This is a genomic window from Thermopolyspora sp. NPDC052614, from assembly GCF_040678635.1.
Classification (GTDB): domain Bacteria; phylum Actinomycetota; class Actinomycetes; order Streptosporangiales; family Streptosporangiaceae; genus Thermopolyspora.
Window position 1 is genome coordinate 1 of record NZ_JBFATZ010000026.1, and the last position, 102739, is coordinate 102739.

108 protein-coding genes and 1 pseudogene are annotated in these 102739 nt (G+C 70.4%); 36 read left to right on the forward strand and 73 right to left on the reverse strand.

Features of this window, described 5'->3' with window-relative positions:
- The 3 genes and pseudogenes from AB0K60_RS33905 to AB0K60_RS33915 form a co-directional block, all read left to right on the forward strand.
- Nucleotides 1–353 (forward strand): annotated as a pseudogene (locus AB0K60_RS33905) (hypothetical protein); the annotation flags it as partial.
- 180 nt (nucleotides 354–533) lie between these two features.
- Nucleotides 534–797: a hypothetical protein gene (locus tag AB0K60_RS33910; protein ID WP_364064657.1), complete on the forward strand. Its 264-nt coding sequence runs from the start codon at nucleotides 534–536 to the stop codon at nucleotides 795–797.
- A gap of 583 nt (nucleotides 798–1380) precedes the next feature.
- The gene (locus tag AB0K60_RS33915; RefSeq protein WP_364064660.1) at nucleotides 1381–2526 is read left to right on the forward strand and encodes a methyltransferase domain-containing protein; all 1146 of its coding nucleotides are present in this window, start codon (nucleotides 1381–1383) and stop codon (nucleotides 2524–2526) included.
- 182 nt (nucleotides 2527–2708) lie between these two features.
- Here AB0K60_RS33915 and AB0K60_RS33920 read toward each other — a convergent pair whose 3' ends face one another.
- Nucleotides 2709–3860 (reverse strand): transposase, encoded by a 1152-nt coding sequence (locus AB0K60_RS33920; RefSeq protein WP_364064663.1) that lies wholly within the window; start codon nucleotides 3858–3860, stop codon nucleotides 2709–2711.
- A 37-nt stretch (nucleotides 3861–3897) separates the two neighbouring features.
- Between AB0K60_RS33920 and AB0K60_RS33925 the strand changes: the two genes are divergently transcribed.
- Nucleotides 3898–4047 carry an Arc family DNA-binding protein gene (locus AB0K60_RS33925; RefSeq protein WP_364064666.1) on the forward strand — a complete coding sequence of 50 codons (150 nt, stop codon included), beginning with the start codon at nucleotides 3898–3900 and terminating at the stop codon, nucleotides 4045–4047.
- Between the two features lie 342 nt (nucleotides 4048–4389).
- On the opposite strand, the gene AB0K60_RS33930 is transcribed toward AB0K60_RS33925, so the two are convergent.
- The 3 genes from AB0K60_RS33930 to AB0K60_RS33940 are packed head-to-tail and all read right to left on the reverse strand — an operon-like array spanning nucleotide 4390 to nucleotide 7115.
- Nucleotides 4390–5334, reverse strand: a complete 945-nt coding sequence (locus AB0K60_RS33930; RefSeq protein ID WP_364064669.1) for an SIS domain-containing protein — start codon at nucleotides 5332–5334, stop codon at nucleotides 4390–4392.
- Nucleotides 5335–5372: 38 nt separating this feature from the next.
- Entirely contained in the window at nucleotides 5373–6476 is a 1104-nt protein-coding gene (locus AB0K60_RS33935) for a hypothetical protein (RefSeq protein WP_364064672.1), read from the reverse strand.
- Nucleotides 6477–7115, reverse strand: coding sequence for a TetR/AcrR family transcriptional regulator (locus tag AB0K60_RS33940; RefSeq protein WP_364064675.1), 639 nt, complete (start codon nucleotides 7113–7115; stop codon nucleotides 6477–6479).
- Between the two features lie 142 nt (nucleotides 7116–7257).
- Here AB0K60_RS33940 and AB0K60_RS33945 point away from each other — a divergent pair, with 142 nt between their 5' ends.
- Both AB0K60_RS33945 and AB0K60_RS33950 read left to right on the forward strand, forming a co-directional pair.
- On the forward strand, nucleotides 7258–8631 hold the full coding sequence (locus tag AB0K60_RS33945; protein WP_364064678.1) for an FAD-dependent oxidoreductase: 1374 nt from the start codon (nucleotides 7258–7260) through the stop codon (nucleotides 8629–8631).
- A 336-nt stretch (nucleotides 8632–8967) separates the two neighbouring features.
- Nucleotides 8968–10365 carry an aminobutyraldehyde dehydrogenase gene (locus tag AB0K60_RS33950; RefSeq protein WP_364064681.1) on the forward strand — a complete coding sequence of 466 codons (1398 nt, stop codon included), beginning with the start codon at nucleotides 8968–8970 and terminating at the stop codon, nucleotides 10363–10365.
- 132 nt (nucleotides 10366–10497) lie between these two features.
- Here AB0K60_RS33950 and AB0K60_RS33955 read toward each other — a convergent pair whose 3' ends face one another.
- Nucleotides 10498–11247: an IclR family transcriptional regulator gene (locus AB0K60_RS33955; protein WP_364064684.1), complete on the reverse strand. Its 750-nt coding sequence runs from the start codon at nucleotides 11245–11247 to the stop codon at nucleotides 10498–10500.
- Nucleotides 11248–11338: 91 nt separating this feature from the next.
- Here AB0K60_RS33955 and AB0K60_RS33960 point away from each other — a divergent pair, with 91 nt between their 5' ends.
- The 3 genes from AB0K60_RS33960 to AB0K60_RS33970 are packed head-to-tail and all read left to right on the forward strand — an operon-like array spanning nucleotide 11339 to nucleotide 14683.
- A complete protein-coding gene (locus AB0K60_RS33960; protein ID WP_364064687.1) occupies nucleotides 11339–12784 on the forward strand; it encodes a carotenoid oxygenase family protein in 1446 nt (481 codons plus the stop codon).
- A 10-nt stretch (nucleotides 12785–12794) separates the two neighbouring features.
- On the forward strand, nucleotides 12795–13502 hold the full coding sequence (locus tag AB0K60_RS33965; protein WP_364064690.1) for a nuclear transport factor 2 family protein: 708 nt from the start codon (nucleotides 12795–12797) through the stop codon (nucleotides 13500–13502).
- Nucleotides 13502–14683 carry an amidohydrolase family protein gene (locus AB0K60_RS33970; protein WP_364064693.1) on the forward strand — a complete coding sequence of 394 codons (1182 nt, stop codon included), beginning with the start codon at nucleotides 13502–13504 and terminating at the stop codon, nucleotides 14681–14683. Before AB0K60_RS33965 ends, AB0K60_RS33970 begins: the two co-directional genes overlap by 1 nt.
- Before the next feature lie 15 nt (nucleotides 14684–14698).
- Here AB0K60_RS33970 and AB0K60_RS33975 read toward each other — a convergent pair whose 3' ends face one another.
- Nucleotides 14699–15619, reverse strand: a complete 921-nt coding sequence (locus AB0K60_RS33975; RefSeq protein ID WP_364064696.1) for an NADP-dependent oxidoreductase — start codon at nucleotides 15617–15619, stop codon at nucleotides 14699–14701.
- 149 nt (nucleotides 15620–15768) lie between these two features.
- On the opposite strand from AB0K60_RS33975, the gene AB0K60_RS33980 reads away from it, so the two are divergent.
- From AB0K60_RS33980 to AB0K60_RS34000, 5 genes are all read left to right on the forward strand, one after another.
- Nucleotides 15769–16617: a helix-turn-helix transcriptional regulator gene (locus AB0K60_RS33980; protein ID WP_364064699.1), complete on the forward strand. Its 849-nt coding sequence runs from the start codon at nucleotides 15769–15771 to the stop codon at nucleotides 16615–16617.
- Nucleotides 16618–16779: 162 nt separating this feature from the next.
- Nucleotides 16780–17586, forward strand: a complete 807-nt coding sequence (locus AB0K60_RS33985) for an SRPBCC family protein (RefSeq protein ID WP_364064701.1) — start codon at nucleotides 16780–16782, stop codon at nucleotides 17584–17586.
- A 92-nt stretch (nucleotides 17587–17678) separates the two neighbouring features.
- Complete coding sequence (locus AB0K60_RS33990; RefSeq protein WP_364064704.1) at nucleotides 17679–20501, forward strand: CDP-glycerol glycerophosphotransferase family protein; 2823 nt, start codon at nucleotides 17679–17681, stop codon at nucleotides 20499–20501.
- A 5-nt stretch (nucleotides 20502–20506) separates the two neighbouring features.
- The gene (locus AB0K60_RS33995) at nucleotides 20507–21562 is read left to right on the forward strand and encodes a glycosyltransferase (protein WP_364064707.1); all 1056 of its coding nucleotides are present in this window, start codon (nucleotides 20507–20509) and stop codon (nucleotides 21560–21562) included.
- A gap of 431 nt (nucleotides 21563–21993) precedes the next feature.
- On the forward strand, nucleotides 21994–23325 hold the full coding sequence (locus tag AB0K60_RS34000) for a serine protease (protein ID WP_364064710.1): 1332 nt from the start codon (nucleotides 21994–21996) through the stop codon (nucleotides 23323–23325).
- Nucleotides 23326–23332: 7 nt separating this feature from the next.
- Here AB0K60_RS34000 and AB0K60_RS34005 read toward each other — a convergent pair whose 3' ends face one another.
- From AB0K60_RS34005 to AB0K60_RS34015, 3 genes are read right to left on the reverse strand one after another with little or no spacing between them, the layout of a single operon-like run.
- The gene (locus tag AB0K60_RS34005) at nucleotides 23333–24343 is read right to left on the reverse strand and encodes a sulfotransferase (protein ID WP_364064713.1); all 1011 of its coding nucleotides are present in this window, start codon (nucleotides 24341–24343) and stop codon (nucleotides 23333–23335) included.
- A gap of 4 nt (nucleotides 24344–24347) precedes the next feature.
- The gene (locus AB0K60_RS34010; protein ID WP_364064716.1) at nucleotides 24348–25385 is read right to left on the reverse strand and encodes a sulfotransferase; all 1038 of its coding nucleotides are present in this window, start codon (nucleotides 25383–25385) and stop codon (nucleotides 24348–24350) included.
- Nucleotides 25378–26442 carry a CDP-alcohol phosphatidyltransferase family protein gene (locus AB0K60_RS34015; RefSeq protein ID WP_364064719.1) on the reverse strand — a complete coding sequence of 355 codons (1065 nt, stop codon included), beginning with the start codon at nucleotides 26440–26442 and terminating at the stop codon, nucleotides 25378–25380. The genes AB0K60_RS34010 and AB0K60_RS34015 overlap by 8 nt, the downstream gene beginning before the upstream one ends.
- A gap of 177 nt (nucleotides 26443–26619) precedes the next feature.
- On the opposite strand from AB0K60_RS34015, the gene AB0K60_RS34020 reads away from it, so the two are divergent.
- The 3 genes from AB0K60_RS34020 to AB0K60_RS34030 are packed head-to-tail and all read left to right on the forward strand — an operon-like array spanning nucleotide 26620 to nucleotide 29785.
- A complete protein-coding gene (locus tag AB0K60_RS34020) occupies nucleotides 26620–28224 on the forward strand; it encodes a stealth family protein (protein WP_364064722.1) in 1605 nt (534 codons plus the stop codon).
- A gap of 50 nt (nucleotides 28225–28274) precedes the next feature.
- Nucleotides 28275–29018 carry a polysaccharide deacetylase family protein gene (locus AB0K60_RS34025; protein ID WP_364064725.1) on the forward strand — a complete coding sequence of 248 codons (744 nt, stop codon included), beginning with the start codon at nucleotides 28275–28277 and terminating at the stop codon, nucleotides 29016–29018.
- Between the two features lie 2 nt (nucleotides 29019–29020).
- Nucleotides 29021–29785 (forward strand): polysaccharide deacetylase family protein, encoded by a 765-nt coding sequence (locus AB0K60_RS34030; RefSeq protein WP_364064728.1) that lies wholly within the window; start codon nucleotides 29021–29023, stop codon nucleotides 29783–29785.
- On the opposite strand, the gene AB0K60_RS34035 is transcribed toward AB0K60_RS34030, so the two are convergent.
- Together AB0K60_RS34035 and guaA are read right to left on the reverse strand one after the other, a co-directional pair.
- Complete coding sequence (locus AB0K60_RS34035) at nucleotides 29713–30936, reverse strand: acyltransferase (protein ID WP_364064731.1); 1224 nt, start codon at nucleotides 30934–30936, stop codon at nucleotides 29713–29715. The genes AB0K60_RS34030 and AB0K60_RS34035 overlap by 73 nt on opposite strands.
- Nucleotides 30937–31006: 70 nt before the next feature.
- Nucleotides 31007–32578 (reverse strand): glutamine-hydrolyzing GMP synthase, encoded by a 1572-nt coding sequence (gene guaA / locus AB0K60_RS34040; RefSeq protein ID WP_364064734.1) that lies wholly within the window; start codon nucleotides 32576–32578, stop codon nucleotides 31007–31009.
- Nucleotides 32579–32755: 177 nt separating this feature from the next.
- Here guaA and AB0K60_RS34045 point away from each other — a divergent pair, with 177 nt between their 5' ends.
- The gene (locus AB0K60_RS34045; RefSeq protein WP_364064737.1) at nucleotides 32756–34990 is read left to right on the forward strand and encodes a WD40 repeat domain-containing serine/threonine protein kinase; all 2235 of its coding nucleotides are present in this window, start codon (nucleotides 32756–32758) and stop codon (nucleotides 34988–34990) included.
- A gap of 10 nt (nucleotides 34991–35000) precedes the next feature.
- On the opposite strand, the gene glpD is transcribed toward AB0K60_RS34045, so the two are convergent.
- Nucleotides 35001–36734, reverse strand: coding sequence for a glycerol-3-phosphate dehydrogenase (gene glpD / locus AB0K60_RS34050; RefSeq protein WP_364064740.1), 1734 nt, complete (start codon nucleotides 36732–36734; stop codon nucleotides 35001–35003).
- 206 nt (nucleotides 36735–36940) lie between these two features.
- Between glpD and nagA the strand changes: the two genes are divergently transcribed.
- Nucleotides 36941–38077 (forward strand): N-acetylglucosamine-6-phosphate deacetylase, encoded by a 1137-nt coding sequence (nagA, locus tag AB0K60_RS34055; RefSeq protein WP_364064743.1) that lies wholly within the window; start codon nucleotides 36941–36943, stop codon nucleotides 38075–38077.
- 21 nt (nucleotides 38078–38098) lie between these two features.
- On the opposite strand, the gene AB0K60_RS34060 is transcribed toward nagA, so the two are convergent.
- The gene (locus AB0K60_RS34060; RefSeq protein WP_364064746.1) at nucleotides 38099–39220 is read right to left on the reverse strand and encodes a GuaB3 family IMP dehydrogenase-related protein; all 1122 of its coding nucleotides are present in this window, start codon (nucleotides 39218–39220) and stop codon (nucleotides 38099–38101) included.
- Between the two features lie 72 nt (nucleotides 39221–39292).
- Nucleotides 39293–40774, reverse strand: coding sequence for an IMP dehydrogenase (gene guaB, locus AB0K60_RS34065; RefSeq protein WP_364064749.1), 1482 nt, complete (start codon nucleotides 40772–40774; stop codon nucleotides 39293–39295).
- A 1043-nt stretch (nucleotides 40775–41817) separates the two neighbouring features.
- Here guaB and AB0K60_RS34070 point away from each other — a divergent pair.
- Nucleotides 41818–42444 (forward strand): sigma-70 family RNA polymerase sigma factor, encoded by a 627-nt coding sequence (locus AB0K60_RS34070; protein ID WP_364064922.1) that lies wholly within the window; start codon nucleotides 41818–41820, stop codon nucleotides 42442–42444.
- Nucleotides 42441–42686, forward strand: a complete 246-nt coding sequence (locus tag AB0K60_RS34075) for a hypothetical protein (protein ID WP_364064752.1) — start codon at nucleotides 42441–42443, stop codon at nucleotides 42684–42686. The genes AB0K60_RS34070 and AB0K60_RS34075 overlap by 4 nt, the downstream gene beginning before the upstream one ends.
- Here the strand turns inward: AB0K60_RS34075 and AB0K60_RS34080 are convergent.
- On the reverse strand, nucleotides 42647–43024 hold the full coding sequence (locus tag AB0K60_RS34080) for a DUF5319 domain-containing protein (RefSeq protein WP_364064754.1): 378 nt from the start codon (nucleotides 43022–43024) through the stop codon (nucleotides 42647–42649). The two genes, AB0K60_RS34075 and AB0K60_RS34080, sit on opposite strands and share 40 nt — an antisense overlap.
- Nucleotides 43025–43212: 188 nt before the next feature.
- Between AB0K60_RS34080 and AB0K60_RS34085 the strand changes: the two genes are divergently transcribed.
- Entirely contained in the window at nucleotides 43213–43413 is a 201-nt protein-coding gene (locus AB0K60_RS34085; protein ID WP_364064757.1) for a hypothetical protein, read from the forward strand.
- 120 nt (nucleotides 43414–43533) lie between these two features.
- On the opposite strand, the gene AB0K60_RS34090 is transcribed toward AB0K60_RS34085, so the two are convergent.
- The 3 genes from AB0K60_RS34090 to groES all read right to left on the reverse strand — a co-directional run bounded on the left by AB0K60_RS34090 (nucleotide 43534) and on the right by groES (nucleotide 47063).
- Nucleotides 43534–44571: a helix-turn-helix domain-containing protein gene (locus AB0K60_RS34090; protein WP_364064760.1), complete on the reverse strand. Its 1038-nt coding sequence runs from the start codon at nucleotides 44569–44571 to the stop codon at nucleotides 43534–43536.
- A gap of 436 nt (nucleotides 44572–45007) precedes the next feature.
- Entirely contained in the window at nucleotides 45008–46633 is a 1626-nt protein-coding gene (groL, locus tag AB0K60_RS34095) for a chaperonin GroEL (protein WP_364064763.1), read from the reverse strand.
- A 115-nt stretch (nucleotides 46634–46748) separates the two neighbouring features.
- Nucleotides 46749–47063, reverse strand: coding sequence for a co-chaperone GroES (gene groES, locus AB0K60_RS34100; RefSeq protein WP_219545199.1), 315 nt, complete (start codon nucleotides 47061–47063; stop codon nucleotides 46749–46751).
- Nucleotides 47064–47545: 482 nt separating this feature from the next.
- Here groES and AB0K60_RS34105 point away from each other — a divergent pair, with 482 nt between their 5' ends.
- The 6 genes from AB0K60_RS34105 to AB0K60_RS34130 all read left to right on the forward strand — a co-directional run bounded on the left by AB0K60_RS34105 (nucleotide 47546) and on the right by AB0K60_RS34130 (nucleotide 52309).
- Entirely contained in the window at nucleotides 47546–47788 is a 243-nt protein-coding gene (locus tag AB0K60_RS34105; protein WP_364064766.1) for a hypothetical protein, read from the forward strand.
- Between the two features lie 393 nt (nucleotides 47789–48181).
- Nucleotides 48182–48427: a hypothetical protein gene (locus tag AB0K60_RS34110; protein ID WP_364064769.1), complete on the forward strand. Its 246-nt coding sequence runs from the start codon at nucleotides 48182–48184 to the stop codon at nucleotides 48425–48427.
- Nucleotides 48428–48846: 419 nt separating this feature from the next.
- Nucleotides 48847–49056, forward strand: a complete 210-nt coding sequence (locus tag AB0K60_RS34115) for a hypothetical protein (RefSeq protein WP_364064771.1) — start codon at nucleotides 48847–48849, stop codon at nucleotides 49054–49056.
- 298 nt (nucleotides 49057–49354) lie between these two features.
- A complete protein-coding gene (locus tag AB0K60_RS34120; RefSeq protein ID WP_364064773.1) occupies nucleotides 49355–49606 on the forward strand; it encodes a hypothetical protein in 252 nt (83 codons plus the stop codon).
- A gap of 165 nt (nucleotides 49607–49771) precedes the next feature.
- Entirely contained in the window at nucleotides 49772–50986 is a 1215-nt protein-coding gene (locus tag AB0K60_RS34125) for a class I SAM-dependent methyltransferase (RefSeq protein WP_364064775.1), read from the forward strand.
- Between the two features lie 90 nt (nucleotides 50987–51076).
- Nucleotides 51077–52309, forward strand: a complete 1233-nt coding sequence (locus tag AB0K60_RS34130) for a hypothetical protein (RefSeq protein WP_364064777.1) — start codon at nucleotides 51077–51079, stop codon at nucleotides 52307–52309.
- Nucleotides 52310–52327: 18 nt separating this feature from the next.
- On the opposite strand, the gene tsaD is transcribed toward AB0K60_RS34130, so the two are convergent.
- The 11 genes from tsaD to AB0K60_RS34185 all read right to left on the reverse strand — a co-directional run bounded on the left by tsaD (nucleotide 52328) and on the right by AB0K60_RS34185 (nucleotide 62150).
- Nucleotides 52328–53359 carry a tRNA (adenosine(37)-N6)-threonylcarbamoyltransferase complex transferase subunit TsaD gene (tsaD, locus tag AB0K60_RS34135; protein ID WP_364064779.1) on the reverse strand — a complete coding sequence of 344 codons (1032 nt, stop codon included), beginning with the start codon at nucleotides 53357–53359 and terminating at the stop codon, nucleotides 52328–52330.
- 71 nt (nucleotides 53360–53430) lie between these two features.
- The gene (gene rimI, locus AB0K60_RS34140) at nucleotides 53431–53859 is read right to left on the reverse strand and encodes a ribosomal protein S18-alanine N-acetyltransferase (protein WP_364064926.1); all 429 of its coding nucleotides are present in this window, start codon (nucleotides 53857–53859) and stop codon (nucleotides 53431–53433) included.
- 35 nt (nucleotides 53860–53894) lie between these two features.
- Complete coding sequence (gene tsaB, locus AB0K60_RS34145; protein ID WP_364064781.1) at nucleotides 53895–54542, reverse strand: tRNA (adenosine(37)-N6)-threonylcarbamoyltransferase complex dimerization subunit type 1 TsaB; 648 nt, start codon at nucleotides 54540–54542, stop codon at nucleotides 53895–53897.
- A 195-nt stretch (nucleotides 54543–54737) separates the two neighbouring features.
- Entirely contained in the window at nucleotides 54738–55295 is a 558-nt protein-coding gene (locus tag AB0K60_RS34150) for a class F sortase (RefSeq protein WP_364064783.1), read from the reverse strand.
- Nucleotides 55292–55930, reverse strand: a complete 639-nt coding sequence (locus AB0K60_RS34155) for a hypothetical protein (RefSeq protein WP_364064786.1) — start codon at nucleotides 55928–55930, stop codon at nucleotides 55292–55294. The genes AB0K60_RS34150 and AB0K60_RS34155 overlap by 4 nt, the downstream gene beginning before the upstream one ends.
- Nucleotides 55931–56067: 137 nt before the next feature.
- Entirely contained in the window at nucleotides 56068–56484 is a 417-nt protein-coding gene (gene tsaE / locus AB0K60_RS34160) for a tRNA (adenosine(37)-N6)-threonylcarbamoyltransferase complex ATPase subunit type 1 TsaE (protein WP_364064929.1), read from the reverse strand.
- A 23-nt stretch (nucleotides 56485–56507) separates the two neighbouring features.
- Nucleotides 56508–57560: an alpha/beta hydrolase gene (locus AB0K60_RS34165; protein ID WP_364064788.1), complete on the reverse strand. Its 1053-nt coding sequence runs from the start codon at nucleotides 57558–57560 to the stop codon at nucleotides 56508–56510.
- A 9-nt stretch (nucleotides 57561–57569) separates the two neighbouring features.
- A complete protein-coding gene (gene alr / locus AB0K60_RS34170; protein ID WP_364064791.1) occupies nucleotides 57570–58709 on the reverse strand; it encodes an alanine racemase in 1140 nt (379 codons plus the stop codon).
- Nucleotides 58706–60211, reverse strand: a complete 1506-nt coding sequence (locus tag AB0K60_RS34175; protein ID WP_364064793.1) for an NAD(P)H-hydrate dehydratase — start codon at nucleotides 60209–60211, stop codon at nucleotides 58706–58708. Before AB0K60_RS34175 ends, alr begins: the two co-directional genes overlap by 4 nt.
- Nucleotides 60212–60221: 10 nt before the next feature.
- Nucleotides 60222–60584: a holo-ACP synthase gene (locus AB0K60_RS34180; RefSeq protein WP_364064795.1), complete on the reverse strand. Its 363-nt coding sequence runs from the start codon at nucleotides 60582–60584 to the stop codon at nucleotides 60222–60224.
- Between the two features lie 141 nt (nucleotides 60585–60725).
- On the reverse strand, nucleotides 60726–62150 hold the full coding sequence (locus AB0K60_RS34185; RefSeq protein WP_364064798.1) for an alkaline phosphatase PhoX: 1425 nt from the start codon (nucleotides 62148–62150) through the stop codon (nucleotides 60726–60728).
- 120 nt (nucleotides 62151–62270) lie between these two features.
- Between AB0K60_RS34185 and coaA the strand changes: the two genes are divergently transcribed.
- The 5 genes from coaA (at nucleotide 62271) to AB0K60_RS34210 (ending at nucleotide 66799) form a co-directional block, all read left to right on the forward strand.
- Nucleotides 62271–63209: a type I pantothenate kinase gene (gene coaA / locus AB0K60_RS34190; RefSeq protein WP_364064800.1), complete on the forward strand. Its 939-nt coding sequence runs from the start codon at nucleotides 62271–62273 to the stop codon at nucleotides 63207–63209.
- 86 nt (nucleotides 63210–63295) lie between these two features.
- Nucleotides 63296–64207 (forward strand): ABC transporter ATP-binding protein, encoded by a 912-nt coding sequence (locus tag AB0K60_RS34195; RefSeq protein WP_364064803.1) that lies wholly within the window; start codon nucleotides 63296–63298, stop codon nucleotides 64205–64207.
- Nucleotides 64204–65079: an ABC transporter permease gene (locus tag AB0K60_RS34200; protein WP_364064805.1), complete on the forward strand. Its 876-nt coding sequence runs from the start codon at nucleotides 64204–64206 to the stop codon at nucleotides 65077–65079. Before AB0K60_RS34195 ends, AB0K60_RS34200 begins: the two co-directional genes overlap by 4 nt.
- A gap of 35 nt (nucleotides 65080–65114) precedes the next feature.
- The gene (locus tag AB0K60_RS34205) at nucleotides 65115–66083 is read left to right on the forward strand and encodes an ABC transporter ATP-binding protein (RefSeq protein ID WP_364064807.1); all 969 of its coding nucleotides are present in this window, start codon (nucleotides 65115–65117) and stop codon (nucleotides 66081–66083) included.
- Nucleotides 66083–66799: an ABC transporter permease subunit gene (locus tag AB0K60_RS34210; protein WP_364064810.1), complete on the forward strand. Its 717-nt coding sequence runs from the start codon at nucleotides 66083–66085 to the stop codon at nucleotides 66797–66799. The genes AB0K60_RS34205 and AB0K60_RS34210 overlap by 1 nt, the downstream gene beginning before the upstream one ends.
- 25 nt (nucleotides 66800–66824) lie before the next feature.
- Here the strand turns inward: AB0K60_RS34210 and AB0K60_RS34215 are convergent, their stop codons facing one another.
- The 5 genes from AB0K60_RS34215 to rplM form a co-directional block, all read right to left on the reverse strand.
- Nucleotides 66825–67472, reverse strand: coding sequence for an SRPBCC family protein (locus AB0K60_RS34215; RefSeq protein ID WP_364064812.1), 648 nt, complete (start codon nucleotides 67470–67472; stop codon nucleotides 66825–66827).
- Nucleotides 67469–67867 carry a metalloregulator ArsR/SmtB family transcription factor gene (locus AB0K60_RS34220; RefSeq protein ID WP_364064814.1) on the reverse strand — a complete coding sequence of 133 codons (399 nt, stop codon included), beginning with the start codon at nucleotides 67865–67867 and terminating at the stop codon, nucleotides 67469–67471. Before AB0K60_RS34220 ends, AB0K60_RS34215 begins: the two co-directional genes overlap by 4 nt.
- Nucleotides 67868–67978: 111 nt before the next feature.
- A complete protein-coding gene (gene glmM / locus AB0K60_RS34225) occupies nucleotides 67979–69340 on the reverse strand; it encodes a phosphoglucosamine mutase (protein WP_364064817.1) in 1362 nt (453 codons plus the stop codon).
- Nucleotides 69337–69861: a 30S ribosomal protein S9 gene (rpsI, locus tag AB0K60_RS34230; RefSeq protein WP_364064819.1), complete on the reverse strand. Its 525-nt coding sequence runs from the start codon at nucleotides 69859–69861 to the stop codon at nucleotides 69337–69339. The genes glmM and rpsI overlap by 4 nt, the downstream gene beginning before the upstream one ends.
- A 21-nt stretch (nucleotides 69862–69882) precedes the next feature.
- Nucleotides 69883–70326 carry a 50S ribosomal protein L13 gene (rplM, locus tag AB0K60_RS34235; RefSeq protein ID WP_364064821.1) on the reverse strand — a complete coding sequence of 148 codons (444 nt, stop codon included), beginning with the start codon at nucleotides 70324–70326 and terminating at the stop codon, nucleotides 69883–69885.
- A 372-nt stretch (nucleotides 70327–70698) separates the two neighbouring features.
- Between rplM and AB0K60_RS34240 the strand changes: the two genes are divergently transcribed.
- The 3 genes from AB0K60_RS34240 to AB0K60_RS34250 all read left to right on the forward strand — a co-directional run bounded on the left by AB0K60_RS34240 (nucleotide 70699) and on the right by AB0K60_RS34250 (nucleotide 74599).
- Nucleotides 70699–71493, forward strand: a complete 795-nt coding sequence (locus AB0K60_RS34240) for a CAP domain-containing protein (RefSeq protein ID WP_364064824.1) — start codon at nucleotides 70699–70701, stop codon at nucleotides 71491–71493.
- A 36-nt stretch (nucleotides 71494–71529) separates the two neighbouring features.
- On the forward strand, nucleotides 71530–72528 hold the full coding sequence (locus tag AB0K60_RS34245) for a hypothetical protein (protein WP_364064826.1): 999 nt from the start codon (nucleotides 71530–71532) through the stop codon (nucleotides 72526–72528).
- A 136-nt stretch (nucleotides 72529–72664) separates the two neighbouring features.
- The gene (locus AB0K60_RS34250) at nucleotides 72665–74599 is read left to right on the forward strand and encodes a hypothetical protein (protein ID WP_364064829.1); all 1935 of its coding nucleotides are present in this window, start codon (nucleotides 72665–72667) and stop codon (nucleotides 74597–74599) included.
- A 3-nt stretch (nucleotides 74600–74602) separates the two neighbouring features.
- On the opposite strand, the gene truA is transcribed toward AB0K60_RS34250, so the two are convergent.
- The 39 genes from truA to AB0K60_RS34445 all read right to left on the reverse strand — a co-directional run bounded on the left by truA (nucleotide 74603) and on the right by AB0K60_RS34445 (nucleotide 102596).
- Entirely contained in the window at nucleotides 74603–75556 is a 954-nt protein-coding gene (gene truA / locus AB0K60_RS34255; protein WP_364064831.1) for a tRNA pseudouridine(38-40) synthase TruA, read from the reverse strand.
- 175 nt (nucleotides 75557–75731) lie between these two features.
- Complete coding sequence (gene rplQ, locus AB0K60_RS34260; protein ID WP_364064833.1) at nucleotides 75732–76304, reverse strand: 50S ribosomal protein L17; 573 nt, start codon at nucleotides 76302–76304, stop codon at nucleotides 75732–75734.
- Between the two features lie 118 nt (nucleotides 76305–76422).
- Nucleotides 76423–77439 (reverse strand): DNA-directed RNA polymerase subunit alpha, encoded by a 1017-nt coding sequence (locus AB0K60_RS34265; RefSeq protein ID WP_364064836.1) that lies wholly within the window; start codon nucleotides 77437–77439, stop codon nucleotides 76423–76425.
- A gap of 107 nt (nucleotides 77440–77546) precedes the next feature.
- On the reverse strand, nucleotides 77547–78173 hold the full coding sequence (gene rpsD, locus AB0K60_RS34270; protein ID WP_364064838.1) for a 30S ribosomal protein S4: 627 nt from the start codon (nucleotides 78171–78173) through the stop codon (nucleotides 77547–77549).
- Nucleotides 78174–78190: 17 nt separating this feature from the next.
- On the reverse strand, nucleotides 78191–78595 hold the full coding sequence (gene rpsK / locus AB0K60_RS34275; protein ID WP_185056251.1) for a 30S ribosomal protein S11: 405 nt from the start codon (nucleotides 78593–78595) through the stop codon (nucleotides 78191–78193).
- A gap of 40 nt (nucleotides 78596–78635) precedes the next feature.
- Nucleotides 78636–79016 (reverse strand): 30S ribosomal protein S13, encoded by a 381-nt coding sequence (gene rpsM / locus AB0K60_RS34280; RefSeq protein ID WP_364064842.1) that lies wholly within the window; start codon nucleotides 79014–79016, stop codon nucleotides 78636–78638.
- A gap of 220 nt (nucleotides 79017–79236) precedes the next feature.
- Complete coding sequence (rpmJ, locus tag AB0K60_RS34285) at nucleotides 79237–79350, reverse strand: 50S ribosomal protein L36 (RefSeq protein ID WP_003956441.1); 114 nt, start codon at nucleotides 79348–79350, stop codon at nucleotides 79237–79239.
- A 17-nt stretch (nucleotides 79351–79367) separates the two neighbouring features.
- A complete protein-coding gene (gene infA / locus AB0K60_RS34290) occupies nucleotides 79368–79589 on the reverse strand; it encodes a translation initiation factor IF-1 (RefSeq protein ID WP_093171747.1) in 222 nt (73 codons plus the stop codon).
- A 320-nt stretch (nucleotides 79590–79909) separates the two neighbouring features.
- Nucleotides 79910–80356 (reverse strand): hypothetical protein, encoded by a 447-nt coding sequence (locus AB0K60_RS34295; protein ID WP_364064845.1) that lies wholly within the window; start codon nucleotides 80354–80356, stop codon nucleotides 79910–79912.
- A 173-nt stretch (nucleotides 80357–80529) separates the two neighbouring features.
- Nucleotides 80530–80955, reverse strand: a complete 426-nt coding sequence (locus AB0K60_RS34300) for a DUF1707 domain-containing protein (protein WP_364064847.1) — start codon at nucleotides 80953–80955, stop codon at nucleotides 80530–80532.
- On the reverse strand, nucleotides 80927–81814 hold the full coding sequence (map, locus tag AB0K60_RS34305; protein ID WP_364064850.1) for a type I methionyl aminopeptidase: 888 nt from the start codon (nucleotides 81812–81814) through the stop codon (nucleotides 80927–80929). Before map ends, AB0K60_RS34300 begins: the two co-directional genes overlap by 29 nt.
- Before the next feature lie 91 nt (nucleotides 81815–81905).
- Nucleotides 81906–82559, reverse strand: a complete 654-nt coding sequence (locus AB0K60_RS34310) for an adenylate kinase (protein ID WP_364064852.1) — start codon at nucleotides 82557–82559, stop codon at nucleotides 81906–81908.
- Nucleotides 82559–83881 (reverse strand): preprotein translocase subunit SecY, encoded by a 1323-nt coding sequence (secY, locus tag AB0K60_RS34315; protein WP_364064854.1) that lies wholly within the window; start codon nucleotides 83879–83881, stop codon nucleotides 82559–82561. Before secY ends, AB0K60_RS34310 begins: the two co-directional genes overlap by 1 nt.
- 188 nt (nucleotides 83882–84069) lie before the next feature.
- A complete protein-coding gene (gene rplO / locus AB0K60_RS34320; protein ID WP_364064857.1) occupies nucleotides 84070–84525 on the reverse strand; it encodes a 50S ribosomal protein L15 in 456 nt (151 codons plus the stop codon).
- Nucleotides 84526–84527: 2 nt separating this feature from the next.
- Nucleotides 84528–84710, reverse strand: a complete 183-nt coding sequence (gene rpmD, locus AB0K60_RS34325; protein WP_364064859.1) for a 50S ribosomal protein L30 — start codon at nucleotides 84708–84710, stop codon at nucleotides 84528–84530.
- A gap of 1 nt (nucleotide 84711) precedes the next feature.
- Nucleotides 84712–85344, reverse strand: a complete 633-nt coding sequence (rpsE, locus tag AB0K60_RS34330) for a 30S ribosomal protein S5 (protein WP_364064861.1) — start codon at nucleotides 85342–85344, stop codon at nucleotides 84712–84714.
- Between the two features lie 41 nt (nucleotides 85345–85385).
- On the reverse strand, nucleotides 85386–85766 hold the full coding sequence (gene rplR, locus AB0K60_RS34335; protein WP_364064864.1) for a 50S ribosomal protein L18: 381 nt from the start codon (nucleotides 85764–85766) through the stop codon (nucleotides 85386–85388).
- 2 nt (nucleotides 85767–85768) lie between these two features.
- Entirely contained in the window at nucleotides 85769–86311 is a 543-nt protein-coding gene (gene rplF, locus AB0K60_RS34340; RefSeq protein WP_364064867.1) for a 50S ribosomal protein L6, read from the reverse strand.
- Nucleotides 86312–86330: 19 nt separating this feature from the next.
- A complete protein-coding gene (gene rpsH, locus AB0K60_RS34345; protein WP_364064869.1) occupies nucleotides 86331–86729 on the reverse strand; it encodes a 30S ribosomal protein S8 in 399 nt (132 codons plus the stop codon).
- A 91-nt stretch (nucleotides 86730–86820) separates the two neighbouring features.
- The gene (locus tag AB0K60_RS34350) at nucleotides 86821–87006 is read right to left on the reverse strand and encodes a type Z 30S ribosomal protein S14 (RefSeq protein WP_184978978.1); all 186 of its coding nucleotides are present in this window, start codon (nucleotides 87004–87006) and stop codon (nucleotides 86821–86823) included.
- A gap of 16 nt (nucleotides 87007–87022) precedes the next feature.
- Nucleotides 87023–87598 (reverse strand): 50S ribosomal protein L5, encoded by a 576-nt coding sequence (rplE, locus tag AB0K60_RS34355; protein WP_364064872.1) that lies wholly within the window; start codon nucleotides 87596–87598, stop codon nucleotides 87023–87025.
- On the reverse strand, nucleotides 87598–87903 hold the full coding sequence (gene rplX / locus AB0K60_RS34360) for a 50S ribosomal protein L24 (RefSeq protein WP_364064932.1): 306 nt from the start codon (nucleotides 87901–87903) through the stop codon (nucleotides 87598–87600). The genes rplE and rplX overlap by 1 nt, the downstream gene beginning before the upstream one ends.
- Before the next feature lie 11 nt (nucleotides 87904–87914).
- Complete coding sequence (gene rplN / locus AB0K60_RS34365; RefSeq protein WP_364064875.1) at nucleotides 87915–88283, reverse strand: 50S ribosomal protein L14; 369 nt, start codon at nucleotides 88281–88283, stop codon at nucleotides 87915–87917.
- A 104-nt stretch (nucleotides 88284–88387) separates the two neighbouring features.
- Entirely contained in the window at nucleotides 88388–88678 is a 291-nt protein-coding gene (gene rpsQ / locus AB0K60_RS34370) for a 30S ribosomal protein S17 (RefSeq protein ID WP_364064878.1), read from the reverse strand.
- Nucleotides 88675–88908 carry a 50S ribosomal protein L29 gene (rpmC, locus tag AB0K60_RS34375; protein ID WP_364064881.1) on the reverse strand — a complete coding sequence of 78 codons (234 nt, stop codon included), beginning with the start codon at nucleotides 88906–88908 and terminating at the stop codon, nucleotides 88675–88677. The genes rpsQ and rpmC overlap by 4 nt, the downstream gene beginning before the upstream one ends.
- On the reverse strand, nucleotides 88908–89327 hold the full coding sequence (gene rplP, locus AB0K60_RS34380; protein ID WP_364064884.1) for a 50S ribosomal protein L16: 420 nt from the start codon (nucleotides 89325–89327) through the stop codon (nucleotides 88908–88910). The genes rpmC and rplP overlap by 1 nt, the downstream gene beginning before the upstream one ends.
- Before the next feature lies 1 nt (nucleotide 89328).
- Nucleotides 89329–90162: a 30S ribosomal protein S3 gene (rpsC, locus tag AB0K60_RS34385; RefSeq protein ID WP_364064887.1), complete on the reverse strand. Its 834-nt coding sequence runs from the start codon at nucleotides 90160–90162 to the stop codon at nucleotides 89329–89331.
- Complete coding sequence (gene rplV, locus AB0K60_RS34390) at nucleotides 90162–90539, reverse strand: 50S ribosomal protein L22 (protein ID WP_364064890.1); 378 nt, start codon at nucleotides 90537–90539, stop codon at nucleotides 90162–90164. Before rplV ends, rpsC begins: the two co-directional genes overlap by 1 nt.
- Before the next feature lie 23 nt (nucleotides 90540–90562).
- On the reverse strand, nucleotides 90563–90841 hold the full coding sequence (rpsS, locus tag AB0K60_RS34395; RefSeq protein ID WP_364064893.1) for a 30S ribosomal protein S19: 279 nt from the start codon (nucleotides 90839–90841) through the stop codon (nucleotides 90563–90565).
- Nucleotides 90842–90852: 11 nt separating this feature from the next.
- Entirely contained in the window at nucleotides 90853–91689 is an 837-nt protein-coding gene (rplB, locus tag AB0K60_RS34400) for a 50S ribosomal protein L2 (RefSeq protein ID WP_364064895.1), read from the reverse strand.
- Nucleotides 91690–91837: 148 nt separating this feature from the next.
- On the reverse strand, nucleotides 91838–92140 hold the full coding sequence (gene rplW, locus AB0K60_RS34405) for a 50S ribosomal protein L23 (protein ID WP_364064898.1): 303 nt from the start codon (nucleotides 92138–92140) through the stop codon (nucleotides 91838–91840).
- The gene (gene rplD, locus AB0K60_RS34410) at nucleotides 92140–92790 is read right to left on the reverse strand and encodes a 50S ribosomal protein L4 (protein ID WP_364064901.1); all 651 of its coding nucleotides are present in this window, start codon (nucleotides 92788–92790) and stop codon (nucleotides 92140–92142) included. The genes rplW and rplD overlap by 1 nt, the downstream gene beginning before the upstream one ends.
- Entirely contained in the window at nucleotides 92787–93443 is a 657-nt protein-coding gene (gene rplC, locus AB0K60_RS34415) for a 50S ribosomal protein L3 (protein WP_364064904.1), read from the reverse strand. The genes rplD and rplC overlap by 4 nt, the downstream gene beginning before the upstream one ends.
- A 14-nt stretch (nucleotides 93444–93457) precedes the next feature.
- Nucleotides 93458–93766, reverse strand: a complete 309-nt coding sequence (gene rpsJ / locus AB0K60_RS34420; protein WP_012887830.1) for a 30S ribosomal protein S10 — start codon at nucleotides 93764–93766, stop codon at nucleotides 93458–93460.
- Between the two features lie 128 nt (nucleotides 93767–93894).
- Nucleotides 93895–95088 carry an elongation factor Tu gene (tuf, locus tag AB0K60_RS34425; protein ID WP_364064907.1) on the reverse strand — a complete coding sequence of 398 codons (1194 nt, stop codon included), beginning with the start codon at nucleotides 95086–95088 and terminating at the stop codon, nucleotides 93895–93897.
- A 57-nt stretch (nucleotides 95089–95145) separates the two neighbouring features.
- Nucleotides 95146–97245: an elongation factor G gene (gene fusA, locus AB0K60_RS34430; RefSeq protein ID WP_364064910.1), complete on the reverse strand. Its 2100-nt coding sequence runs from the start codon at nucleotides 97243–97245 to the stop codon at nucleotides 95146–95148.
- A gap of 66 nt (nucleotides 97246–97311) precedes the next feature.
- A complete protein-coding gene (gene rpsG / locus AB0K60_RS34435; RefSeq protein ID WP_364064913.1) occupies nucleotides 97312–97782 on the reverse strand; it encodes a 30S ribosomal protein S7 in 471 nt (156 codons plus the stop codon).
- Nucleotide 97783: 1 nt separating this feature from the next.
- Nucleotides 97784–98158 carry a 30S ribosomal protein S12 gene (rpsL, locus tag AB0K60_RS34440; protein ID WP_364064916.1) on the reverse strand — a complete coding sequence of 125 codons (375 nt, stop codon included), beginning with the start codon at nucleotides 98156–98158 and terminating at the stop codon, nucleotides 97784–97786.
- 562 nt (nucleotides 98159–98720) lie between these two features.
- A complete protein-coding gene (locus AB0K60_RS34445) occupies nucleotides 98721–102596 on the reverse strand; it encodes a DNA-directed RNA polymerase subunit beta' (RefSeq protein ID WP_364064919.1) in 3876 nt (1291 codons plus the stop codon).
- Nucleotides 102597–102739 lie beyond the last annotated feature (143 nt).

The following is a 102739-nucleotide window of genomic DNA, read 5'->3' on the forward strand; positions in this document are numbered from 1 at the left end:
ATTACACTATCGACATGGCCCCGCCGCCGACCCGCCAGCTTCTGGAGGAAACCGTGACCACCTACGTCACCGAGAACAGCCCCTGGGCACAAAACCTCTACCGCAAAGGCCAAGCCGAAGCAGAGGCGAGAGGAGAGGCGAAAGGCCACGCAAAGGGACAAGCCGAAGGAGTGGCGTCCTCCGTGCTCTCCGTCCTCCGCCTGCGCGGCATCGAGGTTCCCCCCGACCGGCACCGGCAGATCAGCACCTGCACCGACCTCACCCTCCTGGGCCTGTGGCTGCAACGCGCCCTCGACGCCGGCCACATCGACGACCTCTTCGACGACACTCCAGGACCGCCGCCCCAGCCCTAGCGAACGCCGACACGCCCCAAGACCGCCCAGCCCAGCCTCCGACTTCGACGGGTGCACCGCCCCGCCATGCTCGGGACCCGCAGGCGATCGCGGCGGCCGACCATACCTGCCTCGAACGCCGCGCTCCGTGATGAAAAAAGTCCTCGCGCGCCGCGGACCCGTCGACTTCTGGAAAAGACCGTGACCACCTACATCACCGAGAACAGCCCCTGGGCACAAAACCTCTACCGCAAAGGCCAAGCCGAGGCACGAGCCGAAGGAGTGGCGTCCTCCGTGCTCTCCGTCCTCCGCCTGCGCGGCATCGAGGTTCCCCCCGACCGGCACCGGCAGATCAGCACCTGCACGGACCTCACCCTCCTGGGCCTGTGGCTGCAACGCGCCCTTGACGCCGCACACATCGACGACCTCTTCGACGACACCCCCAAACCCCAGCCCCAGCCCTAGCAAGTTGCGAGTCGTCGTGCGGGCGTTGGCGGGTCGTGTGTTATTCGGGGCGGAAGGATAGGTTTCGTTCCGCGAGTGCGTCGCGGAGGATGCGTACGGCCTTCGGTCCCATGCCGTGCAGCTTGAGCAGCTCGGACTCGGTAGTCTCGGTGAGCTGCTCCAGACGGGTGTAGCCTGCGCCGATCAAGGCTCTCGTCGCCGGGGCACTTACTTTGGGTAGGTTCGTCTCGCCGGGTTCCGTTTGCACAGATCAACGGTAGCCGAGTGGTCGCTGCCCACGGTGTCGGTGTCCGGGGTGGAGTAGCGCTTTCCCTGGAGATCGACTGCGGTCATCACTTCTCATCACATTCCGTGATTGCGTGAACACGAATTCCGCTACTCTCGAAGGTGCTGTGTCGCCATGACAGGAGACCGGCACCAGCATTTAGGAGAAGGGGTACCCAACGGTGGGAAAGCATGAGGACCCGGACAGAAATCCTTCGGACAAGCCGGTGGAGAAGCCGAAGCAGACGCCGGCCAGTGCGAACGGGAGCAGGCCCAAGGACCCCGGCAAGCACGGTGGCAAGGGGAGTAAGGACGGCAAGTGAGAATCGGTGAGCGTATTTCCGCTCTCACCGAGCTGTTGACGGAGCTCGATGACAGGTGGCGTGGCGCGCTGGTGGCGGTGCCGCGCCACTTGTTCATTCCGGAGAGGGCCTGGGTCCACCTGGAAGACGGGGCGGGGTATCCGATCGACCGAGCGGTGGATGAGGAGAAGTGGCTGGACGCCGTCTACTCCAACGAGGTGGCGATCATTACGCAGTTGGACGACGGCAGGGCGGACATCACGACGGGAAAGGGCGAGTACACCTCGTCGTGTTCCTCGCCGGATGCGGTGATCTGGAGTCTGGATCTGCTTGACCCGTACCAGGGTGACGTGGTTTTGGAGATCGGTACGGGTACGGGGTGGACCGCTGGACTGCTGGCTCACGTGCTGGGGGACGAGAACGTGACCAGTGTGGAGATCGATCGGGACGTGTCCGCGTCGGCCGCGGAGAATCTGCGGAGTGCCGGTCATGCGCCGTCGTTGGTCGTGGGCGACGGGGCCGAGGGGTGGCCGGAAGGTGCGCCTTACGATCGTGTGCATGTGACGGCCGGAGTCACGAGCGTTCCTTATGCGTGGGTGGAGCAGACGCGGCCCGGCGGCGTGATAGTGATGCCCTGGATGCCACGGTGGGAGGGCGGTCACCTGACCTGCCTGGTGGTCACCGGTGATGGTACGGCGGTGGGCAGGTTTCACGGCGGGGTTCGTTATATGCCGCTGCGGTCTCAGCGGGTTGTCCATCCGAGCCTGAGCGGATCACACCGGGAATCGACGACCTTGCTGGACCCGCGCCGGGTGGTGCGGTCCTCGGTGGGAGCCGACATCGCCATCGCCGGGATGCTGCCGGATGTCTACGGCTCCTATGCCGACGATGAGGACGGCGGCGGGTTCCGGCTGTGGCTGTGGTCGGAGGACTCTGACGCGCAGGCCCGCTACACACCCGGCTACGAGCGGGTCACGGTGTTCCAGCGGGGGCCACGGAATCTCTGGGATGAGCTGGAGGCCGCGTATCTGCGCTGGGTGTCGCTGGGCATGCCGGATCGTGAGCGGTTCGGGCTGATGGTGACGCCGGAGGGGCAGTACGTGTGGCTGGATCATCCGGATAATCCGGTCACGCTTGGCCGTACAGGGTTGGCAGGTCGATGAGGTGGATGTCGGGTGACGCGTCGGCCGCGGCGCGGGCCTTGTCGTTGAAGCCGGTGCCGCTGAAGCAGGCCAGGGTGTGGGTGGTGTCTTGACGCGCTCCCCGGCCTGAAGGCCGGGGATTCAGCCTGTGCCGCGTGTGCGGCACTTCTGTGGCTTCCTGTTTCACCGGGTCCCGCCCTCCGCTAGGCGGCGGGTCTTACGGTCCCTCCGCAGGCGTTTAACCTGTCCGCCCGTCCGGCGGCCAGGATGTTCTTGGCGGCGTTGACGTCCCGGTCGTGGACCGCCCCGCACGGGCAGGCCCATGACCGGACGTTCAGCGGCATGGACTCGGCGACCGCCCCGCACGCCGAGCACAGCTTCGAACTGGGGAACCAGCGGTCGATCCTCACCAGGGTCCGGCCGTACCGGGCGGCCTTGTAGGCCAGCATGTTCACGAACGCCGACCATCCGGCGTCGTGCACGGACTTGGCCAGTTTCGTGCGGGCCAGGCCCTTCACCGCCAGGTCCTCCACCATCACCGCTTGGTTCTCGCGGATGATCGCGGTGGAGAGCTTGTGCGCGAAGTCCCGGCGCGCGTCGGCCACCCTCACGTGAGCGCGGGCGACCTTGACGGTGGCCTTCTTCCTGTTCGCAGACCCCTTCGCCTTGCGGGACAGGGCCTGCTGCGCCTTGCGCAACCGCCGTTCGGCGCGGCGCAGAAACCGGGGGTTGCCGATCTTCCGGCCGTCCGACAGCACCGCGAAATGCCTCAGCCCCAGGTCGATCCCGACCTCGGCGGCCGTCCGCGGCAGCGACTCGGCGGCGACCTCGACCACGAACGAGGCGAAGTACCGACCGGCCGCGTCCTTGACCACCGTCACGCTCGACGGCTCGGACGGCAGGCGGCGGGACCACTTCACCGTAACGTCGCCGATCTTCGGCAGGCGCAGCCTCCCGCCCGCCGTGACCGCGAAGCGGGCGTTGCGGGTGAAGCGAATCGCCTGCCGGTTGTCCTTGCGAGACCGGAACCGGGGCGGGGCGATGCCCGGGCCCTTGCGCTTGCCGGACAGGGAGGCGAAGAAGTTGCGGTAGGCGGTGTTCAGGTCGGCCAGTGCCTGCTGGAGCACCACCGCGCAGACCTCGCCCAGCCAGGCCCGCTCCGGGGCCTTCTTCGCCTCGGTGATGACCCGCCTGGACAGCTCGCCATCGGAGATGTACGGCAGCCCTTGCTCGTAGGCGTCCTGCCGGGCGCGCAGCCCGTCGTTGTACACCGTCCGCGCGCACCCGAACGCCTTGGCCAGCGCGCGACGCTGACCAGGGGTCGGGTAGAGGCGGAAGTTGTACCTGAGCTGCACGGTTCGATCTTACCCGGTGTGACACTACGATGGTGTCATGATTCGGATTACGCTCCGGCTCCCCGATGACGTCCACACCCGGGTGGCCGCCCGCGCCGAGACCGAACGAAGATCCCTGAACTCTCAGATCGTGCACCTGCTTGAGATCGCGCTCGCCGCCGACGAGGCGCACGACGAATCGCCTTGATGGCGATTCGTCTTTCCCTGCCCCGCTACGCGGGAGAGTCCGCTTCACCCCCGGCCTGAAGGCCGGAGCACTGCGGACGACTCAGGTAGCGGCCCGTCTGGGCGATCAGGTCGCGGAGGTGGCGGAGGCGGTCGATGTGGGGATGCCCATGGTGTCGTCCACTTGGCCTCGCCGATGGCCAGCAGGGGTGGCTTCGAGTTTTCGGCGATGCCGATGACGGCGATGACCACGGCGTCAATCAACAACCCCAAGGCCCGCATCGGCCACGAAATCGACCGGTCGCCCCACGGATATAGAAGTGCAGTTACATTAACTGTACTTCTACAAGCATCCCCCGGCTGGTCAGCTCTTCCAGAGTTCGGCGGCGATCAGTTCGGCCACCAGGGTTTCGGTCAGCAGGGCGACGTCGGGGTCGTCGTCGTGCCGGTAGCGGATGGCGGCCGCCTGGCCCTGGGCCTCGCCGCCGACCGCGAGGACCGTGGAGGCGCGGGCGCGGATCCACTCCATCGCCTGTTCGTCGTGGCGGGAGCCGGTGTAGAGGATGGCGCGGTAGTCGCGGGTCTTGGTGAGGTAGACGTCCACGTGGGCCCAGTCGCCGGTTTCGCAGGCGTCAGCTTGGCGGCGCGGTCCCTCGCGGAACATCAGGGCCGACTGCTCTGCTGAGGAGAGGCGCTCGGCGGGGGCGATCGTGTAGACGCCGTCGGGGCCGTCGAGGAGTGCGACCGCCTCGGGCAGCCACTCGTCGCGGCGGTCGAGCAGGTCGGCGGTGGCCTCGGCGGCACGGCGTACGAGGTCGGCGACCTGGCGGTGGCCGCCGGGGAGGAGGGTGAGCAGGAGGGCCAGGGTGTGCTGGAAGGTGCGGCAGGCGACGCCGCCGCGTTCCTCGCCCGCCAGCATGGGGACGACGAGGTCGGTCGTCTGGGTGATGGGTGAGTCGGGCGTGTTGGTGAGGGCCACCGTGAAGGAGCGGCCGGTGTGACGGGCGAGGGCGTCGAGGGTCTCGCGGCTGCCGCCGGTGGCCGAGATGGCGATGGCGACGGTGCTGGGGCCGGGCGGGGTGCCGAGGGTGGCGGAGGCGTACTCGGCCGTCGCGTCGGTTCCGGCAGCGCGCAGGCGTTGCGCGGCCACGCCTGCGGCGTAGCGGGAGCTGCCCATGCCGAGGAAGATGATCCGGTCGAAACGGTTGGGTAGGCCCGCGAACGGGGCGGTCCGGTCGAGGGCTTCGGCCAGCGCCTTCAGGGCCTCGGGCTTGGCTTCGAGGTCCTTGCGGTACAGCTCGGGGTCCACGTTTCTCCTTGCGGTCAATCGTTTGAGAACCAGGAACGTCAGAACGAGGAACGTGAGAACCAGGAACGCAGCACGCCCATGGGCGCGTATCGCCAGCGGGGAAGGTGGCGGGCCGCGTAGATAAGCTCGCGGCATTCCTGCTCGATTTCGAACGGCCGCAGCAGCGTCGCGTCCAGCAGTTCGGGGTGGCCCGCCTCGGTCAGGGCGGCCAGGTAGGCGTCTCGCAGCTCGTCGCGTGACCTGGCGGCCCAGGCCGCGGTCGCCGCGGGGTCGGCGCCTCTGCGGCGGACGGCAACCTGGCCCGCGTGGTCGACGCTCGTGCCGAGCTGGGCCAGGTCGCGCGCCGCCGGCTGGAACGCCTCGCCGTCCGTCACCGTCGGGTTGCCGTCGAAGTCGACGATCGCGTAGCCGTGCCGCCAGCGCAGGATCTGGCCGACGTGCAGGTCGCCGTGGATGCGGATGAGCGGGGTGGGGGCCGCGTGGGTGAGCGGGGCGAGTTCGCGGCGCAGGTCCGCGGCGTGGGCCGCCAGCCAGGCGCCGTCCTCGCCGTCCGTCAGCGTCAGGGCGTCGCGCAGTGCCTGTTCGGCGCGCGCCGGCCACGCTCCCGCGCCGGGGGGCGACAGCCGTACCGGGTGGGGGAACGTGTCGGACGGCGTGGCCATCGTCAGGTGCAGTTCGGCTGCGAGGCGGCCGATCTCGGCCGCGAAGCCGGTGCGGCCGGCCTCGGCCTCGTCCACGCACCACTCCCAGCCGTCCCGGGCGTCGGGCAGGTAGGCGGTCACCAGCGCGACCAGCGCGTCCTCCCAGAAAACGCACGCGTACGGCGTGGCCGTGCGGGCGAACCCGGCCAGGTGAGCGAGCAGGCCGGGGGCGGGGTTCGGCCCGCGGACCGGCCGGGGGAACCACTTGACCACCACGGTCTCACCCACGATCACCGAGCGGTGGGTCTGGTCCACCGTGATCGGCCGTTCGCCCCCCGGTACGGCGGGCAGCGGCGCGAGCGCCCGCACGGAGAAGGGCGGCGGCGGGGCCTCGCCGGCGGCCAGCGCCCGGACGACGGACGAGGTGACGCCCTCCCCCACTTCAAGGGCGAGCGTCCCGTCGGGGCGACGCGTGACGTGGGGCCAGCCCGAGGCTTCCACTCAGGCTCCTGAATCCGCGTTCAAATCGAGCGGGTGGCCGGTGGCCAGGCGGGCGTATTCGAGGATGAGCTCGACCGCCTTCTCCGGGTCGATCGAATGGTGGCGGGCGATGATGCGGTAGCCGTACGCGTCCTCAAGGGCGACCAGGTTGCGGGCGATGACCTCCGAATCCTGCGCGAGCGTGAAGACGCCGTGCGCCGCGCCCGTCTCCAGGATCGTCTGGTACATCGACACCTGCCGGTCGAACAGCGTGGTCAGCAGCGTGGCGTACACGCTGTTGCGCCCGGCCGCGCCGCCGAGCTCGCACAGCAGCCGTACGCCGGCGTCGTCGGAGCCCTCGGGCAGCCCGGAGCGGATCGTGATGATCAGCTTGCGCACCGGATCGGCGACCCCGCTGATCTTCTTGACCCGCTGCTCGTAGAAGCGCTCCATGCCGGCCTGGTGCGCCTCGATCAGCAGATCGCGCACGTTCGGGTAGTGGTACAGCACCGCGCCGGAGGTGAGGCCCGCCGCCTCGGCGATCTGGTTGAGGTGCACGCCCTCCGACCCGTGCCGGATCATCGCGCGGCGGGCCGCGTCGATGAGGTCGCGCCGCCGGTCCGCCTTGCTCTTGCGCTCCGCCATTACACCTCGCTTCATCTGCCGCGCCACCATACTCCCCCAGCGCTTGACGGGTTGACCAGCCTATATTTGAATCTCGCTTCAACAAGCGATCGGAGGATCCCCAGATGCCCAGGACACCCACGGCCGCGTCGCCGACGACCCGCTCGGAGGCCGCGAAGTGATCGGGGACGCCGCCCCCCGGGTCTTCTGGACCGACCGGCCCGGAGCGCCCGGCCCCTGGGAGCCGCTGCGCGGCCACACCACCGCCGACCTGCTGATCGTCGGCGGCGGTCTCACCGGCCTGTGGGCCGCGGTGCTGGCCAAGCAGGAGAATCCCGCCTGCGACGTCGTCCTCGTCGAGCAGCGGTCGATCGCGTACGGCGCGAGCGGCCGCAACGGCGGGTTCATCTCCGACTCGCTCACCCACGGGCTCGCGCACGGGGCATGGCTGTGGCCGGGCGAGATCGAGACGCTGCTCGCGCTCGGGCGGGCCAACCTCGCGGCGATCGCCGCGTTCGTCGCGGAACACGGCATCGACGCCGACCTGCGACTGGTCGGCAAGACCACGGTGGCGGTCGCGCCGTACCAGGTGGAGGAGCTGCGGCAGGCCGAGAAGCTGCACCGCGCGCACGGCGAGGACGCGGTGTTCCTGGACCGCGACGAGATGTGCGCCGACGTCGACTCGCCGACCTACCTCGGCGGGCTGCGCCTGCGCGGCACCGGCGGCCTCGTCGACCCGGCCGCGCTCACCTGGGGGCTGGCCAGGGTCGCCGAACGGCTCGGCGTACGCATTCATGAGGGGACCGAGGTGACCGGGCTGGCCAGGGCGTGGGCGGGCGTCGAGGTGCGGACCCGGAGCCGGGGCGTGGTGAACGCCGGGCAGGTGTTGCTGGCGACCAACGCGTTTCCTCCGGCGTTGCGCAGGTTGCGGGCCTTCGTGCTGCCGGTCTGGGACTACGTGCTCGTCACCGAGCCGCTCTCCCCCGCCCAGTGGGAGTCGATCGGCTGGCGGGAGCGGCAGGGGCTGACCGACGCGGGCAACCGGTTCCACTACTACCGGCCCACCGCCGACGGACGCATTCTGTGGGGCGGGTACGACGCCGTCTACAACTTCGGCGGCGGGGGCAGCGAGCAGCGCGAGGCCACGCATCGGCGGCTCGCGCGGCATTTCTTCGAGACGTTTCCGCAGCTCCACGGCGTGCGGTTCACCCACCGGTGGGGCGGCATGATCGACTCGACCAGCCGGTTCACCCCGTTCTTCGGTACGGCGATGGGCGGCCGGGTGGCCTACGCGCTCGGATACACCGGCCTCGGCGTGGGGGCGTCCCGGTTCGGCGCTCTGGTCGGCCTCGACCTGCTGGCGCGGCGCCCGACCGAGCGGACCCGGCTCGGAATGGTCCGCCGGCATCCGGTGCCGTTCCCGCCGGAGCCGCTGCGCTGGCCGGTGGTCGAACTCACCCGGCAGGCGCTGGCCCGCGCGGACGAGAACGAGGGACGGCGGGGGCCCTGGCTGCGGTTGCTCGACCGCTTCGGCGTCGGCTTCGACAGCTAGCACGTCCCGGCCACGGAAACCCGCCGACTGCCGCTGTTGGGGATGCCCACGAACGTCCCTTGGGTCGGGCGCCGTCCAAGTGGCGCCGGTCAGCGCCGTACACCAACGCGCCGTCGCGGCGCCCACAAGGACGAAACCGGCGAGGCACTCCGGACAACAGCAAGTCGCGAACTCCAGAGGACGAGACCGGCGAGGCACTCCGGACAACAGCAAATCGCGAACTCCAAAGGACGAAACCCGCAAGGCACTCCGGACAACACCAGATCTCGAAGTCCAAAGGACGAGACTGGCGAGGCACTGCGGACAACACCAAATCGCGAACTCCAGGGAGAACCCATGACGACTTTGATTAATCCGGCGGACGGGCATGTTCTCGACGAGGTGCCCGAGACGTCCCCGGACGGCGTGGCGGCGGCCGTGCGGGCGGCCCGGGAGGCGTTCGAGCAGTGGCGTGAGGCGACGCCCGCGGAGCGTGCCCGGGTGCTGCTGCGGCTGGCCGACCTGGTCGAGCGGGACGCCGACGAGCTCACCCGGCTGGAGGTCGAGGAGACCGGCAAACCCGCTCCCGTGTTCCGGGACGGCGAGCTGCCGTTCGCCATCGACAACCTGCGCTTCTTCGCCGGGGCGGCCAGGTCGCTGGAGGGGACCGGCGCGGGCGTGCTCAGCGCCGGGTACACCTCGGTGCTGATCAGGCGGCCGGTCGGGGTCGTCGGCGCGATCGCGCCGTGGAACTTCCCGTTCATCATGGCCGTGTGGAAGATCGGGCCGGCGATCGCGGCAGGCAACGCCGTCGTCATCAAGCCCGCGCCCGCCACGCCGCGCACGACGCTGCGCCTGGCCGAGCTGTTCGCCGAGGCGGGCGCGCCGGAGGGGCTGCTGCGGGTGGTGACCGGCGGGGCGGAGACGGGACAGGCGCTGGTCACCGACCCGGGCGTGGACATGGTCAGCGTCACCGGCTCGACGCAGACCGGCCGCGCCGTCATGCGGGGCGCGGTCGACGGGCTCAAGCGGGTCCATCTCGAACTGGGCGGCAAGGCCCCGGCGCTGGTGTTCGCCGACGCGTCGCTGGAGGACATGGCGGCGGGCGTGGTGCTGGGGGCCACGTACAACACCGGCCAGGACTGCACCGCCGCCACCCGCGTCTACATCGAGCGGTCCCGGTACGCCGAGGCGGTGGAGGCGCTGCGCGAGGCCCTCACCCGCGTACGGCCGGGCGACCCCTGGGGCGAGAACACCGACATCGGACCGCTGATCTCGCAGGCTCACCGGGACCGGGTTCACGGGTTCGTGACGCGGGCGTCGGGGCGGGTCGTGTGCGGCGGCGCGCCGATCGACGGGCCGGGGTTCTACTACGCGCCGACGCTCATCGCGGACGCCGACCAGTCAAGCGAGATCGTCCAGGGCGAGATCTTCGGGCCGGTGCTCGTGGCCCTGCCCTTCGACGACGAGGACGAGGCGGTACGGCTCGCCAACGACACGCCGTACGGACTGGCCTCGTCGGTCTGGTCGCAGGACGTGGCGCGGGCGCTGCGCGTGTCCCACCGCCTCGACGTGGGCGTGACCTGGGTCAACGACCACCTGCCGATCGCGTCGGAGGCACCGCACGGCGGCGTCAAGGGCAGCGGATTCGGCAAGGACATGAGCCAGGAGGCGGTGCGGGAGTACTCGGTCACCCGGCACCTCATGATCAAGCATGCCGCCCCGGAGCCCCGCGACTCCTTCCGCCCGGCCTGACGCGGGTCAGGCCGTCGCAGGGCCGGCCGACGCCGCTGCTGGACCGGCTCGGCCCGCACGACGCCGAAACACTCAAAACCAAGACGCTCAACGCCCTCGTCGATCGCCTCCTGCCCGGCGAAGAAGGCGGCGTCATCCGCCCCCGCGCAGGCGGGACTGCGCGCGGGCGGCGGTCCGCAGGAGCGGGCCGGTAAACCGCTCGATCTCGGCCCGGGTGCCGAGCCGGGCACGAGGCATCACCACCGTGATCGCCGCGACCGGATCGCCGCTGGCCAGGACCAGGGGGGCGGCGACGGCGCTGATCAGCGGGTCGGCGTCGCCGATCGCGTAGGCCCAGCCGCGGTGGCGGATCAGTCGGAGTTCGCGTTCGAAGTCCGGCCAGGGGCGCCGCGTGCCGTCGGGGGCGGGGGGCAGTTCGCGGCCGGGGAAGCGGCGCAGCAGGTGGTCGCGGGGTTCGGCGGCGAGCATCGCCTTGCCTCCGGCGACCAGGTGGGCGGGGAAGACCCGGCCGAGGCGGGGGCCGATGGCGCGCGGCGGGGTGCCGGTGAGGCTCTGCACCGTGCGGGCGTTGCGGCCTTCGAGGATCATGACGCCGACGGTTTCGCCGGTCTCCTCGTGCAGGTCGTGCAGGACGGCGTCGACGGCGTCGCGGAGCCGTACCGGGCGGGAGGCGAGCAGGGCGATCTCGTTCAGGGCGGGACCGGCGACGTACGGCCCGCCTCGGGCGTCCTGCCGCACGAAGCCGCTGTTGCGGCAGTTGGCCAGGACTCGGTGGGCCGTGGACGGGGCGACGTCCAGCGCCAGCGCCAGCTCGGTCACGCTGATCGAGCCGCGCTCCGCCACCAGGAGAACCGTGCGCAGAGCGTACTCCGCCGAGTTCATACGGCCAGCTTTTTCCACATAGCCGAAAAGACCCAGGGCTTTCTTGTCAGACGGGAGTGTGACGTCTATCACTCCGTTGCAGGGAGGTGTGATGGTCAGATTTCCGCCGCCGAGAGATCCCTTCGACGCGCCGATGCGGGTCGAGGCGGACATTCGCGGAGTGCAGGTGACGCAGGGCGAGGTGCCGGAGCATCTCGACGGGACCTTCTACCGGTGCGTGGCCGATCGCCAGTGGCCCTCGTACGTGGAGAACGACCTGGAGCTGTTCAACGGCGACGGCATGATCATCTCGTTCCGGTTCCGGAAGGGGCGGGTCGATTTCAAGAGCCGGTACGTGCGCACGCCGCGGTTCGTCGCCGAGCAGGAGGCGGGCCGGGCGCTGTTCGGCGCCTACCGGAACCCGTTCGACGACGATCCGTCGGTCGCGGGGCTGAGCCGGGGGCTCGGGAACACCAACGTGTTCTTCCACGGCGGCAGGCTGTACGCGACCAAGGAGGACTCGCCGCCGATCCTGCTCGACCCGGACACGCTGGAGGCGATCGGCGAGTACGACTTCGAGGGGTCGCTCACCTCGCGCACGGCGACCGCGCACCCCAAGTTCGACCCGGTCACCGGGGAGATGGTGTTCTTCGGGTACGAGGCCAAGGGGCCGGGAACGCCGGACATCGCCTACTACGAGGCGGACGCCTCCGGGCGGCTCATCCACGAGACGTGGATCGAGGCGCCGTACACCAGCATGGTGCACGACTGGGCGGTGACTCAGAACTTCGTCGTCTTCCCCATCATTCCGCTGCGCAGCGACATCGAGTGGGTGAAGAAGGGCGAGCCGTACTTCCAGTGGGATCCGGACGAGGACGTCTACCTCGGCGTGCTGCCGCGCAAGGGCTCGGCGAAGGATCTGCGCTGGTACAAGGGGAGCAACCGGTTCGCCAGCCACATCATGGGGGCGTACGACGACGGCCGGTACATCCACATCGACACGCCGGTGGGGGCGACCAACTACTTCCCCTGGTTCCCCGACCTGACCGGCGCGCCGTACGACCCGGTGCGGTCGAAGGGCTACCTGTCGCGGTGGACGATCGACACCCTGGGCGAGGGCCGCGGGTTCACCGAGACCCGGCTGAGCGGGCTGCCCGGCGAGTTCCCCCGGATGGACGACCGGCAGGAGACGCTGCCGTACTCGTGGGGCTTGATGCTGCTCACCGACGTCCCCGGCCGCACCGCGCCCGGCGGCGGCTTCCGCTGGCTCAGCGGCATCGACCTGGAGACCGGCCGGCAGCAGATCTACTACCCGGGCGACCACCGCACCCTCGGCGAGGGGATCTTCGTCCCCGCGGCCCCGGACGCGCCGCCCGGGGTCGGCTATGTCCTCGTCGTCGTCGCCCGTCGCGCCGAGATGCGCAGCGACCTGGTCATCCTCGATTCGCGCCACCTGGACGGGGAGCCGGTCTGCACGCTTTCCCTGCCGATGCGCGTCCGCATGGGCGTGCACGGCAACTGGGTCTCCGCCGCCGAACTCGCCACCCGCACCGCCTGAGGAGGCCGTCGTGAGCGATGAGGATCTGAAGGCCGTCGTCGCGGACCTCGCGCACCGCGTCGCCGTACTCGAAGCCCAGCAGGCGATCCGGCGACTTCAGCACATGTACGGGTACTACCTGGACAAATGCCACTATCGCGAGGTGACCGAGCTGTTCAGCGACGAGGGCGAGGTGTACTTCTGCGGCGGCCTGTACAAGGGACGCGCCGGGGTCGAGCGGCTGTACATCGGCCGGTTCGGGCAGCGGTTCGTCCGGGGGCACAACGGGCCGATGATCGGGTTCCTGCTCGACCACCCGCAACTGCAGGACGTGGTGACCGTTTCGCCTGATCTGCGCACGGCGCGGGCGAGGTTCCGCAGCGTCATGCAGGCCGGGCTGCACAAGTCCGTCCACGACACCTTCCCCGGCAAGGTCTCCTACGAGCAGTGGTGGGAGGGCGGAATCTACGAGAACCGGTACGTCAACGAGGACGGCGTCTGGAAGTTCCAGCGGCTGGAGTACCGGCCGGTGTGGCACGGCGAGTACGGCCAGGGCTGGGCGCGCACCGACCCGATGACCGCGGTCATCGCGACCGAGACGTATCCGGCCGATCCCGTCGGTCCGGACGAGATCGTCGGCGACTTCCAGCTCTTCCCGGTCACCGACACGATCCCGTTCCACTACCCGCATCCGGTCACGGGCGCGGAGTGGGACCCGGCGGACGGAAAGGCGATCTGATGGCGACTCCCCTCACCACCGGCGGCGGCGTCGGCTACCTGCGCATCGCCACCGAGGAGGCGTACGCGCCGCCCGAGATGCTCGCGCTGTACGGCGATCTGCTCGACGGACCCGACGTGGACCCGGGGTTCGAGAGCCTGGTCGGTTTCTACCTGCGCAGCGACGCCGAGCGCCCCGCGTCGGTACGGCGCAAGCTCGCCGACCTGGGCGAGGAACGGCTGGCGGACATGGACGCGGCCGGCGTCGACCACGCGGTGCTGTCGCTCACCGCCCCGGGCACGCAGGTGTTCGACCCGGCGCGGGCGCGGGACGTCGCGGCCCTCGCCAACGAGCGCATCGCCGAGGCGTGCCGGGCACACCCGAGCCGCTTCTCGGGCCTGGCGGCGGTCGGTTTCGAGGACGCCCCGTCGGCGGTGGCCGAGCTGGAGCGCGGCGTGAAGGAACTGGGGCTCAAGGGGCTGATCTGCAACTCCCACATCAAGGGCCACTATCTGGACGAGGAGCGCTTCTATCCGATTCTGGAGGCGGCCGAGGCGCTGGACGTGCCGATCTACCTGCATCCGCAGACGCCGCCACGCGACATGATCCGGCCCATGCTCGAATGCGGACTCGACGGAGCGATCTTCGGGTTCGGCGTCGAGACGGGCATGCACCTGCTGCGCATGATCGTGAAGGGCGTGTTCGATCGGTTCCCCGCGTTGCGGGTGGTCGTGGGTCATCTCGGGGAGGCGCTGCCGTACTGGCTGTATCGGCTGGACTACATGCACGCCGCGCAGGTCCGCGCGGCCCGGTACGCGACGTTGCGCCCGCTTGAGCTGACCGTGAGCGAGTACTTCCGGCGCAACATCTGGATCACCACCAGCGGCATGGCCTGGGCCCCCGCGATCATGTTCTGCCGCGAGGTGGTCGGGGCCGACCGGGTCATGTACGCGATGGACTACCCCTACCAGTACGTCCCGGACGAGGTGCGAGCGCAGGACGCGCTGCCGATGAGCCCGCCCGAGCTGCGCCGCTTCTACGAGACGAACGCGATCGAGGTGTTCCGCCTCGACCTGCCCGGCGAGCATGGCGTCCCCCCAACGGGCGAACGGTTCCCGGACCGAGCGGGGGTCGGTCACGTCGCACGGCACGGCGAGGGTCCTGCCGCCCCGGACCCCCGCGACTCCTTCCGCCCGGCCTGACGCGGCCGGGACCGGTCAGGGCACCAGGACGATCTTGCCTCGGGTGTGCCGGCGGGCGAGCTCCCGGTACGCCTCGCGGACCTCCGCGAGCGGGTAGACGCGGGCGATCGGAACCTCAAGCGCGCCCTTGGCGATCAAATCGGCGAGTTCGGCGAGGACCTCGGCGGTCGCGGCGTCCCCGTTCCCCTTGGCCTTGACGCCGTGTTTCGCGACCGCGGCCCAGTCGATGATCGTGTTGATGCGGTCGGGCCGGACGCCGAGTTCGATCGCGAGGTCGACGTAGCCGGAGCCGAAGGTGTCGATGAAGGCGTCGATCCTGCCGCCGGACGCCTCGCGGACGCGGTCGGCGACGCCCTCGCCGTACGCGACGGGGATCACGCCGCGGTCGGCCAGCCAGGCGTGGTTGGGCTCGCTCGCCAGGCCGATCACCGTGGCCCCCGCGTGCCTGGCCAGCTGCACGGTGATCGCGCCGACGCCGCCCGCCGCGCCGGAGACGACGAGGGTGTCGCCGGTCCCCGCCGCGACGGCCCGGAGCGACGCGTACGCGGTCGTGCCCGCGACGAACAGCGCGCCGGCGGCCTCCCACGGCACCTCGGCCGGCTTGGGGGTCAGCTCGCCGACCTCGGCGACGACGTACTCGGCGTGGCTGGCGCGGTTGTTGGTGAAGCCGATCACCTCGTCCCCGGCGGCGAACCGGCCGGCGCCCTCGCCGACCTCCTCGATCACGCCGGCGAAGTCGCTGCCCTGGCCCGACGGGAACGTGGCCGGGTAGCGGTCGTGGAAGACGCCCTCGCGGATGCCCGCCTCGCCGGGGTTGATGCCCGCGGCCTTCACCCGGACGAGCACCTGGCCCGGTCCGGGGACGGGCCGCTCGACCTCGGCAACCCGCAACACGTCGACTCCGCCGTACTCGTCGAATCTCACGGCCTTCGGCATGGCCCGCTTCTCCTTCGTCTCGTTTCGGAAACCCGGTCTGCCGGGCACCGATCACGTTTCCACGGGCGGACGCGGACATGCAGTGGCCTGGTTTCCCTAGGATCGGGAATCCGTGGCTACGGACATCCCCGCATGCCACTATTCCGGGTATGGAAATGGACCGCCGTGAGCTGGCCGATTTCCTCCGTCGGTCCCGGGAACGGCTCAGCCCGTCGGACGTGGGGCTGAAGACCGGGCGGCGACGCCGTACCCCCGGGCTGCGCAGGGAGGAGGTCTCCCAGCTCGCCGACATGTCGGCCGACTACTACATGCGGCTGGAGCAGGCGCGCAGCCCGCAGCCCTCGGTCCAGATCCTCGCCTCGCTCGCCCGCGCCCTGCGGTTCACCGAGGACGAACGCGACCACCTCTACCTGCTCGCCGGCCACCACCCGCCGACGGGACGGCTCGCCGGACAGCACGTACGGCCCGGCCTGCTGTACCTGCTCGACCGGCTTGAGGAGACCCCGGCCCAGATCCTCAGCGACCTCGGCGACCTGCTGGCGCACAACCGTATGGCGGAGGCGCTTTTCGGCTGCGTCTGCACGGTCGAGGAGCCGGACCGCAACATCCTGGTGCTCTGGTTCACCAACCCGGCGGTCCGCGCGGCCTACCCGCCGGAGGAGCGTGATCATCTCAGCCGGGTGCACGTGGCGGACCTGCGCGCGGCCGTCACCCGCCGGGGCAACGATCCGGCGGCCACCGCGCTCGTCAGGCGGCTGCACGCCGCCAGCGCCGAGTTCAGCGCGCTCTGGGAACTGCACGAGGTCGCCGTACGCCGCAAGAGCCGCATGCGGGTCATCCACCCGCGCCTCGGGCCGATCATGTTCGACTTGGAGATCCTGCTCACTCCATCCGAGGACCAGCGCTTGGCGATCTACACTCCGTCGCCGGGTGGCGGCGGCGTCGATCGGCTGGAGCTTCTGCGCGTCCTCGGGCCGGACCACTCCCACCACACGTGAGGCTGTGACCTGGGACGACCCTGGGACGATCCTGGGACGACCTGGGACGTCGGGTGCGAGGGGCAAGACTTCCACCGTTGGGGAGGCAAGTGGCGGCGTCCGGGTAGAGGGTCATAGGGTCGGCAGGCAGGGGAGACTCGATCGGCAGAACAGGAGTCTTTTATGGCGATGCGGTTTGAGCACGAGTTCACGGTGCCGGTGCCGGTCGAGCAGGCGTGGCCGGTGCTGTTGGACGTCGAGCGGGTGGCGCCCTGTTTGCCCGGGGCGGCCGTGGACAGCGTCGAGGGGACCGACTTCACCGGGCGGATGAAGGTGAAGGTCGGGCCGATCACCGTGACGTACAACGGGAAGGCGAGCTTCGAGGACATCGACAAGGACGCTCACTCGGTCACGATGAAGGCGGCCGGGCGGGAGTCCCGGGGGTCGGGGACGGCCAACGCCACCGTGCACGCGCGGCTGCTGGACGAGGGCGGGCACACCAAGGTGAAGGTGGAGACCTCGTTCAACGTGACCGGGCGGCCGGCGCAGTTCGGGCGGGGGGTCATGGCCGAGGTCGGGGGCAAGCTGATCGACCGGTTCGCCGAGAACCTCGCCGAGCTGCTGCGGGGGGAGACCGCGCCCGCCGAGGCCGCGGCCCCCGAAGCCGTGCCCGCTGAGACCGCGCCTGCCGAAGCCGCGACCGCTGAGACCGCGACCGCCGGAGCCGCCGGTACGGCCCAGCAGGGTGAAGCGGCCGCCGCGCCCGCGGCCGAGGCGAAGACGAGCGAGCAGCGGCATCTGGCGGCGGTGCCGTCGGAGCGCGAGCGGCCCGGCGCGGCCACGCGTGCCTCGCGTACCGCCGAGGAGGAGGCGCTCGACCTGCTGGAGGTCGCGGGCGCGCCCGTGCTGAAGCGGGTGCTTCCGGCGCTGGGCGTGCTCGCCGCGATCGGCCTGGTGATCTGGCTGATTCGGAGGCTCGCCGCCAAGTGACCCGGACGCTGTGTCCGCAAAGGTCTGGATATCTGCGGGTCAGAAGTGCCGGATAACGGACAAACCGCCTGACCGTTGGGCATCAAGCGGGCGTGGAGAACAGCGCCGTCAGGTCGGGTGACAAGTCCATAGGGTCCGCTCGCTACGGGAGTCGCCCGCCTGATGGCGTTCTCGCGGCCGTTCCGGTCGCGCCGGTCCGGGAGCGCGCGGAGTCGCGTCTCCCCCGGATCGAGCCCCTCGTCAGCGTCATCGTCATCTCGTACAACGACGCGAAGCGGCTGGCCCGCGCCGTGACATCGGTGCTCGGCCAGTCGCTTCGCGCGCTCGAAGTGATCGTCGTGGATGACGCGAGCACCGACGGCACCGCCCGCGTCGTCGAGGAGATCGACGATCCGCGCGTCCGGTACGTCCGCCGGACGGTCAACAGCGGGGGCTGCGGGGCGCCGCGCAACGACGGCCTCGCCCAGGTGGCCGCGCCGTACGTGATGTTCCTCGACAGCGACGACGAGCTGCCCCGGCACGCCTGCAAGAGCATGCTCACCGAGATCGAGCGCACCGGCGCGGACTTCGTGACCGGGCAGGTCGGCCGCCTGTTCGAGGAGAGCGGGCGGACGCGGCGCTACTACCCCGGGCTGTACCGGCGACGGGTGCTGGGCGGCATCCGCGAGGACCCGGAGATGTTCCTCGACTGCTTCTCCACCAACAAGCTGTACCGGACCGCGTTCCTGCGCCGCGCGGGGCTGTGGTTCCGGGAGGATCTGCACTACGAGGACCACCTGTGGTCGGCGCGGCTGTTCTGCGCCGCCCGGCGGATCGCCGTGGTGCCGTGGGTCGTCTACCTGTGGCGCCGCACCGCCGAGGACGGGACGTACCGGCGGTCGATCTCGCGGAGCCTGCACGAGCTCGGCAACGTCGCCGACCGGGTGCGCGCGGCCGTGCTGTGCGACCGGCACCTGGAGTCGGCGGGCTTCGACGATCTGGTCGCGGCGCGGCAGCGCCGGTTTCTGCGGCAGGACCTGCGCGTCTACCTGAACGAGGCGGTCCCGGCGGCGACGCTGGAGTGGGTCGAGCGCTTTCGCGGGATCGTCGCGCCGTATCTCGCCGGGATCCGGCCCGAGGCGTACGACGGGATCGACCCGATCATCCGGGTGTGCTGCCACCTCATCGGCGACGGCACGGCGCAGGACCTGCGGGTGGCGGCGCGGTCGCTGACCGGGCCGCGCGCCGCGCCGCGCCGGGCCGTGCGCGTGGACGGGCGCACCTACTGGGGGCCGGTGCCCGCGCCGGGGCTCGACATCACCGCGTGCCACATGGCGGAGCTGCCGTTCTCGGCGTCGCGGCTGCGGCACGAGGTCGAGCGGCTCTCGGCGGACGGCGGCAGGCTCGCGCTCACCGTGCGCACCTACGATCCGTTCGGGGTGCTGGACGGGATCGAGGCGGTGGCCCATTTAAGCGTGCGCGGGCTGCGCAAGCGGCTGTCGCCGCGGCGGCAGGCGGACGGCTCGTACCTGTCCACGGCCGAATTCGACATAACGGACGTGCCGCTCCCCCGCTTCGGCTTCACCGGGCACTGCGACCCGGCGATCGTCGTCACCCGCGTCGACGACGGGCGCCGCACCCGTGACGTGCTGCTCGTCCCGCCGGGCACCGGAACGATCGAGCTGCGGATCCCGGGCCACGAGGTGACGGTGCGGCCCGAGGGCGGGGCGGCCACGCTGCGCGTGGAGTGGCGGTGCCGCAGCGTGCGGCGGCACCTGCCCCGGCTGCGGCGGCGGCTCGCGCGGCGGCTGGGGTCGGGCACGGTGAAGGTGGCCGCGTACCGGGCGCTGATCCATCTGCTGCCCCGCCGCCGTGACCTGGTGTTGTTCGAGGCCGACGCCGGCAAGGGCTACACCGGCAACCCCCGGTATCTGCATGAGGAGATCCTGCGGCGCGGGCTGCCGCTGCGCGCCGTGTGGTCCACGTCGAAGGGGCGGCGCGGCTTCCCGGCGGATGTCGCGCTGGTACGCCGGTGGAGCTGGCGGTACGTGTGGACGCTGGCCCGCGCGGCGTACTGGGTGGACAGCCACAACCTGCCGCTGTCCTTCCCCAAGCCGCGCGGCACCCGCTACCTGCAGACCTGGCACGGGCAGGGCATCAAGTCGATCGGCTTCGACGCCCCGGACCTGCGCGGCGACTTCGACGTGCCGCGCCGCCGCTGGCGGGCCGCGGTCGCGCGCTGGGACGCGCTGGTGGCGCCGAGCGCGGAGTTCGAGCGGCTGTTCGTGCCGTCGAACGGCTACACCGGGCCGGTGCTGCGGTACGGCTCGCCGCGCTGTGACGTGCTGGTGCGCGGCGACGCCGAGACGGCCCGCCGGGTGCGGGCCGAGCTGGAGATCTCGGAGGGGCGGCGGGTGCTGCTGTACGCGCCGACGTACCGGGACCACGCCAAGGGCACGTCGGTGCGGGCCGATCTGCGGACGCTGGCCGACGCCCTCGCCGACGAGTGGGTGCTGATCCTGCGCACCCATCCGACGGAGAAGTGCGTCGTGCCGCAGGACGTGCGGTATTTCGTCCGCCCGGCCGGGACGTATCCCGAAATAAACGATTTGATGCTCGCCTCGGACGCGTTGCTGACGGACTACTCGTCGGTGATGTGCGACTACGCGGTGACCGGCAAGCCGATGCTGTTCCTGATCGACGACTGGGAGGAGTACCGGCGGACCGGGCGGGGCGTCTACCACGACCTGCCCGCGATCGCCCCCGGCCCGTGCGCGCGCACCACCGAGGAGGTCGTCGAGGCCCTGCGCGACCTCGACTGGCTCGCCGAGGCGTACGCGGACCGGTACGCGGCCTTCCGCCGCATGTGGTGCGCCGACGAGAACGGCGACGCCGCCGCCCGAATCGTGGACGCGTTCTTCGGCCAGGGGCGGTGAGGTCCGTGGCGGGGCACGGCGTCGTTTTCGTCAGCATGGACGCGGACACGCTCGGCGGCGTTCAGCGGGTCACCCACACGCTCGCGCAGGGGCTGGCCCGGCGCGGTCACGAGGTCTGCGTCGTCGGCGTCAACCGGGCCGAGGGGCCGGTCCACTGGGTGGCGGAGCCGGGGTATCGGCGGCTCGTGCTGCAGCGGCGCCTCGGCCGTCCCTCGCGCGGACGGCTGGCCCGGCTGCTGGGCTCGCTGCGCTCCGGGATCGTGATCATGACGTCGCCGGGGGCGGTGGCGTGGGCGCGGGAGGTGGTTCCGCCGCATCTGTTCGGCGTCGGCCAGTACCACGGGTCGTACGAGCACGCCCGGTCCACCTGGCACCTGCGCTCGATCCGCCGCCACTACCCGGCGCTCGACCAGTCGGTCTTCCTCAGCCCGGACGACGCCTGGCGCTTCGCCGAGGACTGCCTGCTCCCGCACGCCGTCGATCTGCCCAACCCGCTGCCGGGCTGGCCCGGCGCGACGTCCGCCTGCACCGCGCCGCGCGTGCTCGGCGTCGGCCGGCTGACCGGGGTCAAGCGCTTCGACCGCCTGATCTCCGCCTTCGCCGCCGCGTGCGGGGCCGTGCCGGAGCGGTGGGAGCTCCACCTGGTCGGCGACGGCGAGGACGAGGACCGGCTGCGCGCGCACGCGGCGGCCGGAGGGGTCGCCGACCGGGTCGTCTTCCGCGGGCGGGTGCCCGCAGGGGAGATGACCGAGGTGTACCTCGGCGGGTCCGTGCTCGCCCTCACCAGCGACCACGAGGGGCTGCCGCTCGCCGCGGCCGAGGCGGCCTCCTGCGGCGTGCCGACCGTGGCCTTCGACGTCTCCGGCGGCGTGCGCGCCCTCGCCGGCCGCCTGGTGCCGCCCGGCGACGTCGCCGCCTTCGCCGCCGAGCTCACCCGCCTCATGACCGACCCGGCGGAGCGCCGCCGCCTCGGCACGCAGGCGCGCGCCAAGGTCGCCGCGTACCGGCTGGACCGCGTCCTCGACCGCTGGGAGGGGCTGTTCGCCCACCTTCGCCGCTAGCCCGGGGGCGGGCGGCTCGGCGAGGAGCCCGGCCGGCCGCTCGCGGTGCGCGGCGACGTCGGCGAGCTTGACGCGGCCCCGGCAAGCAGCACGTTGGCGTACTGCGTACCGGTCGTCGCCGAGCAGCGCCTCGGCGAGCTCGTTGATCATCACCCGCTCGGCGGGCTCCGCCGCGAGCCCCCGCTTCCGCTTGCGCCGCGGCTCGGTCGCGCGCTCCTGGTTCGTGCACGCCGGGCCGCCGGGCCGCCGTGAGGTGGACCGTTCCCTCTTTAGTCCCTCCTTCAGCCCCTCCTTCAGCGGATAGCGATCCGCGAGCATCGTCCGCGCTCCTTCGCGAAAGCACCGATCCAAAAGTCTGGCAAGTCAGGTGCAAGCAGTGCTTCAGCGCATCGACACAGACTTTTGGAGTAAATAGCGCAAGGAGGACAACGATGCGCAGGAACGCGCGCCGGGCCCTGGCGACGATGGGCGTCGTCCTGACCGGTCTCACCATCTCCCAGGCGGTACCGGACGCCGCCATGGCCCAGCCCGCGTACCGGCCCAAGCCCGCCGGGGTGGCGACGGGCACCTGGATCGCGGCCCGCAGCGATCCGGCCGTCCAGCTCATCGGCACCGAGGTGTCGAGCCGGGCCGTCATCCCCGCGGCCAAGGGGACCAAGGCCCTGGAGAGGCTGTTCGCCACGGCGACGCGGCACGCCAAGGCCGGGCGCATCCCGGCCGACAACCAGAGCATCTACAAGTGGGTGTTACGCACCGCCGCCGGCGACGTCGACCGCTACCTCGTCCCCGCGGGCGCACGGCGCTTCCCGGTGAGCTTCCCCACCTACTGCACCGGCTGGTGGATCACGCCCGACGGCTACATGGTGACCGCCGCGCACTGCTTCGACCCGCGCCTGCTGCGGAAGAACATCGCCGACACGGCCGTCACGACCGCCACCGACCGCGACGTCAAGGGCTTCCTGCGCGACACCATGAAGGTCGCCCAGCCCGACGACGAACTCGTCCGCCTGGCCACGAACCTGTACACCCGGTTCAACGCCAAGCACGCGCGGGTCCTCGCCATCAAGCGCGCGCCCCGGGTCGTCTGGCCGCTGCCCGGCGGCGGCATGACCAGGTCCGCGGGCGTCTCCCGCCCGATGCGGATCGTCGACGAGGGCCGCAGCTACCCCGGCGCCGACTTCGCCCTGCTCAAGCTGAACGGCGTGCGCAACCTGCCCACGGTGCCGCTCGGCGCCGACGGCGACGTGCGCGTCGGCGACACGCTCTACATCAACGGCTTCCCGGGGCTGGTCACGCTGCGCACGGACGTCTTCGACACCAAGTCGCGGCTGTTCCCCGCGCTCACCGAGGGCGCCTACAACGCCAACCGGACCACCGTGCTCGGCGTGCCGTACATCCAGGCGCAGGCGCCCTCGTACCAGGGCAACTCCGGCGGCCCGGTGTTCAGCCGGGACGGCAAGGTCATCGGCTCCCTCATCGCCGGGTCGATCGACGCGCGGACCGGCGAGAGCGCCGAGAACCACAGCTTCATCCTGCCGGTCGCCGTGATCAACAAGCGGCTCGCCAAGATCGGGGTCACCCCGGTCACGTCCGCGACCAGCCTGTACTACAACTCCGCGCTCAACGACTTCTTCGCGAACCGGTACCGGGCGGCGCTGCCGAAGTTCCTCAAGGCGCGCGAGCTCTACCCCCGCCACCCGTACGTGGGCGACTACATCGCCCAGACGCGCAAGGCCATCGCCGCGGGCAAGGACCGGACCTGACCGATGATCAGACGGGCTGGCAGCGGGCGAGCTGGGCCGTGGTGAGCATCGCCGCCACCGGGCCGGGCTCGCGCAGCCGGCTCACGCGGTCGCGGGCCTGGCGCTTCCAGCGCGCCACCCTGCGCCGGGACGCCGTCGCGCGGTAGGCCGCCAGGTGCTCGCGCGCCGCCCGGGGCGCGCCGCTCAGCTCGTAGCCGAACGCGGCGAGCCGGTCGCCGAGCACGGTCTCGCACAGCGCGATCTCCCAGGGCTCCAGCCGGTCCGCCCAGCTGCCCACCCGCGCGCGCGTGACCTCCCGGTGGGTGTTGCTGTGCCACACCTTGTGCTCGGGGACCGCGATGCTCGCCACCTGGCGCGGGTCGCGCATCGCCGGGTCGTAGTCCTCGCCGAGGAACGTGCACAACGCGCGCAGCACGCTCTCGGGGTCGGCGGTCAGGTCCTCGTAGCGCAGCTCGAAGTAGGCGTCCGGCGGCAGCTCGGCCGCGTGCCTGCGGCCGTGGTCGATGGCCTCGGCCCAGTTCGACACCGCCGAGTACACGTCGCCGGTGTACCAGGGCATCTCCTTCAGCGACGCCACGCAGTCCCGCCCGTCCCGGATCAGGTGCACGAACTGCGCGTCGGGGAACATCCGCCGGATCGTGCCGACGTGCTGGAAGTAGCTCGGCCGCTTGTCCCCCCAGCGCGGCTTGGCGAACCGCTGGGCGTACGACGCGAACGCGGTGCCGAGCACCGAGCCGAGGCTGCCGGGCGCGCGGACCGCCTCCTCGACGAACTCCCGCGCGTCCAGCCCGAGCTCGCGGAACTTGGTGCCCTTCCCGGTCGCGATCCACTCGGCGAGCGCCCGCCGGTTCGACGGCACCCGCATGTCGCCGTGCACTCTGCGGTGGAAGTAGGCGGAGATCAGGAACCGGGTCTCCGGCGGAACCGCGATGCGTGGGTGCGAGTGCAGCATCAACTGCAGCAGCGTCGTCCCCGAACGCGGGCACCCGATGACGAAGATCGGCCTGTCCGACTGCATGAGATCATTTCCCCCGTATGAGTTCTGGGGCGCGTTGCCCCGTCGTCAGAAGCGCCGCGACCGGGCCCGGCTCGCGCAGCCGGACCAGCAGGTCGCGGAGGGCGTCGTAGCGCAGCCTGCGGCGTGCCGCGACCGCCGCCTTCCGGTATTCGCGGCGCAGCGCGCGGGTCGGCCGCGGCGCGCCGCTCGGCTCGTAGCCGTGGTCGGCCATGCGCCTGCCGAGCATCGCCTCGCACAGCCCGGCCTCCCACGGCTCCAGCCGGGAGACCCAGCTCCCGGCCCGCCCGCGCAGCACCTCCCGGCGCACGTTGCGGTGCCAGTGCTTGTGGGCGGGCACCACGTCGGCCACCTGGCTCGGCTCCAGCATCGCCTCGTCGAAACGCTCCCCCAGGAACGCGCACAGCCGTTCCAGCGTCGCCCGCGGTTCGGCGATGAGGTCCTCGTAGCGCAGCTCGATGTACGCGTCCGGGCGCAGCCGCCGCGCCGCCCGGCGGCCGAGGTCGATCGCCTCCGCCCAGCGGTGCACCGCCTCCGGGACGCCGCCGTTGAACCACGGCATCTCCTTCAGCGACGCCACGCAGTCGCGCGGATCCCGGATCAGGTGGATGAACTGGGCGTCCGGGAAGACCCGCGTGATCACGTCGATGTGCCGGATGTACGGCGGGCGCTTGTCCCCCCAGCGCGGCTTGCCGTGCCGCTCGGCGTACATCTGGTAGATGGTGCCGATCACCGAGCCGAGGGTGCCCGGCCCGGCCACCACCCGCTCCACGAACGCCTCGGTGTCGAGCCCGAGGTCGCCGAACTGCCGGCGCGGCCGGGTGGCGATCCACTCGGCGAGCTGCCGGCGGTTCGACGGCACCGTCAGGTCGCCGAACTTGCGGCGGCGGTTGTAGGCGTGCACGAGGATACGCGTCTCCGGCGGGATCGCGATGCGCGGGTGGGCGTGCAGCATCAGCTGCAGCAGGGTGGTGCCCGAACGCGGGCAGCCGACGATGAAGACGGGCCGGTCGAGCGGCTCGCGTTGCTCAGGCTGCTCAGGCAAGGACGCCCTCCTTGGGGTCCGGTACGACGGTCAGGTGAGGGGCCGGATGGGGAGACGTCCGCCGGGCGTTTCGCGGCTGGGGCAGGGCGGCGATCACCTCTGACCCCGCCTCCCCGGCGATCAGATGGGTCGGGTACGGCGCGGCCGCCACGCGGGCGATCTCCCGCGTCGCCAGCCAGATGCGGTAGACGAGACCGGCCTCGAACAGCACCAGCAGCAGGCTCCCCGAGACCGCCACCGGCAGCAGCGCCGCCGGGCCGATCAGCGGCGCGATCACGAACACCGCCGCGTGGTACTCGATGCCGCTCATCACGTGGGTGCGCACCCGGCGCCGGGCCAGCGCGCGGCGGAACCGGTCGAACCACGGGAACCGCGCCCGGAACCGCGCGTGCAGGTCGATGAGCGGACGCCCGTCGGGCACGACGGCCCCGACCGGGCCGCGCCCGCCCTCCCCGTCGCCGGGCACCGGGCCGCCCGACAGCAGGTCGCGCACGCCCGTCTGCGGGCTGCGGCTCAGGATGTCCTCGACGAACACGCACTCGGCCGACCAGCGCCGCGACGCCGCCTGTCTGGCCTGCTCGCGGGTGGCCTCGCGTACCCGCTTGAGCTGCGGGCCGTTGATGTAGCGGAACAGGTCGAGCAGCACCACAGCGCCGCCCATCAGCGGGTACGCCGGGTCCCCGGTCACCGCGTACTGCCCGCAGGCCAGGCCGGCCGCGCAGCAGGCCACCCGCAGGCGGTCGCCGACGTAGTCCAGCCACAGGCCGAACGGCGTGCCGGTCCCCTTCAGCCGGGCGAGCTTGCCGTCCACGCAGTCCACCACGAAGCTCAGGTAGAACAGCGCCGCCCCCGCGGCGAGCTCCCGCACGGCGAAGCAGGCCGCCGAGGCGAGGCCGAGGAGGATCGACAGCCGCGTCACCCCGTTGGGCGTGACCGCGGTGCGGTTGGCGATGAGCAGGGTCAGCCGGCACGCGAGCGGGTCCACCAGGAACACCGTCCACCAGGAATCCCGCGGTTTGCGAACCGCCTTGACTTCGTCGATCGTGAAGGCCGCCATGGGGGTAAGGATGGTTGCTTCTCGTGGTCATGCCTCGACCTTCGGCGGTTGCCGGGGGATCTCGTTGCGATGTCTTGACCGACGCCTGACATGAAGATCCGTTTTTTCCCCAAGCCTGCGGCCGGAGGCGGTCGCGGTGAGCTACATTCCTGTCACTCACTGTTTGGGGGGAGACACATGCGCAAAGCCGCGCGTCTGGCGCGCAGGATCCGTCGTCGCGGGGCCGGGCGGGCCCGGAGGCTGCTCACCGGTCTGCGGGCCCGGAGGCTGCCCGAGGGCCGGATCCCGGTCAGGACCGCGCAGGGCACCCGGGTGGCGCGGGTGCGGGCGGACGCCGGGCCGCTTCAGGCGATGCGGGAGAACCTCGACCTGGTCTGCGCGGCGCTGTCCGGCGCGGGCGTGCCGTACTTCTGCGTGCGCCGGCTCGCCGGGAGCCCGCCGGCCGTGGGGGTGCCCGCCGTGCATCGGCAGCGGGCGCTCGCGGCGCTGGCGGACACCGGGGAGCCGCTGGTCGTCGGCGTCGACGCGGAGGGGCCCTTCCGGCCGCTGCGGCGCAAGACGCTGCCGTCCCTGCTCACCGTGCCCGCCGTGCGGGTCGCCGGTTACTTCGCCAGCCCGTCGCGTACGCTCGTGCTCGGGCCGGAGTACGGCTGCGACCTGGAGTTCTGGCCCAGCGAGGGCGAGACGCTCGTGGCGCCGCGGCCGAACGCGGCCGTGCACGCGGTGCCGATCGAGGACGAGCCGGTCGAGGCCGGGGAGGAGCTGTTCAACCCCCTGGTCTCGGCGTCGCGGCGGCGCGAGACGCGGTATCGCACCCGGCGGGAGTTCGCGGTCAGGCTCGTCGACGACATCGAGTTCCCGATCGACGCGGTCTACACGTGGGTGGACGGCGGCGACCCGATGTGGCGGGCCCGGCGGGACGCGGCGCTCGCCGAGGCCGGCGGGCTCAACGAGTGGGCGGCCGGGGAGGCCCGGTACACCAGCCGGGACGAGCTGCGGTACTCGCTGCGGTCGCTGAACGCGTGCGCGCCGTGGATCCGGCATGTGTGGATCGTCACCGACGGGCAGCGGCCGGACTGGCTCGACATCGACCACCCCGACGTCACCGTCGTGGACCACAAGGACATCTTCGCCGACCCGTCGGTGCTGCCGGTGTTCAACTCGCACGCGATCGAGACCCAGCTGCACCACATCGAGGGGCTCAGCGAGCACTTCCTCTACCTCAACGACGACTTCTTCCTCGGCCGGCCGCTGCCGCCGAGCACGTTCTTCGAGGCGAACGGCATCACCCGGTTCTTCCCGTCGGCGGTGCACGTGCCGTTCGGCGCGCCGGAGCGCGAGGAGTCGCCGGTGCACGCGGCCGGGATGAACAACCGGCGGCTGCTCGACGGGCTCACCGGGCGGGTGCTGACGCACAAGATGCGGCACGTGCCGTACGCGTTGCGGCGGGGCCTGCTGGCGGAGCTGGAGGAGCGGTTCGCGGCCGAGTTCGCGCGGACGGCGAGCCACCGGTTCCGCGACTGCCGCGACATCTCGGTGGTGTCCTCGCTCGCGCACTACTACGGGTATCTGACCGGGCGGGCCGTACGGGGGACGATCGGCTACACCTACGTGGACATCGCGCTCGACCGCACCCGCCGCAAGCTGCGCAAAATGCTCGCGCTGCGGCACCACGACACGTTCTGCCTCAACGACACCGCGACCACCACGCCGGAGCAGGACCGGCTGCTGCGCAACTTCCTTGAGGCGTACTTCCCGACGCCGAGCCCCTATGAGAGGTAGGGTGTTGTGCCCTAAGTGACCCGAGTTACCCGTTTGAGGAGTATCGAGCCATGCGACTGCCGATCAGGGTCGCGACGTGTGCCGCGCTGATCGCCGCCGTCTGCGCGCCAACCCCCGCGTGGAGTAGTGCTCCCGCGAAGACGGTCGACTGCGCGAAGGTCAAGTGCATCGCGCTGACCTTCGACGACGGCCCCGGACAGAAAGCCGGCAAGCTGCTCGACGCGCTGAAGAAATACAAGGTCAAGGCGACGTTCTTCCTTGAGGGGCAGTACGTCAAGGCCCGCCCGGAGCTGGCCAAGCGCATCGCGAAGGAGGGGCACGAGCTCGGCAACCACAGCTACACCCACCCCGACTTCACCAAGATGGACGAGTCCGCGATCGAGTCGGAGATCACCCGGACGCAGGAGCTCGTGCACAAGCTGACCGGCAAGTACCCGACCACGCTGCGGCCGCCGTACGGGCTCGCCAACGAGCGGGTGCAGGCCGTCGCCACCGAGCTGGGCCTGCCGATCGTGCTGTGGAACACCGGGTCGCAGGACTGGGCCACCCGCGACGAGAAGGCGATCTACAAAGAGGTGCTGAAGGGGGCGCGGCGTGACTCGGTCGTGCTCATGCACGACTGGGTGACGCAGACCGTCGACGTCATGCCCGCCCTGCTCAAGGCGCTGAAGGAGCGGGGCTTCCACGTGGTGCCCGTCTCGGCGCTGCTGCGCGGCAAGAAACTGGCGCCGGGCGAGGTCTGGCCCAAGGACGCCACGCACGCCGTCGAGACCTCGCCGCTGGTCGACGGGTGACGATGTCGAAGCGTTCCCTCGCCGCCCGCGTTCTCGCCGCGCTGGCCGTGCTCGCCCCGGCGGCGCTCGTCCCCGCGGTGCTCGCCCCCGCGGCGCTCGTCCCCGCGGTGCTCGCCCCCGCCTCGGCCGCCGCCTCGGCCGACACCGCGCGGGTGAACTGCGCGAAGGTCAAGTGCATCGCGCTGACCTTCGACGACGGTCCCGCGCCCGTCACCACCGCACGGCTGCTCGACACGCTGCGCGAGCACCGGGTCAAGGCCACGTTCTTCCTGGTGGGCGAGCGTGTCGCGGAGCATCCCGCGATCGTGCGCCGGATGGCGAGGGAAGGCCACGAGATCGGCAACCACACCTACCGGCACCAGTCGCTGCCCGCGTTGCCGGACTTCGACGTGGTCGAGGAGCTGAGCCGTACGCAGGAGGCCATCCGCGGCGTGACGGGCAGGCGGCCCACCTTGATGCGGCCGCCGTACGGGCACACCGACGCGCGGGTGAGCGCCGTCAACGCCGAGCTCGGGCTGGCGCAGATCCTGTGGACCGGCACCACGCTCGACTGGTCGCTGCGTGACGTCGACGCCATCGGCGACAAGGTGCTCGCGCTCGCCAAGCCGAACGGCGTCATCCTCATGCACGACGTGGTGCCGCACACGGTCAAGGCGATGCCCCGCATCCTGCGCGAGCTGCGCAAGCGGGGCTATCACCTGGTGACGGTCTCGACGCTGGCGGGCACCGGGCGCCTCACCCCCGGCTCGACCTTCCCGCCGCGCTGAGCCGGGAGCCGGTTCAGCCTGCGTCCCAGGCGCTGCATGGGCAGCTCGACGAACCCGTAGGTGAGCCGGCTCACCGCGAGCACCACCGCCAGGTACCCGGCCGCCAGCGCGAGTTGGGCGGCCGGGGGCAGCGCGCGGACGTCGCCGACGATCGCCACCAGCCAGCGCAGCATCGGGTGGTGCAGCAGGTAGAGCGAGTAGCTGATCAGGCCGAGCCAGACCAGCGGGCGCGGCACCCGCCGCCGCCGCAGCGCCATCGCGCCCGCGAACGTCGCGGCGGCCAGCGCGATCGTGGGCAGCCACACGTCCGGCCGCACCCACCACCAGCCCGCCTGCGGCGCCCACACCGGGGCCACGGCCACCAGCGCCGCCACCGCCGCCACCGGCCACAGCGGGCCCGCGCCCCGCTCCCAGCGGTAAATCGCCGTCCCGGCGAACATCACCGCGAGGATCGCCGCGCCGAGCCAGACCACCCGGCTGCCGAGCAGCAGCGTCAGGGCCATCAGGCCGAGCGCGTACGCGGCGGGCGCCCGCCACCGGCCGGTGAGCAGGCAGGTCAGGCCGGCGGCGAAGACGACGGCGGAGATCACCGCGACCGGCGCGCCGGACAGCAGCGGCGCGGTCACCACCAGCCCGGTGCCCACCGCCACCAGGCCGAACGCCACCGCGACCGGGCCGCTGCGCCGGTGCAGCCCGGCGGTGAACAGGGCCGTGACCAGCAGATAGAACACCATCTCGTACGACAGCGTCCATATCGTGTCCACGACGCCGGCGCCGTTGACGACGTCCACCAGCATCGTCAGGTGGGAGGCGACGGAGCCGACGTCGCGCGCCACCTCGGCGCGTATCGGCACCCAGATCGCCGCCACGAGCACGACGGCGACCACCAGCAGATAGAGCGGGTAGAGGCGGAACACGCGGCTCACCCAGAACGTGCGCACGTCCCCCCGCTGCTCCAGCGAGGCCGGGATGATGTAGCCGCTGACCAGGAAGAACACCAGCACGCCGTACATGCCCGGGTTGAACCAGGTCGGCCGCAGGGACGGCACCAGCCAGGGCAGCGCGTGCTCGGCCACCACGGCCGTCGCCCCGACGCCGCGCAAGGCGTCCAGCCAGGCCAATCGAGTGGGGGTGCTGGGAGACTCAGGCACTTGCCCTAACTTACCGCCACCAGGCCCACCAAACTGGACTACCGGCCGAATAGGGGTGCCAGGGAGCCAATCATTCCCACTCGATGGTGCCCGGCGGCTTGCTGGTCACGTCGAGCACGACCCGGTTGATCTCGCGGACCTCGTTGGTGATGCGGGTGGAGATGCGCGAGAGCACCTCGTACGGCACCCGCGCCCAGTCGGCCGTCATCGCGTCCTCGCTGGTCACCGGCCGCAGCACCACCGGATGGCCGTAGGTGCGCTCGTCGCCCTGCACGCCCACCGAGCGTACGTCGGCGAGCAGCACCACCGGGCACTGCCAGATGTCCCGGTCGAGGCCCGCGCGGGACAGCTCCTCGCGGGCGATCGCGTCGGCCTCGCGCAGGATGTCCAGCCGCTCCCGGGTGACCTCGCCGATGATCCGGATGCCGAGGCCGGGGCCGGGGAACGGCTGCCGCCACACCATCGCCGCCGGCAGGCCCAGCTCCTCGCCTGCCCGGCGCACCTCGTCCTTGAACAGCGTGCGCAGCGGCTCGACCAGGGTGAACTCCAGGTCCTCGGGCAGCCCGCCGACGTTGTGGTGCGACTTGATGTTCGCGGTGCCGGTGCCGCCGCCGGACTCGACCACGTCCGGGTACAGGGTGCCCTGCACGAGGAAGTCGACCGGGGCGTCGGCGGCGGCGATGATCGCGCGCTGCTCGTCCTCAAAGACGCGGATGAACTCGCGGCCGATGATCTTGCGCTTGGTCTCGGGGTCGGTGACGCCGGACAGGGCCTTGAGGAACCGGTCGGCGGCCTCCACGACGCGCAGCTTCACCCCGGTCGCCGCCACGAAGTCCCGCTCGACCTGCTCGGCCTCGCCCTTGCGCAGCAGCCCGTGGTCCACGAACACGCAGGTCAGCCGGTCGCCGATGGCCCGCTGCACGATCGCGGCGGCGACCGCCGAGTCCACGCCGCCCGACAGCGCGCAGATCGCCCGGCCCTCGGGGCCGATCCGCTCGCGCACCGCCTCGACCGCGTCCTCGACGATGTTGAGCATGGTCCAGTTGGGGCGGCAGCCGGCCGCGTCGAGGAAGTGCTTGAGCACCGCCTGGCCGTGCTCGGTGTGCAGCACCTCGGGGTGGAACTGCACGCCGTACAGGCCGCGCTCGGGGTCCTCCATCGCGGCCACCGGCGTCGCCTCGGTGGAGGCGGTCACGGCGAACCCCTCGGGGGCGGTACGGACGCTGTCGCCGTGGGACATCCACACCGACTGGGCGGCGGGCAGCCCGGCGAAGATGACGCCCTCGCGGGCGACCGTCAGCGGGGTGCGGCCGTACTCGGCGATCCCGGTCCTGGCCACCTCTCCGCCGAGGGCCTGGGCCATCGCCTGGAAGCCGTAGCAGATGCCGAACGTGGGCACCCCGGCCTGGAACAGCCCGTCGGGCACGGCGGGCGCGCCCTCGGCGTACACCGACGACGGGCCGCCGGAGAGGATGATCGCCTTCGGTTTACGGGCGAGCATCTCCGACACCGGCATCGTCGAGGGGACGATCTCGGAGTAGACGTGGCACTCGCGCACGCGGCGCGCGATGAGCTGCGCGTACTGCGCTCCGAAATCGACCACCAAGACCGTGTCGAAGTCAGACACCGGGAGGCCCTCCATGCGTACGGGATAGGGCTCACAGTTTACGGGCACCCGTTTCGTGCCCTGGGCAGGGCCGGGCGGCGGAACGGTCAAGGAGAACATTCCGGTAACGAAACGGCACTTCGCGCCAGGGTAAGACATTGCTCTTCGGTGACAAGTGGCCCACGACGCGCGGCAGACGCGAGAATCGCAGGTATGCCAGATACTTCGCCGCTGAGGCCGGGGGACCCCGGGCGCCTGGGCTCCTACGATCTTCGCGGACGTCTGGGCGAAGGCGGACAGGGCGTCGTCTATCTGGGCGAGAACTCGTCCGGGGAGAAATTCGCGATCAAGTGGCTGCGGTCCGATCTCGCCGGGGATCCGGTCTCGCGGGAGCGCTTCCTGCGCGAGGTCGCCTCGGCGCAGCGCGTCGCCGCGTTCTGCACCGCCCAGATCGTCGAAACGGGACTTCAGCACGACCGGCCGTACATCGTCAGCGAGTACATCTCCGGGCCGTCGTTGCAGAACCTGGTCATCCAGTCCGGTCCGCGCAGCGGGCCGAGCCTGCACCGGCTCGCCGTCGGCACCGCGACCGCGCTCACCGCGATCCACCAGGCCGGCATCGTGCACCGCGACTTCAAGCCCGCCAACGTGCTGATGGGGCCCGACGGGCCGCGCGTCATCGACTTCGGCATCGCCAGGGCGCTCGACACCGCCGTCACGCTCAGCTCGCGGCCGGTGGGGACGCCGTCGTACATGGCCCCCGAGCAGCTCACCGGGCACAGCGTGGGGCCGCCTGCCGACCTGTTCTCCTGGGCCAGCACGATCGTGTACGCGGCCACCGGCGACGCGCCGTTCGGCAGCGACACGCTTCCCGCGGTGATCAACCGGATCCTGAACGCCACGCCGAGCCTCGACGGCCTGCACGGCACGCTGCGCGACATCGTCGCGGCCTGCCTGGACAAGGATCCGTCGCGTCGTCCCACCGCCGAGCAGGTGCTGCTGCGGCTGCTGCAGCACTCGTCGGCGGCGGGGCCGGCCATTCTGCACGAGGCCGCCGCGGCGGCGGCCACGCCGCACGGGGAGCCGGCCGCGGCCTCCGATCCCGCCGTGTCTTCCGGGCCTTCTGGGCCTCCCGGGCCTTCCGGGCAGCGGCTTCCTCCCACGACGCCGGAGCCGCCGCCGTGGGCGACGCCCGCCCCGGCGGGCGCGGGAGGCTATCCGCCGCCGCCCGCGCACGGTCACCCGGGGCCGCAGGGCTATCAGGGTTACCCGGGCTACCCGGGCAACCAGGGCAACCAGGGCAATTCACGACCACCCGGGCCTCACACTCCGTATCACCTCTCTGGGCCGCCCACCGTCGAATCGCCGCGCCGCTCGTCCGGGCGCAAGTTCGCGATCGCGGGCGCGGCGGCGGGCGTGGCGGTCGCCCTCACCATGGTCGGCATCGCCGTGGCGCTGAACGGGCGAGGCGGCGGCGAGATCGTGGCCGGGACCTCGCCCACGCCCGCGAGCACGCCCACGCCCACGCCCACCCCCGCCGTGCCCACGGCGGGCGTCACCGAGACCAAGCTGCCGGACGTGCAGGCCACCGCGTACGAGCATCCGGGGGACGCGATCTCGCTCGCCTACTTCGACATCGAGCGCGAGAAGGACCAGTGGGTCAACTATCCGCGCACGTCGCGCACCGGGTCGTTCACGCGTTCGGAGAAGTACTGGACGATCTCGGTCTCCCCGGACCGCACCCTTGAGGCGGGGCGCACCAAGAAGTACACCTCGCGCGGCTATCACGCGATCGACATCATCGACCGGCGCAGCGGCGAGCTGCGCTCGGTCGACCTGGTCAAGTCGCCGCTGACGTACGACTCGGCCGAGTGGAGCAAGGACAGCAAGCGGCTGCTGCTGACGATGAAGGACCCCAAGAAGGCCGACTGGACCACGATCGGGTTCATCGTCGTGGACGTCGTCGCGGGCAAGGCCAACACGACGACGATCCTCGACGGCTCCATCAAGGACGGCCGGTTCTACTGGACGGCCGACGAGAACGAGGTGGTCACCTCCTTCACCGACGGCAAGGCGTACGGCCTGCGGTTCTACGACCTCGACGGCAAGAAGACACGGGAGATCACCGGGATCGGCGCGCCGTACAACACCTCGACCGGGCTGTTCTCGCCGTCCGGCAAGTCGTTCGTGACCCGATGCCCCACCGGCGAGAGCGGCGACTGCGTCTGGGACACCGCGACCGGGAACCGGACGACCTCGATCTCCTCCTCGTGCACGAAGATCCTGGGCTGGTACGACGAGGAGCACCTGTACTGCTGGGCGGCGTCCGCCGACGGCGGCAACCAGGTCAACGTCATCGACCTGCGGGGCACCGCGCTGCGGGTGCTGCTGAAGACCAGCGCCAAGGACGACATCGGCCCGTACTACGTGCGCGAGAACGCCGGCTGACCCGCGCGCCTCAGCGCACCGGGCGCTTGTCCGGCGGCGGCACCGGAACGATCTCCGGCGCGCCCAGGCGGATCGCGTCGGCCTCCTGGTCGGTGTCCTGCTCCTGGGAGGACCGCTCGGCCTCCACGCGCTTGGTGTAGTACTCCACCTCGCGCTTGACCTGGTCGAAGTCCCAGCCGAGCGGCCCGGCGAGGAGCTCGGCGGCCTCCTGCGCCACGCCCACGCCCCGGTGGAAGGTCTCGATGGAGATCCGGGTACGGCGGGTCAGCACGTCGTTGAGGTGCCGAGCGCCCTCGTGCGTGGCCGCGTACACGACCTCCGCGCGCAGGTAGTCGTCGGCGCCCGCCAGCGGACGGGCGAGCGAGCGGTCCTCGGCGACGAGCGTGAGCACCTCGTCGATCATCGTGCCGTACCGATGCAGCAGGTGCTCGATGCGGGCGACGTGCAGGCCGGAGCGCTCGGCGAGGTGGTAACGGGAGTTCCACAGCGCCGGGTAGCCGTCGGCGCCCGCCAGCGGGATCCGGTCGGTGCACGACGGCGGGACCCGCTGATCGAGACCGTGCGCCACGGCGTCCACCGCGTCCCTGGCCATGATCCGGTACGTGGTGTACTTGCCGCCCGCCACCATCACCAGGCCGGGCACCGGGTGGGTCACCACGTGCTCGCGCGACAGCTTGGAGGTCTCCTCGGACTCGCCGGCGAGCAGCGGGCGCAGGCCGGCGTACACGCCCTCGACGTCGTCGCGGGTGAGCGGCACCGCCAGCACGGCGTTGACGTGGTCGAGCACGTAGTCGATGTCGGAGCGGGAGGCGGCCGGGTGGCTGCGGTCCAGGTCCCAGCGCGTGTCGGTGGTGCCGATGATCCAGTGCCGACCCCAGGGGATGACGAACAGCACCGACTTCTCGGTGCGCAGGATGATCCCGGTCGAGGAGTGGATGCGGTCGCGGGGCACCACCAGGTGGATGCCCTTGGACGCGCGCACGTGGATCTGGCCGCGCCCGCCGACCAGGCCCTGGATCTCGTCGGTCCACACGCCGGTGGCGTTCACCACCTGGCGGGCCCGCACGTCGGCCTCGCGGCCGGTCTCCAGGTCGCGCACCCGCACGCCGGTGACCCGCTCGCCCTCGCGCAGGAAGCCGACCATCTGGGTACGCGAGGCCACGTGCGCGCCGTACGCGGCGGCGGTGCGCAGCAGGGTCACCACGTAGCGGGCGTCGTCGACCTGGGCGTCCCAGTACAGCACCGCCCCGGTGAGCGCGGAGCGCTTCAGGGCCGGGGCCAGGCGCAGGGCGCGGCCGCGGGACAGGTGGCGGTGGCCCGGCACGCCCCGGGTGCTGCCCGGGGTGAAGCCGAGCGAGTCGTACAGGACCAGGCCCGAGCCCACGTAGGCGCGCTCCCACACGTGGTGGGTGAGCGGGAACAGGAACGGCACCGGCCGCACCAGGTGCGGCGCGATGCGCTGGAGCAGCAGCGAGCGCTCCTGCAGCGCCTCGCGCACCAGGTCGAAGTTGTACTGCTCCAGGTAGCGCAGGCCGCCGTGGATCAGCTTGGACGAGCGTGAGGAGGTGCCCGACGCGAAGTCGCGCGCCTCGATCAGGCCGACGGTGAGGCCCCGGGTCACCGCGTCGAGCGCGACGCCCGCGCCGACCACGCCGCCGCCGACCACGACCACGTCGAGTTCCTCGGCCTCCATCCGCGCCAGCGCCGCCGCGCGCTCGGCCGGACCGAGGCTGGCTGTGCCCATGCGCACCGTCATCGCGCCCCCCTGCAATTCGGATTCCGGCCGCTCGGGCCGCCTCGCACCTGCCGGTCGTCGTCTCCCCGTGGAGCCTTCCGGGCCGACACCCTCACCCATTCTGTCTAGGCTTGACCGTACTGTCGTTTTACCCGCTGACCGGCGGCGAATCCCCCTGCCCCCGCCCGGGGCGCGGGTCTGTGATGCTTGATCCCATGGGGATCACACTCACGAACACCCGCCTCGTGCTCGCGGACGAGGTACGGGAGGGCTGGCTGACGATCGAGGACCGCCTCGTCACCCACGTGGGGCGTGGCGCCGCGCCGGGCGACGGCGTCGATCTGGGCGGACGGTACGTGCTGCCGGGTTTCGTGGACCTGCACCATCACGGCGGCGACGGCGGGTCCTACCCGGCGGCCGACGCCGAGCAGGCGGCGCGGGCGGCGCGGTTCCACCTCGGTCACGGCACCACCACCGGCGTGGCCAGCCTGGTCACGGCCGGGCCGGACGATCTGGCGCGGGCCGTGGGAGTGCTCGCCGACCTGTGCGACGACGGCGTCTTCGCCGGCATCCACCTGGAGGGGCCGTACATCTCCGCCGCCCGGTGCGGCGCGCACGACCCGGCGCTGCTGCGGGACCCGGACCCGGCCGAGCTGTCGGCCCTGATCAAGGCCGGGCGCGGGCACGTGCGGATGCTGACGATCGCCCCCGAGCTGCCCGGGGCGCTCGACGTCATCCGGCTGGCGGCGCGGCAGGGGGTGATCGCCGCCCTCGGGCACAGCGACGCGAGCTACGAGCGGACGCTGGACGGAATCGAGGCGGGCGGGAGCGTGGCCACCCACCTGTTCAACGCGATGCCGCCGCTGCACCACCGGCGGCCCGGGCCGATCGCGGCCCTGCTGGAGGACGACCGGGTCACCGTCGAGTTGATCAACGACGGGGTGCACGTGCATCCGGCGGTGCTCAGGCTCGCGCACGCGACCGCCGGGCCCGACCGGGTCGCCCTGGTCACCGACGCGATGGCCGCCGCCGGGCTCGGGGACGGTTCCTACCGGCTCGGGCCGATGGCCGTCGAGGTGTCCGGCGGCGTGGCCCGCCTCGCCGAGGGCGGCGCCATCGCCGGGAGCACGCTCACCATGGACGTCGCCTTCCGCCGCGCCGTACGCGAGGTCGGCCTCACCCTGCCCGAGGCCGCCCGCGCCGCCGCGCTGACCCCCGCCCAGGTGCTCGGCGTCGACGACCGGGTCGGCTCGATCGCCGCCGGCAAGGACGCCGACCTGCTCGTGCTCTCCGACGACCTGGCGGTCGACGCGGTCATGAAGGGCGGGACCTGGGTGGTTCCGCCCTTCTAGCCCTTCTCAGGGTCTGCCTCGTCAGGAGCCCGTGTGGGGGGCGACGACGACCTCGACGCGCTGGAACTCCTTCAGGTCGGAGTAGCCGGCGGTGGCCATGGTGCGCTTGAGCGCGCCCATGAGGTTCATCGAGCCGTCGGCGAGCGTCGAGGGGCCGTGCAGGATCTGCGCGAGGGTGCCGATCGTGCCGACCTCCACGCGGGCGCCGCGGGGCAGGTCGGCGTGGTGCGCCTCCGAGCCCCAGTGGTAGCCCTTGCCGGGGGCCTCGACGGCGCGGGCCAGCGGGGAGCCGACCATGACCGCGTCGCTGCCGCAGGCGATCGCCTTGGCGATGTCGCCGGACAAGCGCATGCCGCCGTCGGCGATCACGTGCACGTACCGGCCGCCCGACTCGTCGAGGTAGTCGCGGCGCGCCGCGGCCACGTCGGCGATCGCCGTGGCCATCGGGACCGCGACGCCGAGCACGGTGCGGGTGGTGTGGCCCGAGCCGCCGCCGAAGCCGACCAGCACGCCGGCCGCGCCGGTGCGCATCAGGTGCAGCGCCGCGGTGTAGGTCGCGCAGCCGCCGACGATGACCGGCACGTCGAGCTCGTAGATGAACTGCTTGAGGTTGAGCGGCTCGGCCCGGCCGGAGACGTGCTCGGCCGAGACCGTGGTGCCGCGGATGACGAAGATGTCGACCCCGGCATCGATCACCGCCTTGTGGTGCTGGACGGTGCGCTGCGGCGACAGCCGGGCCGCGGTGGTGACGCCCGCCGCCCGGATCTCCTCGATGCGGCGGCCGATCAGCTCGTCGCTGATCGGGGCGTTGTAGATCTCCTGCAGCCGCTTGGTCGCCGCCTCCTGGCTGAGCGTGGTGACCTCTTCAAGCAGCGGCGTGGGGTCCTCGTACCGGGTCCACAGCCCTTCGAGGTCGAGGACGGCGAGCCCGCCCAGCCTGCCGATCTCGATCGCCGTGGGGGGCGAGACCACGCTGTCCATCGGGCTGACCACGACGGGCAGGTCGAACCGGTAGGCGTCGATCTGCCAGCTGATCGACACCTCCTCGGGGTCGCGGGTACGCCGGGACGGCACGATGCCGATCTCCCCCAGCGCGTACGCCCGCCGCCCGCTCTTGCCGCGCCCGATCTCCACCTGGCTCATCGCTTTCGTTCTCCGATCACATCCAACACGCCTCCCACCACGCCTCACATCACCATGCCGCCGACGACACCGTCAGCGGCCGTGGTAGTTGGGGGCCTCGACCGTCATCTGGATGTCGTGGGGGTGGCTCTCCTTCAGGCCGGCGGCCGTGATCGGCATGAGCTGACCGCGGGTGCGCAGGTCCTCGATCGTGCGCGAGCCGGTGTACCACATCGCCTGGCGCAGCCCGCCGACGAGCTGGTGCGCCACGGCGGCGACGGGGCCGCGGTAGGGCACCTGGCCCTCGATGCCCTCGGGGATCAGCTTGTCCTCGGTGGCGATGTCGTTTTGGGAGTAGCGGTCCTTGCTGTAGGAGTTGCCGCCGCGCTCGCGGTTGCGCATCGCGCCGAGCGAGCCCATGCCCCGGTAGGACTTGAACTGCTTGCCGTTGATGAAGATCAGCTCGCCGGGCGACTCCTCGCAGCCGGCGAGCAGGCTGCCGAGCATCACCGTGTCGGCGCCGGCCGCGATCGCCTTGGCGATGTCGCCGGAGTACTGCAGGCCGCCGTCGCCGATCACCGGCACGTTCGCCGGGCCGCAGGCGAGAGAGGCCTCGTGGATCGCGGTCACCTGGGGGGCGCCCACGCCGGCCACCACGCGGGTGGTGCAGATGGAGCCGGGGCCGACGCCGACCTTGACCGCGTCGACGCCCGCGTCCATCAGTGCCTGGGCCCCGGCGCGGGTGGCCACGTTGCCGCCGATCACCTCGACGGCGGAGTTGGCCTTGACCTTGGCGACCATGTCGCACAGGCCGCGGGAGTGGCCGTGCGCCACGTCCACGACGATCACATCGACGCCCGCCTCGATGAGCGCCTTGCAGCGCTCGTCGGCGTCGCCCGCCACGCCGACCGCGGCCCCGACGACCAGGCGGCCGTCGGCGTCCTTGGTGGACAGCGGGTACTGCTCGCTCTTGGTGAAGTCCTTGACGGTGATCAGGCCGCGCAGCCGTCCGCCGTCGTCGACCAGCGGCAGCTTCTCCACCTTGTTGGCGCGCAGCAGGCGGAAGGCCTCCTCGCGCGAGACGCCGACCGGGGCCGTCACCAGCGGCATCGTGGTCATCACCTCGCGGACCGGGCGGCTGTGGTCGGTCTCGAAGCGCATGTCCCGGTTGGTGACGATGCCGACGAGCACGCCGGTCGCGTCGATCACCGGAACCCCGGAGATGCGGTACTTGGCGCACAGGGCCTCAACGTCAGCGAGGGTGTCGTCGGGGAAACAGGTGACCGGGTTGGTCACCATGCCCGCCTCGGACCGCTTGACGAGATCGACCTGCTGGGCCTGCTCCTCGACCGAGAGGTTGCGGTGCAGGATGCCGATGCCGCCCTGCCGGGCCATCGCGACCGCCATCCTGGCCTCGGTGACCGTGTCCATGGCCGCGGAGACGAGCGGGATGCGCAGGGTGATGCCGCGCGACAGCCGGGTGGTGGTGTCGGCCTCGCCCGGCTGCAGATCGGAATAGGCCGGGACGAGCAGCACGTCGTCGAACGTGAGCCCCGGCTCGGTGAACCTGGCCATCCGCAACCCCCTAGTGCCGTGATCGGGCCGCCGCGCCCCTCGGCTCAGTTTATCGGCCCGTCACCGAGCGCCTCACCGGCGCGCGGACGGGCGTCCGCCGGGCCGCCGCGTCCATGAGCAGGACCGAAATATCGCCGAAACATGCGGCATGCCCGCGTCGGGTGGCGGCGTGCCGCGCCGAGGGCGGCGGCGGGGCCGGGGCGCGCGGCCGGACCGGGGCGTGCGTGGGGACGGGCGGGGGGCGCGGGGGATCCGGCAATTCACGCTTCGGCCATTGGCTTGCGGTGCCGTCCGCGAGCGATCGGGAAAGCAATGCCCCCGGGGCCGAATATGTGGCGCCAAACAACTTTCACGCGGGATGCTGGGATTTATCCGGAAAACCCTTGCCCGACCGCGGGCGACGCCCGTTGATACCGGTTGATACCCGTTGACCGCAATTGGCTGCGGGAAGGAAAGGCCGCCCGGCCGCGAAGAGCATGGCGTGTCCGCCGTATGGCCGTCTTGACTCGGCCGCCGATTCCCTACCCGGCGGCCATGAAAGACGCGTGCGCCGGACGGTCGCCTCTCGTCGCCGAGCGGCACGACGGCCCGCCGGACGCGCATCGGATTTTCCGTCACGAAGCGCTATATGTCTATCACAGTACGCGAGTTCGTCAAGTCGGGGCGGGGTGGCTCGTGGGCGCCCTCGACATCCATGAACATCCATAAGAGCACGACAAGCCCTGCGGGGCCGCACTCCACCCGCCCGGTCTCGCCGTGCTCGCGCGTACGCCCCCAGCGGCGCACCGGAGCCGCGGGACCCTCGCGCGTGGCGCTCATTCGCCGCCCGATTTCGCGCAATTGCGCGGCGAACCAAACAAAGCGGCAATGCGGTGTGAAGGACGGATCGACGGTACGTGATCAATGGGATATACGACTATAAGGGCCGGGCATGAAATGTTCACCAGTATCGTGTTCAGTCGATTACCTTCCGCAATCGACGCATCAATGTGACCAATCCGTAGCCGTCCGATATGACGACATCCACGATCGTGGCAGGCATCATGCCTAACGTGACCGAGGGATGCGTCGCCGACGCCGTAACAGGGGTGAGGCTTGCGACGAGATCGGATGAGTCCGACCTCAGGGAACTGACAAGCCTTGCCGTACAGGGGGATCGCACAGCGATCGAATCGTTGCTCGGGCAGCTTCGCCCGATGGTCGTGCGCTACTGCAGGGCACGCTTGGGGAGGGTTTCCGGTCACTACCACATCGCGGACGACGTGGCGCAGGAGGTCTGCATCGCCGTCCTGTCCGCGTTGCCGCGTTACCGTGACATCGGCCGTCCCTTCGCGTCGTTCGTGTTCGGCATCGCGTCGCACAAGGTCGCCGACGCGTTGCGCAGCTCCGTGCGCTCGGCCGTGCCCACACAGGACCTTCCCGACGGGCCCGACGAGGGGCCCGGACCGGAGGAGACCGTCGTGCGCCACACCGAGGCCGCGCAGGCGCGCGAGCTCCTCTCCCGGCTTCCCGACACCCAACGCGAACTGCTCATTCTGCGGGTGGTGTCGGGGCTGTCGGCCGAGGAGACCGGTAATGTGTTGGGTATGTCAGCAGGCGCGGTACGGGTCGCGCAGCATCGGGCACTGGCCCGGTTGCGGGAGTTGGCCGACCTTGAGTCGATTGCGTGACCATGAGCAGGGATCCGCTGTTCGGCAGGGCCTACGGGGCCCGACGTGACCCGCACGGGCCGAAGCCGGAGGACGCCGAGGTGCTCAGGACCGACAGGCTCCTGAGCATGCTCGCCCGCCGGGAGCACGGCCCGTGGGGCGCGGGCGCCAGGACCGGCGACGCGGCCATCCGGCTGCTCACCGCCCTGGTCAACGACGTCGATCAGCGGCTTTCCTCGGTGTCGATCACGCCGTCGACGTAGCCGCGGGCGTAATCCCAGCTCACATAGTCCGCCGGATCGGGCTGAAAGGCCGGCTCGTGAACCTGTGGCCGGCCTTCTTGGATCATCTGCCGCAAATTGCCGCGCAGCAGATCCCAGTCGAAGTAGTGCTGCTCTCCGCACTCCGGGCACTCCAGCACCAAACCGAGGACCCCTTGCGGCTCCAGCAGGGAACGGAAGACCTCCACGTCGGCGAGGTCGCTGAGGGCCTCCTGCCGTTCCGAGCTGCTCAGCGGATCGGCGTTCTCGGCTTCGCCGAGCGCGGCGGCGGGATCGTTCGGGTCATCCGCGAACGGATCGCGGGGGACGTCTTCCAGCACGGATCCCACCCTATGACGCATGCACCGGGTCTCGTCGAGTGCTATCGCCGACCGCATTGATCGATGAAGTTGGACATGGAGGCGGCGAATGCCATACTAATTCGCGCACGCACGGTAATTATCCGGTCGCGGATTGTTGCCGATGCCGCTTCCGTATCGGGGCTTTTCAGCTTTTCAGGGGGAAACAGATGCTCCGCCGTCTTCTCATCGCCTCGGCCTGTGCCGGGGCCGTATTCCTGACTCCGGTCGCCGTCCAGGCCGACTCGCCCGAGCCGACCGACTCGCATTGGCTCGTCGATCTGACGGGCCCCGACTCGGATGAATCGGACGATCGGCCGAGCGACCCGATCAGCAGGCTCCTCGGAAGGCTGCTCGGCAGCTTCGGCTAGGGCGGGATGCGGCGGAGCGGCCGGCCCGCGCGGCCGCTCCCGGCTCACGTGGGGCGCTCACCCGGGCGCTCAACCCGGGGCACTCAACCCGGGCTCACATGGGGCACTCACATGGGGCGCTCACATGGGCCGATGGCTCCCGCCGCAGACGCTCAGCCACCCCCGGCGCGTCGCCTCGACTCCCGCGTGGAAGCGCGAGCGGGCGCCCAGCTCGGCCATCGCCTCGGCGAACCTGCTGCGGACGGTCCGCACGCAGACGCCGAGGTGCCGGGCGATCATCTCATCCGACATCCCCTGGGCCGCCAGCCGCAGGACCCGGACCACCCCGTCCTTGCGTTCGGGCCGCGACAGCGGCACGGCCCTCGCCCACAGCTCCTCGAACAACGCCCGCAGCACGGACACCATCAGCGGGGAGCGCACCAGGCAGAAGTGGTACGCGCTGTCGGGCAGGTTGCCTCCCCACTGCACGGGCAGCCACGCCGCGTCGTCGCCGATCGCCACATACCAGCTCGGCAGCCGGTCGAGGGTCCGGATCCGGGCCCGCGCGTCGGTGAGCCGGGTGAGCAGGTCGTGCGCGCCCGGCAGGGTCACCGTGCAGACCGGCAGGATCACCCGGGAGGAGATCACCCCCTCGCGCTGGGCGCGCACCCACTCGTCGGCGTACTTGTGCGCCAGGTCGTGCACGGTCCGGTGGTCGGGGATCACCGAGATCAGATCCGCGGGCGGCCGCGCCATCGCGACCTCGGACATGGTGGCGCGCAGCGCGTCCGCGCCGCTGATCAGATCGACCGCGAGCCGTGCGCCGTGGTAGTCCTGCCCGGCGTCGTGGTGCCGGGCCAGCATGCGCACCGAGGCCAGCAGCTCGTCGATCCGGCGGCTCTCCGCGGCGATCCGGTCCAGGCGGGGGGCGATCAGGCGGCCGAGCGCGGCGGCCGGATGGCGGGCGAGGTAGCGACCGTTGCAGTCCTCGACGATGCCGAGCCGTACCAGGGTCCGCAGGTCCGGCTCGACGCGGCCCTCGGGCCGGTCCACCGCCTCGGCCACCTCGGCCGCGCACGCCAGGCGCAGGCGCAGCAACGCGATGTAGACGGCGGCCTGGGACGCGGTCAGGCCGAGAGGCTGCAGCAGGTCCTCGATCATTTGGGTCTGGGGGCGCATGACCGACTCCAAGTGTCACAGAGAGTGTCGTGAGAGTAACTCGACTTCTCCCTCTTGTCCGCCGGTCCCCGCCTTTGTGAGCGATCGGATACAGGTTGCTGCATCTGCACCTTCTCACCTTGCGGGCAAAGCATCGACACGTGGAGCATTACGGTACGTGGCGACGAATGCACGCTCGGCGGTCATTCGAGCGCGGAGGGGGTCTTATGGCCGCCGGACCGCGGCCTTGTCGTCACCACAGGGGGATCGGACGCGTCCGTCGTCCGGTCCCCCACGTTCGTGAAAACACGTCCGTGAACATGTCTGTGCAACACGCCTGCGAAGGCACGCCTGCGAAACACGTCTGTCAAAAGACACACGGCTCGCACCCCATCCAGGGGCGCGAGCCGTGTGCGATAAGGCGCTCTGGTCGTGCGCTCGCTCAGCGGGCGCTCGCTCAGTGGCCGTGACCGTGGCCGTGGCCGTGGCCGCCCGCGGCGGCCGGAGCCTCCTCCTCGGGCTTGTCCACCACGAGGGCCTCGGTTGTCAGCAGCATGCCGGCGATGGAGGCGGCGTTCTGCACGGCGGAGCGGGTGACCTTGACCGGGTCGATCACGCCGTCGGCGATCAGGTCGCCGTACTCGCCGGTGGCGGCGTTGTAGCCGTGGTTGGCGGGCAGCTCGGCGATCTTGCTGGTCACCACGTAGCCCTCGCGGCCGGCGTTCTCGGCGATCCACCGGGCGGGCTCGACCAGCGAGCGGCGCACGATCGACACGCCGGTCGCCTCGTCGCCGGTGAGGCCCAGGTCGTCCAGGTCGCTGCTGACGTGGACGAGCGCGGAGCCGCCGCCGGAGACGATGCCCTCCTCGATCGCGGCGCGGGTGGCCGAGATCGCGTCCTCCAGGCGGTGCTTCTTCTCCTTGAGCTCCACCTCGGTGGCCGCGCCGACGCGCAGCACGCACACGCCGCCGGACAGCTTGGCGAGGCGCTCCTGCAGCTTCTCGCGGTCCCAGTCGGAGTCGGTCTGCTCGATCGCCAGCTTGATCTCGCGGATCCGGTCCTCGATCGCGGCCAGGTCGCCGGCGCCGTCGACGATCGTCGTGTTGTCCTTGGTGATGACGACGCGGCGGGCGGTGCCGAGCACCTCAAGGCCCACGGACTCCAGCTTGAGGCCGATCTCCTCGCTGACCACCTGGCCGCCGGTGAGGATCGCCATGTCCTGCAGCATCGCCTTGCGGCGGTCGCCGAAACCGGGCGCCTTGACGGCGACCGAGGTGAACGTGCCGCGGATCTTGTTGGTCACCAGGACGGCCAGGGCCTCCCCCTCGACGTCCTCGGCGATGACCAGCAGCGGCTTCTTGGTCGCGGCGACCTTCTCCAGCAGCGGCAGGAAGTCGGCGATCGAGGAGATCTTGGCCTGGTGCAGCAGGACGTAGGCGTCCTCGAGCACGGCCTCCATGCGCTCCTGGTCGGTGACCATGTAGTGCGACAGGTAGCCCTTGTCGAACTGCATGCCCTCGGTGAACTCCAGCTCCATGCCCATGGAGTTGGACTCCTCGACGGTGATGACACCGTCCTTGCCCACCTTGTCGAACGCCTCGGCGATCAGGCCGCCGATGTTCGCGTCCTGGGCGGAGATCGTCGCGACGTTCGCGATCTCCTTCTTGTCCTCGACGTGGCGGGCGGAGTTGAGCAGGCGCTCGCTGACCGCCTGGGCGGCGGCGTCGATGCCACGCTTGAGCGACAGCGGCGACGCGCCGGCGGCGACGTTGCGCAGGCCCTCGCGGACCATCGCCTGGGCGAGCACGGTCGCGGTGGTCGTGCCGTCACCGGCGATGTCGTTGGTCTTGGTCGCCACTTCCTTGGCGAGCTGGGCGCCGAGGTTCTCGTACGGGGTCTCCAGCTCGATCTCGCGGGCGATGGTGACACCGTCGTTGGTGATGGTCGGGGCACCGAACTTCTTGTCGATGACCACGTTGCGGCCACGCGGGCCGAGGGTCACCTTCACGGCGTCCGCGAGGGCGTTCACGCCACGCTCGAGCGCGCGGCGTGCGTCCTCTTCGAACTCCAGGATCTTCGGCATTAAGCACTCCTATTCGTTGCGACGCTCCACGTCGCGTTCGAGCGGCTTGAGCGCATCAGAGCCCCGGGCGTTGGCCCGGGGCTCGACACGTCATCGCGATATGGCTCGGCGAGCTTTACTTCTCGATGATGGCGAGCACGTCGCGGGCGGAGAGCACGAGGTACTCCTCGCCGCCGTACTTCACCTCGGTGCCGCCGTACTTGCTGTACAGGACGATGTCGCCCTCGGAGACGTCGAGCGGGATGCGCTTTTCGCCATCCTCGTCCCAGTTGCCCGGGCCCACCGCGAGCACCTTGCCCTCCTGGGGCTTCTCCTTGGCCGTGTCAGGGATGACCAGCCCGGAGGCGGTCGTCTGCTCGGCCTCGAGCGGCTGGACCACGATGCGGTCCCCGAGCGGCTTAACCGGAACCTTGGTGGCGGTCGTCACGATCGGACCTCCCCTTCAGATTGCGTCGTTGAGCTGAAGAGGCGACCAGCCGGCCTGCCGTCGCGGGTGTCAGACCTGCCTCGTCGCTTGGTTGGCACTCTCACGTCGAGAGTGCCAACACGAAACAGTATGCAAGCGGCTCAGCACAGTCAACACGAACCCGCCACGCAGGTCAGGAAGCATGATCAGCTTTGCTCGGGCCGAGCTCCGCACGGCGGGGACGGGGCCGGAGGCGGGCGCGAGCGGTCCTCACCGAGTCCCGCTGGAGTCTTTGTCCTCGACGGGGGTTCGCCAGACGGATATCGCGTACAACGCGAAAAACGTCATCCCAAAAGTCCATTTTTGCGGCATTCATCCACTTGTGCATGCTTAGCATTTCTTTACAGCCATTCGCTTGCCATTCGAGCGAAGTGCGATGTCTACTGATACCGCTCAGACTTCATGAAGGAATGGGCCACAGCAATCAGAACACTCAGGGGAAAGAAATGCTCAAGAAGTTCCTCGCCGTAGGCGCTGTCGCCGGTATCGCGGGCTTCGGTCTCGCCACCCCCGCCCAGGCGGGCCCGTGGCCGCCCTCGCACATTAACACCTCGTCGCAGAACGACAATGTTCTCGTCTGTGGCAACTCGGTCATCGGCGACATCACCCTCGGCCTCATCACCCTCGGTCCTCTGACCAACGGGGGCAACGACGCCACGGACTGCAGCTTCAAGGCCGTTCAGAACTAGTAACCGGCACCAGTAAAAGGCACTGGTAGCCGACCTAGTGGCCGACGCCGTCCGGCGGTCCCGCCGGCGGTCGTCCTCACGCACACGTCTCGGGCAAAGAATCGGGCTCGTGCCGGGAAAGCTTCGACCGCACACCCGGGCCGGCGGACGCGCGAATCCCGGATGATTCGCGAAAGGCCGGAAGGAATGGTGGGCGCTCTTCCGAAGCGGGGGCGCCCACTTTTCATGCCCGATGGGCGACATTCCGTCCATACCATTCGGAAGCGGTTTGGTCTTTTTTTACGATGTCGCACCGGGCCGTCTGCTTGCTATCTGGTTCGCACCTGGATTAACTGATTCCCGCTCGGCCATCAAGTGGTTCGAGCCGAAATCTCAATCGATCGGGAGATTGACATGCTGAAGAAGCTCGTACTCGGAGGCGTTGCGCTCACGGCCCTCACTGGAGGTCTCGCCACCCCGGCCATGGCGAACCCCTGGGACGGTCGCACCGTCAACGTGTCAGAGCAGAACGGCAATGTGACCGTCTGCGGCAACAAGGCCATCGGCGACATCACGGTCGCCATCCTCAACCTCAACCCGGTGACCACGGCCGACCGCGAGCCGGTGGACTGTGGCATCCAGGTCCTGCAGCGTCACTGATCCGGCGCCCCTTCCCCGGCCCGCAGGTCGGACGGGAGTCACGGGGACGACCGGGTCCGCGCGCCGGCGAGGGCGCCAGGACCGAGGTCGCGAGGGACATCGGCGTCAGAGAGCTGTGTCGCCGGACAGTGAGGGATGAATGACCTCTTCGCGGGGGTTCTGCCTGAATTCATAGACCGGTGCACCGGAGCGGCATCGCGGCGAGACCGCGGTGCCGCTCTTTCGCGTTCGGGACCGACGAAACGCCCGAGCGGCACAAATGGGCGGAGATGCCAGAACATTCTTTTCGCTGACGCTTTCTTTACGCCGCGGTACGCATAATCCGCTTGCCATCCGCCGCCGCACTGGATTCACTTGCCTTCGGTTCGAGCCGGGAACGGTTCGCATCGGAATCGAAACTCGATCTCAAGGAGACCGACATGCTCAAGAAGCTTGTGCTGGGCACCGCCGCCCTGGCCGCTTTCTCGACCGTGGGCGTCACGGGCACGGCCATGGCCGGCGCCGACCACACGGCCATCTGCGGCAACCAGGCGATCGGCGACATCCTCGTTCCCATCATCCCGCTCACCCCGGTGACCAGCGCGGACCGGGAGCCGGTGAACTGCGGCGTCCAGGTGCACAACGGCTAGTACGGGAATAATCATCCCGATCCGTCTATCGGATTGCGCCCGATGAGACCGCTTATTCCGTAGACGACCCCTGGGCCGGCAGGCCGAGACGTACCGAAAAAGAACGAACACCGCGCCGAGGCACGGTGTTCGTTCTTTTTCGACCGGACTTTGATCGGACAACGCATTGCGGTTTCTTTGGTAAAGCGCGATGCGTGTCGCTTGATATCGCCCGCACAGGGCGGTCTACTAACTCACGGCCCGGCAACCGCAGGTGTTCCGGGCCGAAATTCCGACCGACATCGATGAGGAGACCTCCGTGCTCAAGAAGATCGTTCTCGGCGGGGCGGCCGCGGCCGCGTTCGCCGGTCTCGGTTTCGTCCCTCCGGCGCACGCCGACAAGCACCCGGTGCACAGAAAAGGCATCAACATCGCGCAGCAGTCCGGAAACGTGGTCGTCTGCGGCAACCGCGGCATCGACGAGGTCCTCGTCCTCGTCGCCCCGCTCACCCCGGTCACGCCCGTCAACCGTGACCGTGTGGACTGCGGCGTCCGCAAGGTCCAGTACTGAAGACCCGGGTAGCGAAAACCTGGGTAGCAAAGACCCGGGTGGCGAAAACCCGGTACTGAACGACACCTCGGAGGGTGGGCATCCTGGCAGAGGCCACGGTGTCCACCCTTCTCGCCGTCCGGCGGCGCCAGGGCCGCCGTGGCTCACCTCGCCTATAGTGCGGGGGTGGATCTCGACGCCTTCCTGACGCTCCTCACGCCCCGCGGGCAGCAGGCCCTGGCCGAGGCCGAGGCGCTCCTCGCCGAGGGCGGCGACGAGGTCCGGGCCGCCACGACGATGCGCAGGAGCCACGACACCGCGACCACCTCGGCGGCGCTGACCCAGGCCGCCCTGCGGCGGCGGGCGTCCCGCAAGTTCGGCGCCGACGCCGGGCGGATGTACTTCACGGCGGAGGGGCTGGAGCAGGCGACCCGGGCGGAGGTCGCCGACCACAGGGCGCGGCGGGTCGCCGCGCTCGGACAGGGCGGCGGCGTGGCCGACGTGTGCTGCGGGATCGGCGGCGACCTGATCGCCTTCGCCCGGCACGGATGCGCGGTGGACGCGGTCGATCTCGACCCGCTGACGGCGGCCGTCGCCCGGGCGAACGCCGAGGCGCTCGGCCTGACGGGGGTCCGGGTCCGCCGGGCGGACGCCGCCGACGTCGATCCCGCCGCGTACGGGGTCGTGTTCGCCGATCCGGCGCGGCGTCGGCGGTCGGGGTCGCGGATCTTCGACCCGCTGGCGTACTCGCCGCCGTGGCCCGCCGTGCTTGAGCTCACCGGGTCGGCGGCGGCGGCCTGTGTGAAGGCGGCTCCCGGGCTGCCGTACGAGTTCGTCCCGGACGGCGCCGAGGTGGAATGGGTGTCCTTCGGCGGCGAGGTCAAGGAGGCCGTGCTCTGGCTGGGCGGCTTCCTCCCCGGACACGGCCCGCAACTCACCCGCCGGGCCACGCTGCTGCCGTACGGCGAGACGCTCACCGGGGTCGGCGCCCCGCGGCGGGCGGAGACCGGGCCCATCGCGAGGTACCTCTACGAGCCCGACGGCGCCGCCATCCGGGCGGGCCTGGTGGCGGAGGTGGCCGATCTCGTCGGCGGCCGGCTCCTCGACCCGAACATCGCCTACGTGACCGGCGACGACGCGGTCGATACCCCCTGGGCGTCCGGCTACGAGATCTCCGAGGTGCTGCCCTTCTCCGGCAAGCGGCTGCGCGCGGCGCTGCGCGAGCGCCACGTCGGCGAGCTGACCATCAAGAAGCGCGGCTCGGCGGTGGACGTCGAGCGGCTGCGCAAGGACCTGCGCCTCTCGGGAGACCGATCCGCCGTCGTCGTGCTCACCCGAATCGTCGATAAGCCATATGCCATGATCTGCGCGCCTATGCGTAACCCGGCCGTCCACGGCTAGTCACGATCTTTCAAAGTCCGACGCGCGCCGCCGTGTCGCCCAGTACTACTGGTCAGCGCGCGTGCCGGCGTCGATCGAAGGAGCCCACCCGTGGACCATGCCAACCACACCCTGCTGCAGGCGGGGAGCCAGACCGCCATCAGCGACCGCATGCGCGAGCTGCTCGCCCGCGCGGCTCAGGACCATGTGTACGAGCAGCGTACCCAGGGCGCCGTGCTCGACGAGATCCGGCAGCGGCTCGAAGGCATGGAATGGCTGCTCCGCGAGGTCAGGGAACGCGAACTCGGCGGGCTCAGCGGCACGCTGGAGACGGTCAGCGGACGGTTGGAGCACCTCGCGGGCAAGCCGCCCGCGTGGGCCGAGGGACTCGCCCGGCACGTGGACGTGGTCCGCGAGCAGGTGGACACCGTCAAGCTGCACATCGACGGCGTCCGGGGCGGCGTGGACGGCCTGCGCGGCGGCATCGACGGCCTGCACGCGGTCCTCGACAGCACCCGGGGCATCGCCGCCCAGATGACCGAGTTCACCGGGCGGCTGGCGCAGCTGCAGGCGAGCATGGAGGCCGCGGCCGGGCGGTTCTCGCGGCTGGACAAGGCGGTCGCGGAGCTCACCCTGCGCGGCGAGCGCCTGGAGGGCGGGGTGCTCGACCTCTCCGAGAGCCTCACCGCCGCCGTCGAGCAGTCCGCCGGGCGCGTCGATGAGGTCTACAGCCGGGTCGAGAGCCTGGAGGCCCACCTGGACGACCGGTTCGGCAGCCTCGACCGGCGGCTCGACACGCTGGACGGCCGCGTCGAGAGCACCGACGAGTGCCTGGGGGACATCGACGCGCGGCTCGCCGGGCTCGACGGCCGCCTCGCCGCCGTCGACGCGCGCGTCGGCTGCCAGGACGACCGCTTCACCGCGCTCGAGGAACGCATGCTGGCGATCGAGAGCCGCATGCTGGGCGTGGACAACCGGCTCGCCGTCGCCGACACCCGCTCCGAACAGGTCAACGAGCGCCTCGACCTCATCGACGACCACGTCGAGGCGGTCAACCAGCGCATCGGGCAGCTTCCCGCCACCCTCGACCTCGGCGAGCTGCGCACCCTGCTCCTGCAGGCCGTCACCGACCTGCGGGCCGGCCAGGCCGAGCGGTTCGACGCCGTGGAGAAACGGCTCGCCGGCACGGCCGCGCACCTGGTCCCCCTCCTGGAGGCCGTCAACGCGCGCCCCGACCGGGAGGAGTTCACCGCCGCCGTCACCCGCCGGCTGGGCGCGCTTGAGGAGACCATGCTGGCCCTCGCCGAGGCGCTGCTGCGTCCCACCCGCAACGGCAAGGACTGACCCCGTCGTCGTCGGTCGTCAGACGCGGACGGACGTCACCGGCAGCGAGGAGTCGGCCGGGATCTCCAGGGACGACGGCGGCAGTCCCGCGATCGCCAGCTCCGCGCCGAGGGCCGCGACCATGGCGCCGTTGTCGGTGCACAGGCCCGGGCGGGGGACGCGCAGGCGTACGCCCGCGGCGTCGCAGCGCTCCTGCGCCAGGGCGCGCAGCCGGGAGTTCGCCGCCACGCCGCCGCCGATGAGCAGGTCCTTGACGTCGTAGCGCGCGCAGGCCTGCAGCGCCTTGCGGGTGAGCACGTCGACGACCGACTCCTGGAAGGAGGCCGCCACGTCGGCGACCGGCACCGGCTCGCCGTTCACCTCGCGCGCCTCCACCCACCGGGCCACCGCCGTCTTCAGGCCGGAGAAGGAGAAGTCCAAGGTGCCGTCGTCGTACTTGCCGCGCGGGAAGGCGATCGCCGCGCCCGAGCCGGAGCCGGCGGCGCGGTCGATGTGCGGGCCGCCCGGGAACGGCAGGCCCAGCACCCGGGCCACCTTGTCGAACGCCTCGCCCGCCGCGTCGTCGACCGTCGAGCCGAGCGAGATGACCTCCCGCGCCACGTCGGTGACGAGCAGCAGCGAGGAGTGCCCGCCGGAGACCAGCAGCGCCACGCAGGGCTTGGGCAGCGGGCCGTGTTCGAGCTGGTCGACGGCGACGTGGGCGGCGAGGTGGTTGACGCCGTACAGCGGCACGCCCAGGCCCATCGCGTACGCCTTCGCGGCGGCGACGCCCACCAGCAGCGCCCCGGCGAGGCCCGGACCGGCGGTGACCGCGACGGCGTCGATGTCGGAGAACGTCACCCCGGCCCGGGCGAGCGCCCGCTCGACCGTGGGCGTCATCGCCTCCAGGTGGGCGCGCGAGGCGACCTCGGGCACCACGCCGCCGAACCGGGCGTGCTCGTCCACGCTGGAGGCGACCGCGTCGGCCAGCAGCGTGTGACCGCGTACCAGACCCACGCCGGTCTCGTCGCAGGAGGTCTCGATGCCCAGCACCAGGGGGGCGTCACCCATCGTCAGCAAGCCTTCTGTTCGTCGTCGAGCCGTTCCTCGTCGAGCTGCTGTCGAGCTGCTCGCCCGAGGCGTCATCGGAGCTTCTTCATCATCGTGTAGGCGTCGGTGCCGTCGTCGTAGTAGCGGCGGCGCACGCCGATGCGTTCGAAACCGAACCGTTCGTACATCGCCTGGGCGGGCGGGTTGTCCGCGCGCACCTCAAGGAAGACGCACTCGGCGCCGCGCCGTACCGCCTCCTCGATCAGCTCCGACAGCAGCGCGCGGCCGATGCCCGTGCGCCGCCGCTCCGCGCGCACCGCGATCGTCTGCACGTCGGCCTGGTCGCCGGCGGCGGCGAGGCCCGCGTAGGCGACGATCTCGCCGTCGGCGACGGCGACGAGGTAGTGCCGGGTGCGCGGCTGGTCGGCGAGCTCGCCGCGCATCATGCCCTCGCTCCAGGCGTCGAGCGGGAAGGTCTCCCGCTCCAGCCGCATCACCTCGGGGATGTCCTCGACCGTCATCTGCCGGATGATGTAGGGCCCCGGGGCGGATTCGGTCACGCGGTCACCTTCTTCGCCGGGCCGGGCACTCGGGCGTCGGGGCGGCGCAGATAGATCGGGTGCGGGGGGTCGAAGGGTGCCCCCGCGGCGAGCCGCCCGGCGGCCAGCGCGGCGAGGGCCGCGCCCGACGGGTACACGGGGCCGATAATCCGCTCGGGGCCGATGATCTCGGCGTACAGGCGCCCGCCCGCGCCCGCGACCGGCAGGTCGGGCGGCAGCGCGCCGGGGCGGTCCACGGCCGGGCCGCCGATCCGGGCGCCCGTCTCGTCGTAGGACGCCCAGAACACCTCCTTGCGCCGCGCGTCCGTCGCCACCAGGAACGGGCCGGCTACCTCGGTCGCGTAGGCGACCACGTCCAGCGTGCAGACGCCGTACGCCGGGGCACCGGTGGTGGAGGACAGCGCCTGCGCCGTCATCAGGCCGACCCGCAGACCCGTGTACGGCCCCGGCCCGGAGCCGGAGACGATCGCCGTGACGTCCCGCAGGGAAACGCCGGCGTCGCTCAGCACCGCCTCGATCGTGGGCACGAGCAGCTCGCCGTGCCGCCGCGCGTCCACGGTCGTGCGCTCCGCCAGGACGCGGTCGCCGTCATGGACGGCGGCGGTTACCGCAGGCGTCGCGGTGTCAAAGGCCAAGACCAGCACAAACCTAAATCCTAGCTGTATTCAATGCGACGCTAGCGCGTCGCGGCGAGGGGGCTCAGAACCCGGCGTCTTCCCTCCTCACTCCGGAGCCCCTGCGGGCCTCCTGCGTTCGTCAGTCCAGACACCGGCGCCCCCTCGCGGGTTCAATGCGACGCTAGCGCGTCGCGGCGAGGGGGCTCAGAACCCGGTGGTGGGCTACGTGATCAGGGAGGCGTAGACGATGATGTTGTCGCGGTACTGGTGCTGGGACCAGTCGAAGGTGCCGCCGCAGGTGACCAGGCGCAGGCCGTCCTCCAGGTAGACGCGTTCGGCGGGGAAGCGGTTTTTGGGGATCTGCTCGACTTTGTCGACGCGGTATCGGGCGACCTTGCCGTCGCTGCGCGTGACCTTGACCACGGCGCCCTTGCGGACCTCGCGGAGCCGGTAGAAGACGGCGGCGGCCTTCTTGGTGTCGACGTGGCCGATGATGACCGAGGCGCCGCGCTCCCCCGGGACGACGCTGTTCTTGTACCAGCCGGCCATCTGCGGCTTCTCGTACGGCGGCAGCTCGACGTCGCCCTCCTTGGTGAGGCCGAGCTTCATCAGCGGCGCGTCGAGCTTCAGCGACGGGATGTCGATGCGCTGCGGCGTCACGGCGGCGACGCGGGCCGACGCGATCTCCTCCTTCTTCTCCTGCCCGTCACGGCCGACGATGGCGTACAGAACGGTGCCCGTGAGCACACCGGCCACGACGACGCGTTTCCACTGGGTCATCGCGCCCGGCGGCGGACCAACATGACGCCGGCGCAGATCACGGCCGCGGCGGCCAGCCCGGTGACCGGCAGCGGGATGCCGGAGTCCTCGGCCGGGCCGCCCGCGGCGGTGCCGCCGCCGCCCGCGTGCGGGGCCCGGGTCGGGATCGTGGTACGGGTGCGGGTCGGGGTGGAGCGCGGCCGGGCGGTGATGGTCAGGCGGGCGGTGCCGGTGTCGTTGGTGCCCTCACATCTGACCTCGACGTTGTATGTGCCGGGCCTGGCGTCGGCGCTCAGCAGGGCGAAGCCGCGCACCTCGGGGGTGGCGGGGGTGGCGCCATCGCCGTTCGCCGACGGGGTGACGGTGGGCTGGGCCAGCGTGACGACGCCGGTGAAGGCGCTCGACCGCGCGGTCGCCCGGTATTCGGTGCCGCCCTGCGGGAACGGGCAGAACGCCCGGATCCGGATGGACTTGGTGGTGCCGCCGGTGGTCCTCGCCGGGTTCAGCTCGACCCGGACCGGCTGGCGGCTCGCCGGGGCCGTGGCCGTGGCCGCCGGGGTGGAGCTCGGGGAGGTCGACTGGGCCTCCGCCGTACAGGCGGCGGTGCCGAGCAGACCCAGCGTTCCCGCCAACGCGACTTGACCGATCTTGCGCACGCCGCACACTCCCGCCTCGCCGTTGACCCGACCGCCCGATCACGTTACCTGCTGCTGACCGTCATACCCCGAAAATATAGACCAACCCCCTTGAGGCGATCTTCCATGCGAGTAATCCGGACTAGATCAGACGGCGATCAGGACGCGCGGGACCAGCGGGGGCCGACCCCGGTGATGGTGACCAGGCGCTCGTCGCCCGACTCGCCGGGCGCGATGTCGATCTCCAGGCGGTCCTCGTTGAGCGCCTCGACGAGGTCCTCCCCCCACTCCACGACCGTCACCGACTCCTCCAGGGACGCGTCGAGGTCGAGGTCGTCGACCTCCAGCCGCCCGCCGAGGCGGTAGGCGTCCACGTGGACCAGGTCGGGGCCGTCGCACAGCGACGGGTGCACGCGGGCGATCACGAACGTCGGCGAGGTGATCGGGCCGCGCACCTTGAGCCCCTCGGCGATGCCCTGCACCAGGGTGGTCTTGCCCGCGCCGAGCGGCCCCGACAGCACCACCAGGTCGCCGGGCCGCAGCCGGGTGGCGAGCTCGGCGCCGAGCTCGCGCATCTCCTCGGCGGTGCGCGCCCTCCTCACCGGTTCTCCCCCTGCACCCGCTTGAGCAGGTCGCGCAGCGCGTCGTTGACCACCTGGGGCCGCTCCATCTGCACCAGGTGGGAGGTGCCCGCCACCACCTCCAGATGGGCCGAGGGCACCACCTCCGCGATCGCGCGGCTGTGGTCCGGCGGGGTCAGCCAGTCCTTGTCCCCCACGATGATCGAGGTCGGCACCTTGTCCAGCACGTCCAGCGCGGACAGCTTGTCGTGGGCCATCAGCGCCGGGTAGAAGTCGGCGATCACGTCGGTCGGCGTCGAGCGGATCATCGTGTCGACGAAGTCGACGAGCGTGGGGCTGACGTTGCGCGAGTCGCCGAACCCGAACAGGCGCATCGCCAGGAACGACACGTCGCTGCCGACCTGCCGGCCGCGATCCACCAGGGCGGCCCGGCGGCCGAGCGCGGCGACGGCCTGCGGGGCCACCCGGTGCACGGCCTTGGCCACCAGGGCGGGCAGGCCCAGCGTCACCTCCGCCAGCCTCCCGGCCGAGGTGGAGATCAGCGCGACCCCCTGGATCCGGTCGCCGAACAGCTCCGGATACCGCTCCGCGAGCGCCATCACGGTCATGCCGCCCATGGAGTGGCCGACCAGCACGCACGGGCCCGGCACCTGGGCGTCGAGCACGTCGCGCAGGTCGTCGCCGAGCCGGTCGATGGTGCGGTCGGTGACGCCGTCGCGCTGGGACCGGCCGTGGCAGCGCTGGTCCCACAGCACGAGCCGGTACGCGTCGCGCAGGTCGCGGCGCTGATAGTGCCAGGAGTCCAGATTGAGCGTGTAGCCGTGGCACAGCACCACGGTCAGCGGCGCGTCCTGCGGCCCGTCGAGCTCCACGTGCAGCCGCACGCCGTCGGAGGCGGTGACGTTCACCTCCTGCCCGCGCAGCTCGCCGAACGGCTCGCTCGCCTCGGGGTCGGGACGCAGGCGAATGCGCCCGACGGCGTACCTTTTGGCCAGAGCCGCCGTCGCCACACCCGCCGAAGCGGCTCCGACGACGGCCCCCGCGATCCCGACCCTTCGCCGCCTGCTCACGGACCCTCCTTACCGCACACCCTCATGCCGGTAGACGCGCGGCACGCGCGCACCGATCCTCGTCACGATCTCATGGCTGATCGTGCCGAGGGAATCCGCCCACTCCTGAGCGGTCGGCTCGCCGTCGTCCCCCGGCCCGAACAGGATGACCTCGTCACCCGCCGCGACCGGATCGTCACCCAGGTCGATCACGAACTGGTCCATGCAGACCCGCCCGGCGACCCGCCGTCTGCGGCCCGCCGCGAGCACGTGCCCACGATTGGACAGTCCACGCATCACGCCGTCGGCGTACCCCAGGGGAACCAGGCCGAGCGTGGTCTCGCGATCGGTGACGTACAGGTGGCCGTAGGAGACGCCGGACCCGGCCGGCACCCGCTTGACCAGGGCGAGGCGCGCGACGAGCGTCATCGCCGGGCGCAGCCCGAAGTCGCCCGCCTCGGGGATCGGGCTCAGGCCGTAGACGGCGATTCCCGGACGCACCATGTCATAGCGCGCCTCCGGCAGGGTGATGGTCGCGGCCGAGTTGGCGATGTGGCGGATCACGTGGGAACCGGCCGCGCCGAGCTTGTCGGCGAGGTTGAGCGCCTCATCGAACGCCGCGAGTTGCGCGGCGATCGAGGGGTGGCCGGGGATGTCGGCGCACGCGAAGTGCGACCACAGGCCGACGATCTCGACGACGCCCCCGGCCTGCGCGGCGAGCGCGCGATCCAGCAGGGCCGGCCACAGCGCCAGCGGCGCGCCGCCGCGCGAGATGCCGGTGTCGGCCTTCAGGTGCACCCGAGCCGTCCGGCCGGTACGGCGGGCCGCCTCCGCGATCCGGTCAAGGATCCCCGGATCGCCCGCCGACAGCTCCACGTCACGCTCGACCGCCTCGTCCAGCGGCTCGCCCGGCGTGAGGATCCACGACAGGATCGGGGCGGTGATCCCGGCCGCGCGCAGCGTGAGCGCCTCGCTCACCAGCGCGGTGCCGAGCCGGGTCGCGCCCGCCGCCAGGCAGGCGCGGGCGCAGGGAACGATCCCGTGGCCGTACCCGTCCGCCTTGACCGCCGCCATCACCTCGGCGCCGGCGGCGTGCCCGCGCAGCACGGAGATGTTGTGGGCGATCGCCGCGAGATCCACACGGGCCTCGGCGGGGGCAGCAGCGCTCATTCCTCCATTTTGGCAGGTGAATCGAGTGCACGCCGCGCTTCGGGCAGGGCGTCGGGCAGGTCCTGCGCCGAGATCGGCGTCATACCGGCCACGCGCGCCGCCAGACCGTGCAGGTACGCCGCGCAGGATCCCGCCTCGTAACAGGTGAGGCCGCCCGCGAGCAACGCGCCCGCCAGGCCGGAGAGCACGTCGCCGGTGCCGCCGGTGGCGAGCCAGGGGGTGCCGGTGCCGTTGACGCGGACCGGTCGGCCGGTCTCGGCGACGAGCGTGGTCGAGCCCTTCAGCAGCACCGTCACGCCCAGGTCGGCGGCGGCCAGCCGGACGTGCTCCAGGCGGCTCGCCTCGATGCGCTCGCGCGGCACGCCGATCAGCCGGGACAGCTCGCCCGCGTGCGGGGTGATCAGCAGGTTGGGGCGCAGCAGCGACCGGTCGGCGGCGAGCAGGGTGAGCCCGTCGGCGTCGAGGACCGTCGGCAGGCCGGTGTCGAGCACGGCCTCGGCGAGCGCGTGCGCCCGGTCGTCGGTGCCCATGCCCGGGCCGAGCACCCATGCCTGCACCCGGCCCATGCTCTCGACGCCCGCGCGGGCGTCCCCGTCCCCCTCAAGGATCGTGGTGTCAAGGATCGTGGTGACGGCCTCGGGCCAGCGGGCGCGCACGAGCTCCACCGGCTCGCGAGCGCTGGCGAACCGCACCATTCCGGCCCCGCCCCGTACGGCCCCGCCCACCGCGAGCACGGCCGCCCCGGTGTAGCGGGCGCTGCCCGCGACCACCCCGACCACGCCTCTGCGGTACTTGTCGGACTCGGGGCCCGGCCGGGGCAGCCGCGCGGCCACGTCGGCGGCGGTGAGCGCGGTCACGTCCGGGTCGGGCAGGTGGGGGCCGATGCCGATGTCGATCACTTCGAGCGTGCCGACGTGGCTCGCCCCGGGGTCGATGAGCAGGCCGGTCTTGCACGCCCCGAAGGTGACGGTCAGGTGCGCGCGCACGGCCGCGCCCTCGACGCGCCCGGTGCTCGCGTCCACGCCGCTCGGCACGTCCACGGCGACGACCGTGGCGTCCGCGCCGTTCGCCAGCTCCGTCAGCCCCGCGTACGGCTCGCGCAGCGCCCCCGCCGCGCCGATGCCGACGAGCCCGTCCACGATCAGGTCGGCCGCGGCGACGGCCCGCCCGGCGTGCTCGGCGTGCCCGGCGTGCTCGATGACCCGGCCCCCCGCCGCCCGCAGCGCCGCCAGGCCGCCCTGGTGGGCGCGCGACCCGGCCAGGATCGCCTCGACGCGGGCTCCCCGGCGGGCCAGGCGGGCCCCGGCGTACAGGGCGTCGCCGCCGTTGTCGCCGCTGCCGATCAGCAGCGTGACGCGCGAGCCGTACACGCGCCCGAGCGCCCGGGCGCAGACCACGGCGAGCGCGGTCGCGGCGCGCTGCATGAGCGTGCCCTCGGGAAGCCGCGCCATCAGCGCGTGCTCGGCGGAGCGGATCTGGTCGGCGGTGTAGGCGGTGCGCACCCTGCCGAATTTAATCGCGCGGGCCGCCTTCCGCGATCACATACGCGATCGCCACACCGCCGTCGTGGCTGAGCGACAAGTGCCAGCGGGCGACGCCCAACTCGGCCGCGACCTCGGCGGCGCGGCCGAGGACGCGCAGGCTCGGCGGTCCCCCGGTCTCCCGGCACACCTCGGCCTCCCGGTGGGCCAGTCCGGGCGGCGCGCCGAGCGCCTTGGCGACGGCCTCCTTGGCGGCGAACCGCGCGGCGAGCGACGCCACGGGCAGGTCGCGCTCGGCGGGCGTGAACAGCCGCTCCCGCAGGGCGGGGGTGCGTTCGAGCGCGGAGGCGAACCGCGCCACGTCCACCACGTCCACGCCGATCCCCACGATCATCGGCTTCCCACGGTCATCGGCATCTCACGGGCATCGGCATCTCACGGGCATCGGCATCTCACGGGCATCGGCATCTCACGGGCATCGGCATCTCACGGGCATCGGCTTTTGCGGTCATCGGCTTTGAGGTCATCGGCACGGTCAGAAGCCCCCGCGCTCCCACGGCCCCCAGATCGCGAACGACATACCCTGCGTCGACTGCACGTTCACGAACAGCGTGTGCCCGTCCGGGCTGAACACGGAGCCGGCGAACTCGGCCCCCGGGTCGCCCTCGACCGGCTCAAGGCGGGCGAAGTCGAAGATCTGGCCGGTCGTGGTGAGGCCGCGCAGGTAGTTGTCGCCGTCGCCGTCCTCGCACAGCACCAGCGTGCCGCGCCGGCTGGTGGTGACGTTGTCGGGCAGGTCCAGCGTCCGCGACGACGGCGACTGGTACACCAGCCGCAGCCGACCGGCCGCGCAGTCGAAGGCGAAGATCTGCCCGCGCCCGTCGCCGAACCCGGACGGCGCGTCGTCCCCGGTGGCGCGCGGCCCGCCCTGGGTGGAGACGAAGTAGACCGTGCCGTCGTGGTAGACCGCGCCCTCAAGCCGGGAGAAGATCGCCGCGCCCTTGGCCCGGCCCTGCCGCCCGACCGCCTGGATCGCCTCGTCGTTGGACGGCCTGCCGGTGAAGGTCGGGTCGGGGTCGTCGATGTCCACCCAGGTCACCTTCCACGAGGCGTCCGCGCGCTGGGCCTTGGCCAGGTTCGCGCGCGGGCTGCCCGCGACGGCGAGCATCTGCAGCCTGCCGCCGTCGAGGATGCGGCCCACCCGCTGCGGGTCCTGCGGCGGCAGGTAGCGGTAGAAGCCGGAGGGGAAGTTGAAGTTGTCCTCGGTGAGGTAGATCGCCCGGGTGATCGGGTCGTAGGCGGCGGACTCGTGCGCGAACCGCCCGGCCGAGCGGATGGGCCGGGCCGACGCCGCCCCCCGGATCGGCACCTCGAAGATGTAGCCGTGCTTGCGGGTGAGCCTGCCGTTGTCCCCGCCGGTGTGGTCGTTCCCCACGTCGGGGCCGTTGACGGTCTCCTCGCAGCTCACCCAGGAGCCCCACGGCATCATGCCGCCCGAGCAGTTCATCTGGGTGCCGGTCAGGCTGGGGTAGGACCGCTTGACCTCGCCGAAGCGGGTCACCTCCAGGGTGGCCGTGCCGCCGCCCGCCGCCGGGTCGTACGCCTTCCTCCGGTCGCCGAACGCGCCGACCGGGCCGTTGATCTCGTGGTTGCGCACCAGGATCACCCGGCCGTCCGGGCCGGGGAAGGCGCCCATGCCGTCGTGCCTGCCGGGCGTGACGCCGCCGGAGGTGAACCGGGAGCCGACCGGGTTGAACGAACGATAGGAGAAGCCCTCGGGCAGATGCAGGCGCACCGCGCCGTCGCGCCGGTCCTTGACCGGTTTCAGCGAGCCGTACCCGCCGCCCGGCCGCCGCTCCCCGCGCATGCCGACGGCCGCGGCGCCGCTGAACGGCCCGCATCCGGACAACGCCGCCCCGGCGACGGTGACGCCATGGGCGAGGAAGTGGCGTCGCTCCATGTGCGCTCCCGAGAATTTTTCACTAGGACCGAATTCACTCTAGGGCGATTCACTCTAGGGCGGCGGGTATGCCCCCACGAGCCGATTGCCGATTCAGCCCTGCCGGTAGGCTCAGCGAACATGGCCAACGCTTGGGATGGGGCGCCCGCGCCGTACGTCGAACTGAATCGCGATCAGTGGCGCCAGCTCCGCAAGAGCACCCCGCTCACGCTCGACCAGCGGGAGCTGGAGGAGCTGCGGGGGGTCGAGGATCCCATCGACCTCGACGAGGTCACCGATATCTACCTTCCCCTGAGCCGGCTGCTCAACCTGCACTTCACGGGGGCGCGCGAGCGCGGCGCCACGGTGAGCGCCTTCCTGGGCGAGCAGGCCGCGCCGCCGCCGTACATCCTCGGCATCGCGGGCAGCGTCGCGGTCGGCAAGTCGACGACGGCGCGGCTGCTGCGCGCGCTGCTGGCCCGCTGGCCCGAGCATCCGCGGGTGGAGCTGGTGACCACCGACAGCTTCCTGTACCCCAACGAGGTGCTGGAGGAGCGGGGGATCATGCACCGCAAGGGCTTCCCGGAGAGCTATGACCGGCGCGCCCTGGTGCGGTTCGTGGCCTCGGTCAAGGCCGGGGTGCCGGAGGTCGTCGCGCCCGTCTACAGCCATTTGGAGTACGACATCGTGCCCGGCGCGCGGCAGACGATCAGCCGGCCGGACATCCTCATCGTCGAGGGGCTCAACGTGCTGCAGCCCGCGCCGCCGACCGCGCTCGCGGTGAACGACTTCTTCGACTTCTCGATCTACGTGGACGCGCGGGTGGAGGACATCCGGGAGTGGTACGTGGCGCGGTTCCACCGGCTGCGGCGCACGGCCTTCGCCGATCCGAAGTCCTATTTCCGGTTCCTCAGTGACTTGTCCGAGGAGGAGGCGACCGCCTTCGCCAGGGACGTCTGGCGGGACGTCAACGAGCGCAACCTCGTGGAGAACATCGCGCCCACCCGCGCCCGCGCCCTGCTCGTGCTGCGCAAGGGGCCCGACCACTCGGTCCAGCGGGTACGGCTGCGCCGTACCTAGGCCCTGCCCCCTCCCCTTGGGGAGGAGACCGGGCTCGTCCGAACGGCCGAGGACACCGGCGGACGCCCGGCTATAGGGTCCGAACCATGACGATCCTCGCCACCGAAGGGCTGACGATGCGCTTCCCGCGCGTGACGGCCCTCGACGGACTCACCGTCAGCGCCGGGACCGGCGTCACCGGGCTGGTCGGCGCGAACGGCGCGGGCAAGTCGACACTGATCAAGATCCTGCTGGGGCTGCTGAAACCGTCGGCGGGCAGAGCCGAGGTGCTCGGCATGGACAGCGCCGCCCAGGCCCTGGCGATCCGGAGGGTCGTCGGGTACATGCCCGAGCACGAATGCCTCCCCCCGGACATCTCCGCCACCGAGTTCGTCATCCACATGGCGCGGATGTCGGGGCTGCCGGGCACGGCCGCCCGCGAGCGGGCCGCCGACACGCTGCGCCACGTCGGGCTGTACGAGGAGCGCTACCGCCCCATCGGCGGATACTCCACCGGCATGCGGCAGCGGGTGAAGCTCGCCCAGGCCCTCGTGCACGATCCGCGGCTGGTCTTCCTCGACGAGCCGACCAACGGGCTGGATCCGAAGGGCCGCGACGACATGCTCGCGCTGATCCGGCGCATCGGCACCGAGTTCGGCATCAGCGTGGTGGTCACCTCGCACCTGCTCGGCGAGCTGGAGCGGATCTGCGACCACGTGATCGTGATCGACGGCGGCCGGCTGCTGCGCTCCTCGGCGATCACCGAGTTCACCCAGGCCACGCAGACGATCACGGTGGAGGTCGAGGAGGGGCACGACGCGCTGCTCGACCGGCTCACCGCCGCCGGGGAGTCCGCCGTACGGCACGGCCGCCTGCTGGCCGTCGAGGTCCGCTCGGAGGGCTCGTTCGACGCCGTACGGGACGCGGTGGCCGACCTGGGGCTGCCGCTGATCCGGCTGGAACAGGGCCGGCAGCGCATCGAGGACGTCTTCCGCGGCGAGCTGGAGGAGGTCAGGTGAGCGTGTCGCAGCCGACGGGCGTCATCCACGACATCGGGTACCGGCACTACGAGGGGCGGCGGCTCGGCCGCGGGCACGCGTTCACCTCGCTCATGGCGCACGGCCTGCGCGGGGTGTGGGGGCTGCGGCGGCCCGCCCGCGCGAAGATCATGCCGTTCACGCTGGCCGGGATCATGCTGATGCCCGCCGCGGCGTCGATCATGCTCATGGCGCTCTCCGCGGGGGAAGGGGGCGTCGCCTACCCCTCCTACACCTCGATCATGCAGGTCGTCGTCGCGATCTTCCTCGCCGCGCAGTCGCCGTACCTGGTCGCGCCCGACCTGCGCTTCCGCGTCCTGCCGCTGTACCTGTCGCGGCCCGTTCAGATCGCCGACTACGTGGGCGCGAAGCTGGCGGCGATGGCGATCGCGCTCTACGCGCTGATCGCCGTGCCGCTCACCGTGGAGTTCGTCGGCGAGTTGCTGGTGAACCCGCCCGGCGACTCCGACGTCAACGGGTACGTGGCGGCCATGGTGGCGGGCGTGCTCCACGCGGTGCTGCTGTCGGCCGTCGGGCTCGCGCTGGCCTCGTTCACCCCCCGGCGCGGCCTTGGAGTGGCCTCCGTGATCGCCTTCTACCTGCTCACCTCGGCCGTCTCCCTCGCGCTCGGCGCCGCGTTCACCGCGCTCAGCCGGGACTCCGCGGCGATGTGGGCGCTGCTGATCAACCCGTTCTTCCTGGTGGAGGCCGTGCAGACGTGGCTGTTCGGCACGCCGTCGTCCACCGGCGACGCCACCGTGGACGGGCCGCTGCCGCTCGTGCTGGTGGTCGTGGTGACCGCGCTGGCCATCGGCGGGCTCTTCCTGCGCTACCGATCGGCGGCCTCCCGATGACGGCACGCGACCTTCCCCCTGACGAAGGAGACCTCGTGGTCGAGACCCGCACCCGGCCCGCGCCGGCCGCCGGGCGGCCCGCCGGGCCGGTCCTGGTGGAGCTGGGCCAGGTCTCGCGCTGGTACGGCAACGTGGTGGCGGTCAACGACGTCACCATGACGATCGGGCCGGGCGTGACCGGCCTGCTCGGGCCGAACGGCGCGGGCAAGTCCACCCTGCTGCACGTGATGGCCGGGTTCCTGGCCCCCTCGTCCGGTACGGCGACGCTCAACGGCGTACGCATCTGGAGAAATCACGAGATCTACCGCCTCATCGGCCTGGTTCCGGAGAAGGAGGGCGTCTACGGCTTCCTCACCGGCTGGCAGTTCGTGCTGTCCAGCGCCCGCCTGCACCATCTGCCCGACCCGGAGGAGGCGGCGCACCGGGCCCTGGCCCTGGTCGAGATGGAGGGCGCCAAGGACCGGCGCGTCGAGACCTACTCCAAGGGCATGCGGCAGCGGGTGAAGGTCGCCGCCGCCCTCGTGCACGACCCCCGGGTGCTGCTGCTCGACGAGCCGTTCAACGGCATGGACCCGCGCCAGCGGCTGCACCTGATGGACCTGATCCGGCGGATGGGCGAGGAGGGCCGGACGATCCTGTTCAGCTCGCACATCCTGGAGGAGGTCGAGCGGGTCGCCGAGCAGATCGAGGTGCTCGTGGCCGGCCGGCACGCCGCCTCCGGCGACTTCCGCGAGATCCGCCGCCGCATGACCGACCGGCCCCACCTGTTCCGGGTGCGCTCCAGCGACGACCGGCGGCTCGCCGCCGCCCTGATCGCCGACCCCTCGTCGGCGGCGGTGTCGCTCACCCGCGATGGCCTGGAGGTCCAGGCGGTGGACTTCCGCCGCTTCACCCGGTTGCTGCCGCGCCTCGCCCGGGACGCCGGGGTGCACCTGTGGCAGGTCTCCCCCGCCGACGAGGACCTGGAAAGCGTCTTCTCCTATCTGATCTCCCGGAGCGTGTGATGAACACCGTGGTGGCCGACATCACCTACCGGGCCATGCTGGGCCGCAGGCGGGTGCTGCTGCTCGTCCTGCTGCCGCTGTCGCTGATCGGGGTCGCGGTGCTGCTGCGGGTCATCGGCGACGTCGGCGAGCGGGGCGCCGTGACGCTCATGCAGAGCTTCGCGATCGGCACGATGCTGCCGCTGCTCGGGCTGATCGCCGGCACCGGCGTCATCGCGCCCGAGATCGACGACGGCACCATCCTGCATCTGCTGTCCAAGCCGATCCCGCGCCCGGTGATCGCCTACACCAAGTTCGCGGTCGCCACGTCGCTGCTTGTGGTGTTCGGCGCGGTGCCCACGTTCCTGGCGGCGTACCTGCTCGTGCGGGGCGAGGCCGGGATCGCGTACGGCTTCGCCCTCGGGGCGCTGGTCGGGGGCGTGGCCTACGCGGCGGTGTTCCTGCTGATGGGCGTGCTGACGCGGCACGCGGTGACGATCGGCATCATTTACGCCCTGGTGTGGGAGGGGCTCGTGGGAAGTTTCGTGCCCGGGGCCCGGACCTTCTCCATCCAGCAGTGGGCCCAGTCGGTGGCCGACCAGATCTCGACCTCGGCGTTCCTGAAGACGGACGTGTCGCTGAGCTTCGCCGTACCGGCGATGATCGTCGTCACCGTGGGCGCGGTCGTCTGGGCCGGGCAGCGCCTGCGCTCCCTCAGCCTCACCGGCGACGAGTAGTCGATCAGGAGTAATGAGTGAACGATCAGGACGCGGCGGCCGGCGGTTCCTCGCCGAGATAGGCCGCGATGGTGCGGGCGGAGGCGGCGCGGGCCTTCTCCGGGTCGGCGCCGGCGGCGATGTCGGCCTCGCACCAGCGCTCGCCGCTGAGCCTGAAGAAGCGCCGGCCCTCCTCGGAGGCCGTCCAGGACGCCACCTTCTCCGGGTCCGCGGACTCGCCGGTGGCCAGGTGGGTGGCGAGGCCCAGCAGGCCGCTGTCCCAGCCGATGCCGACCGCGCCCGGGCCGAACTCGCCCCAGTGCTCGTCCACGTGGGCGATGTGGTCCAGCTCGAAGCGGGTGCGCTCGGCGGACTCGGCGATGAGGCGGACCTCGATCCAGCTCACCTGCCCGCCATACTCCCAGGTGGCCGAGAAGCCGTGCGGGGCGTCGCAGCGCTCGATCTTGCCACCCGCGTTGCCCTCGAACTGGTAGCTGCCGCCGGCGCGCAGGTCGCCGGAGATGGGGAGGAACCAGCGCGGGATGCGCTCGGGGTTGGTGCAGGCGTCCCACAGGTCCTCGATCGTGGTGTCGTAGGTCTGGCTGATCGTCAGGACCTTGGCCTCGCCGGCCTCCAGGACCCGCGTGCCCAGCCGCCTGCGGACCGAGTTGATCTGATGAGTGACCTCGATCATCGCTTGTCTCCTTCCTGTTCCTGTGGATCCGGCGCTTCCGGTGGATGCGGCGCGTCGCCGTGATCGCGCAGGCGCCGTTCGCGCTTGCCGCGGGCGACCTCCGTCGCCAGGGCGTCGAGGTGCGGCGTCCAGTAGCGCCGGAAACGCTCCAGCCATACGTCGATTTCCCGCAACGGTGCGGAGTTCACCGCGTACAGCCGCCGGGTGCCCTCCGCCCGGACGGTGGCGAACCCGTTGTCGCGCAGCACCTTGAGGTGCTGCGACACGGCCGGCTGGGAGATCCCGAACTCGGCCTGGATCACCTGGCAGACCGCCCCCGAGGTCGCCTCGCCCGCCAGGAGGATCTCCAGGATCCGGCGGCGGACGGGGTCGCCCAGAACGTCGAACGCATGCACGAGAAGAAGCTACAGGAGGGACTTATATAAGTAAAGAGGAATATAAGCGGACTCGGAAAAAGACGACAGCCCCGCCGATGGACCCGGCAGGGCTGTGGAAGGAATCGCGGACTACGCGCAGGAGGTGCGGACCACCTCGGCGAGTTCGGCGGCGATGCGCTCGGCCTGGTCGTGGGACTCGGCCTCGACCATCACCCGGACCATCGGCTCGGTGCCGCTGGGGCGGATCAGCACCCGACCGGAGTCGCCCAGCTCGGCCTCGGCGGCGACGACCGCGGCGGCGAGCTTCTCCGAGGTGGCCACCCGGGACTTGTCGACGTTCCGGACGTTGACCAGCACCTGCGGCAGGCGGGTCATCACCGAGGCGAGCTCGGCCAGCGACCGCCCCGTCTCGGCCACCCGGGCGAGCAGGTGCAGCGAGGTGAGCACGCCGTCGCCGGTGGTGGCGTGATCGAGCATCACCACGTGGCCCGACTGCTCACCGCCCAGATTGTGGCCGCCGACCCGCATCGCCTCCAGCACGTAGCGGTCGCCCACGGCCGTCTCCACCATGGTCAGCCCGTGGCGGCGCAGCGCCAGCTTGAAGCCCAGGTTGGACATGACGGTCGCGACCACGGTGTCGTGCGCGAGCGCGCCGCGCTCACGCATGGCGAGCGCCAGGATCGCCATGATCTGGTCACCGTCCACCACCTCGCCCGAGGCGGTGACGGCGAGGCAGCGGTCGGCGTCGCCGTCGTAGGCGATGCCGAGGTCCGCGTCCCCGCCCCGTACGGCCTCGCGCAGGGCGTCCAGGTGGGTCGAGCCGACGCCCTCGTTGATGTTGTGCCCGTCGGGCGCGGCGCCGATCGTCTCCACCGAGGCCCCGGCGCGCAGCAGCGCCTCGGGCGCCACCATGTGGGCCGCGCCGTTGGCGCAGTCGACGATGACGCGCAGGCCCTCCATCCGGCCGGGGACGCTCGCCAGCAGATGGGAGATGTAGCGGTCGGCCTCGCCGTAGGCGTCGCTGACCCGGCCCACCCCGGTGCCCGTCGGGCGCTCCCACTTCTCGCCGAGCCGCTGCTCGATCTCGTTCTCCACCGCGTCGGGCAGCTTGTAGCCGCCCCGGGCGAAGAACTTGATGCCGTTGTCGGGCGCGGGGTTGTGCGAGGCCGACAGCATCACGCCGAGGTCGGCGCCGAGCGCGGAGGTGAGGTACGCCACGGCCGGCGTGGGCAGCACGCCCAGGCGCAGCACGTCCACCCCCGACGAGGCGAGCCCGGCGACCACCGCCGCCTCCAGGAACTCACCGGAGGCGCGGGGATCGCGGCCCACGACGGCGAGGGGACGGCCACGCCGCCCCACGGTCGCCTGGAAGGCACCGGCGTCGCCGAGCACGTGGGCCGCCGCGACCGACAGGTCCATGGCGAGCTCGGCCGTGAGGTCGCGACCCGCGACCCCACGAACCCCGTCGGTGCCGAAAAGCCGGCCCGTCAACGCTTGCTGTACTGCGGAGCCTTGCGGGCCTTCTTCAGGCCGTACTTCTTGCGCTCCTTCACCCGCGCGTCCCGGGTGAGGAAGCCCGCCTTCTTCAGCGGCGGACGGTTGACCTCGACGTCCAGGACCGCGAGCGCGCGGGCAAGGCCCATGCGCAGCGCGCCCGCCTGGCCGGTCACGCCACCGCCGTTGATGCGGGCGATGACGTCGAACTGCTCCTCCGCGCCGAGCGTCACGAACGGCTCGTTGACGATCTGCTGGTGGACCTTGTTCGGGAAGTAGGCGTCCAGCGAGCGGCCGTTGATGGTCCACTTGCCGGTGCCCGGCACGATCCGGACACGGGCGACGGCCTCCTTGCGGCGGCCCGTGCCGTAGGAGTTGCCCGTGGTGATGGGGCGCCGTGCGGCGGCCTCGGCACTGACGGGTGACTCGGTGGTGTACTCCGACGGGAACTCCTCCGGGGAGTACTCCGTGTCCACATCGCCCTCGATGGGCGTCTCGACACCTGTGGGCTCGGCCACGGTTCTCCTCTAACTTTCGCTTTACTGGGCGATCTGGGCGATCTCGAACGGCACCGGCTGCTGCGCCTGGTGCGGGTGATCGGGGCCGGCGTAGACCTTGAGCTTCTTGGCCATCTTCCGGCCCAGCGAGTTCTTCGGCAGCATGCCCTTGACCGCCTTCTCGACGGCGCGGTCGGGGCGCCTCTCCATCAGCTCGCTGTACGGCAGGGAGCGCAAACCGCCCGGGTAGCCCGAGTGGCGGTAGGCCTTCTTCTGCTCCAGCTTCTTGCCCGTCAGCACGACCTTGTCGGCGTTGATGACGATGACGAAGTCACCGGTGTCGACGTGAGGCGCGAAGATGGGCTTGTGCTTGCCGCGAAGCAGCGTCGCGATCTGGCTGGCCAGCCGCCCCAGCACCACACCTGACGCGTCGATGACATACCACTGACGCTCGACGTCGGCGGCCTTCGGTGAGAACGTGCGCACGGTAAGCCTTCTGTCCGGGATGAGACACTGTCTGGTTCGGTAGGTCATGGCGGGCGCACGCCGCCCCAGGACCTTCCGTCTCCACAGCTCGGGAGAAGACGCCGGACGCGCCGTGCACCGGTCCTTGACAGACCGATCCACACATGACGAACAAGCAGCCTATCGGGTACCGAGGACAGGGTCAAAACGAAGCGCGGCGGGCGGCGCCGCGCACGGCCCGGCATGTATCCCTCGTCACATACCGCCCCCGCGATGAATCCATTCCCGTCGTTCCCTTCTTCCGTAACTCGTAACATCTCTATATTTGGTTGCGGTATGTGGCAGAGCTTTCACACCCGGCGTCCCCAGCGGGCGATCCGCCGCCGGACCCATATGGGTTTGTTGGCCTGCCTGGTATCGGTCCTGCTCATCGGGGTGGTAATCGGGCGCGCGACGTACCGCGCCGAGGGCCCGACCGGGGTGTATCTCAACAACGCGCCGACGCAGACCACCGGTAAGGCGGAGGCCGCCTCGGGGCCCACAGCGGATTCCGCGGGGGATCCCACGCCGCAACCGCAGACGTCGCAGCCCAGCGCGTCGGGGCTCGACGCGTCCCGCGCGGAGCGCTCGTCGATGGTGCCCGTCGCCAAGACGCCCCTGCCGCTGCGGGGCCGGCCCACGCCGAAGGGCGGCGAGGCCGACCCGAGTCGCCGGCCGTCGAACACCATCGAGGGCTCCTCCGGCGGCGGACCGGCCAGCCTGCTCACGCCGGGCGGCCAGGACGGCGGCGCCGGCAACCGCTCCAGCCTCGGCTCGATCGAGAACGCCGTCATCCGCCTGGTCAACCAGGAGCGGCGCCGCGCCGGGTGCGTGCCCCTCTACGTCGATCCCCGCCTGGTGCGCTCGGCGCGCGCCCACTCGGCGGAGATGGCCGCCACCAACCGGCTCTCCCACTCCTCCAGCAACGGCGACACGCCGTGGAAGCGCATGGAGGCGGCGGGATACCGCAACGGCGGCGCGGAGAACATCGCCCGCGGCTACCACACCGCGGAGGAGGCGGTACGGGGGTGGATGTCGCATAGCGCCCACCGCGCCAACATCCTCAACTGCCTGCTGACCGCCACCGGCGTCGGGGTCACACCGGGCCCCGGGGGCCCCTGGTGGACCCAAGACTTCGGGTATTCCTGACCTTTCCGTATACAACGCGGGCTAATCTCGGGAGCCATGGGTTACCCCGGGTATCAGGCACCACGCCAGCCGCCGTACCAGCCGAACGAACCACCGGCCGGCGCCGGGCACCGGCCCACGGGCCCCACCGGCGGATTCCAGGCATTTCAGCCCTATGGCGCCCCCGGCTCGTTCGGCGCGCCCGGACCGGCGCAGCGCCCCGCCGCGTACGAGCAGGCCGGACAGCCCCAGCCCTCCCCCGGGTCGCCCTCCCCCGGCTCCTCCTCCGAGGAACGCCCGGCGTGGCTGACCCCGGAGGTGGTCCTGCCCCCGCCGCGATCACGGCGGCGTCCGCTGCTGCTGGCCGTCGGCACGGTGGTGGTGCTCGCCGCCGCGGGCGGCGGCCTCTACTACGCGGCGCAGCGCGGCACACAGTCGCCGGATGCCGCCGCGGCGTCCCCGACCGCCGCGCCCGCCACCGACTCCGCCCGGCCCGGCGGCAAGTACGGCTACGCCGCCTCCCGCGCCACCGACCCGCTCCCACTCCAGCAGGCGGAGCTGTTCCCCAAGGCGAAGATCAAGAGCGGCAAGCGCACGTATCTCATGACCGCGCGCCGCAACGACAAGACGTGCAAGAACGCGGCCGAGGGAAGCAAGATCCAAAAGGCGCTGAAGGCCGCGGGCTGCACGCAGATCGTCCGCGCCAGCTTCCAGGACGCGAGCGGGAAGATCATCGGCACGGTGGGCGTGGCCAACCTGAAGACCTCGGCCGGCGCGCGGAAGGTGGCCTCCGCCGGAGCCGCCAAGGAGCGCAAGGACTACGTCAAGCCGCTGCAGGGCAAGAAGGGCGCCACCAAGTTCCTCGGCAACGGCGAGGCCCTGGCGGGGGTCTGGACCCACGGCCACTACGCGGTGCTGCTGTGGTTCCAGTTCAAGGACGGCCACAAGCCGACCGCCGCCGAGACCAAGCGCCTGAACCTCGCGGCGGGCGACATCACCGACAAGACCGTCTTCCCCGCGCTCGACACCCGGGCGCTCACCGGGGGGCGGGGCTGACGACGGAACACCTCGGCCATTTCCGGCATGCCATAAAGCGGTCATAGGGCATCTTTCGCGGCAAATTCGGCACAGGATCGGGCCGGAAACGCTCATCAAGGCATGACGATCTCACAGTGTCGCTAGGCTTCCCCATATGCGTGGTCAGGATCCGGGGTCCGAGCACGAGCGTGACACCGACGCCCCGGCGTCGCCGCCGATGCCTCCGCCGAGCTTCGGGCAGTCATCGGGGTGGGACGCCGGCCAGGTGGACACGCCGCCATGGGGTATGTCCGCCGATCCCGCGCCGCAGCCGTGGCAACCGCCGCCGGCGTTCACCGCCGCGGCGGCGGGCATGCAGGTGGGGAAGGGCTCCTCCAGCGAGCCGACGCCCGCCTGGCCCGCCGCCACCGGCGAGCCCATCGGCGAGCCGTGGCCCGGCCGCTCCGCCGCGACCCCCGGCCCCGTCCCCGCGGGCCCCACCGGTCCCGCCACCGCCGCCGCCACCCAGGAGGCCGCCGCGCGAGAGGCGGCCGCGCGAGAGGGCGCGTCGCCGGTCGCCGCCGAGCCGCGCTTCTTCCTTCCCGACCCGACCACCGGCCTCATTCCCCTCCCGGGCACACCCGCCAAGACCGGCGGGGACTCCGGCACGAAGAACTTCCCCCTGGCCGAGCCCACCTCCGACCCCCTCCCGCGGGCGGGGTCGCCCGCCGTCGGCGCGGGGGGCGTGCGGGACACGGGGACGTGGCAACCCGGCAAGGTCCTGGACGAGCCCGCCTCCGGCCCATCTTCGCCCGCGAAGGAGTCGCCGGCCACGGAATGGGCCGTGGGATCGGCCGCGTCCTCCGGCACGGGCACGACCTCCCCCTGGAACGCCCTGGCGGGCCTGGCCTCCCCCGGAACGCCCGCCGACCCGCCGTCCAAGGGGGACAAGCAACGTCAGGGGAAGCCCGGCTCCCCCAACACCGACCCGCTCGACATCCCGGTCTGGCCGCCGCAGAGCGCCAATCCCGCCGAGGGCGCGTCCGCCGCAGGAGGCGGCTCCCTGGCCGAGACCACCATTCCTGTCGTACGGCTGAACGCCGCCAAGCCCGGCGCCTCCGCCAACGACCGCTTCCCTCCCGCGCCGCCGTCGCCGCCGTCGCCCGGGGGCGCCGCGCCGCAGGGGCGGCCGACGGTGGCCAACCCCATGCTGGCGGCGCCTACGACCAACGGAACGGGCCCGTCCACCGTGGCCGGGCCGTTCGTGGGCTTCAACTCCCCGGCGACGCCGCCGGGCGGTGCGGGCGCACGCCCCTCCGCGTTCACCCCCGCCCCGCCGCCCCCGACGTCCGAGCCGCCGAAGTTCGGGCCGACCAGACCCGTGGGAGCCGCCGTCACGTCCACGGGCGGCATGGGCAGGAAGGTCTTGATCGGCGCCGCGATCGTCGTCGCGATCGGCGCGATCGGCGTCGGCGCCTACTTCGCCTATCAGGGTCTCGGCGCCTCGCCCGGGCCGCAGGCGCACGGCCGGGTGCCCTCCGTCGTGACGCCGCCGCAGCCCGACGCCACGGCGTCCGCGGAGCCGATCGACTCCGCGGAGACCGACGCCAAGGAGATGACCCCGGCCGAGGCCTTCCCCACCGCGAAGGTCACGATCAACGGCCGCTCCTTCCGCCGCGTGAAGGTGAACGTGACCGGGGAGTGTGAGAAGGGCGCGGCGGGCAAGTTCGCCGAGGCGCTCAAGGCCAACCGGTGCGCCAGGCTCCTGCGCGCCACCTACGTGGACGCCAGGCGCAAGTACGCGGTGACCACCGGAATCGCCGTACTGCCGTCGAAGGACGCGGCGGTCAAGGTGGACGCGGCCAAGGACCTCGCCACCAACGTCTGGTTCCGCGGCCTGCCCGGCCCCGCGCGCAGCGGCGGCGAGCGGGTCGAGATCTCCGGCGGCTACGCGGCCGGACTCGTCTGGGGCCGGTACATCGTCTTCAGCTACGCCACCTACTCCGACGGCCACACCCCGAAGGCGAACGAAAGGGACCTCGGCCCGATCAGCGACGCCTTCCGCAAGCACACCGCGAAGGTGATCGAGAAGCGCGCCGAGGGCGGCTGACCTTCAGGACGCGGAGAGCGTGCGCACGCGGCGGGTCTGCGCCGCGCGGCGGGCGAGCTCGGCGTCGGGAGGGTAGCCGACCTCTTCGAGGCACAGGCCGTGGGCGGGGGCGACGTTCACCCCCGAGTCGCGTACGGCCCTGGCCAGCACCTGGCCCGGCCAGTCCACCGGGCGGCGGCCGTCGCCGACGGCGAGGAGCGCCCCCACCAGGGCGCGGACCATCGAGTGACAGAACGCGTCGGCCATTACGGTGGCGGTGATGAGGCCGCCCGGGTCGCGCATCCATTCCAGGCGCCGGAGTTCGCGGATCGTCGTCGCGCCCTCGCGTCGCTTGCAGAACGCCGCGAAATCGTGCTCGCCCAGCAGGTGGGCCGACGCCGCGTTCATCGGCTCGACGGCGAGGGGACGGCTGTGCCAGAGGATCTCGCGGCGGCGTAGCGGATCGACGCCGCCCGGGGCGTCGCTGACGCGATAGCAGTACCGGCGGAAGACGGCCGAGAAACGGGCATCGAAGCCCGCAGGGGCGACGGTGACGCGGTGAATGCGAACATCCGGGGGAAGAACGCCGGACAAGCGGCGTACAAGCGCAGAAAGCCGCTCAGCCGTTCGCGCGGAATCGGCCGGATCCTCCGAAAGCAACGGCTCGCCCAGCGCCGACGGCGGAACGTCCACGTGCGCGACCTGACCGCGGGCGTGCACGCCCGCGTCGGTGCGCCCCGCGGCGGTCAGCGCGGGCGGCGCGTCCAGGCGCAGCACCCGGCCGAGCGCCGCCTCGATCTCCCCCTGGACGGTACGGCGATCCGGCTGCCGCGCCCATCCGGAGAAGTCCGTGCCGTCGTAGGACAGGTCCAGCCGGAGGCGCACCCGAGGCGCGCCGGCCTCTTTGGCCTCCCTGACCCCGGTGGCCTCCCTGACCTCCGCGGCCTCGACGGCGAGTGTCTCGGATGACTGTGTCATGGCATCCATGCGTCAGGCCCCTGTCGGTTGGCGAAACATCCCGCCTACATCTCCGCGTTAGTCGCCGCGTACGTCTCCACGTACATCGCCGCGTAAATCGCCGTGAACTTTCCCGATAACGCCGAACGGGTCCAGCGCCCCGAAGGCGTGCTGGACCCGTCGCGAACGAAGATTCCTAGGCGTTGTCCCCGGAGTCCTTGGAGTCGTCGCTCTTGGACTCCTCCGCCTTGGGCTCCTCCGCCGCCTTGGCCTCAGGGGCCTCGGTGGCCTCGGCCTCGGGAGCCTCGGCGGCCTCCGGCTCCGTCGCCTCGGACTTGGCGGCCTCCTGCGGGGCCGCGGCGGGCGCGGCGGGCGTGGTAGGCGAGGTCCGCGACACGGTGACCCGGTTCAGCGGCTCGGTGACCAGCTCGATCACCGCCATCGGCGCGTTGTCGCCCCGGCGCGGGCCGATCTTGGTGATCCGGGTGTAGCCGCCCGGACGCTCCGCGAACGTCGGCGCGATCTCGGTGAAGAGGTGGTGGACGACGCCCTTGTCACGGACGACGGTCAGCACCTGGCGACGGTTGTGAATGTCGCCCTTCTTGGCCTTGGTGATCAGCCTCTCCGCCAGCGGGCGCAGACGCTTGGCCTTGGCCTCGGTGGTGCGGATGCGGCCGTGCTGGAACAACTGCGTGGCGAGGTTCGCCAGCATCAGCCGCTCGTGCGCGGGGCCGCCGCCGAGACGTGGACCCTTGGTGGGCTTGGGCATTTCGCTCTCCTTTGGATAACCCGCCCCGGCCGTACCAGGTACCGGAGTCGGGCCGGGGGCCTCGCCTGGGCGCGGCCCCCGTCATCTGACGGTCCCCCCGAAGGGGGTTCAGTACTGCTCAGTACTGCTCGGTCTCGACGTACCGGTTGTCGTCGTCGTCGTAGTCGCCGCCGGCGACGGCCGAGGGGTCGAATCCGGGCGGGGAGTCCTTGAGCGAGAGGTTCATCTCGTGCAGCTTCTGCTTGACCTCTTCGATGGACTTCGCGCCGAAGTTCCGGATGTCGAGAAGGTCCTGCTCGCTGCGGCCGACGAGCTCGCCCACGGTGTGGATGCCCTCGCGCTTGAGGCAGTTGTACGACCGGACGGTGAGGTTGAGCTCCTCGATCGGCAGCGCCAGGTCGGCGGCCATCGCGGCGTCCTGCGGCGACGGGCCGATGTCGATGCCCTCGGCCTCGACGTTCAGCTCGCGCGCCAGGCCGAACAGCTCGACCAGGGTCTTGCCGGCCGAGGCCACCGCGTCGCGCGGCTTCATGCACGGCTTGGTCTCGACGTCCAGCAGGAGACGGTCGAAGTCGGTGCGCTGCTCGACTCGGGTCGCCTCCACCTTGTAGGTGACCTTGAGGACCGGCGAGTAAATGGAGTCGATCGGAATCCGGCCGATCTCCTGGCCCGGCTGCTTGTTCTGCGCGGCGGAGACGTAGCCGCGGCCACGCTCGACGGTCAGCTCCATCTCCAGCTTCGCCTTGCCGTTCAGCGTGGCGATGTGCAGGTCGGGGTTGTGCACCTCGACGCCGGCCGGCGGCGCGATATCGGCCGCGGTCACCTCACCGGGGCCCTGCTTGCGCAGGTACATCACCACGGGCTCGTCGTGCTCGGACGACACGACCAGCTCCTTGAGGTTCAGGATGATGTCGGTGACGTCCTCCTTCACCCCCGGCACGGTCGAGAACTCGTGCAGCACGCCCTCGATGCGGATGCTGGTGACGGCCGCCCCCGGGATGGAGGACAGCAGCGTCCGGCGCAGCGAGTTGCCGATGGTGTAGCCGAACCCGGGCTCCAGCGGCTCGATGATGAACCGGGACCGGGTCTCGTCGATCGACTCCTCAAGGAGGGATGGGCGCTGAGCGATCAGCATGGGTTTCTCCCCTGTTTCCGCGACGCCCGCTATATGACGCCGCTGGTGGTGAAGCGATCCCGCCGTACGGCCGCGCTCGGGGCGGGCCGTACGGCGGGCACGAGCTCTTACTTGGAGTAGAGCTCGACGATGAGCTGCTCCTGGATCTGCGTGTCGATCTGCTGACGCACCGGGAGCTGGTGCACGAGGATGCGCATCTTGTCCGGGACGACGCCCAGCCACGCCGGCACGATCTTGTCGCCGGCCTTGGCGCGGGCGACCTCGTACGGCATGAGGTTGCGCGACTTCTCCCGCACCTCGATGATGTCGTGCTCGCGCACGCGGTACGACGGGATGTTGACCTTCTTGCCGTTGACCAGGATGTGGCCGTGGCGCACCTGCTGGCGGGCGGCGTCCCGCGACTCGGCGAAGCCGGCGCGGTAGATCACGTTGTCGAGGCGGCTCTCCAGGATCTGGAGGAGGTTCTCACCGGTCTTGCCGGACTTGCGGTTCGCCTCTTCGTAGTAGTTGTGGAACTGACGCTCCAGCACGCCGTAAATCCGGCGGGTCTTCTGCTTCTCCCGGAGCTGGAGCTGGTACTCCGACTCCTTGGGACGGCCGCGACCGTGCTCACCCGGCGGGTACGGACGGATCTCGATGGGGCACTTGGCGGACTCGCACTTGCTGCCCTTGAGGAAGAGCTTGGTCTTCTCGCGGCGGCAGAGCTTGCAGTCCGCACCGGTGTAACGGGCCATATCTGTCTATCTCCTGCTCAGACGCGGCGACGCTTGGGCGGACGGCAGCCGTTGTGCGGCACGGGGGTGACGTCCTGGATCGAGCCGACCTCCAGGCCGGTGGCCTGAAGGGAGCGGATCGCGGTCTCGCGGCCGGAGCCGGGGCCCTTGACGAAGACGTCGACCTTGCGCATGCCGTGCTCCATGGCGCGGCGGGCGGCGTTCTCGGCGGCCATCTGCGCGGCGAACGGGGTGGACTTGCGGGAGCCCTTGAACCCGACGTGGCCGGCGCTGGCCCAGGAGATCACGTTCCCCTGCGGGTCGGTGATCGAGACGATCGTGTTGTTGAACGTGCTCTTGATGTGGGCGTGCCCGTGAGCGACGTTCTTCTTCTCCTTGCGGCGCACCTTCTTGGGCGCGCCCTGGCGGCTCTTCGGAGGCATGTGGGCCTAACTCCTGAGGTGGTCGGTCCTGCTGCGTGGACTACTTCTTGCCGGGCTTCTTCTTGCCGGCCACGGTCTTCTTCTTGCCCTTGCGGGTGCGCGCGTTGGTCTGCGTGCGCTGACCGTGCACCGGAAGGCCCCGGCGGTGCCGGATGCCCTGGTAGCACTGAATCTCGATCTTGCGCCGGATGTCGGCCTGAACCTCGCGGCGGAGGTCACCCTCGATCTTGAAGTTGGCCTCGATGTAGTCGCGCAGCGGCACCAGCTCGGCGTCCGTGAGCTGGTGGACCCGAAGGTCGCCGCTGATGCCGGTGGCCTGCAGGATCTCCAGGGAGCGGCTGCGGCCGATGCCGTAAATGTAGGTGAGAGCGATCTCCAGCCGCTTGTCGCGGGGGAGGTCGACGCCAACCAGGCGAGCCATGGCGGGCATTCTCCTTCGGTGTGGCGGAGGTCTTACGCGGCACGACCCCTCCCCATGCCCCGGGGTGAGGGCCCCGGCCTCCGACCGGGGGTCTCCCGCGTGGTACGTGCGAGCCGCCGCCCGAGGCGGGCCTCGGGGCGGGCGATTCACCGCCTGCGCGGGTGTGACGCGTGATTACGTGGGGCGTCGCGGGCCGGTCCCCCGGCACCGGACGGGGCGACTAGCCCTGGCGCTGCTTGTGGCGCAGGTTGTCGCAGATCACCATGACGCGACCGTGCCGGCGAATCACCTTGCACTTGTCGCAGATCTTCTTGACGCTCGGCTTGACCTTCATAGTCCCTTGTCCGGGCTTCACTTGTATCGGTAGACGATCCGCCCGCGACTCAGGTCGTAGGGGCTCAGTTCGACGACAACCCGGTCGTCAGGAAGGATCCGGATGTAGTGCATCCGCATCCTGCCGCTGATGTGGGCCAGGACCTTGTGCCCGTTGTCGAGCTGCACCCGGAACATCGCGTTCGGGAGCGACTCGACCACAGTGCCCTCGATCTCGATGGCGCCGTCCTTCTTGGGCATGTCCCTCGCGTTTCACTGATCGATCGTCTGAGGTGGTTCGGATCACTACGCAGCCGCGACCACCCGCGCGTACGTGAGAGCGGCGGCCTGCTGGGGCCGCCGACGCGCAATGGTCATAGTGAGCCGACAAAGAAGTTTACGGCAACCGGCGGCGAAAAGCGAAACGCACGCCGGGCGGTAGGACACAACCCGATAACACGGTACCTCAGCACGCGCCCTCTGGACAGGCGTCCGGACGCGAAAAGGCCCGCCGGCGATGTCGCCGGCGGGCCCTCGAAGCCTGACCCCCCAGGTCGCTATCCCCCCTAAGGGTCACGCGGCTACCACAGCCGCCGGTAGCTGCTGAAGTCGTCGCCGAAGTTGCGGCCCTCGGAGACGCCCACCCAGAAGTGCCGGGCCTTGAAGAACTTGTTCTCGTAGTGGAACTTGCCGAAGGTCTTGAAGCGCTTGAAGTGGAAGCGACCGAACCGGTCCTCGTACTTGATCCAGAGGTAGCTGTACTCACGGTCGAAGTCCCGGTCGAACAGGTCGCCGAAGACGTAGTACCAGCCGTCCTTCTTGTACCAGTAGCCCTCGAAGAGGGAGCGCCTGCCCTTGTCGAAGCCCGAGTAGAACTTGAAGAAGTGCTTGGGCCCCGCCTGGACGGCGACCTTCGCGGCCGGGGCCGCGGCCGAGGCGGCCGAGGCGGCCACCGGAGAGGTGACGGCGCCGGCGACCAGAGCGCCCGCGATCAGGCCGCCCGCGACGAGGTTACGGATCTTACGCACGGTGTCCTCCTGTAGCGATGGGTTCCGTGCCGGACAAGTTTCGGATCTTTTCCGGTGCTGCTCTTGTCCGGACACCCATCACGGTAGGAAGATCCCGGCTTGCGTTCTGCGCACGATTGCACAGATAGGCCCGAGGGTGTACTACGACACATTCGCGGGACTTCTCGCCCGCGTCAGCGTTTCTCGCCCCTGTCCCGGAAGATGGTGTTGAGCAGCAGGATGATGCCCCACGGGCCGGTCACCCAGATGGGCCACGGATAGACGGAGCCGTCGCTCGACAGGGTGACCGCGAAGTAGACCATCCAGTTGATCGTGACGACCGTCGCCCACGCCGCCCAGTGCGCCCGCAGGTCGGTTTTCTTTGTCACCGCGGGCGTCTTCGCCGGCTGCGCGGACCGCGCGGGCAGGTTGTGCAGGTCGGTGTCCGGCAGGTCGGCCGTGAGCCGGGCCAGCTCGCCGTAGGTCTTGCTCGTGTAGAGCAGTTCCAGTCGCTCGTTGAACTCCTCGACGGTGAGCCGACCCTGAGCCATGTGTTCGCGCAGCGCCTCAGCCACCCGGTCCCGGTCGCCGTCAGAGGCCCGCATCTCCGGGGTCGTCATCGCCACCACTCTCTGCCTGCGTCCGCGCCTGCTGCGACTTCTGCGTCGATTGCTCTATCAATGTGGCCAAACGCGCCTTGCCCCCGTCCAACGCGGTCAGCACCCAAGGTCCATTATGTGTCACGGCGACGCTGTGTTCGAAGTGCGCGCTGGCCTTTCCGTCGAGCGTGACCACGGTCCAGTCGTCGGCGAGCACCCGGGTGCGGTCGGTGCCGAGGTTGACCATGGGCTCGATCGCGAAGCACATGCCCGGCTCGAAGCGCGGTCCCCTGCCGGGGCGGCCGTGGTTGGCCACCCAGGGGTCCATGTGCATGGCCGTGCCGATGCCGTGCCCGCCGTACTCCTGGGGAATGCCGTAGCGGCCCTGGGAGCGCACGTAGCGCTCGACCTCGTAGCCGATGTCGGACAGGTGCCGGCCCACCGTCAGCGCGGCGATGCCGCGCCACATGGCCTCCTCGGTCACCCGCATCAGCTCGGTCAGCTGCGGCTCCACCTCGCCCACCGGCACGGTGACCGCGGCGTCGCCGTGCCAGCCGTCCAGGATCGCGCCGCAGTCGATGGAGATCACGTCGCCCTCGCGCAGCGCCCGCCGGTCGGTGGGGATGCCGTGTACGACCTCGTGGTTCACCGAGGCGCAGATCGTGGCCGGGAATCCCTGGTAGCCCTTGAAGGAGGGGATCGCGCCCTCGTCCCTGATGGCCTTCTCCGCGATCGCGTCGAGGTCCGCCGGGGTGATGCCCGGCTCCACGCTGCGCTTCAGCAGTTCGAGCGTCCTGCCGACCACGAGCCCGGCGGCCCGCATCTTCTCCAGTTGCTCGGGCGTCTTGATCTGAATTCCGTGCTTGTTCCTTTTGAACACGTACGCACCCCCTGGAGGAGACTAACGGCGAACAGGAAAGCCCGATTCCTCCGATTCTCCCCCAAGGTGCGCCTCGGGTTGCGACTCGCGCTCAGTCGACAAAGCGCCGCAGAGCCGCCATCGCCCGCTGAGTGACCTCCTCCACCGGCCCCGCCGCGTCCACCCCGATGAGGATCTGCTCGTCGGCGTAGAAGGAGACCAGCGGAGCGGTCTGCTCCTGGTAGACCTCCAGGCGGTGGCGGATGGTGTCCTCGCGGTCGTCGTCGCGCTGGAACAGCTCGCCCCCGCACGCGTCGCAGACGCCCTCGCGGGACGGCGGGTCGAAGTCGATATGCCACACCTTGCCGCACGACCGGCAGGTGCGCCGACCGGCGAGGCGGCGGACGACCTCCTCGTCGTCGACGACGAGTTCGAGCACGACATCGAGCGACAGGCCCCAGTCCGCGAGCATCTTCTTGAGGATCTCGGCCTGGGGAACGTTTCGGGGAAACCCGTCGAGGAGGAATCCCCCCTGGGTGTCGTCCTCGGAAAGCCGGTCCCGGACCATGGCGACGGTGACCTCGTCGGGCACGAGGTCACCCCGGTCCATGTACTCCTTGGCGAGCTTGCCGAGGGGCGTGCCACCGGAGACGTTGGCACGGAAGATGTCACCTGTCGAGATTTTCGGGATCGACAGGTGCGATGCGATGAACTGGGCCTGCGTCCCCTTACCCGCTCCGGGGGGCCCGACCAGGACGACGCGCACTACTTCAGGAAGCCCTCGTAATTGCGCTGCTGCAGCTGGCTCTCAATTTGCTTCACGGTGTCCAGACCCACACCAACCATGATCAGAATGCTCGTGCCTCCGAACGGGAAGTTGACCAGCGTCGACTGGTCGCCGGTTCCGAGCATCGCGAACGCGATGATCGGAATCAACGACAGCACCCCCAGGTAGATCGAGCCGGGCGCCGTGAGACGCGACAGCACGAACTGGAGGTACTCGGCAGTCGGCCGACCCGGGCGGATGCCTGGGATGAACCCACCGTACTTCTTCATGTTGTCGGCCACTTCAACGGGGTTGAAGGTAATGCCCACATAGAAGTACGTGAAGGCGACGATCAGCAGGAAGTACGTGACGATGTAGGGCGGCTCGCTGCCCCGGGCGAAGTTCTGCGCCAGCCACTCGATGACCGGATGGGGGTCGGTGGAGTTGCCGAACAGCGTCACGAACAGTTGCGGCAGGTAGAGCAGCGACGAAGCGAAGATGACCGGGATGATGCCGGCCTGGTTGACCTTGAGCGGGATGTAGGTCGACGTCCCGCCGTACATCCGGCGGCCCACCATGCGCTTGGCGTACTGCACCGGGATCCGGCGCTGGGCCTGCTCGACGAAGACCACGGCGGCGATGAGGAACACGCCGACGACCATGATGATGATGAACGCCGGCCGCGACACCCGCCAGATGTTGATCAGGTACGACGGGAACACCGCGATGATCTGCGTGAAGATCAGAATGGACATGCCGTTGCCGACGCCGCGGTCGGTGATCAGCTCGCCCAGCCACATGATCACGCTGGTGCCCGCGGTCATCGTGACCACCATGGTCACGATGGTGAAGACATCCTGGTTGACGAGGATGGGAAGCCGGCAGTTGGGGAACAGCTGCCCCCCGCGCGCGAGGGCCACGAAGGCGGTCGACTGGAGCACGGCCAGACCGATGGTGAGATAACGCGTGTATTGCGTGATCTTCGCGTTACCGGCCTGTCCCTCCTTCTTCAACGCCTCCAGCCGCGGAATCACCACGGTGAGCAACTGCAGAATGATGCTCGCGGTGATATACGGCATGATGCCGAGCGCGAAGACCGCGAGCTTCAGCAAGGCGCCGCCGCTGAAGAGCTGCACCATCCCGTAGATGTTGCCGGCATCGCCGGCCTGCGCGTCCTCCAGACACTTGGTGACATTCGCGGTGTGCACCCCGGGGCTCGGCAGCACCGAACCAAGCCGGAACAGCGCGATGATGGCAAGCGTGAATAGCAGCTTCTTGCGCAGGTCGGGCGTTTTGAACGCCCGGGCTATCGCGGTAATCACGGTCCCTCCTGCGCGCCTGTGCGGCGGTATCGGTCAGCGATGGTGCGGATGCCCATCAATATCTCTTCGGTAAGCGAACGGCGCTCTGTCGACGCGTGCTGTCCAGCGAACTCTAACGCACTACGAGCGCGGGAGCTCCCAACGAGCTCCCGCGCCACGTAAGAGCGTAGGGCCACCCGGAATCGAACCTAGAGTTCGGTCACCGAGCCGCCGGCGGCCACGATCTTCTCCTTGGCGCTGGCGGAGAAGGCGTCCGCCCGCACGTTCAACGCCACGGAGAGGTCACCGGTTCCCAGCACCTTCACGGGCTGGTTCTTGCGCACGGCACCCTTGGCGACCAGCGCCTCGACGGTGACGTCGCCACCCTCGGGGAACAGCTCGCCGAGCTTGTCCAGGTTGACGACCTGGTAGGTCGTCTTGAACAGCGCGTTGGAGAAGCCCTTGAGCTTCGGCAGCCGCCGCTGGAGCGGCATCTGACCGCCCTCGAACCCGGCGTGGACCTGCTTGCGGGCCTTGGTGCCCTTGGTACCACGACCGGCGGTCTTGCCCTTGGACGCCTCGCCACGACCCTTGCGGATCTTCGGCTTGTTGGCGCCGGGGGCCGGCCGCAGGTCGTGGATGCGCAGCGGAGCGTTCTCCGGCATTGCTAGTCCACCTCCTCCACGGTCACCAGGTGCGACACCACGGAGACCATGCCACGGATCTCGGGCCGGTCCTCCTTGATGACGACCTGACCGATGCGGCGGAGGCCCAGCGAACGCAGCGAGTCACGCTGGTTCTGCTTGCCCCCGATCTTCGAGCGAACCTGGGTGATCTTCAGGCGCGCCATGTCAGCTCACCGCCTTCGCCGCGGCGGCGGCCTCGGCGAGACCCTCCGCGCGCGCCCTCAGCATCGCCGCCGGGGCGACGTGCTCGATCGGCAGGCCACGGCGGGCGGCGATCTCCTCCGGACGGCTCAGGTCCTTCAGCGCGGCCACGGTGGCGTGCACGATGTTGATCGGGTTGTCCGAGCCGAGCGACTTGGACAGCACGTCGTGGATGCCGGCGCACTCCAGCACCGCGCGCACCGGGCCGCCCGCGATCACACCGGTACCGGCCGAGGCCGGGCGCAGCAGCACGACGCCGGCGGCGTCCTCGCCCTGCACGGTGTGCGGGATCGTGCCCTGGATGCGCGGCACGCGGAAGAAGTGCTTCTTGGCCTCCTCGACGCCCTTGGCGATCGCCGCGGGCACCTCCTTGGCCTTGCCGTACCCGACGCCGACCATGCCGTTGCCGTCGCCGACGACGACCAGGGCGGTGAAGCTGAAGCGCCGACCACCCTTCACGACCTTGGCCACTCGGTTGATCTTCACGACGCGCTCGATGTACGAGACGCCCTTGTCTGCGGCACCACCGCGGCGATCGTCGCGACGGTCCCGCCGCTCACCACCGCCGCCGGCACCGCGACGCGGAGCTGCAGCCATCAGTGGTTCCTCTTCTCGTTGTCAGTACGGGCGGGCATCATCTAGAACTCCAGCCCGCCCTCGCGGGCGCTGTCGGCCAGGGCCGCGATGCGACCGGCGTACCGGTTGCCGCCCCGGTCGAAGACGACCTTGTCGATGCCCGCGGCCTTGGCCCGCTGGGCCAGCAGCTCGCCGACCTTCTTGGCCTTGTCCGTCTTGGTGCCCTCGGCCTCGCGCAGCGACGGGTCCATCGTGGAGACGCTGAGCAGCGTGTGGCCCTGCGTGTCGTCCACGACCTGGACGAACATGTGGCGGGACGAGCGGTTCACGACCACCCGCGGGCGGGCGGGCGTGCCGAGGACCTTCTTGCGCACGCGGCGGTGCCGGCGGGCACGCGAGACGGCGCGAGCGGCCGTGTGCTTGCCAGTCTTGGTGAAGGCCATGACTACTTACCAGCCTTTCCGACCTTGCGGCGGACAGCCTCGCCCTGGTACCGCACGCCCTTGCCCTTGTACGGGTCGGGCTTGCGGATCTTGCGGATGTTGGCGGCCACCTCGCCGACCTTCTGCTTGTCGATGCCGTCCACGTGGAACAGGGTGGGCCGCTCGACGCGGAAGGTGACGCCCTCGGGGGCGTCCACGATCACGGGGTGGCTGAAGCCCAGCGAGAACTCCAGCTGCGTCGGGCCCTTGGCCTGGACGCGGTAACCGACGCCGACGATCTCCAGCGTCTTGGTGTAGCCCTGCGTCACGCCGGTCACCATGTTGGCGATCAGCGTGCGGGACAGGCCGTGCAGGGCACGGACCTTGTTCTCGTCGTTGGGCCGGGTGACGGTGATCGTGCCGTCCTCCCCGCGGGTGACGGTGATCGGCTCCGCAACCGTGTGCGAGAGCGTGCCCTTCGGGCCCTTGACCGTGACCGCCTGCCCGTCGATGGCGATGTCGACGCCGCTTGGTACGGGGATGGGCAGCCGTCCGATTCGCGACATGCTGAGATTCCTCCCCTCGTTACCAGACGTAGGCGAGGACTTCCCCGCCCACACCGCGCTTCTTGGCCTGCTTGTCGGTCATCAGGCCGCCGGACGTCGAAATGATCGCGACGCCCAGGCCGCCCAGCACCCGGGGCAGGTTGTCCTTCTTCGCGTAGACCCGCAGACCGGGCTTGGAAACCCGGCGCAGGCCCGAGATGGACCGCTCACGGCTCGGCCCGAACTTCAGCTCCACCACGAGGTTCTTCCCGACCTTGGCGTCCTCGACGGACCAGGTCTGGATGTAGCCCTCCTGCTGGAGGATCTCGGCGATGTGCGCCTTGATCTTTGAGTACGGCATCGTGACGGTGTCGTGATAAGCCGAGTTCGCGTTACGCAGACGCGTCAGCATGTCTGCGATCGGGTCGGTCATCGTCATGGCCGGTGGCCTTCCTCACCGCGGTTTCCCTCGCAAGGGACCTGCGGTGTTCTCCTGGTGTACAAATCCTCGGGCCGAGCCTCGGCTCGGCCTACCAGCTCGACTTGGTGATGCCGGGCAGCTCGCCGCGGTGCGCCATCTCACGGAAGCACACGCGGCACAGCCCGAACTTGCGGTAGACGGCACGCGGCCGCCCGCAGCGCGAGCAGCGGGTGTAGGCCCGGACGCCGAACTTCGGCTTGCGCGCCGCCTTGGCGATCAGGGACTTCTTCGCCATGATCAGATCTCCTCTTCTACGCTTCCTTGAAGGGGAAGCCGAGGTGCTTCAGCAGCGCCCGGCCAAGCTCGTCGTTGGTGGCCGACGTCACGACCGTGATGTCCATGCCCCGCTGCCGATCGACGCGGTCCTGGTCGACCTCGTGGAACATGACCTGCTCGGTCAGCCCGAAGGTGTAGTTGCCGTGGCCGTCGAACTGCTTGGGCGACAGGCCGCGGAAGTCACGGATCCGGGGCAGGGCCAGCGACAGCAGGCGGTCGAGGAACTCCCACATGCGGTCGCCGCGCAGCGTGACGTGCGCGCCGATCGGCATGCCCTCGCGCAGCTTGAACTGCGCGATGGACTTGCGGGCGCGGGCCACGGCCGGCTTCTGGCCGGTGATCGCGGTGAGGTCGCGGACGGCGCCCTCGATGAGCTTGGAGTCCCGGGCCGCCTCGCCGACGCCCATGTTGACCTTGACCTTGGTCACCGTGGGGATCTGCATGACGTTGGCGATGCCGAACTCGTCACGCAGCTTCTGCGCGATCTCCGCCCGGTAGCGCTGCTTGAGCCGGGGACCGTCGTATGCGGTCTCGGTAACGGTGGCGGTCATCAGCTTTCCTCACCCGATTCGTCGGCCTCGTCCTTCGAGGTCTTCTTCGCGGGCTTCTCGTCCTTCTTCGGCTCTTCCTTGAGCTTCTTGACGTTGCTCACGTGGATCGGAGCCTCCATGGTGCGCACGCCGCCCTCCTTGGCGCCGCGCGGACCCTGGTAGGACGCCTTCGAGTGCTTGGTGATCATGTTTACGCCCTCGACCACCACGCGCTCCTGCTGCGGGTAGGCGGCGATGATCCGCCCCTTGGCGCCCTTGTCCTTGCCGGAGATGACCTGGACGTAGTCACCCTTCTTCACATGCAGCTTCTTCTGCATCACAGCACCTCCGGAGCGAGCGAGATGATGCGCATGAACTTCTTCTCGCGCAGCTCGCGGCCGACCGGACCGAAGATACGCGTGCCCCGCGGATCGCCGCTGTCCTTGATGATGACGGCGGCGTTCTCGTCAAAACGGATGTAGGAGCCGTCGGGGCGGCGGCGCTCCTTGCTGGTGCGCACCACGACAGCCTTGACCACGTCACCCTTCTTGACACCGGCGCCGGGAAGTGCGTCCTTCACCGTCGCGACGATGACGTCGCCGATACCCGCGTAGCGCCGACCCGAGCCGCCGAGCACCCGGATGCACAAGATCTCCTTGGCACCCGTGTTGTCGGCGACCTTGAGTCGCGACTCCTGCTGGATCACGTCAACTCCCGTGTGTCACGCTGGTTCTCATCGCTGAGCCTGGCGGAACCGACTTTGTCTTTTCCCCCGTGCGGGGGTGGCGGGGCGCGTGCGCCCCGCCCCTGTCACTTGGCCTTTTCGAGGATCTCGACCACGCGCCACCGCTTGGTGGCCGACAGCGGACGCGTCTCCATCAGGAGCACGCGGTCGCCGATGCCGCAGTCGTTGTTCTCGTCGTGGGCCTTGTACTTCTTGGTACGGCGGATGACCTTGCCGTACAGCGGGTGCTTGACGCGGTCCTCGACGGAGACCACCACGGTCTTGTCCATCTTGTCGCTGACCACCAGGCCCTCACGGGTCTTGCGGTAGTTCCGCGTCTTCGCGCCGGTCGCGGCGCCCTCGGTCGCCTCGCTCACTCGCTCGCCTCCTTCTCGATCGTGATGATCCCAAGCTCGCGCTCGCGCATCACGGTGTAGATACGGGCGATCTCGCGGCGGACGGCACGCAGCCTGGCGTGGTTCTCCAACTGCCCGGTCGCCGACTGGAAGCGGAGGTTGAACAGCTCCTCCTTCGCCTCCTTCAGCTTCTGGACCAGCTCGTCTTGCTCCATCGGCCGCAGCTCGTCCGCGGTCAGGCCCTTGGCCATCAGGCTTCACCCACTTCCCGCTTAACGAAGCGGCACTTCATCGGCAGCTTGTGCATCGCGCGCCGCAGCGCCTCACGCGCCACCGGCTCCGCCACGCCCGCCAGCTCGAACATCACGCGGCCGGGCTTGACGTTGGCGATCCACCACTCCGGGGAGCCCTTACCGGAGCCCATGCGGGTCTCGGCCGGCTTCTTGGTCAGCGGACGGTCCGGGTAGATGTTGATCCAGACCTTTCCGCCACGGCGGATGTGGCGGGTCATGGCGATACGAGCGGCCTCGATCTGGCGGTTGGTCACGTACGCGTGCTCAAGCGCCTGGATGCCGTACTCGCCGAAGTTCACCTTCGTGCCGCCCTTGGCCACGCCGCTGCGGTCGGGCCGGTGCTGCTTGCGGTGCTTGACCCTACGCGGGATCAGCATGTCAGCTTCCCTCCCCCTGCTGTGCGGCCGGAGCCTCCGGAGCGGCCTGAGCGGCCTGCTCGGTCCTGGCCGGGCGGTCACCGCCGCGGCCACCACGACGCGGGCGCTCGCCGCCCCCGCCACGACGCGGCCGGTCGCCGCCACGGCGCTCGTCGCGCTCGCGACGCTGCCCGGCGCGGGCGCCCGCGGCGGCGGCCTCACGCTCGGCGCGGCTGCCGGCCTCGCCCTTGTAGATCCACACCTTCACGCCGATGCGGCCGAAGGTGGTGCGGGCCTCGTAGAAGCCGTAGTCGATGTCGGCGCGGAGCGTGTGCAGCGGCACCCGGCCCTCGCGGTAGAACTCCGACCGCGACATCTCGGCGCCGCCCAGGCGGCCCGAGCACTGCACCCGGATGCCCTTGGCGCCGCTCTTCATCGCCGACTGCATCGCCTTGCGCATGGCGCGGCGGAACGAGACGCGGCTGGACAGCTGCTCGGCCACGCCCTGCGCGACGAGCTGGGCGTCCACCTCGGGGTTCTTCACCTCGAGGATGTTGAGCTGGACCTGCTTCTTGGTCAGCTTCTCCAGATCGCCACGGATGCGGTCCGCCTCGGCGCCACGACGACCGATCACGATGCCGGGCCGCGCGGTGTGAATGTCCACCTGCACGCGGTCGGTGGTGCGCTCGATCTCGACCTTGGAGATGCCGGCCCGCTCCATGCCGCGCTGCAGCATGCGACGGATCGCGACGTCCTCGGCCACGTACGACTTGTACAGCTTGTCGGCGTACCACCGGCTCTTGAAGTCGGTGGTGATGCCGAGGCGGAACCCGTGCGGGTTAACCTTCTGGCCCACTATCGGGTCCTTCCTCTCGGCTTGCCACGGCCCGCGTTGCCCTCGGGCCGGGACTCGACGATCACGGTGATGTGGCTCGTCCGCTTGTTGATCCGATAGGCACGGCCCTGTGCGCGGGGACGGAACCGCTTCAGCGTCGGCCCCTCGTCCACCCACGCGCGACTGACGACCAGCGTCTCGCGGTCGAGCTTGAAGTTGTGCTCCGCGTTCGCCATCGCGCTCGCCAGCACCTTGTAGACGGTCTCGCTCGCCGCCTGCGGGGCGAACTGCAGCACGGCCTGCGCCTCCGAGGCGGGCAGCCCGCGAATGAGGTCCACCACGCGGCGGGCCTTCCGGGGCGTGACGCGGGCGAACCGCGCCTGGGCCCTGGCTTCCATCGCATTCTCCTCGTTAAGTGGCGTTACCGCCGGCTGCGCCGGTCTTCCTTGACGTGGCTGCGGAAGGTCCGCGTGGGGGCGAACTCTCCGAGCTTGTGACCGATCATCGACTCGGTGATGAACACGGGGACGTGCTTGCGGCCGTCGTGCACGGCGATCGTGTGACCGATCATGTCCGGCACGATCATGGAACGCCGCGACCACGTCTTGATGACGTTCTTGGTGCCCTTCTCGTTCTGCGACTCCACCTTCTTCATCAGGTGGTCGTCCACGAAGGGACCCTTCTTAAGGCTACGTGGCATCTCGGCTGCTCCTACCGCTTCTTCCTCTTGCTCCGACGACGGATGATCAGCCGGTCGCTCGGCTTGTTCGCCTTGCGGGTACGTCCCTCGGGCTTGCCCTTGGGGTTCACCGGGTGGCGACCACCGGAGGTCTTGCCCTCACCACCACCGTGCGGGTGGTCGACGGGGTTCATCGCGACACCGCGGACGGTCGGGCGCTTGCCCTTCCACCGCATACGTCCGGCCTTGCCCCAGTTGATGTTTGACTGCTCGGCGTTGCCGACCTGGCCGACCGTGGCCCGGCAGCGCACGTCCACCATGCGCATCTCACCGGACGGCATACGCAGCGTGGCGTACAGGCCCTCCTTGGCGAGCAGCTGGATCTGCGCGCCGGCCGAGCGCCCGAGCTTGGCGCCGCCGCCCGGCTTCAACTCCACCGCGTGGATGAAGGTACCGGTCGGAATGTTGCGCAGCGGCAGGCAGTTGCCCGGCTTGATGTCGGCCCCGGGGCCGTTCTCGATCCGGTCGCCCTGCTTGACCCCCGTCGGCGCGAGGATGTAGCGCTTCTCGCCGTCCGCGTAGTGCAGCAACGCGATGCGGGAGGTGCGGTTCGGGTCGTACTCGATGTGCGCGACCTTCGCCGGGATCCCGTCCTTGTCGTGCCTGCGGAAGTCGATGATCCGGTACGCGCGCTTGTGACCGCCGCCCTGGTGGCGGGCGGTCACCCTGCCGTGCACGTTCCGGCCGCCCTTGCTGTGCAGCGGGGCGAGCAGCGACTTCTCCGGCCGGCTGCGGGTGATCTCGGCGAAGTCCGAGACGCTCGCCCCGCGACGACCGGGCGTCGTCGGCTTGTATTTACGGATGCCCATCTTTTTCGTTCATCCCTGTCTCATTGCGACGCTGCGCGTCGCGGCGAGGGCGCTGGAACCCGCTGTCTTCCCTCCTCTCTCCGGAGCCCTTCGGGGCGGGGAGAGCGGCGGGCGGATTCAGCAGCCTTGCGGTGGTGTGCGGTATGCCTTAGCCGATCGGACCGAAGATGTCGATCCGGTCGCCCTCGGCGAGGCTGACGATCGCGCGCTTGGTGTCGGGGCGCTTGCCCTCACCGCGGCGGGTGCGCTTGCGCTTGCCCTGGCGGTTGATGGTGTTCACGCCCTTGACCTTGACGCCGAAGATCTGCTCGATGGCGATCTTCACCTGCGTCTTGTTCGCGTCCTTCTGCACCAGGAAGGTGTACTTGTTGTGCTCGTCGATCAGGCCGTAGCTCTTCTCGGAGACCACCGGCTTGATGATGATGTCACGCGGGTCGGTGATCTTGTCCATCACTCGTCTTCCTTCCCGCCGTCACCCAGCCGGGCCACGACCTTGTCGTAGGCCGCCCGAGTGAAGACCACGTCCTCGTGGCACAGCACGTCGTAGGTGTTGAGCTGGCCGGCGTCCAGCAGGTGCACCTCGGGCACGTTGCGCAGGCTCAGCCAGGTGAGGCTGTCGCCCTCGTCCACCACGACCAGGACGGTCCTGGCCTGGGTGATCCGGCGCAGCGCCGCCAGCGCCTCCTTGGTCTTGGGCGTCTCGCCGGTGATGAGCTCGCTCACCACGTGGACGCGCCCGCCGCTCGCCCGGTCCGACAGCGCGCCGCGCAGCGCGGCGGCCTTCATCTTCCGGGGGGTGCGCTGCGAGTAGTCCCGCGGCACCGGGCCGTGGACGGTGCCACCGCCGGTGAACTGCGGCGCCCGGGTGGAGCCCTGGCGGGCCCGGCCGGTGCCCTTCTGGCGGTACGGCTTCTTGCCGCCGCCGCGGACCTCGCCACGGGTCTTGGTCTTGTGCGTGCCCTGCCGCTTGGCGGCGAGCTGCGCGACCACGACCTGGTGGATCAGCGGGATGTTCACCTTCGCGGCGAAGACCTTCTCCGGCAGTTCCACCGTGCCGGTCGTGGCGCCGCTGGCGTCGCGGACGTCGATCGTCGTCGTCACTTGGCCACGGCTCCCTTCTTGGCGGCGGTACGGATGAGGACCAGGCTCCCGTTGGGGCCGGGGATGGCGCCCTTGACCAGGATGAGCCCCTTCTCCGCGTCGACCGCGTGCACCTTGAGGTTCTGCACGGTCGTGCGGACGTTGCCCATGCGGCCGGCCATGCGCAGGCCCTTGAAGACGCGGCCCGGGGTGGCGCAGCCGCCGATGGAGCCCGGCGAGCGGTGCTTGCGCTGGGTACCGTGCGAGGCGCCCAGACCGCGGAAGTTGTGCCGCTTCATGACGCCGGCGTAGCCCTTGCCCTTGCTCTTGCCGGTGACGTCGACGAACTGGCCGGCCTCGAAGGTGTCGGCGAGGACCTCCTGGCCGATCTGGTACTCGGAGGCGTCGTCGGTGCGGATCTCGGCGAAGTAGCGGCGCGGGGTGATGTCGTGCTTGCGCAGGTAGTCCCCGAGCGGCTTGTTCACCTTGCGCGGATCCACCTGCCCATAGCCGAGCTGGATGGCGGAGTAGCCGTCGCGCTCGGGAGTGCGGACGCGGGTCACCACGCACGGACCGGCCTCGACGACGGTGACCGGGACGATCCGGTTACTCTCGTCGAAGACCTGGGTCATGCCGAGCTTCTTGCCCAGGACGCCCTTGATCTGCTTAGCCATGTCAGTGCGTTCCCTCAGAGCTTGATCGAGATGTCGACGCCCGCGGGCAGGTCGAGCCTCATAAGCGAGTCGACCGTCTTCGGCGTCGGGTCGATGATGTCAATCAGCCGCTTGTGCGTACGCATCTCGAAGTGCTCGCGGCTGTCCTTGTACTTGTGCGGCGAGCGAATGACGCAGTACACGTTCTTCTCGGTCGGCAGCGGCACCGGGCCCGCGACCTTCGCTCCGGTCCGCGTCACCGTCTCAACGATCTTCTTGGCCGAGCTGTCGATGACCTCGTGGTCATAGGCCTTAAGCCGGATGCGGATCTTCTGTCCCGCCATAGTGGCCTCGGTGTCCTTCGCTGTCGTCCTATGGAAGCTTCATGCGGTCGGATTGCCGCGAGTGTTGAGTCGTCCCATGGAGAGGCGGTCGGCCCCGGGGAGGGGCCGACCGCCGCCCCGCGGTCGAGCTACTTGATGATCTTGGTTACGTTACCGGCGCCGACGGTGCGGCCACCCTCGCGGATCGCGAACTTGAGGCCCTCCTCCATCGCGATCGGCTGGATGAGCTCCACCCGCATCTCGGTGTTGTCGCCCGGCATGACCATCTCGGTGCCCTCGGGGAGGTGCACCACGCCGGTGACGTCCGTGGTACGGAAGTAGAACTGCGGCCGGTAGTTGTTGAAGAACGGCGTGTGGCGGCCGCCCTCGTCCTTGGCCAGGATGTAGACCTGGGCCTCGAACTCGGTGTGCGGGGTGGTCGTGCCCGGCTTGATGACGCACTGACCGCGCTCGACCTCCTCACGCTTGATGCCGCGCAGCAGCAGACCGACGTTGTCGCCGGCGCGGCCCTCGTCGAGGAGCTTGCGGAACATCTCGACGCCGGTGACGGTCGTCGTGGTGCTCTTCTCCTTGATGCCGATGATGTCGACGGTCTCGTTGACCTTGACGACACCGCGCTCGATGCGGCCGGTCACCACGGTGCCGCGACCGGTGATCGAGAACACGTCCTCGATCGGCATGAGGAACGGCTTGTCGACGTCGCGGGTCGGCTCCGGCACGTTCTCGTCGACCGCGTTCATCAGCTCGATGATCGAGTCGGCCCACTTGGGGTCGCCCTCGAGCGCCTTCAGCGCCGAGACGCGGACGACCGGCACGTCGTCGCCCGGGAACTCCTGGGCGGAGAGCAGCTCACGGACCTCGAGCTCGACGAGCTCCATGATCTCCTCGTCGTCGACCATGTCCGCCTTGTTCAGGGCCACGACGATGTACGGCACGCCGACCTGGCGGGCCAGCAGCACGTGCTCCTTGGTCTGCGGCATCGGGCCGTCGGTGGCGGCGACCACCAGGATCGCGCCGTCCATCTGGGCGGCACCGGTGATCATGTTCTTCACGTAGTCGGCGTGCCCGGGGCAGTCGACGTGCGCGTAGTGCCGCTTCTCGGTCTGGTACTCGACGTGGGCGATGGAGATGGTGATGCCGCGGGCCTTCTCCTCCGGCGCCTTGTCGATCTTGTCGAACGGGGTCGCCTCGTTCAACTCAGGGTAACGCTCGTGGAGCACCTTGGTGATCGCCGCGGTCAGAGTGGTCTTGCCGTGGTCGATGTGCCCAATGGTGCCGATGTTCACGTGCGGCTTAGTCCGCTCGAACTTGGCCTTGGCCACTGGTCTGTCTCCTTAGAGATTCTGACTTTGACTTGCGCTGGTTACTCGGGCCCGTGACTACTCGCCGCGGGCCTTCGCGACGATCTCCTTGGCGATGCCTTCGGGCACCTCCGCGTAGGAGTCGAACTGCATGCTGTAGACCGCCCGGCCCTGGGTCTTGCTCCGCAGATCACCCACGTACCCGAACATCTCTGACAGCGGGACCAAAGCGCGAATCACCTTCGCCCCGGTCCGGTCCTCCATTTGCTGGATCTGTCCCCGGCGGCCGTTGAGGTCGCCGATGACGTCGCCCATGTAGTCCTCGGGCGTGGTGACCTCGACGGACATCACGGGCTCCAGCAGCACGGCGTTCGCCTTGCGCGCGGCCTCCTTGAAGGCCATCGATCCGGCGATCTTGAACGCCATCTCGGACGAGTCGACCTCGTGGTAGGCCCCGTCCTGCAGCGTCACCTTCACGCCGACCATGGGATAGCCGGCCAGTACGCCGAACTCGGCGGCCTCCTGCGCGCCCGCGTCCACCGACGGGATGTACTCCCGGGGGATGCGACCACCAGTGACCTTGTTCTCGAACTCGTAGCCGTCGTTGCCCTCGCCCAGCGGCTCCAGGTCGATGATGACCCGCGCGAACTGACCGGAACCACCGGTCTGCTTCTTGTGGGTGTACTCGACCTTCTCCACCTTGCGGCGGATGGTCTCGCGGTAGGCGACCTGGGGGCGGCCGACGTTGGCCTCGACCTTGAACTCGCGGCGCATGCGGTCGACCAGGATCTCCAGGTGGAGCTCGCCCATGCCCCAGATGACCGTCTGGCCGGTGTCCTCGTCGCGGCGCACCTGGAAGGACGGGTCCTCCTCGGCCAGCCGCTGGATCGCGGTCGACAGCTTCTCCTGGTCGCCCTTGGTCTTGGGCTCGATGGCGACGTTGATGACCGGCGCCGGGAAGGTCATCGACTCCAGCACGACCGGTTTGGCCGGGTCGGCAAGGGTGTCGCCGGTGGTGGTGTCCTTCAGACCCATCACGGCCACGATCTGACCGGCGGACGCCGACGCGCGCTCCTCGCGCTTGTTGGCGTGCATCTGGTAGATCTTGCCGATCCGCTCCTTCTTGCCCTTGACCGAGTTCACCACCTGGGTGCCGGCCTCAAGGGTGCCCGAGTAGATGCGGATGTAGGTGAGCCGGCCGAGGTGCTGGTCACTCATGATCTTGAAGGCCAGCGCGGCGAACGGCTCCTTGGGGTCCGCGTGCCGCTCGATGATCTCGTCCTCGTTGCCGACCGCGTGGCCCTTGAAGGCCGGGATGTCGGTCGGGGCCGGAAGGTAGGCGACGATCGCGTCGAGCAGGGGCTGCACGCCCTTGTTCTTGAACGCGGTGCCGCACAGCACCGGAGTGACGGCGCTGGCGATGGTGGCCCGGCGGATCGCCGCGACGAGCTGCTCCTCGGTGGGCTCGACGCCCTCCAGGTAGAGCTCCATGGTCTCGTCGTCGTTCTCGGCGATCGTCTCGATGAGGCGCTCACGCCATTCGCGGGCGGCCTCGAGGTGGTCGGCGTCGATGTCGACCACGTCGTACATCTCGCCCTTGGCCGCCTCGGCGTTCCACACCAGGGACTTCATCTTCACCAGGTCGATGACGCCCCGGAAGTCGGCCTCGACCCCCAGCGGCAGCTGGATCACCAGCGGGGTGGCGCCCAGCCGGGACACGATCATGTCGACACAGCGGTGGAACTCCGCGCCGACCCGGTCCATCTTGTTGACGAAGCAGATGCGAGGCACGCCGTAGCGGTCGGCCTGGCGCCACACCGTCTCGGACTGCGGCTCGACGCCGGCCACGGCGTCGAACACGGCGACGGCACCGTCGAGGACGCGCAGCGAGCGCTCGACCTCGATGGTGAAGTCGACGTGGCCGGGGGTGTCGATGATGTTGATCGTGTGGTTGAGCCAGGTGCAGGTGGTGGCGGCGGAGGTGATGGTGATGCCGCGCTCCTGCTCCTGCTCCATCCAGTCCATGGTGGCGGCGCCCTCATGGACTTCACCGATCTTGTAGTTGATGCCGGTGTAGAACAGGATGCGCTCAGTCGTCGTGGTCTTGCCCGCGTCGATATGAGCCATGATCCCGATGTTCCGGACCTTGGCCAGGTCAAGAGCGGTCACTGTGGCCACTTCTCGCGTCCTCGTCTCGTTGTTTTCGCCGGGCCGGCGGGGGTCACCCCGCCGTTCCGGTTGGCGCTACCAGCGGTAGTGGGCGAAGGCCTTGTTGGACTCGGCCATCTTGTGGGTGTCCTCGCGCCGCTTGACGCTGGCGCCGAGGCCGTTGCTCGCGTCGAGCAGCTCGTTCATCAGCCGCTCGGTCATGGTCTTCTCACGGCGGGCCCGGGAGTACTGCACGAGCCAGCGCAGCGCCAGGGTGGTGCTGCGGGCCGCGCGGACCTCGACCGGGACCTGGTAGGTGGCGCCGCCGACCCGGCGGCTGCGCACCTCAAGGGTGGGCTTGACGTTGTCGAGGGCCCGCTTGAGGGTGACCACCGGGTCGTTGCCGGTCTTCTCCCTGCAGCCCTCGAGGGCGTTGTACACGATGGTCTGCGCGAGTGAGCGCTTGCCGTTCAGCAGCACCTTGTTGATCAACGCGGTGACCAACGGCGAGCTGTACACCGGGTCCGCGACCAACTGACGGCGACCTGCGGGGCCTTTCCGCGGCATGTCAGCTCTTCTCCTTCTTCGCGCCGTAACGGCTACGGGCCTGCTTGCGGTTGCGGACGCCCTGGGTGTCCAGCGAACCGCGGATGATCTTGTAGCGAACACCCGGCAGGTCCTTCACACGACCGCCACGCACCAGCACGATCGAGTGCTCCTGGAGGTTGTGACCGACACCGGGGATGTAGGCCGTGACCTCGATGCCGTTGGTGAGCCGCACACGCGCGACCTTGCGGAGCGCGGAGTTCGGCTTCTTGGGGGTCGTGGTGTAGACGCGCGTGCAGACGCCGCGTCGCTGGGGGCTCCCCTCGAGCGCCGGGGTCTTGGTCTTACTGACCTTGTCCTGGCGGCCCTTGCGGACCAGCTGCTGAATCGTGGGCACCGCGTCTCCGTTCGTGCATTGGCCGGTAGTTCGTTTTTCGTGCTTTCGCAGGTGCTGCCGGTGTCATGACCTGCTGGTTTCCGACCCCCTCCGACCCCCGCGCTCGGGCGTGTCGCGGCAGTTGCCACGCCAAACCCGGCCGAGCCGGTCGAGTGGAGGAGGGACACACGGTGCTCGCCGGCCCTTAGACCGCGTCGAGCGCACGCATGCGAGCCCATGAACTCACGGGCACGAAGGAAAAGCCTACCCAGGCCTTCGCATCGCGTCAAAACGACGGCATCCCAGGGATTCCGCCGTGCTGTGGTTCACCGCCGGGCCCCTGAATCCACTCACCGGGCACCGACCGCTATTGGGCTCAGATCAAGTGTAGCGGCACGCGGAGAGTCCCTCATGCATTCCCGCGCAACCCCCCGGCGACCAAATGGCGACATCCCGGTAACGACGGTCGCGGCCGCTGCCTCCCACATCGGTAACGGGCGGGTGAAAACCGAGGCGCCCGGCCCTCGGGCGAGGACCGGGCGCTCGGCGCGGATCAGATGGTGCGGATCAGCGGTCGTGCGGATCAGCGGTTGTACTGACCGAAGTCGTACTCCTCCAGCGGCACGGCCTCGCCGCTGCCGGAGCCGAAGGTGTAGTCGGTCGCGGAGCCGTCGTAGCCGCCGACGGTGTACATCGCCGCCTTGGCCTCCTCGGTCGGCTCGACCCGGATGTTGCGGTACTGCGGCATGCCGGTACCGGCCGGGATGAGCTTACCGATGATGACGTTCTCCTTCAGGCCGAGCAGGGAGTCGGACTTGGCGTGGATCGCCGCGTCGGTGAGCACCCGGGTCGTCTCCTGGAAGGAGGCCGCCGACAGCCACGACTCGGTGGCCAGCGAGGCCTTGGTGATGCCCATGAGGACCGGACGGCCGGCGGCGGGGGTGCCGCCCTCGGCCACGACCTCGCGGTTGGTGCGCTCGAACCGGGGACGCTCGACCAGCTCGCCGGGGAGCAGCTCGGTGTCGCCGGACTCCAGCACGTTCACGCGCTTGAGCATCTGCCGCACGATGATCTCGATGTGCTTGTCGTGGATCGACACACCCTGCGACCGGTAGACCTTCTGGACCTCGGCGACCACGTGCAGCTGCACCGCACGCGGGCCGAGGATGCGCAGCACCTCGTTGGGGTTGACGGCGCCGGCGATGAGCTGCTGGCCCACCTCGACGTGCTCGCCCTCCGAGACCAGCAGGCGCGCCCGCATCGACACCGGGTAGGAGATCTCGTCGGAGCCGTCGTCCGGCACGATCACGATCTTCCGGGTCTTGTCGGTCTCGTCGATCCGGACCCGGCCGTTCGCCTCGCTGATCGGGGCCACGCCCTTGGGGATGCGGGCCTCGAACAGCTCGGTGACACGGGGCAGACCGTGGGTGATGTCGGCGCCCGCCACACCACCGGTGTGGAAGGTCCGCATCGTCAGCTGGGTGCCGGGCTCGCCGATCGACTGGGCGGCGATGATGCCGACCGCCTCGCCGACGTCCACGAGCTTGCCGGTGGCGAGCGAACGGCCGTAGCAGACCGCGCAGACACCGATCTTCGCCTCGCAGACCAGCGCGCTGCGGGTCCGCACCTTCTCCACGCCGGCCTCGACCAGCGCGGTGACGACGGCGTCGTTGATGTCCGTGCCCGCGGCGGCGATGATCTTGCCGTCCACCTCGACGTCCTCGGCCAGGATGCGGCCGTGCACGTTGCTCTCGGCGTTCTCGGCCTTGACCAGGTTGCCCGCGTGGTCGCGCTCGGCGACGGCGAGCGGGACGGCGCGGTCGGTGCCGCAGTCCACCTCGCGGACGATGACGTCCTGCGCGACGTCCACCAGACGCCGGGTGAGGTATCCGGAGTCGGCGGTGCGCAGCGCGGTGTCCGCCAGACCCTTGCGCTGACCGTGCGTGGAGACGAAGTACTCCAGCACCGACAGGCCCTCGCGGAAGGAGGACTTGATCGGCCGCGGGATCGTCTCACCCTTGGTGTTGGAGACCAGGCCGCGGATGCCGGCGATCTGCCGGACCTGCATGAGGTTGCCTCGCGCACCGGACTGGACCATCATCCAGACCGGGTTGTTGCGCGGGAACGCCTTCTGCATGTCCTCGGTGACGTCGCTGGTGGCGTGCGTCCAGATCTCGATGAGCTCCTGACGGCGCTCGTCGTCGGTGATCAGGCCGCGCTCGTACTCGCGCTGGACCTTGTCGGCCCGCCGCTCGTACGCCTCCATGATCTCGCCCTTGTTCGGCGGGGCCACGACGTCCTCGATCGCGATGGTGACGCCGGCGCGGGTGGCCCAGTGGAAGCCGGCGTCCTTGAGCGCGTCGAGCGCAGCCGCCAGCTCGACCTTCGGGTACTTCTCCGCCAGCTCGTTCACGATCGACGAGAGCTGCTTCTTGCCGACCTGGTAGTTGACGAAGACGTAGTCCTTGGGCAGCGTCTCGTTGAACAGGCAGCGGCCCAGGGTGGTCTCCAGCCGGATCGGGTCGCCCGGCTCCCAGCCGTCGGGGGCCTTCCAGCCCCGCGGCGGGACGGTGTCCCGCAGCCGGACGTGGATCTTGGCCTGCATGTCCAGCTCGTGCCGGTCGTACGCCATGAGGGCCTCGGCCACCGAGCCGAAGACCCGGCCCTCGCCGAGCGCGCCGTCCTCCTGCGTGGTCAGCCAGTACAGACCGATGATCATGTCCTGGGTGGGCATGGTCACCGGCTTGCCGTCGGCCGGCTTGAGGATGTTGTTGGTGGACAACATCAGGATGCGGGCCTCGGCCTGCGCCTCCGCCGACAGCGGCAGGTGCACCGCCATCTGGTCGCCGTCGAAGTCCGCGTTGAACGCGGTGCAGACCAGCGGGTGGATCTGGATGGCCTTGCCCTCGACGAGCTGCGGCTCGAAGGCCTGGATGCCCAGCCGGTGCAGGGTGGGCGCGCGGTTGAGCAGCACCGGGTGCTCGGTGATGACCTCTTCCAGCACGTCCCACACGACCGGGCGGGCACGCTCGACCATGCGCTTGGCCGACTTGATGTTCTGCGCGTGGTTCAGGTCGACCAGGCGCTTCATCACGAACGGCTTGAACAGCTCGAGCGCCATCTGCTTGGGCAGGCCGCACTGGTGCAGCTTGAGCTGCGGGCCGACGACGATGACCGAACGGCCGGAGTAGTCGACGCGCTTGCCGAGCAGGTTCTGGCGGAACCGGCCCTGCTTGCCCTTGAGCATGTCCGACAGCGACTTCAGCGGGCGGTTGCCCGGCCCGGTGACCGGGCGGCCGCGACGGCCGTTGTCGAACAGCGCGTCGACGGCCTCCTGCAGCATGCGCTTCTCGTTGTTGACGATGATCTCGGGCGCGCCCAGGTCGAGCAGCCTCTTGAGCCGGTTGTTCCGGTTGATCACCCGGCGGTAGAGGTCGTTCAGGTCCGAGGTCGCGAACCGGCCACCGTCAAGCTGCACCATCGGGCGCAGGTCCGGCGGGATGACCGGGATGCAGTCCAGGACCATGCCCATCGGCGAGTTCCTGGTGTTCAGGAACGCCGCCACGACCTTGAGCCGCTTGAGCGCGCGGGCCTTCTTCTGGCCCTTGCCGCTGCGGATGATCTCGCGCAGGCTCTCGGCCTCGGCCTCCAGGTCGAAGGTGGACAGCCGCTCCTGGATCGCCTGGGCGCCCATGCCGCCGCGGAAGTAGCGGCCGAAGCGGTCGCGCATCTCGCGGTAGAGCAGCTCGTCGCCCTCCAGGTCCTGGACCTTGAGGTTCTTGAACCGGGTCCAGACCTCCTCCAGCCGGTCCAGCTCGCGCTGGGCCCGGTCGCGGATCTGGCGCATCTCGCGGTCGGCGCCCTCGCGCACCTTGCGGCGCTGGTCGCCCTTGGCCCCGGCGGCCTCCAACTCGGCCAGGTCGGCCTCGAGCTTCTTCTGCCGGGCCTCGATGTCGGCGTCGCGCCGCTGCTCGATGTGCTGCCGCTCGACGGAGATCTTCGCCTCCAGCGAGGGCAGGTCACGCTCGCGCATCTCGGTGTCGACATGCGTGATCATGTACGCCGCGAAGTAGATGACCTTCTCCAGGTCCTTCGGGGCGAGGTCGAGCAGGTAGCCCAGCCGGGACGGCACGCCCTTGAAGTACCAGATGTGCGTGACCGGCGCGGCCAGCTCGATGTGGCCCATGCGCTCGCGGCGCACCTTGGCCCGGGTCACCTCGACGCCGCAGCGCTCACAGATGATGCCCTTGAACCGGACGCGCTTGTACTTGCCGCAGTAGCACTCCCAGTCCCGGGTCGGACCGAAGATCTTCTCGCAGAAGAGCCCGTCCTTCTCCGGCTTGAGGGTGCGGTAGTTGATGGTCTCCGGCTTCTTCACCTCGCCGTGGGACCACTGACGGATATCGTCGGCCGTCGCCAGGCCGATGCGAAGCTCGTCGAAGAAGTTGACGTCGAGCACTCTTTATCCCCTCAGCTTCCAGATCAGACTTCGTCGACGCTCATCGCACCTTCGTTGGGACGTCGAGCCAGGTCGATGCCGAGCTCCTCCGCGGCGCGGAAGACGTCCTCGTCGGTGTCGCGCATCTCGATCGACATGCCGTC

What these genes read in the sequence shown, in the direction of transcription:
- rpsH (WP_364064869.1), bottom strand. Translation starts at nt 86,729, where the DNA reads ATGACGATGACCGACCCGATCGCAGACATGCTGACGCGTCTGCGTAAC.
- AB0K60_RS33950 (WP_364064681.1), top strand. Translation starts at nt 8,968, where the DNA reads ATGACGACTTTGATTAATCCGGCGGACGGGCATGTTCTCGACGAGGTG.
- AB0K60_RS34265 (WP_364064836.1), bottom strand. Translation starts at nt 77,439, where the DNA reads ATGCTGATCGCTCAGCGCCCATCCCTCCTTGAGGAGTCGATCGACGAG.
- rpmD (WP_364064859.1), bottom strand. Translation starts at nt 84,710, where the DNA reads ATGGCGCGCCTGAAGATCACCCAGGTTCGCTCGAAGATCGGGGGCAAG.
- tsaE (WP_364064929.1), bottom strand. Translation starts at nt 56,484, where the DNA reads ATGCGCGAGCTCGGCGCCGAGCTCGCCACCCGGCTGCGGCCCGGCGAC.
- rimI (WP_364064926.1), bottom strand. Translation starts at nt 53,859, where the DNA reads ATGACGGTCGAGGACATCCCCGAGGTGATGCGGCTGGAGCGGGAGACC.
- AB0K60_RS34245 (WP_364064826.1), top strand. Translation starts at nt 71,530, where the DNA reads ATGGGTTACCCCGGGTATCAGGCACCACGCCAGCCGCCGTACCAGCCG.
- rplB (WP_364064895.1), bottom strand. Translation starts at nt 91,689, where the DNA reads ATGGGCATCCGTAAATACAAGCCGACGACGCCCGGTCGTCGCGGGGCG.
- AB0K60_RS34350 (WP_184978978.1), bottom strand. Translation starts at nt 87,006, where the DNA reads ATGGCGAAGAAGTCCCTGATCGCCAAGGCGGCGCGCAAGCCGAAGTTC.
- rpsK (WP_185056251.1), bottom strand. Translation starts at nt 78,595, where the DNA reads ATGCCTCCGAAGAGCCGCCAGGGCGCGCCCAAGAAGGTGCGCCGCAAG.
- truA (WP_364064831.1), bottom strand. Translation starts at nt 75,556, where the DNA reads ATGACACAGTCATCCGAGACACTCGCCGTCGAGGCCGCGGAGGTCAGG.
- rplF (WP_364064867.1), bottom strand. Translation starts at nt 86,311, where the DNA reads ATGTCGCGAATCGGACGGCTGCCCATCCCCGTACCAAGCGGCGTCGAC.
- AB0K60_RS34300 (WP_364064847.1), bottom strand. Translation starts at nt 80,955, where the DNA reads ATGACGACCCCGGAGATGCGGGCCTCTGACGGCGACCGGGACCGGGTG.
- AB0K60_RS34185 (WP_364064798.1), bottom strand. Translation starts at nt 62,150, where the DNA reads ATGGAGCGACGCCACTTCCTCGCCCATGGCGTCACCGTCGCCGGGGCG.
- AB0K60_RS34015 (WP_364064719.1), bottom strand. Translation starts at nt 26,442, where the DNA reads ATGGCGGCCTTCACGATCGACGAAGTCAAGGCGGTTCGCAAACCGCGG.
- AB0K60_RS34240 (WP_364064824.1), top strand. Translation starts at nt 70,699, where the DNA reads ATGGGTTTGTTGGCCTGCCTGGTATCGGTCCTGCTCATCGGGGTGGTA.
- AB0K60_RS34025 (WP_364064725.1), top strand. Translation starts at nt 28,275, where the DNA reads ATGCGACTGCCGATCAGGGTCGCGACGTGTGCCGCGCTGATCGCCGCC.
- rplQ (WP_364064833.1), bottom strand. Translation starts at nt 76,304, where the DNA reads ATGCCCAAGCCCACCAAGGGTCCACGTCTCGGCGGCGGCCCCGCGCAC.
- AB0K60_RS33985 (WP_364064701.1), top strand. Translation starts at nt 16,780, where the DNA reads ATGGCGATGCGGTTTGAGCACGAGTTCACGGTGCCGGTGCCGGTCGAG.
- AB0K60_RS34070 (WP_364064922.1), top strand. Translation starts at nt 41,818, where the DNA reads ATGCCTAACGTGACCGAGGGATGCGTCGCCGACGCCGTAACAGGGGTG.
- AB0K60_RS34180 (WP_364064795.1), bottom strand. Translation starts at nt 60,584, where the DNA reads ATGATCGTGGGGATCGGCGTGGACGTGGTGGACGTGGCGCGGTTCGCC.
- AB0K60_RS34105 (WP_364064766.1), top strand. Translation starts at nt 47,546, where the DNA reads ATGCTCAAGAAGTTCCTCGCCGTAGGCGCTGTCGCCGGTATCGCGGGC.
- rpsG (WP_364064913.1), bottom strand. Translation starts at nt 97,782, where the DNA reads ATGCCGCGGAAAGGCCCCGCAGGTCGCCGTCAGTTGGTCGCGGACCCG.
- AB0K60_RS33940 (WP_364064675.1), bottom strand. Translation starts at nt 7,115, where the DNA reads ATGAAGCGAGGTGTAATGGCGGAGCGCAAGAGCAAGGCGGACCGGCGG.
- rplW (WP_364064898.1), bottom strand. Translation starts at nt 92,140, where the DNA reads ATGGACAAGATCACCGACCCGCGTGACATCATCATCAAGCCGGTGGTC.
- rpsS (WP_364064893.1), bottom strand. Translation starts at nt 90,841, where the DNA reads ATGCCACGTAGCCTTAAGAAGGGTCCCTTCGTGGACGACCACCTGATG.
- tsaD (WP_364064779.1), bottom strand. Translation starts at nt 53,359, where the DNA reads ATGGGTGACGCCCCCCTGGTGCTGGGCATCGAGACCTCCTGCGACGAG.
- guaA (WP_364064734.1), bottom strand. Translation starts at nt 32,578, where the DNA reads ATGGAGGGCCTCCCGGTGTCTGACTTCGACACGGTCTTGGTGGTCGAT.
- AB0K60_RS33970 (WP_364064693.1), top strand. Translation starts at nt 13,502, where the DNA reads ATGGCGACTCCCCTCACCACCGGCGGCGGCGTCGGCTACCTGCGCATC.
- AB0K60_RS34250 (WP_364064829.1), top strand. Translation starts at nt 72,665, where the DNA reads ATGCGTGGTCAGGATCCGGGGTCCGAGCACGAGCGTGACACCGACGCC.
- infA (WP_093171747.1), bottom strand. Translation starts at nt 79,589, where the DNA reads ATGCCCAAGAAGGACGGCGCCATCGAGATCGAGGGCACTGTGGTCGAG.
- AB0K60_RS34030 (WP_364064728.1), top strand. Translation starts at nt 29,021, where the DNA reads ATGTCGAAGCGTTCCCTCGCCGCCCGCGTTCTCGCCGCGCTGGCCGTG.
- rplP (WP_364064884.1), bottom strand. Translation starts at nt 89,327, where the DNA reads ATGCTGATCCCGCGTAGGGTCAAGCACCGCAAGCAGCACCGGCCCGAC.
- rpsE (WP_364064861.1), bottom strand. Translation starts at nt 85,344, where the DNA reads ATGGCTGCAGCTCCGCGTCGCGGTGCCGGCGGCGGTGGTGAGCGGCGG.
- AB0K60_RS34150 (WP_364064783.1), bottom strand. Translation starts at nt 55,295, where the DNA reads ATGACCCAGTGGAAACGCGTCGTCGTGGCCGGTGTGCTCACGGGCACC.
- AB0K60_RS33960 (WP_364064687.1), top strand. Translation starts at nt 11,339, where the DNA reads ATGGTCAGATTTCCGCCGCCGAGAGATCCCTTCGACGCGCCGATGCGG.
- AB0K60_RS34110 (WP_364064769.1), top strand. Translation starts at nt 48,182, where the DNA reads ATGCTGAAGAAGCTCGTACTCGGAGGCGTTGCGCTCACGGCCCTCACT.
- rplV (WP_364064890.1), bottom strand. Translation starts at nt 90,539, where the DNA reads ATGGAAGCCAGGGCCCAGGCGCGGTTCGCCCGCGTCACGCCCCGGAAG.
- AB0K60_RS34000 (WP_364064710.1), top strand. Translation starts at nt 21,994, where the DNA reads ATGCGCAGGAACGCGCGCCGGGCCCTGGCGACGATGGGCGTCGTCCTG.
- rplR (WP_364064864.1), bottom strand. Translation starts at nt 85,766, where the DNA reads ATGGCCTTCACCAAGACTGGCAAGCACACGGCCGCTCGCGCCGTCTCG.
- rpmJ (WP_003956441.1), bottom strand. Translation starts at nt 79,350, where the DNA reads ATGAAGGTCAAGCCGAGCGTCAAGAAGATCTGCGACAAGTGCAAGGTG.
- AB0K60_RS33955 (WP_364064684.1), bottom strand. Translation starts at nt 11,247, where the DNA reads ATGAACTCGGCGGAGTACGCTCTGCGCACGGTTCTCCTGGTGGCGGAG.
- rplE (WP_364064872.1), bottom strand. Translation starts at nt 87,598, where the DNA reads ATGACCGCCACCGTTACCGAGACCGCATACGACGGTCCCCGGCTCAAG.
- AB0K60_RS34215 (WP_364064812.1), bottom strand. Translation starts at nt 67,472, where the DNA reads ATGATCGAGGTCACTCATCAGATCAACTCGGTCCGCAGGCGGCTGGGC.
- coaA (WP_364064800.1), top strand. Translation starts at nt 62,271, where the DNA reads ATGGCCAACGCTTGGGATGGGGCGCCCGCGCCGTACGTCGAACTGAAT.
- alr (WP_364064791.1), bottom strand. Translation starts at nt 58,709, where the DNA reads ATGAGCGCTGCTGCCCCCGCCGAGGCCCGTGTGGATCTCGCGGCGATC.
- AB0K60_RS34195 (WP_364064803.1), top strand. Translation starts at nt 63,296, where the DNA reads ATGACGATCCTCGCCACCGAAGGGCTGACGATGCGCTTCCCGCGCGTG.
- glpD (WP_364064740.1), bottom strand. Translation starts at nt 36,734, where the DNA reads ATGGGCACAGCCAGCCTCGGTCCGGCCGAGCGCGCGGCGGCGCTGGCG.
- AB0K60_RS34085 (WP_364064757.1), top strand. Translation starts at nt 43,213, where the DNA reads ATGCTCCGCCGTCTTCTCATCGCCTCGGCCTGTGCCGGGGCCGTATTC.
- AB0K60_RS34020 (WP_364064722.1), top strand. Translation starts at nt 26,620, where the DNA reads ATGCGCAAAGCCGCGCGTCTGGCGCGCAGGATCCGTCGTCGCGGGGCC.
- AB0K60_RS34060 (WP_364064746.1), bottom strand. Translation starts at nt 39,220, where the DNA reads ATGAGCCAGGTGGAGATCGGGCGCGGCAAGAGCGGGCGGCGGGCGTAC.
- groL (WP_364064763.1), bottom strand. Translation starts at nt 46,633, where the DNA reads ATGCCGAAGATCCTGGAGTTCGAAGAGGACGCACGCCGCGCGCTCGAG.
- AB0K60_RS33975 (WP_364064696.1), bottom strand. Translation starts at nt 15,619, where the DNA reads ATGCCGAAGGCCGTGAGATTCGACGAGTACGGCGGAGTCGACGTGTTG.
- AB0K60_RS34045 (WP_364064737.1), top strand. Translation starts at nt 32,756, where the DNA reads ATGCCAGATACTTCGCCGCTGAGGCCGGGGGACCCCGGGCGCCTGGGC.
- AB0K60_RS34005 (WP_364064713.1), bottom strand. Translation starts at nt 24,343, where the DNA reads ATGCAGTCGGACAGGCCGATCTTCGTCATCGGGTGCCCGCGTTCGGGG.
- AB0K60_RS33980 (WP_364064699.1), top strand. Translation starts at nt 15,769, where the DNA reads ATGGAAATGGACCGCCGTGAGCTGGCCGATTTCCTCCGTCGGTCCCGG.
- guaB (WP_364064749.1), bottom strand. Translation starts at nt 40,774, where the DNA reads ATGGCCAGGTTCACCGAGCCGGGGCTCACGTTCGACGACGTGCTGCTC.
- rpsJ (WP_012887830.1), bottom strand. Translation starts at nt 93,766, where the DNA reads ATGGCGGGACAGAAGATCCGCATCCGGCTTAAGGCCTATGACCACGAG.
- rpsD (WP_364064838.1), bottom strand. Translation starts at nt 78,173, where the DNA reads ATGGCCCGTTACACCGGTGCGGACTGCAAGCTCTGCCGCCGCGAGAAG.
- AB0K60_RS33925 (WP_364064666.1), top strand. Translation starts at nt 3,898, where the DNA reads ATGATTCGGATTACGCTCCGGCTCCCCGATGACGTCCACACCCGGGTG.
- AB0K60_RS34115 (WP_364064771.1), top strand. Translation starts at nt 48,847, where the DNA reads ATGCTCAAGAAGCTTGTGCTGGGCACCGCCGCCCTGGCCGCTTTCTCG.
- nagA (WP_364064743.1), top strand. Translation starts at nt 36,941, where the DNA reads ATGGGGATCACACTCACGAACACCCGCCTCGTGCTCGCGGACGAGGTA.
- AB0K60_RS34090 (WP_364064760.1), bottom strand. Translation starts at nt 44,571, where the DNA reads ATGCGCCCCCAGACCCAAATGATCGAGGACCTGCTGCAGCCTCTCGGC.
- rplO (WP_364064857.1), bottom strand. Translation starts at nt 84,525, where the DNA reads ATGCCGGAGAACGCTCCGCTGCGCATCCACGACCTGCGGCCGGCCCCC.
- rplC (WP_364064904.1), bottom strand. Translation starts at nt 93,443, where the DNA reads ATGGCTAAGCAGATCAAGGGCGTCCTGGGCAAGAAGCTCGGCATGACC.
- rpmC (WP_364064881.1), bottom strand. Translation starts at nt 88,908, where the DNA reads ATGGCCAAGGGCCTGACCGCGGACGAGCTGCGGCCGATGGAGCAAGAC.
- AB0K60_RS34210 (WP_364064810.1), top strand. Translation starts at nt 66,083, where the DNA reads ATGAACACCGTGGTGGCCGACATCACCTACCGGGCCATGCTGGGCCGC.
- rpsM (WP_364064842.1), bottom strand. Translation starts at nt 79,016, where the DNA reads ATGGCTCGCCTGGTTGGCGTCGACCTCCCCCGCGACAAGCGGCTGGAG.